At 57.8% G+C, this 115,343-nt stretch carries 96 protein-coding genes, 3 rRNA genes, 1 other RNA gene and 2 pseudogenes (1 of these 102 running past the window's edge); 43 read left to right on the top strand and 59 right to left on the bottom strand.

All coding sequences use genetic code 11. The annotated features are described in order from the left end of the window. The 5 genes from pilW to D7S44_RS19035 all read right to left on the bottom strand — a co-directional run. A protein-coding gene (gene pilW, locus D7S44_RS19055; protein ID WP_371315540.1) for a type IV pilus biogenesis/stability protein PilW crosses the window boundary here: on the bottom strand, positions 1-229 show its start. 509 nt of this gene lie to the left of the window's left edge; only the first 229 of its 738 coding nucleotides appear in the window; it begins with the start codon at positions 227-229; the stop codon falls past the left edge of the window. Between the two features lie 78 nt (positions 230-307). Then, entirely contained in the window at positions 308-1,477 is a 1,170-nt protein-coding gene (rlmN, locus tag D7S44_RS19050) for a dual-specificity RNA methyltransferase RlmN (RefSeq protein WP_120457538.1), read from the bottom strand. 185 nt (positions 1,478-1,662) lie between these two features. Continuing rightward, a complete protein-coding gene (gene ndk, locus D7S44_RS19045; protein WP_003848684.1) occupies positions 1,663-2,094 on the bottom strand; it encodes a nucleoside-diphosphate kinase in 432 nt (143 codons plus the stop codon). A 170-nt stretch (positions 2,095-2,264) separates the two neighbouring features. Continuing rightward, entirely contained in the window at positions 2,265-4,589 is a 2,325-nt protein-coding gene (gene pbpC, locus D7S44_RS19040) for a peptidoglycan glycosyltransferase PbpC (protein WP_120457536.1), read from the bottom strand. Between the two features lie 3 nt (positions 4,590-4,592). Continuing rightward, a complete protein-coding gene (locus D7S44_RS19035) occupies positions 4,593-9,479 on the bottom strand; it encodes an alpha-2-macroglobulin family protein (protein WP_120457534.1) in 4,887 nt (1,628 codons plus the stop codon). A gap of 140 nt (positions 9,480-9,619) precedes the next feature. Here D7S44_RS19035 and sseA point away from each other — a divergent pair, with 140 nt between their 5' ends. Further along, positions 9,620-10,459: a 3-mercaptopyruvate sulfurtransferase gene (sseA, locus tag D7S44_RS19030; RefSeq protein ID WP_120457532.1), complete on the top strand. Its 840-nt coding sequence runs from the start codon at positions 9,620-9,622 to the stop codon at positions 10,457-10,459. Positions 10,460-10,489: 30 nt separating this feature from the next. Here sseA and sseB read toward each other — a convergent pair whose 3' ends face one another. From sseB to trmJ, 5 genes are all read right to left on the bottom strand, one after another. Then, on the bottom strand, positions 10,490-11,254 hold the full coding sequence (gene sseB / locus D7S44_RS19025; RefSeq protein ID WP_120457531.1) for an enhanced serine sensitivity protein SseB: 765 nt from the start codon (positions 11,252-11,254) through the stop codon (positions 10,490-10,492). Between the two features lie 47 nt (positions 11,255-11,301). Continuing rightward, positions 11,302-12,588 (bottom strand): aminopeptidase PepB, encoded by a 1,287-nt coding sequence (pepB, locus tag D7S44_RS19020; RefSeq protein ID WP_120457529.1) that lies wholly within the window; start codon positions 12,586-12,588, stop codon positions 11,302-11,304. A gap of 156 nt (positions 12,589-12,744) precedes the next feature. Next, complete coding sequence (locus D7S44_RS19015; RefSeq protein ID WP_120457527.1) at positions 12,745-13,911, bottom strand: IscS subfamily cysteine desulfurase; 1,167 nt, start codon at positions 13,909-13,911, stop codon at positions 12,745-12,747. Positions 13,912-13,999: 88 nt separating this feature from the next. Beyond that, the gene (gene iscR / locus D7S44_RS19010) at positions 14,000-14,497 is read right to left on the bottom strand and encodes a Fe-S cluster assembly transcriptional regulator IscR (protein ID WP_120457525.1); all 498 of its coding nucleotides are present in this window, start codon (positions 14,495-14,497) and stop codon (positions 14,000-14,002) included. A gap of 108 nt (positions 14,498-14,605) precedes the next feature. After that, positions 14,606-15,343, bottom strand: coding sequence for a tRNA (cytosine(32)/uridine(32)-2'-O)-methyltransferase TrmJ (gene trmJ, locus D7S44_RS19005; RefSeq protein WP_120457523.1), 738 nt, complete (start codon positions 15,341-15,343; stop codon positions 14,606-14,608). Between the two features lie 121 nt (positions 15,344-15,464). Between trmJ and suhB the strand changes: the two genes are divergently transcribed. Next, positions 15,465-16,268: an inositol-1-monophosphatase gene (suhB, locus tag D7S44_RS19000; RefSeq protein ID WP_120457521.1), complete on the top strand. Its 804-nt coding sequence runs from the start codon at positions 15,465-15,467 to the stop codon at positions 16,266-16,268. A gap of 226 nt (positions 16,269-16,494) precedes the next feature. Here the strand turns inward: suhB and D7S44_RS18995 are convergent, their stop codons facing one another. The 3 genes from D7S44_RS18995 to D7S44_RS18985 all read right to left on the bottom strand — a co-directional run bounded on the left by D7S44_RS18995 (position 16,495) and on the right by D7S44_RS18985 (position 19,322). Beyond that, positions 16,495-17,508, bottom strand: a complete 1,014-nt coding sequence (locus D7S44_RS18995) for an MFS transporter (protein ID WP_120457519.1) — start codon at positions 17,506-17,508, stop codon at positions 16,495-16,497. Positions 17,509-17,721: 213 nt separating this feature from the next. Next, positions 17,722-18,705 carry a nickel/cobalt transporter gene (locus D7S44_RS18990; RefSeq protein WP_120457517.1) on the bottom strand — a complete coding sequence of 328 codons (984 nt, stop codon included), beginning with the start codon at positions 18,703-18,705 and terminating at the stop codon, positions 17,722-17,724. After that, positions 18,696-19,322 carry a DUF1007 family protein gene (locus D7S44_RS18985; protein WP_120457515.1) on the bottom strand — a complete coding sequence of 209 codons (627 nt, stop codon included), beginning with the start codon at positions 19,320-19,322 and terminating at the stop codon, positions 18,696-18,698. Before D7S44_RS18985 ends, D7S44_RS18990 begins: the two co-directional genes overlap by 10 nt. Positions 19,323-19,478: 156 nt before the next feature. Here D7S44_RS18985 and csiE point away from each other — a divergent pair, with 156 nt between their 5' ends. Beyond that, positions 19,479-20,747 (top strand): stationary phase inducible protein CsiE, encoded by a 1,269-nt coding sequence (gene csiE / locus D7S44_RS18980; RefSeq protein ID WP_120457513.1) that lies wholly within the window; start codon positions 19,479-19,481, stop codon positions 20,745-20,747. Here csiE and D7S44_RS18975 read toward each other — a convergent pair. Continuing rightward, positions 20,744-21,883 (bottom strand): 3-phenylpropionate MFS transporter, encoded by a 1,140-nt coding sequence (locus D7S44_RS18975; RefSeq protein WP_120457511.1) that lies wholly within the window; start codon positions 21,881-21,883, stop codon positions 20,744-20,746. The genes csiE and D7S44_RS18975 overlap by 4 nt on opposite strands. A gap of 116 nt (positions 21,884-21,999) precedes the next feature. Next, positions 22,000-23,253 (bottom strand): serine hydroxymethyltransferase, encoded by a 1,254-nt coding sequence (gene glyA, locus D7S44_RS18970; RefSeq protein WP_120457509.1) that lies wholly within the window; start codon positions 23,251-23,253, stop codon positions 22,000-22,002. A 331-nt stretch (positions 23,254-23,584) separates the two neighbouring features. Here glyA and hmpA point away from each other — a divergent pair, with 331 nt between their 5' ends. Then, a complete protein-coding gene (gene hmpA / locus D7S44_RS18965) occupies positions 23,585-24,769 on the top strand; it encodes an NO-inducible flavohemoprotein (protein ID WP_120457508.1) in 1,185 nt (394 codons plus the stop codon). A gap of 207 nt (positions 24,770-24,976) precedes the next feature. Here the strand turns inward: hmpA and glnB are convergent, their stop codons facing one another. The 5 genes from glnB to purL form a co-directional block, all read right to left on the bottom strand. Then, the gene (gene glnB / locus D7S44_RS18960) at positions 24,977-25,315 is read right to left on the bottom strand and encodes a nitrogen regulatory protein P-II (RefSeq protein ID WP_033753971.1); all 339 of its coding nucleotides are present in this window, start codon (positions 25,313-25,315) and stop codon (positions 24,977-24,979) included. A 148-nt stretch (positions 25,316-25,463) separates the two neighbouring features. Further along, complete coding sequence (gene glrR / locus D7S44_RS18955) at positions 25,464-26,798, bottom strand: two-component system response regulator GlrR (RefSeq protein WP_120457506.1); 1,335 nt, start codon at positions 26,796-26,798, stop codon at positions 25,464-25,466. Then, positions 26,798-27,466 (bottom strand): two-component system QseEF-associated lipoprotein QseG, encoded by a 669-nt coding sequence (gene qseG, locus D7S44_RS18950; RefSeq protein ID WP_120457504.1) that lies wholly within the window; start codon positions 27,464-27,466, stop codon positions 26,798-26,800. Before qseG ends, glrR begins: the two co-directional genes overlap by 1 nt. 3 nt (positions 27,467-27,469) lie before the next feature. Further along, positions 27,470-28,897 carry a sensor histidine kinase gene (locus D7S44_RS18945; protein WP_120457503.1) on the bottom strand — a complete coding sequence of 476 codons (1,428 nt, stop codon included), beginning with the start codon at positions 28,895-28,897 and terminating at the stop codon, positions 27,470-27,472. Positions 28,898-29,454: 557 nt separating this feature from the next. Continuing rightward, complete coding sequence (gene purL, locus D7S44_RS18940) at positions 29,455-33,345, bottom strand: phosphoribosylformylglycinamidine synthase (protein ID WP_120457501.1); 3,891 nt, start codon at positions 33,343-33,345, stop codon at positions 29,455-29,457. A 265-nt stretch (positions 33,346-33,610) separates the two neighbouring features. Between purL and mltF the strand changes: the two genes are divergently transcribed. After that, positions 33,611-35,068: a membrane-bound lytic murein transglycosylase MltF gene (gene mltF, locus D7S44_RS18935; RefSeq protein WP_120457500.1), complete on the top strand. Its 1,458-nt coding sequence runs from the start codon at positions 33,611-33,613 to the stop codon at positions 35,066-35,068. A 34-nt stretch (positions 35,069-35,102) separates the two neighbouring features. Here the strand turns inward: mltF and tadA are convergent, their stop codons facing one another. Continuing rightward, on the bottom strand, positions 35,103-35,600 hold the full coding sequence (tadA, locus tag D7S44_RS18930) for a tRNA adenosine(34) deaminase TadA (protein ID WP_120457498.1): 498 nt from the start codon (positions 35,598-35,600) through the stop codon (positions 35,103-35,105). 71 nt (positions 35,601-35,671) lie between these two features. Continuing rightward, the gene (yfhb, locus tag D7S44_RS18925) at positions 35,672-36,310 is read right to left on the bottom strand and encodes a phosphatidylglycerophosphatase C (protein WP_120457497.1); all 639 of its coding nucleotides are present in this window, start codon (positions 36,308-36,310) and stop codon (positions 35,672-35,674) included. 170 nt (positions 36,311-36,480) lie between these two features. Between yfhb and D7S44_RS18920 the strand changes: the two genes are divergently transcribed. Both D7S44_RS18920 and D7S44_RS18915 read left to right on the top strand, forming a co-directional pair. Then, on the top strand, positions 36,481-37,320 hold the full coding sequence (locus D7S44_RS18920) for a MurR/RpiR family transcriptional regulator (RefSeq protein ID WP_120457495.1): 840 nt from the start codon (positions 36,481-36,483) through the stop codon (positions 37,318-37,320). 50 nt (positions 37,321-37,370) lie between these two features. Continuing rightward, complete coding sequence (locus D7S44_RS18915; protein WP_120457494.1) at positions 37,371-37,619, top strand: YfhL family 4Fe-4S dicluster ferredoxin; 249 nt, start codon at positions 37,371-37,373, stop codon at positions 37,617-37,619. On the opposite strand, the gene acpS is transcribed toward D7S44_RS18915, so the two are convergent. The 11 genes from acpS to rpoE form a co-directional block, all read right to left on the bottom strand. Then, positions 37,616-37,996, bottom strand: a complete 381-nt coding sequence (acpS, locus tag D7S44_RS18910; RefSeq protein ID WP_120457492.1) for a holo-ACP synthase — start codon at positions 37,994-37,996, stop codon at positions 37,616-37,618. The genes D7S44_RS18915 and acpS overlap by 4 nt on opposite strands. Further along, positions 37,996-38,727, bottom strand: a complete 732-nt coding sequence (pdxJ, locus tag D7S44_RS18905; RefSeq protein ID WP_120457490.1) for a pyridoxine 5'-phosphate synthase — start codon at positions 38,725-38,727, stop codon at positions 37,996-37,998. Before pdxJ ends, acpS begins: the two co-directional genes overlap by 1 nt. A 66-nt stretch (positions 38,728-38,793) precedes the next feature. Next, positions 38,794-39,522, bottom strand: coding sequence for a DNA repair protein RecO (recO, locus tag D7S44_RS18900; protein WP_120457488.1), 729 nt, complete (start codon positions 39,520-39,522; stop codon positions 38,794-38,796). 4 nt (positions 39,523-39,526) lie between these two features. Further along, on the bottom strand, positions 39,527-40,432 hold the full coding sequence (gene era / locus D7S44_RS18895; protein ID WP_120457486.1) for a GTPase Era: 906 nt from the start codon (positions 40,430-40,432) through the stop codon (positions 39,527-39,529). 45 nt (positions 40,433-40,477) lie between these two features. Then, on the bottom strand, positions 40,478-41,158 hold the full coding sequence (rnc, locus tag D7S44_RS18890; protein ID WP_081142359.1) for a ribonuclease III: 681 nt from the start codon (positions 41,156-41,158) through the stop codon (positions 40,478-40,480). Positions 41,159-41,291: 133 nt separating this feature from the next. Then, positions 41,292-42,266 (bottom strand): signal peptidase I, encoded by a 975-nt coding sequence (gene lepB / locus D7S44_RS18885; RefSeq protein ID WP_120457484.1) that lies wholly within the window; start codon positions 42,264-42,266, stop codon positions 41,292-41,294. A 9-nt stretch (positions 42,267-42,275) separates the two neighbouring features. Beyond that, complete coding sequence (gene lepA, locus D7S44_RS18880; RefSeq protein WP_120457482.1) at positions 42,276-44,075, bottom strand: translation elongation factor 4; 1,800 nt, start codon at positions 44,073-44,075, stop codon at positions 42,276-42,278. A gap of 218 nt (positions 44,076-44,293) precedes the next feature. Then, complete coding sequence (gene rseC / locus D7S44_RS18875; RefSeq protein WP_120457480.1) at positions 44,294-44,758, bottom strand: SoxR-reducing system protein RseC; 465 nt, start codon at positions 44,756-44,758, stop codon at positions 44,294-44,296. Then, the gene (rseB, locus tag D7S44_RS18870) at positions 44,755-45,711 is read right to left on the bottom strand and encodes a sigma-E factor regulatory protein RseB (RefSeq protein ID WP_120457478.1); all 957 of its coding nucleotides are present in this window, start codon (positions 45,709-45,711) and stop codon (positions 44,755-44,757) included. The genes rseC and rseB overlap by 4 nt, the downstream gene beginning before the upstream one ends. Then, a complete protein-coding gene (gene rseA / locus D7S44_RS18865) occupies positions 45,711-46,364 on the bottom strand; it encodes an anti-sigma-E factor RseA (RefSeq protein ID WP_120457476.1) in 654 nt (217 codons plus the stop codon). The genes rseB and rseA overlap by 1 nt, the downstream gene beginning before the upstream one ends. Before the next feature lie 27 nt (positions 46,365-46,391). Further along, positions 46,392-46,970: an RNA polymerase sigma factor RpoE gene (gene rpoE / locus D7S44_RS18860; RefSeq protein ID WP_010617748.1), complete on the bottom strand. Its 579-nt coding sequence runs from the start codon at positions 46,968-46,970 to the stop codon at positions 46,392-46,394. A 431-nt stretch (positions 46,971-47,401) separates the two neighbouring features. Here rpoE and nadB point away from each other — a divergent pair, with 431 nt between their 5' ends. After that, on the top strand, positions 47,402-49,024 hold the full coding sequence (gene nadB / locus D7S44_RS18855) for an L-aspartate oxidase (protein ID WP_120457474.1): 1,623 nt from the start codon (positions 47,402-47,404) through the stop codon (positions 49,022-49,024). Here nadB and trmN read toward each other — a convergent pair. Then, the gene (gene trmN, locus D7S44_RS18850; RefSeq protein ID WP_120457472.1) at positions 49,009-49,758 is read right to left on the bottom strand and encodes a tRNA(1)(Val) (adenine(37)-N(6))-methyltransferase TrmN; all 750 of its coding nucleotides are present in this window, start codon (positions 49,756-49,758) and stop codon (positions 49,009-49,011) included. The two genes, nadB and trmN, sit on opposite strands and share 16 nt — an antisense overlap. A gap of 155 nt (positions 49,759-49,913) precedes the next feature. Here trmN and srmB point away from each other — a divergent pair, with 155 nt between their 5' ends. Then, positions 49,914-51,242, top strand: coding sequence for an ATP-dependent RNA helicase SrmB (srmB, locus tag D7S44_RS18845; RefSeq protein WP_120457471.1), 1,329 nt, complete (start codon positions 49,914-49,916; stop codon positions 51,240-51,242). Positions 51,243-51,459: 217 nt separating this feature from the next. On the opposite strand, the gene grcA is transcribed toward srmB, so the two are convergent. Beyond that, positions 51,460-51,843, bottom strand: coding sequence for an autonomous glycyl radical cofactor GrcA (gene grcA / locus D7S44_RS18840; RefSeq protein ID WP_120457469.1), 384 nt, complete (start codon positions 51,841-51,843; stop codon positions 51,460-51,462). 273 nt (positions 51,844-52,116) lie between these two features. Between grcA and ung the strand changes: the two genes are divergently transcribed. Then, positions 52,117-52,800 (top strand): uracil-DNA glycosylase, encoded by a 684-nt coding sequence (gene ung, locus D7S44_RS18835; protein ID WP_120457467.1) that lies wholly within the window; start codon positions 52,117-52,119, stop codon positions 52,798-52,800. 59 nt (positions 52,801-52,859) lie between these two features. Here the strand turns inward: ung and grpE are convergent, their stop codons facing one another. After that, positions 52,860-53,441: a nucleotide exchange factor GrpE gene (gene grpE, locus D7S44_RS18830; protein WP_120457655.1), complete on the bottom strand. Its 582-nt coding sequence runs from the start codon at positions 53,439-53,441 to the stop codon at positions 52,860-52,862. A 123-nt stretch (positions 53,442-53,564) separates the two neighbouring features. Here grpE and nadK point away from each other — a divergent pair, with 123 nt between their 5' ends. From nadK to bamE (D7S44_RS18810), 3 genes are all read left to right on the top strand, one after another. Continuing rightward, a complete protein-coding gene (gene nadK, locus D7S44_RS18820; protein ID WP_120457465.1) occupies positions 53,565-54,443 on the top strand; it encodes an NAD(+) kinase in 879 nt (292 codons plus the stop codon). Positions 54,444-54,526: 83 nt separating this feature from the next. Next, positions 54,527-56,188 carry a DNA repair protein RecN gene (gene recN, locus D7S44_RS18815; protein ID WP_120457463.1) on the top strand — a complete coding sequence of 554 codons (1,662 nt, stop codon included), beginning with the start codon at positions 54,527-54,529 and terminating at the stop codon, positions 56,186-56,188. Positions 56,189-56,383: 195 nt separating this feature from the next. Then, entirely contained in the window at positions 56,384-56,731 is a 348-nt protein-coding gene (gene bamE / locus D7S44_RS18810) for an outer membrane protein assembly factor BamE (RefSeq protein ID WP_120457461.1), read from the top strand. Positions 56,732-56,799: 68 nt separating this feature from the next. Here the strand turns inward: bamE (D7S44_RS18810) and D7S44_RS18805 are convergent, their stop codons facing one another. Further along, on the bottom strand, positions 56,800-57,093 hold the full coding sequence (locus tag D7S44_RS18805) for an RnfH family protein (RefSeq protein ID WP_120457459.1): 294 nt from the start codon (positions 57,091-57,093) through the stop codon (positions 56,800-56,802). After that, positions 57,086-57,520 (bottom strand): type II toxin-antitoxin system RatA family toxin, encoded by a 435-nt coding sequence (locus tag D7S44_RS18800; protein WP_120457458.1) that lies wholly within the window; start codon positions 57,518-57,520, stop codon positions 57,086-57,088. Before D7S44_RS18800 ends, D7S44_RS18805 begins: the two co-directional genes overlap by 8 nt. A gap of 159 nt (positions 57,521-57,679) precedes the next feature. On the opposite strand from D7S44_RS18800, the gene smpB reads away from it, so the two are divergent. From smpB to D7S44_RS18770, 6 genes and pseudogenes are all read left to right on the top strand, one after another. Beyond that, positions 57,680-58,162 carry an SsrA-binding protein SmpB gene (gene smpB, locus D7S44_RS18795; protein WP_033754058.1) on the top strand — a complete coding sequence of 161 codons (483 nt, stop codon included), beginning with the start codon at positions 57,680-57,682 and terminating at the stop codon, positions 58,160-58,162. 44 nt (positions 58,163-58,206) lie between these two features. Further along, positions 58,207-58,570, top strand: a transfer-messenger RNA (tmRNA) gene (ssrA, locus tag D7S44_RS18790). Positions 58,571-58,766: 196 nt separating this feature from the next. Further along, positions 58,767-59,983, top strand: a pseudogene (locus D7S44_RS18785) (integrase domain-containing protein). Next, positions 59,968-61,356, top strand: coding sequence for an AAA family ATPase (locus D7S44_RS18780; protein WP_120457456.1), 1,389 nt, complete (start codon positions 59,968-59,970; stop codon positions 61,354-61,356). Before D7S44_RS18785 ends, D7S44_RS18780 begins: the two are co-directional and overlap by 16 nt. Further along, positions 61,353-61,889 carry a hypothetical protein gene (locus D7S44_RS18775; protein ID WP_120457454.1) on the top strand — a complete coding sequence of 179 codons (537 nt, stop codon included), beginning with the start codon at positions 61,353-61,355 and terminating at the stop codon, positions 61,887-61,889. Before D7S44_RS18780 ends, D7S44_RS18775 begins: the two co-directional genes overlap by 4 nt. Further along, a complete protein-coding gene (locus tag D7S44_RS18770) occupies positions 61,886-62,575 on the top strand; it encodes an RNA ligase family protein (RefSeq protein ID WP_120457452.1) in 690 nt (229 codons plus the stop codon). Before D7S44_RS18775 ends, D7S44_RS18770 begins: the two co-directional genes overlap by 4 nt. 267 nt (positions 62,576-62,842) lie before the next feature. Here D7S44_RS18770 and D7S44_RS18765 read toward each other — a convergent pair whose 3' ends face one another. Next, on the bottom strand, positions 62,843-63,094 hold the full coding sequence (locus D7S44_RS18765) for an ogr/Delta-like zinc finger family protein (protein ID WP_109651039.1): 252 nt from the start codon (positions 63,092-63,094) through the stop codon (positions 62,843-62,845). After that, positions 63,091-63,678: a hypothetical protein gene (locus D7S44_RS18760; RefSeq protein ID WP_240629501.1), complete on the bottom strand. Its 588-nt coding sequence runs from the start codon at positions 63,676-63,678 to the stop codon at positions 63,091-63,093. The genes D7S44_RS18765 and D7S44_RS18760 overlap by 4 nt, the downstream gene beginning before the upstream one ends. Between D7S44_RS18760 and D7S44_RS18755 the strand changes: the two are divergent. Continuing rightward, positions 63,643-64,250: pseudogene (locus D7S44_RS18755) on the top strand (primase-like DNA-binding domain-containing protein); the annotation flags it as partial. The gene D7S44_RS18760 and the pseudogene D7S44_RS18755 overlap by 36 nt on opposite strands. 301 nt (positions 64,251-64,551) lie before the next feature. Beyond that, positions 64,552-65,391, top strand: a complete 840-nt coding sequence (locus D7S44_RS18750; protein ID WP_120457451.1) for a hypothetical protein — start codon at positions 64,552-64,554, stop codon at positions 65,389-65,391. A gap of 707 nt (positions 65,392-66,098) precedes the next feature. Here the strand turns inward: D7S44_RS18750 and bamE (D7S44_RS18745) are convergent. From bamE (D7S44_RS18745) to mgtA, 10 genes are all read right to left on the bottom strand, one after another. Continuing rightward, positions 66,099-66,452, bottom strand: coding sequence for an outer membrane protein assembly factor BamE domain-containing protein (gene bamE / locus D7S44_RS18745; protein ID WP_120457449.1), 354 nt, complete (start codon positions 66,450-66,452; stop codon positions 66,099-66,101). After that, complete coding sequence (locus tag D7S44_RS18740; RefSeq protein ID WP_120457447.1) at positions 66,449-66,934, bottom strand: hypothetical protein; 486 nt, start codon at positions 66,932-66,934, stop codon at positions 66,449-66,451. Before D7S44_RS18740 ends, bamE (D7S44_RS18745) begins: the two co-directional genes overlap by 4 nt. Positions 66,935-67,163: 229 nt before the next feature. Then, positions 67,164-67,394, bottom strand: a complete 231-nt coding sequence (locus D7S44_RS23370) for a hypothetical protein (RefSeq protein WP_147402119.1) — start codon at positions 67,392-67,394, stop codon at positions 67,164-67,166. Further along, a complete protein-coding gene (locus D7S44_RS18735) occupies positions 67,381-67,641 on the bottom strand; it encodes an adenylate cyclase (protein ID WP_167456981.1) in 261 nt (86 codons plus the stop codon). The genes D7S44_RS23370 and D7S44_RS18735 overlap by 14 nt, the downstream gene beginning before the upstream one ends. A 452-nt stretch (positions 67,642-68,093) precedes the next feature. Beyond that, positions 68,094-68,324, bottom strand: coding sequence for a hypothetical protein (locus D7S44_RS18730; RefSeq protein WP_120457446.1), 231 nt, complete (start codon positions 68,322-68,324; stop codon positions 68,094-68,096). Continuing rightward, on the bottom strand, positions 68,321-78,172 hold the full coding sequence (locus D7S44_RS18725; protein ID WP_120457444.1) for a two-partner secretion domain-containing protein: 9,852 nt from the start codon (positions 78,170-78,172) through the stop codon (positions 68,321-68,323). The genes D7S44_RS18730 and D7S44_RS18725 overlap by 4 nt, the downstream gene beginning before the upstream one ends. A gap of 12 nt (positions 78,173-78,184) precedes the next feature. After that, a complete protein-coding gene (locus D7S44_RS18720; RefSeq protein ID WP_120457442.1) occupies positions 78,185-78,712 on the bottom strand; it encodes a toxin-activating lysine-acyltransferase in 528 nt (175 codons plus the stop codon). Between the two features lie 9 nt (positions 78,713-78,721). After that, positions 78,722-80,416, bottom strand: a complete 1,695-nt coding sequence (locus D7S44_RS18715) for a ShlB/FhaC/HecB family hemolysin secretion/activation protein (RefSeq protein WP_120457440.1) — start codon at positions 80,414-80,416, stop codon at positions 78,722-78,724. 269 nt (positions 80,417-80,685) lie between these two features. Then, positions 80,686-80,772 (bottom strand): magnesium transporter protection protein MgtU, encoded by an 87-nt coding sequence (mgtU, locus tag D7S44_RS24140; protein ID WP_371315545.1) that lies wholly within the window; start codon positions 80,770-80,772, stop codon positions 80,686-80,688. A 10-nt stretch (positions 80,773-80,782) separates the two neighbouring features. Continuing rightward, a complete protein-coding gene (mgtA, locus tag D7S44_RS18710) occupies positions 80,783-83,479 on the bottom strand; it encodes a magnesium-translocating P-type ATPase (RefSeq protein WP_120457438.1) in 2,697 nt (898 codons plus the stop codon). A 607-nt stretch (positions 83,480-84,086) separates the two neighbouring features. On the opposite strand from mgtA, the gene D7S44_RS18705 reads away from it, so the two are divergent. The 6 genes from D7S44_RS18705 (at position 84,087) to speG (ending at position 89,667) form a co-directional block, all read left to right on the top strand. After that, the gene (locus D7S44_RS18705) at positions 84,087-85,655 is read left to right on the top strand and encodes an ABC transporter substrate-binding protein (protein WP_120457436.1); all 1,569 of its coding nucleotides are present in this window, start codon (positions 84,087-84,089) and stop codon (positions 85,653-85,655) included. Then, positions 85,655-86,707, top strand: a complete 1,053-nt coding sequence (locus D7S44_RS18700; protein WP_120457434.1) for an ABC transporter permease — start codon at positions 85,655-85,657, stop codon at positions 86,705-86,707. Before D7S44_RS18705 ends, D7S44_RS18700 begins: the two co-directional genes overlap by 1 nt. Continuing rightward, the gene (locus D7S44_RS18695; RefSeq protein WP_120457433.1) at positions 86,704-87,561 is read left to right on the top strand and encodes an ABC transporter permease; all 858 of its coding nucleotides are present in this window, start codon (positions 86,704-86,706) and stop codon (positions 87,559-87,561) included. Before D7S44_RS18700 ends, D7S44_RS18695 begins: the two co-directional genes overlap by 4 nt. After that, positions 87,551-88,384: an ABC transporter ATP-binding protein gene (locus D7S44_RS18690; RefSeq protein WP_120457431.1), complete on the top strand. Its 834-nt coding sequence runs from the start codon at positions 87,551-87,553 to the stop codon at positions 88,382-88,384. The genes D7S44_RS18695 and D7S44_RS18690 overlap by 11 nt, the downstream gene beginning before the upstream one ends. Further along, entirely contained in the window at positions 88,377-89,054 is a 678-nt protein-coding gene (locus D7S44_RS18685; RefSeq protein ID WP_120457429.1) for an ABC transporter ATP-binding protein, read from the top strand. Before D7S44_RS18690 ends, D7S44_RS18685 begins: the two co-directional genes overlap by 8 nt. A gap of 67 nt (positions 89,055-89,121) precedes the next feature. After that, the gene (speG, locus tag D7S44_RS18680; RefSeq protein WP_120457653.1) at positions 89,122-89,667 is read left to right on the top strand and encodes a spermidine N1-acetyltransferase; all 546 of its coding nucleotides are present in this window, start codon (positions 89,122-89,124) and stop codon (positions 89,665-89,667) included. Between the two features lie 6 nt (positions 89,668-89,673). Here speG and D7S44_RS18675 read toward each other — a convergent pair whose 3' ends face one another. From D7S44_RS18675 to D7S44_RS18660, 4 genes are all read right to left on the bottom strand, one after another. Then, positions 89,674-90,093, bottom strand: a complete 420-nt coding sequence (locus D7S44_RS18675; protein ID WP_120457427.1) for a peptidase associated/transthyretin-like domain-containing protein — start codon at positions 90,091-90,093, stop codon at positions 89,674-89,676. A 103-nt stretch (positions 90,094-90,196) separates the two neighbouring features. After that, positions 90,197-91,114 carry a homocysteine S-methyltransferase gene (mmuM, locus tag D7S44_RS18670; protein WP_120457425.1) on the bottom strand — a complete coding sequence of 306 codons (918 nt, stop codon included), beginning with the start codon at positions 91,112-91,114 and terminating at the stop codon, positions 90,197-90,199. Further along, positions 91,104-92,510, bottom strand: coding sequence for an S-methylmethionine permease (mmuP, locus tag D7S44_RS18665; protein WP_120457423.1), 1,407 nt, complete (start codon positions 92,508-92,510; stop codon positions 91,104-91,106). Before mmuP ends, mmuM begins: the two co-directional genes overlap by 11 nt. A gap of 134 nt (positions 92,511-92,644) precedes the next feature. Continuing rightward, complete coding sequence (locus D7S44_RS18660) at positions 92,645-92,980, bottom strand: DUF2002 family protein (protein ID WP_033754097.1); 336 nt, start codon at positions 92,978-92,980, stop codon at positions 92,645-92,647. Between the two features lie 152 nt (positions 92,981-93,132). Between D7S44_RS18660 and D7S44_RS18655 the strand changes: the two genes are divergently transcribed. The 12 genes from D7S44_RS18655 to emrB all read left to right on the top strand — a co-directional run bounded on the left by D7S44_RS18655 (position 93,133) and on the right by emrB (position 106,327). Continuing rightward, complete coding sequence (locus D7S44_RS18655) at positions 93,133-93,450, top strand: DUF883 family protein (protein ID WP_120457422.1); 318 nt, start codon at positions 93,133-93,135, stop codon at positions 93,448-93,450. A 299-nt stretch (positions 93,451-93,749) separates the two neighbouring features. Next, the gene (locus D7S44_RS18650; protein WP_120457420.1) at positions 93,750-93,992 is read left to right on the top strand and encodes a redoxin NrdH; all 243 of its coding nucleotides are present in this window, start codon (positions 93,750-93,752) and stop codon (positions 93,990-93,992) included. Between the two features lie 4 nt (positions 93,993-93,996). Further along, complete coding sequence (gene nrdI / locus D7S44_RS18645) at positions 93,997-94,410, top strand: class Ib ribonucleoside-diphosphate reductase assembly flavoprotein NrdI (protein WP_120457418.1); 414 nt, start codon at positions 93,997-93,999, stop codon at positions 94,408-94,410. Further along, on the top strand, positions 94,380-96,518 hold the full coding sequence (gene nrdE, locus D7S44_RS18640; RefSeq protein WP_120457416.1) for a class 1b ribonucleoside-diphosphate reductase subunit alpha: 2,139 nt from the start codon (positions 94,380-94,382) through the stop codon (positions 96,516-96,518). The genes nrdI and nrdE overlap by 31 nt, the downstream gene beginning before the upstream one ends. Positions 96,519-96,526: 8 nt before the next feature. Then, on the top strand, positions 96,527-97,486 hold the full coding sequence (nrdF, locus tag D7S44_RS18635) for a class 1b ribonucleoside-diphosphate reductase subunit beta (RefSeq protein ID WP_120457651.1): 960 nt from the start codon (positions 96,527-96,529) through the stop codon (positions 97,484-97,486). Between the two features lie 383 nt (positions 97,487-97,869). Beyond that, a complete protein-coding gene (gene proV / locus D7S44_RS18630) occupies positions 97,870-99,066 on the top strand; it encodes a glycine betaine/L-proline ABC transporter ATP-binding protein ProV (RefSeq protein ID WP_120457414.1) in 1,197 nt (398 codons plus the stop codon). Continuing rightward, positions 99,063-100,217, top strand: coding sequence for a glycine betaine/L-proline ABC transporter permease ProW (proW, locus tag D7S44_RS18625; protein ID WP_120457412.1), 1,155 nt, complete (start codon positions 99,063-99,065; stop codon positions 100,215-100,217). The genes proV and proW overlap by 4 nt, the downstream gene beginning before the upstream one ends. Positions 100,218-100,274: 57 nt before the next feature. Continuing rightward, on the top strand, positions 100,275-101,273 hold the full coding sequence (proX, locus tag D7S44_RS18620) for a glycine betaine/L-proline ABC transporter substrate-binding protein ProX (protein WP_120457410.1): 999 nt from the start codon (positions 100,275-100,277) through the stop codon (positions 101,271-101,273). 147 nt (positions 101,274-101,420) lie between these two features. After that, a complete protein-coding gene (locus tag D7S44_RS18615) occupies positions 101,421-102,608 on the top strand; it encodes an MFS transporter (protein ID WP_120457408.1) in 1,188 nt (395 codons plus the stop codon). Positions 102,609-102,924: 316 nt separating this feature from the next. Then, on the top strand, positions 102,925-103,455 hold the full coding sequence (gene mprA, locus D7S44_RS18610; protein ID WP_120457407.1) for a transcriptional repressor MprA: 531 nt from the start codon (positions 102,925-102,927) through the stop codon (positions 103,453-103,455). Between the two features lie 147 nt (positions 103,456-103,602). Next, positions 103,603-104,775, top strand: a complete 1,173-nt coding sequence (gene emrA, locus D7S44_RS18605) for a multidrug efflux MFS transporter periplasmic adaptor subunit EmrA (protein ID WP_120457649.1) — start codon at positions 103,603-103,605, stop codon at positions 104,773-104,775. Between the two features lie 16 nt (positions 104,776-104,791). Beyond that, entirely contained in the window at positions 104,792-106,327 is a 1,536-nt protein-coding gene (gene emrB, locus D7S44_RS18600; protein WP_120457405.1) for a multidrug efflux MFS transporter permease subunit EmrB, read from the top strand. Positions 106,328-106,408: 81 nt separating this feature from the next. Here the strand turns inward: emrB and D7S44_RS18595 are convergent, their stop codons facing one another. After that, positions 106,409-107,500: a tRNA/rRNA methyltransferase gene (locus tag D7S44_RS18595; RefSeq protein WP_120457403.1), complete on the bottom strand. Its 1,092-nt coding sequence runs from the start codon at positions 107,498-107,500 to the stop codon at positions 106,409-106,411. A gap of 160 nt (positions 107,501-107,660) precedes the next feature. On the opposite strand from D7S44_RS18595, the gene trxC reads away from it, so the two are divergent. The 4 genes from trxC to pssA all read left to right on the top strand — a co-directional run bounded on the left by trxC (position 107,661) and on the right by pssA (position 113,234). Continuing rightward, positions 107,661-108,080 (top strand): thioredoxin TrxC, encoded by a 420-nt coding sequence (gene trxC, locus D7S44_RS18590; protein WP_120457401.1) that lies wholly within the window; start codon positions 107,661-107,663, stop codon positions 108,078-108,080. A gap of 179 nt (positions 108,081-108,259) precedes the next feature. Beyond that, the gene (locus D7S44_RS18585; protein WP_120457647.1) at positions 108,260-108,958 is read left to right on the top strand and encodes a tRNA-uridine aminocarboxypropyltransferase; all 699 of its coding nucleotides are present in this window, start codon (positions 108,260-108,262) and stop codon (positions 108,956-108,958) included. A 145-nt stretch (positions 108,959-109,103) separates the two neighbouring features. Beyond that, entirely contained in the window at positions 109,104-111,761 is a 2,658-nt protein-coding gene (locus D7S44_RS18580) for a bifunctional acetate--CoA ligase family protein/GNAT family N-acetyltransferase (protein ID WP_120457399.1), read from the top strand. 117 nt (positions 111,762-111,878) lie between these two features. Next, positions 111,879-113,234 (top strand): CDP-diacylglycerol--serine O-phosphatidyltransferase, encoded by a 1,356-nt coding sequence (gene pssA / locus D7S44_RS18575; protein ID WP_120457398.1) that lies wholly within the window; start codon positions 111,879-111,881, stop codon positions 113,232-113,234. A gap of 90 nt (positions 113,235-113,324) precedes the next feature. Here pssA and D7S44_RS18570 read toward each other — a convergent pair whose 3' ends face one another. The 4 genes from D7S44_RS18570 to D7S44_RS18560 form a co-directional block, all read right to left on the bottom strand. After that, the gene (locus tag D7S44_RS18570; RefSeq protein ID WP_120457396.1) at positions 113,325-114,632 is read right to left on the bottom strand and encodes an MFS family transporter; all 1,308 of its coding nucleotides are present in this window, start codon (positions 114,630-114,632) and stop codon (positions 113,325-113,327) included. A gap of 218 nt (positions 114,633-114,850) precedes the next feature. Then, positions 114,851-114,945 (bottom strand): 5S ribosomal RNA (gene rrf / locus D7S44_RS24205). 5 nt (positions 114,946-114,950) lie between these two features. Further along, positions 114,951-115,066, bottom strand: a 5S ribosomal RNA gene (rrf, locus tag D7S44_RS18565). A 92-nt stretch (positions 115,067-115,158) separates the two neighbouring features. After that, positions 115,159-115,343 (bottom strand): 23S ribosomal RNA (locus tag D7S44_RS18560); the annotation flags it as partial.

Below are 115,343 nucleotides of genomic sequence, written 5' to 3'. Positions count from 1 at the left end.
GTTTTTCCGCCAGACGCGCCAGCGCCAGGGCCATTCGGTAGTCGCGCGGCGCGGCGGCCTGCGCCCGCTGAAAGTTGCGGCGCGCGGCGACGAAATCGTCCGCCGCCAGGTAGTGCATACCCAGCGCCAGGCGGGTCTCCGCCGCGCCCGAATAAGGGCTACGACTGACACACCCGGTTACAACAATCAGGGCCAGCAGGCTGGCTGGTAATCCCTTACCCATCTTCATTCTCCTGTTCGCGACGTTAATTACGTGGCAGCAGCCTGCCACGCGTCACGACCAGGGAAAACTGCCATGTTCCCTGTTTCAGAGCGCCTTCACAGATATGGGTTCGCCCGCCATTTTTTTACGCATCGTACGCTTGGTGCGGTCAATAACGTCGCCCGCCAACTGACCACAGGCTGCATCAATATCGTCGCCGCGCGTTTTACGCACGATAGTCGTAAATCCATATTCCATCAAGACCTTAGCGAAGCGGTCAACCCGGCTGTTAGAGCTACGGCCGTAAGGCGCGCCCGGGAAGGGGTTCCATGGAATCAGGTTGATTTTGCTCGGCGTATCTTTTAACAGCGCCGCCAGCTCATGCGCATCGTCGGTACTGTCGTTCACATGGTCCAGCATCACATATTCGATAGTGACGCGTCCCTGATTGGCGTTCGACTTCGCCAGATAGCGCTTCACTGCGCCGAGGAACATCTCGATATTGTACTTTTTGTTAATCGGCACGATATCGTCGCGCAGTTTATCGTTCGGCGCGTGTAGCGAAATCGCCAGCGCGACGTCGATCATATCGCCGAGCTTGTCCAGTGCCGGCACTACGCCTGACGTGGAGAGCGTGACGCGACGCTTGGAAAGGCCGAAACCGAAATCGTCCAGCATGATTTCCATCGCCGGTACGACATTGTTGAGGTTGAGCAGCGGCTCGCCCATACCCATCATCACCACGTTGGTGATGGGACGCTGACCGGTGACCTTCGCGGCGCCGATAATTTTCGCCGCGCGCCATACCTGACCGATAATCTCCGAAACGCGCAGGTTGCGGTTAAAGCCCTGCTGCGCCGTTGAGCAGAATTTACACTCCAGCGCGCAGCCAACCTGCGAAGAGACGCAGAGCGTGGCGCGATCGTCTTCCGGGATATAAACGGTTTCCACCAGCTGATCGCCGACGCGGATCGCCCATTTGATGGTGCCGTCGCTGGAGCGCATCTCTTCCGCCACTTCCGGCGCGCGGATTTCCGCAATCTGGCTCAGCTTCCCGCGCAACACCTTATTGATGTCGGTCATCTGCTCGAAATCATCGCAGCAGTAGTGGTACATCCACTTCATCACCTGATCGGCGCGGAACGGCTTTTCGCCCATAGAGAGAAAAAGCTCGCGCATCTGCTGGCGATTGAGATCGAGCAGGTTAATTTTTTCGCTTTTGGGGGCAACGGCAACGGGGGAAGCGGACGACGGCGTCACAATCTGTTCGGACATAATGTTCTCTGGCCTCGTTATTACACGTTATGGCTCTGGTTAAGGATAGAAAAAAAAGACGCCCTTGCTGAGACAAGCTCAACAAGGGCGCGATATTGTACAACATCTGCGGTGTGATGCCAGGGTAGACGGCGCGCGTTAGCGATAAATTTGTAAAGCGCGCGGTCCGGCTGGCCTCGACGCGATTAACGCGTGCGCGGGCAGATCTCGTTTTCGCCAAAGAAGTAGGCGATTTCACGCGCGGCAGACTCAGCGGAGTCAGAACCGTGGGTCGCGTTTTCGGTGAAGCTGTCAGCGTAGTCAGCGCGCAGCGTGCCAGCCAGCGCGTTAGCCGGGTTGGTCGCGCCCATCAGATCGCGGTGACGCTGAACGGCGTTTTCGCCTTCCAGCACAGACACCACAACCGGACCAGAAGTCATGAACTCAACCAGACCGTCGAAGAACGGTTTGCCCTGGTGCTCAGCGTAGAAACCTTCAGCCTGCTCTTTGCTCAGCTGCAGCATTTTAGCGCCAACGATTTTGAAGCCTGCGCTCTCAAAACGGTTGTAGATGGCGCCAATTACGTTTTTAGCAACGGCGTTTGGTTTAATGATGGAGAAGGTACGTTCGATTGCCATGTTGACCTCTGTCTTTAGCATCCTGAAGAAACCGGGAACCCACTCCCGGTAAGAAAACGCGCCGATTATAGGGAGATCAACGGGCGTTGCCTATTAGCTATCGTATGATTTATTGAAAATTATTGATAATTGTCGATGCAGGCAGGCAAATAATGTGCATTGCGTCATTTTCAGTCGCGGGTAAAGGAGACGGTAGTGAGCTGCCCCGCCTCATCCATCACCACCAGCTGACAGGCGCCGGCGTCGCGCAACGCCAGCTGCGCGCGATCCTTCTCTACGCCCTGCTCTACCGGCTCGCCGTTTAAAAACCACCAGCGGCGCTCGCCCTGCCCGCCCTGCACCGTTACCGGCAATATCAGCACCGCTTTGCCAGGCAGCGGCTGCACATGCTGTCCATTGATGACGCCGGTAATCACCATCGGCGCCGCATTGCCCTGATGCAGCGGCGGGCAGGCTTCGTCAACCGGCGGCAAACGCTGCGCACGCTGTTCGCTTTTTGGCAGCCAGGGCTCAAGCGGCAGCGGCCACAGCAGCCGTTCGCGACTCTGGGCATCGGGGCAGTCCGCCGCCACGCGTCTTCCCTGCGGATTTTGCCAGTAGCGCAGCCGCAGGCCGTTAACGCCTTCCTGCCCTGGCGCCAGCAGCGTCGGCGGCAGGGTCTGGTTCAGCACCCAGCTTTGACGGCGCTGACGACAGTTATCATCCCCGGCGGGCAGTGGCTGACCGCCCGGCCAGCAGATGCTCTGCGCGCTGACCGTCGCAGGACGCGGATCGCGCGGCGTGCCGCCGACGGGCATATGGCCAGCCAGCAGATTCGCCACCTGATGCATAACCGGCACCGCCGATGCGAAACCGAACTGACCGGCGACCGGCGTGGCGTCCGGTCTGCCAACCCAGACGCCGATGAGATAGCGCGGCGTGACGCCGATGGTCCAGGCATCGCGATAGCCGTAGCTGGTGCCGGTTTTCCACGCCAGCGGCACAATGTCGCTCACCGCGCCGCTGGCGGAGGGTTGCGCGTCGCCCGCCAGTATGCGCCGCACGATCCAGGCCGCGCCCGGCGACAGCAGACGGCGCTGCTGCAGCGGCTGATCGGCCAGCAAACGCAGCTGGGCAGCGTTGCCCTGGCGCGCAAAGGCGCTGTAGGCCGCCACCAGCTCATCCATTCGGGTGCCGGTTCCGCCTAACGCCAGCGACAGGTTGGGCTCCGCGCCCGCCGGAAACCGCAGGTTCAGGCCAGCGTTGCGCAGCCGCGCCGTCACGCTTTTCGGCCCGAGCGCGTCAAGCAGCTGTACGGCGGGAAGATTAAGCGATCGCTTCAGCGCTTCGCTCGCGCTCACCGGGCCGTGAAAACCACTGTCGAAATTGCCGGGCCGGTAGTCACCAAAGCGGCGCGGCACGTCCTGCAGCAGTGATTCACCGTGGATCAGGCCGTCATCCAGCGCCATGCCATAAATAAAAGGTTTCAGCACCGATCCCGGCGAGCGCACGCTGGCGATCATATCGACATGGCCGAAACGCCTCTCGTCACGAAAATCCACCGAGCCGACGTAGCCGCGCACCTTCATATCGGTGTGATCGACCACCAGAATCGCCAGCGAGGTACGCGGCGGCAGCTGCGGCTTAAGGGAGAGAGCCAGAGTTTCCAGCTCGCGCTGCAGCGAGCTATCCAGCGTCGAGACGATCTTATCGCGCGTGGAGAGCGACAGCAGACGACGCGCCAGCAGCGGCGCGCTCTGCGGCATCTGACGCGGCGGCAGCCAGACCGGCTCCTGACGGATTTCATCGACTTCCTGCTGCGGCCAGACATGATTCTCCGCCAGCCGCTGCAGCACCTTATTGCGCGCCGCCTCGGCGCGCTGCGGCCAGCGATCCGGACGTAAGCGGCCAGGCGCCTGTGGCAGCACCGCCAGCAGCGCGGCTTCGCCCTTAGTCAGCTGTGAAGGCGGCTTGCCGAGCCAGATCCAGCTTGCCGCGCCCACCCCTTCGACCGTGCCGCCAAAGGGCGCGCGATTGAGATAGAGGGTAAGGATCTCGCGCTTCGACAGATGCCACTCCAGCTGTAACGCCCGCCACGCCTGCACCATTTTGCCAGACAGCGTACGCGGCTGGGGATCGATCAGGCGCGCCACCTGCATGGTCAGGGTGCTGCCTCCGGAGACAACGGCGCCGGCGCGCAGGTTCTGCCCTGCCGCCCGCAGGATGGCGATCGGGTTGACACCGGGGTGACGCCAGAACCAGCGATCCTCATAGTTGAGCAGTGCGTCAAGATAGGCGGGCGCAACCTCATCCAGCGTGACCGGATAGCGCCAGACGCCCTGTTTATCGGCAAAGCGCCAGAGCGGCGTCCCATCTTCCGCCACTACCACGCGCGCCGGCTGTACCTGCCGCAGCGGCAGAGGAAACAGCCGATCCATGCCGAGCAGCGCCAGCATCAGCGCGACAAAAACAAGCGGCGGCCAGAGCCACCGCTTTTTCCAGCCTTGCAGCTTCATGCCTTAACGTACACTGATCTTCTCCGGCGTCGCGCCGACGGCGCGCCACTCCGGCACGTACATCGACTCGACCTGCGGTGGCGGCAGACGGTAGCTGCCCGGCGTCACGGCGCGCGCCAGATAGAGCAGCGTCTCCGTTTTGTAGCCGCTCAGCGCCAGCGCCGCGACAAAACGATCGTCGCGGAATTCAATATGGCGGATATCCGCCTGCTGCATTTCCGTCATGCTCTCCTTCAACGCATCCGCACCGTCGCCGAGGCTGGCGCTGCTGTCGCTGAGGTTCTGATTCTCCAGCTCCAGCCCCGCAGGCAGCAGATCCACCACCAGCGCATCGCTGACGCGTTTGCTGGCGGAGACCTTCAGACGCACCACCAGCAGCTGACCGCTGCTGAGGTTATCAAGATCCGCCGGTTCACCGTCGAAGGTGAAATAGTCGCGGGTCACGTTCAGCACGTTGTGCATCGGCTTCGGCGCAGCGAACGGATAGCCCGTTACGTTCAGCACGCCGTAGAGCGGCGACTGGCTGTGACTCGTCAGCGTGACGCCGCGCTGCAGCTGGTCGGCGTTCAACCCCTGCGTCAGCGCGCCGGTGCCCTCCAGCGGCTGCGCGTCGCCCTCCAGCGCCGCCTGCCAGGCTTCGCCTTTATGCTGTTGCAACGTGCGCGCCGCCAGGAACAGGGCGTTATTCTCCTGCGTAGAGAACCAGACCTGGCCGCGCGCCGCTTTCGCCAGATCCTGCATCAGCGCGTCCTGCATTTCCGGCAACAGCTGATTTTCCGTCAGCAGCGCCAGAATCAGCGCGCGGTCGCGCAGCGGGCTGCCGTAATCGCCCAGCCAGCCGTCTGATTCGCGCGTCAGCCCGACGCCCTGCGCCAGCGCCAGCTGCGCGCGCTGCGGATCGCCCATCAGCTTCAGCGCCACGCCGAGCTGCACCAGCGCCAGTCCCGATTTAGCCTTGTCGCGCTTCTCATAGAGCGCGCGCAGCGCGCCGAGCGGCGCCTGCTGCTGACGCGCCAGCACCATGCCCGCATAGGCCTGCACGCTGAAGCGCATCGCCTCTTCATTGCTGCTCCAGCGGGTTTCGATCTGCGCCGGATCCTGCAAATAGCGCAGCAGCCGTTCGTCAGCGCGCGTGATAACCTCTTGCGGCACGCTGTAGCCCGCCTCGCTGGCGCGCAGCAGGAAATCAGTGACGTAGGCGGTCAGCCAGAACTCTTCGTCGCTCTCTTTGCTCCACAGGCCAAAGCTGCCGTTGCCGCGCTGCATGCCCGCCAGGCGCGCTATGCCGGTATCAATGGCGGCGCGCCGCGCCTCGTCGCTGCTGGTTTTGATGCCCATTGCGGCAAGCTGCGCCTGATTAGTGAAAACGGATGGCCAGATGCCGCTGGCGGTCTGCTCCAGGCAGCCGTAGGGGTAAGCGTAAAGCGCGCTGATATAGTGGCCGATATTCAGCGGCGGCTGATTGCTGAGCGTAAACTGTCCGCTCAGCGTCTCAGGCTGCAGGCCGCTAAAGGCAGCGGCCTGCACCTGCCAGCTCTGTCCCGCCTGCATCACGCCATCGAAGCTCAGCGTTTGCGCCGGATAAGCCGGACGCACGCCAATCTTCCAGCTGCGCTGACTGTCGGCCAGCGCCTCGCCCGCGATCGTAAGGCCGGAGACCCGCACCTGCACCGCGCCCTCGCCGAAACCGCCCTGCGCTTTCACCGGTATATGCAGCGTGGTGCGCGCCCCTTTCGCCAGCTGAACGCGGTGCGTGGCGCCGCCGCTCAGCGTAATCTGGCCCTGCGTTTGCACATCCACCGTCAGCGCCTGGGGTTGTTCGGTGAGATTGGTGAGATCGAGCGCCAGCATCGCCTGATCGCCGCTCGCCATAAAGCGCGGCGTCGCCAGTTCACTGATCAGCGGCGCGGCAACCACCACTTTTCGCTCCGCCGAGCCGAAGCTGTCGGCGCTCCACGCCTGCGCCATCAGGCGCAGCTCGCCGTTAAACTGCGGGATCGGCAACTCCAGCGTGCCTTCGCCGTTTTTATCCAGCGTGACCGGCTGAAGCTGCTGCGCCACGATATTCACCTCGGTCAGCGGTTTTTTACCGCCGCGCGACTGGGCGTCGTCGTCACCATCGCCGCCGAAACGCAGCGTCGCCAGACGCCCGCCGCCTTCGATCAGCTGGCCGAAAACATCATACTGGTCGGCGTTATAGCGCTTGCGGCCAAAGAAGCCTTCCCAGGGATCGGGCGTTTTGTAATCGTTAATGTTCAGTACCCCGCTGTCCACCGCCGACAGCAGCACCTGAATTTTTTCCGGCAGTTCGCCGCCGACGCGGCTGGCTTTAACTTTTACCTTCAGCGTCTGCTCGGGACGAATTTTCAGCGGCGCGTCCAGCGCCAGGTCGATACGGCGCGCGTCGATCGCTATCGGCAGATGCAGCAGGCCGATGGCGCGCTTCGGCGTGGCACCGCTGACCTTATCGCCGTCGCGCACCACAATAGCGCTGAGATACAGGTCATGGCGCTTCCAGCTGGCATCAAGCGGCACGTTGATGGTTGCGCCGCCCGCAGGCACGTTAATCGGCTGCCACCACAGGGTGCCGCTGCTTGACTCAACCATCAGATAGCCTTTCCCTGCTGCAGGCGACTCCATCTGCACATGGGCGGTCTCGCCGGGCCGCAAAGCGGTTTTATCGAGCTTGAGCTTCACCTGATCGGGCCTTAGCGCGCCGGTGCCGTTGGTGTTGTCTTCCCACCAGTAGCCCGCGCGGAACCGCACGCTGGAGATAATCTTCTCTCCGGCCTGCACTTCCAGACGATAAGATCCCCACTCCACCGGGAAACTGACCTTTTTGCTGTCGCCCGCGGCCAGCGAAATACGCTGCGCATCCTCCTGCAGATCCTTCTCATCATTGCGCATCTGCCAGCCTTCGCTGTCGGAGAAGCTCCAGTAGTAGTCGCGCCGCTCGTGGATCAGGCGAACCTCAAGATCCTTCGCGGCCAGCTTCTCGCCTTTGCTGTTGGCGTAAACGATATCGAAGTCGGCGAGGCTGTTTTCCGGCACCGTGGGCTGTTGGGTGTAACGATCGTAGCGGTAGTCATAGACCGATTCGCTCTTGAACAGCGGCCGAATGCCGGGCAGCGCGGGCGCGGGCCAGATGGCCTGGGTAGCGCGGCGCGTAACCGGCCGGCCGCCCGTCTCCAGCAGGCTCGCCTGCAGGGTTAAGTTAAGCGGCGAATGGATCTGCGCCCACTCGCTCTCTACCGTCAGCTGCAGCTTGCCATCATCGTCCAGGGTGTCGTCGATATCATCCAGGTTGCGTTTGCTCTCCTCCATGATGTCGCCGAACTGGTAGCCCGGTAGCGCGGCGACCGCTTCGCGCGCGGGCCGCAGCATCAGCTGCCCTTGCAGTTCGTTGCCCGCCGCCGGCGCGCCGTAGAGATAGCGCCCTTCAATATTGAAAACGACGTCGTCATCAGGCGACAGCGGACTGTCGCTGTTTTGCAACGTCAGCGCCATGCGCTCCGGCAGAAAATCTTCAACGTGAAAGCGCCAGTTGCGCGGCTGGCTGTCGCCGCTGTTCAGCCGCAGCGTCCAGTCGCCGGTCATCGCCGAGGCCGGAAGCGAAAAGCGTTGCTGATAAAAGCCGTTCTCCGGCTGCCAGACAAAAGTTTGCGCGACTTCGCCGTTGGGCTGCACCACTTCAGCCTTCAGCGGCTGCGCAGGCAGCGGTCTGCCGTCGGCATCGCGCAGCAGCGCGTTAACGATCACCGTTTCGCCAGGGCGGTAGAGATCGCGCGGGCCGAAAACAAACAGCTGTTTGTCGTACCCCTGCGGTCCGGCGACAGGAAACTCCGCCAGGTCCAGCGCGGGCAGATTAAGGTCGATAAGCGACGTCTGCTCCTTTTGCGTGGCGATCAGCACCTTGCCTTTCGCCTGCGTCGGCAGACGCAGATGACCGCTATCGTCGGTGACGCCGCCGGCAAGCTTCCGTCCCTTCTCATCCAGCAGCTGCACAGTGACGTCCGCCAGCGGCGCGCCGCTGGCGAGGCTCTGCGTAAACAGCTCCATTTCGCCGGGAAAGCGGTGCAGTGACAGACCAATATCGCTGAGGGTAAACAGCGTGGCGGGCAGCGTATAGTTATAGGAGCCAGCCTGTTTCATTACCGCCAGATAAACACCCGGCTGCTTCAGCGGCGCCACATCCCCCAGCGGCAGCTGCAGTTTTTCGCGCGTGTTACGCGCCGGATTAAGTTCGAAGCGTCCGCTATAGACCAGATCGGCGTTATTGAGCAGCTCGCGCGAGGACCAGTAAGAAAGGTTGTTGCCGTAGTTCCACTGCGCAAGAAAATCGTTCATCGACGCGCTTTTAACGCGGAAGAAGTCGACATCGACGCGCGAAACGTTGAGCGCCAGTACGGGCAGGCCCTGGGTCAGGCGCAGCGGCAGCAGCGAGCCGCGGCTGGCGAAACCGACCATCGGCTGAATATCGCGCGTGGTCAGCGACTGGCTGAAGGGGGTCGATAAAGTGGTGCCGTTGGCGGCGCGCAATCCCGCCTCTACGCTCACCGTCAGCTTGCGCGACGGCTCAGGATGGCGAAAGCGCAGCGACTTGCCGTTCTGCGCCAGCTCCCAGCCGCCGTCCACCTTGCCGCTTTTGTCATCGACCAGCTTCACCCGCGCCGCAAAATCCTGCTTGTCGTCGAGCGGGGTGTTAAAGGTGAGCACCAGCGCGGCCGCGCCGTCCAGCTGAAGCTCAGAAAAGTCGATAACGGACACGACTTTTACCGCTTGCTGCGTTGCGGCAGGCTCTGCGGCGGGCAGCGTAAAGGTAGTTGCGCCGCCAAGCAGCGCCGCGCCCAGCACGACGCCAGAGAGCAGACGTTTTACAGCTCTTGCCATGGTAAATCCCTCACCCGTCCCGAAGGTATAATTTCGCCGCGCAATTTCACCGCAAACCCGCCATTTTAGCAATGCTGCCCTTGAGATAGCGTTCACATTCCCCGACACTGGGCTTTTCCTGATGATAAGAAGAGGTTGCTATGACAGCCATATTTGTCTCCGCCGACTGGTTAAATGAACATTACGCCGAAGGTAACGTGCAGGTGCTGGACGCCCGTATGCTGCCGCCGGGCCAGGAGGCCGTGCGCAATATCACAGCGGAGTATCTGGCGGGCCATCTGCCGGGCGCGCCTTTCTTCGATATTGAAGCGCTTTCCGATCACAGCAGTCCTTACCCGCATATGATGCCGCGCGCCGAACGTTTCGCCGTGGCGATGCGCGAACTGGGCATTCACAGCGACAGGCATCTGGTGGTTTACGATGAGGGCAACCTCTTCTCCGCGCCGCGCGCCTGGTGGATGCTGCGCACGTTCGGCGTTGAGCAGGTCTCGATTCTGGCAGGCGGCCTGCAGGGCTGGAAAGCGGCTGGCCTGCCGCTGGCGACCGGACAGGTCGCGCTGCCAGAGGGCGAATTTGAGGCGACGTTCGATGAGGCGCAGGTCAAGCGTCTGACCGATGTGCTGCTGATTAGCCATGAAGGCGGCGCGCAGATTGTCGATGCCCGCGCGGCGAACCGCTTTAACGCCGAGGTCGATGAGCCGCGTCCGGGTCTGCACCGCGGCCATATTCCCCGTAGCCGCAATGTGCCCTGGAACGATCTGGTGACGAACGGCGCGCTGAAGCCGGAAGCCGAACTGCGCGCTATCTTCGCCAGAGCAGGCGTGAAGCTGGATGAGCCGGTCGTGGCGAGCTGCGGTTCCGGCGTCACCGCCGCGGTGGTGATCCTGGCGCTGACCGTACTGGGCGCGCGCAACGTTACGCTCTATGACGGATCGTGGGGCGAATGGGGCAGCAGAGACGATTTGCCGATCGAGAAGTAACAGAGAGGTGCGGCAGACGCCGCACCCGATTCAGATAATACGCGGACTGCCTTTAAAGTCGCGCAAAAAACTGCCCCAGCGACGTTCGTAAAAGGGCGTGATGTGGGCAGTAAAAAAGTGGCTGACGCCCTTCTCGTCCGCCACCACTTCGCAGATATCAATCGGCGCGTCATCCGGCAGCGTATCGGTCGCGACGCTGCCCGCCGCCTGAATAATCGCCTCAATATCGCTTTCCGCTTCGATGCCGATCAGCAGGTTCGCCTGTTGATCCGCGCTTTCGCGAATGCTGGCGACAAAGGCGCGGCGCACCTGTTTGTATTTACTGAACAGCTGCGTCAGCGAGTCGATCATCTGCGCGGGCGGCGTTGCTATTTCTGACAGCAGCAGCGCCTGGCCGCCTTCCAGCACGGTTTGCTGGCTCAGGGCGTCGCCCTCTTCACCCAGCAGGTGGGCGATCTCCGCCGGAGAGAATTCTTTGCCGGCAGGCAGTTTGGGATTGAGGAACAGCGTTTCGCCGCGCGTCATCTCAAACAGCGTGCGCACCGGCAGGCGCAAATAAGCCTGCTCGCCCGCGATCGCTTCGCTCATCGCCTCCTGCGAGGTAAAAAAAGGAATGACGCTGCGGCCATCCTCTTTTTCCCAGTGTTGCAGATCGACCGGCGTATCCGCGGCGAACTGCGTCTCGGTGCTTTCGCCTGGCACCCAGACGTCCGCGGTCAGCAACAGCTGAAAAAATTCCGGGCGGTGCGCCGGCTCGGTAGCCGCCAGCTTCAGCACCTCTTCAAGACGGTTCATGTTTTGCCTTTCTACATAAGGCGACGGCAAGGCCGCCGCCAGATCCTTTACTTAAGCAGCAGATTCGCCAGGGTACGCACACCGATGCCGGTTGCGCCTGCCGACCACTGATCCACCGCGCTCTTGCGGTAGGTAGCCGAACAGTCGATATGCAGCCAGCCCTCCTGATAGCGGGTCACGAAGTGCGACAGGAACGCGGCCGCGCTGCTTGCGCCCGCCGAATGCGCCGCGCTGGCGATATTATTGAGATCGGCGAAATTAGACGGCAAATGGTTGCGGTGGAACTCCGCCAGCGGCAGACGCCAGAACGGCTCGTTCTCGCTGGTGGCGCTGCCCATCAGCGACTGCGCCAGCACATCGTCGAACGTAAAGAGCGCGTGGTAGTCATTGCCCAGCGCGGTTTTCGCCGCACCGGTCAGCGTCGCGGCGTCAATCAGCAGTGTCGGCTGCTGTTCGCTGGCGTCGATCAGGCCATCGGCCAGCACCAGACGCCCTTCCGCATCGGTATTCATCACTTCCACTGATTTGCCGTTGCGGTAGCGGATGATATCGCCCAGGCGGAAAGCGTTGCCGCTGACCATATTGTCGGCGCAGCAAAGGAACAGCTTAACGCGCTGCTTAAGGCCGCGAGAGATCGCCAGCGCCAGCGCGCCGGTCAGGGTCGCCGCGCCGCCCATATCGGACTTCATCGAGTCCATAAAAGCGCTCTGCTTCAGGCTGTAGCCGCCGGTATCGAAGGTGATGCCCTTGCCCACCAGACAGGCGAATACCGGCGCGCTGTCGTCGCCGGTCGGGTTGTAGTCCAGTGCCAGCAGCACCGGCGGGCGGCTGGAGCCGCGTCCTACGGTGTGAAGGCCGAGATAACCCTGCTCGCGCAAGTCGTCGCCGCGCGTCACGCGATAGCTGACCGCTTCGCCGCCCACTTCGCTGATCAGATCGATAGCGCTGTGCGCCAGATCTTCCGGCCCCAGCTCTTCCGCCGGCAGGTTAATAGTGTCGCGCACCCAGTCAATAATGCGCAGACGACGCGCAAACTCCGCCTGATCCTGTTCATTCAGCGTCGGCCAGACCACGTTGCGCTGCCCTTTCGGGCTGCGGTAGCCCTGCCAGAACGCCCAGCATGGCTCCAGATCCCAGCCTTCGCCGCTCAGCGCCACATGGCGAATACCCTGCCCGTCAATTTTGCGCGCTGCGCGCTGGATGGTATTGAGCTGATCCGCGCCACTCAGGTGAATGGTCATGCCGTCGTCGTTGCTGGTCAGAATCGCTTTCTCGCCCCAGCGCGCATCAGCGGGCTGGTGGCTCAGCGTAATGTTCATCGGTTGTGTTGTCATCGCGAAACTCCATATGCGTTATAAGTATCATCCAGCCAGAAGCGCAGGCTTTAGCCGTTAAACGTCAGACCTGATAACAGATATTGCCGGGTGACGCCAGCGGATCCAGTCGGAGGCGCGCCGTTTCCAGATTTCACCGGGGAGACGGCGCAGAAATTAGCGTGAAGCGGACACCGGCGCACGCAGGCGGGGAAGCACCTTTTGCACCAGCGCAATGGCGTAGTCGATCTCCTCTTCCGTGGTGAAGCGGCCGAGCGAAAAGCGCAGCGAGCTGTGCGCCAGCGCTTCGTCAAGGCCGATCGCGCGCAGCACGTAAGAGGGCTCCATGCTGGCGGAGGTGCAGGCCGAGCCGGAAGAGAGCGCCAGATCTTTTAACGCCATAATCAGCGATTCGCCGTCGACGCCAGCGAAACTGATATTCAGAATATTGGGCGCGCTCTGCGCCAGGTCGCCGTTAAGCTGTACGCCGTCCAGCGCGCTTAGCCCCTGCCACAGTCGCGTACGCAGCGCGGCCAGACGCGCCATCTCCGTTTCCCGTGCTTCACGGGCGAGCGAAAACGCCTCGCCCATGCCGACGATCTGATGCACCGGCAGGGTGCCGGAGCGCATGCCGCGCTCGTGACCGCCGCCGTGCATCTGCGCCTCGATGTTCACTTTGGGTTTGCGGCGCACATAGAGCGCGCCGATGCCTTTCGGGCCGTAGAGTTTATGGGCGGAGAAGGACATCAGATCGACTTTTAATTCGCTGAGGTCGATCGGCAGCTTGCCGACGCTTTGCGTGGCGTCGACATGGAAGAGAATATCGCGCGCGCGGCACAGTTCGCCGATAGCGGCGATATCCTGGATTACGCCGATTTCATTATTAACGTGCATCAGCGATACCAGCACGGTGTCGTCGCGCAGCGCGTCGCGCACCGCATCTGGCGTGATAATGCCGCTGGCGGGCGGTGTCAGGTAAGTGACCGTAAAGCCTTCGCTCTCCAGCTGTTTGCAGCTGTCGAGTACCGCTTTATGTTCAGTCTGGCTGGTAATGATGTGCAGGCCGCGCCCGCGCTGGGCATGCGCGGCGCCTTTCAGGGCGAGGTTGTCAGATTCGGTCGCGCCGGAAGTGAAAATGATTTCACGCGGATCGGCGTTGACCAGTTCCGCTACCTGATTGCGCGCCACGTCGACCGCTTCTTCAGCCTGCCAGCCGAAACGGTGCGAGCGCGAAGCCGGGTTACCAAAGGTGCCGTCCAGCGTCAGGAACTGCATCATTTTGCTGGCCACACGCGGATCGGCCGGCGTCGTTGCGGCATAATCCAGGTAAATCGGTAATTTCATTGCGCTAAAGCTCCGTATCGAAAATCATACGTCTTTATAGCAGATTCGGCCCTGACCGCGTTAGCAGTAAGGGCCGCACAGAAGGGGATCAGGAAGCGCGAAGATTGACGTTGATTTCCTGAACGCGATTGTTCTGGAAGCGACGATTGTCCTGTGAATTCTGGCGATCGGCCACGTCGAGGATCTCCTGGTTGTTCACCAGCTCGGCCAGCGTGATGTTGTTCAGAAAATCGCTGATGCGTACGCTGAGATCGCGCCACAGCACATGCGTCAGGCAGCGTTCGCCGCCCTGACAACCCTCTTTGCCCTGGCATTTAGTGGCATCAACGGATTCATCGACGGCAGTAATTACTTCGCCGACTGCAATGGCGCTGGACGCTTTGCCCAGCAGATAGCCGCCGCCCGGTCCGCGGACGCTGGCCACCAGGCCATGCTTGCGCAGACGCGAGAATAACTGCTCCAGATAGGAGAGCGAAATGCCCTGACGCTCGGAAATATCAGCCAGCGGAACCGGCCCTTCATGGGAATGCAGGGCAACGTCCAGCATCGCGGTAACGGCGTAACGTCCTTTGGATGTCAGTCTCATAGCGTACTACCTCAATAGCGTCCGGTTATCGGAGGATTAGCAAAAGATAGCCGAAGTCTGACATTCCCGAGTATTTTGGTCAACTATTTAACCGAGTAATTTACTCAACTACTCTTTTTCGCCTTTGCGCTTTTCAAACGAGGCGAGCATGCCGCGCAGAATATTGAGCTCGTCGCGTTCCGGTCGCGCACGCGTATAGAGGCGACGTAGCTTGCTCATCACCTGTCCCGGATTGCCTTCGCGGATAAATCCGCTGTTAAGCATCATCTGTTCCATGTGCTGATAGAAGCGCTCCAGATCGTCCACCAGCGGATAAGGCGACTCAGCATAGACCGGTGCAGGCTGCGCTTTTTCCTGCGCCGCCAGCCACGCCATACGCACTTCATAGGCGATAATCTGCACCGCCATCGCCAGGTTGAGCGAGCTGTACTCTGGATTAGCCTGGATGGCGACGTGGTAGTGGCACTTTTGCAGTTCTTCGTTGGTCAGACCGACGCGTTCGCGGCCGAATACCAGCGCGACAGGGGCCTGCTCGCCCTCTTCCACGCTTTTGACGCCGCATTCGCGCGCGTCCAGCATGGGCCAGGGCAGCGAACGGGAACGGGCGCTGGTGCCGACCACCAGGCTACAGCCGGCAATCGCCTCGTCGAGCGTATCGACGATTTTCGCATCGCCGATAACGTCACTGGCGCCTGCCGCCAGGGAGATCGCCTGCGAGTCAGGTTTTACCAGCGGGTTGACGAGATAAAGATTGCTTAAGCCCATGGTTTTCATCGCGCGGGCCACGGAGCCCATATTGCCGGTGTGAGAGGTTTCCACCAGCACGATTCGAATATTCTGCAGCATAGATTGGCGTCAGTCAGGAAATGATGAGCAGCATGCTAACATAACTGGAGACATTTAAAGAACGCGCTGCTATACTTCGCGCCGTTTTTCCTCGTTCTTTAACATCCAGTGAGAGATACCGATGCATCCGATGCTCAACATCGCCGTGCGCGCTGCGCGCAAGGCCGGCAACCTGATTGCCAAGAATTATGAAACCCCGGACGCGGTCGAAGCCAGCCAGAAAGGCAGCAACGACTTTGTAACCAATGTTGACCGTGATGCAGAACGACTGATTATCGAAGTGATTCGCAAATCCTACCCGCAGCACTCTATCATTACCGAAGAGAGTGGCGAACTGGCGGGCGACGATCAGGACATTCAATGGGTTATCGATCCGCTGGATGGCACTACCAACTTTATCAAACGCCTGCCGCATTTCTCTGTCTCTATCGCCGTACGCATTAAAGGCCGTACTGAAGTCGCCGTGGTCTACGATCCCATGCGTAACGAGCTGTTTACCGCCGTACGTGGTCAGGGCGCGCAGCTTAACGGTTACCGTCTGCGCGGCAGCACCGCTCGCGATCTCGACGGCACTATTCTCGCGACCGGTTTCCCGTTCAAGACCAAGCAGCATGCGCCGGCCTTTATCAATGTAGTCGCGAAGCTGTTTACCCAGTGCGCTGATTTCCGCCGTACCGGCTCTGCCGCGCTGGATCTGGCCTATGTCGCCGCTGGCCGCGTTGACGGTTACTTTGAAATTGGTCTGAAGCCGTGGGATTTCGCTGCGGGCGAACTGCTGGTGCGCGAAGCGGGCGGTCTGGTCACGGACTTTACCGGCGGTCACGGTTATATGCACTCGGGCAACATCGTGGCGGGCAACCCGCGCGTGGTGAAATCGCTGCTCTCCAGCATGCGTGACGAGCTGAGCGAAGCGCTGAAACGTTAAAATTATAAAGGCGGCTTTATAGCCGCCTTTATGTACGCAGGTTCTGTGCCCACGCGGGTGACATAAACCGATCGCAAAGTCGCTTTTCGCATCCCTGCTCGCTCGGCCCGCGCCCTCCCTGGCGCGGGACGCTTTGCTCTTCGGTTTATGTCACCCGCGTTTTAGCTGTAGTGCGGGCATGCAAAAAAGGCGGCTTTTCAGCCGCCTTTTTTATTTCACTTACTTGTTAGCGTCGTTCGTGACTCAGAACCTGACGCGGTTGGGTGCGACGACCAATACGACCCATCACCGCTGCCAGCACAGCTTCAATCAGCAGCATAAAGAAGGCGTACCAGCTCGCTTTCGCGGTTGCCGCAGCAGCCTGGTCAGCCGCTTCACGTGCTTTCTGTTCTGCCTGTTGCTTCAGCTGTTGATACTGCTGCATCGCTTTCTGATAGCTCTGCTCGGTCTGGTTAACGATCTGATCGACTTCCTGATCGCTCTTACCGGTGCGCGCCTTAATGATATTTTTCAGCGCGTCGCGGTCAGCCGCCTGCAGGGTATCGGAATGACGACCCATTACGCCTTTAACCCAGTTGGTAATATCCGTATCGGCATTCTGCGGATTCTGAGCGGTATTCTTCGCCTGGTTCTCCGCATTATTGGCTTCGCTATTCACATCCTTCTGTAAATTCTCCGGCTGCAATTCTGGCTTGCCGGTCTGGCGCAGCGTGGTTTGCAATTCATTTTGCAAATCATCGAGGTTGATATTATTTTCCTGCAGTTTCTGTTTTGCATAATCGGTTACCGTCGGCGCTGCGGCGGAAATACCGCTGCCTACCGCCTGGAAACCTGAGCCAATAATATTGAACGCGCCGCCGATCAGGCTGCTGGCCAGGGATACCGCAAGCCAGATAGTAAATAAGGTGCTCAGCCCGAACATCAGCAGACCATGCAGCGCACCTTCTCGCTGCGCCAGACGACCAGCCAGATAGCTACCAACCGCCATTGCGATTAGCATGCTCAGTCCGGTCCAGATTAGGGCGCCGGTGCCGAGATGCTGCAGCGGATTTTGCTCCTGTTGCGGATCTACCGAGGTGGCGCCGATCGCGGTCCCCAGCAGCGTCAGTAAAATATGCACAATCAGCGCGCCAATTACGCCAGCGAATACTGCGCTCCAGGAAATACGTTTTAAGGGTAATCCCGCGTGCGTTTCAGTAATGGTTTCTGTTGTACCATTATTAATCCGGGTTTCGTGCATGGTAGTTCTCCTCGCAACAGATAACGTTAAAAAATCAATATTATTAAAGGGACATAACATCTGGTTGTTTTATTTAGCGTAGACGAGAAAACTGTTTTCACCACAATAAGCGGCAATATATTGCAATTAACGAAGCGTAAATAGCGGAGATAAACCAGACGGAATAAAGCAAGGACGCCAGAGATTCTTTTCCTGGCGCCTCTGTCACGGCTGTTAGCCGAAAGGACGCAAACCGCCGCCGATGCCGGGCGTCGCGCTTTGCCACAGTGCCAGCCCTGCTGCGATCAGCAGCGCGCTGCCGACCAGTGCCAAAACAGGCATCGCCAGCGCCGCCGTTGAGGCCGCCCGGCTTTCGTCGCCCAGCCGCAGCGCCAGCCTCCGTGAGCGCTGCACCAGCAGGCCGATAGCGGAAATCGTTAACGCTGTGCCCAGCGCCATAACCGCCGCCGACAGGACACCCCAGAGATAAACACCGATAACGCGGGAAAACAGCAGCATCATTATCGCGCCCGAACAGGGACGCAATCCCATAGACGCCACCACCAGCAGCTGGGTTTTAAAGCTGACCGCCCCGGCGACCTGCTGCGCGTCTGGCAGATGCGCATGACCGCAGCCGCAATGCGCGTCGTGCTGATGATCGGCGCGCAGAGCATGGATTTTCATCGGCGAGCGCGGCTGCAGCTGACGCCGCAGCGCCTTTAACGCGCGCACGCCAATCCATACCCCCAGCCCGATCACCAACAGATAGCTCCCCTTCTCCAGCCAGTAGCTGCTGAGATGTAGCTGGCGCGAAGAGGTTTGCAGCACCACCAGCATAAGCGTAACCAGAACAATCGCCACGCTGCCCTGCAGCAGCGAGGCCAGCAGCGTCAGCCTGAGCGTCGTCTTGAGACGCGCCGGATGCGTCGCGAGAAAGGTGGTGATTACCACTTTGCCGTGGCCGGGTCCCAGCGCATGCAGAACGCCATAAGCCAGACTGAAGAGCACCAGCATGCCGCCAGCCTGTTCGGGCGCGGTTTTGACCTGCTGCAGCAGCTGAGTCATCTGTTGATGAAGCTCTTTCTGCCAGCTCACGCTTTGCAGCAGAATCTGCGGCCAGTATTGCCACAGCGCGAACGCCGTCGCCGCCAGCGCGAACGCCAGCAGCCACAGCGGCCAGACGCGACGCGCAGGAGCACGAGAAAACATCAGTGACATGTCAGCGTGACCTTTTGCGCAAACTGGCGACCCAGATCCATCTCCTCAGGCGGCGCATTGGCTTTATCCAGCGACAGAGCGTACTGCTTCAGGCTGTCGTCCGGTTTCGGCGTATGCAGCGCCAGCTCGCAGCGCGACGTTAACGCCGCAGGCAGGCTAAGGGCGTGGGCGTCGCTGTAGGTCATATCAACGAAGTAGGTCGGGTCGAAAGTCAGGATATCGAAACGTTGCCCGGTTAGCGCTGGCGGCTCCGCCAGCGGCAAAATAAATTCCAGCACCGCTTTGTTGCCGCTTCGCGACAGTGCGTACTCTTTCGGCAGGTTGAGAAATTTCACGCGCTGGCCGTTGTGCCACACCTCAGAGAAGTAGTGCTGGCCCAGCACATTCGCCATGACTTCCGCCGCCAGTTTTTTCCATACTTCGCTGCCGGGCTTCGCATCGCCCGCATCGTAAAGCAGATCGGCGGAGGTGATCTCATCCATCGTCCAGTTCATCTTCAGTCCGGTGAAGGTATCGCCGTCGGCGAGCAGTTCGGTTTTCATATCGATAAAGCTGTGTGGATGGGCATAACTGGCCCCGCTCATCAGTAACAGTAAAGTAAAAAAGACGCCTCTCATAATGTTATAAAGTTACATTCCCGGTTAAAAGCGCATATAAGTAACAAAAAATTGTGACCCACGCTGAAGCATTGCAGAAAAAATCAGCAGCAGGCCGCGGCCCTTTTCGCCATTGGCTATTCTTAGCGCAATACCGGACCGCTGGAATCTAGACTGATGAGTTCTGCTCCCTCTTCGGCACCACTCTTCACCCGATCACAGCGTCGTTGTCATCTGCTGTTGCTGTTGTATCTGCCCACTCCCGCGCTAACGCTCGAAAAACTCTGTCAGTTAAACGGCGTTGACGCTGTCGTCGCCCGACAGGATATCGAAGATGTCGGGGATGAGATACAGCGTTATCACCAGCTGGAACTGCATCAAATGGTGGACGGCAGCTTTCGCATTCACGGCACCGAGCTGGATCGGCGACTTTGCCTGCTGCACTGGCTGCGGCGCGGGCTGCGCTTGTCAGAAAACTTCGTGCGCGACCATTTTGCCGCGCCGCTGCGCCAGCGGCTGAAAGCGATGAAAATAGAAAAAGCGCTCTACGACGAGATAAATTTGCAGGCGCTGATCCAGCACTGCAGCCTGAAGCTCTCCCGCGACTTCAGCGCGCGCGACCGCTTGTTTCTGCAAATCTTCATGAAGTATGGGCTGATGCAGCGCCAGCCTGCCCTGTTCAACGAGCGGCAGCGCGCCTGGCTTCAGCAGAAGTATGAGCGCGAGGCGGCGTTGGACGTCATTCTTCACTGGCAAAAGCGCTGTCATCTGGCGCCGCATATCAGCGAAGCGGACTTCTGGACGCTGCTGTTCAGCCTGATCCATGCGCCTGGCCCTGATACGTTGCATCATCCCGGCAGCCAGCAGCTGATGCGGGAAACCAGACAGCTTATCGCCACCTTCGAACAGCTGGCCGAGCTGCGCTTCGGCGAACCTCAGGAACTGACGGAGCAGCTCTATACGCATCTGGCGCAGGCGCTGGATCGCTCCCACTTCGGCATCGGCATTGATAACAGCGTAGCGCTGGACGTCACGAAGCTCTATCCGCGCCTGCTGCGCACCACGCAGCAGGCGCTGGACGGGTTCGAAACCACCTACGATCTGCGCTTCAGCCAGGAGGAGGTTAGCCTGATTGCGGTGATATTCGGCGCCTGGCTGATGCAGGAAAACGCGCTGCAGGAGAAGCAGGTTCTGCTGCTGACCGGCGACAATGCCCGTCTTGAACAGCAGCTTGAGCAGCAGATCCGCGAAATTTCGCTGCTGCCGATCAATATCAAATATCAGGATATGAGCGACTTCCAGCGCGACGGCGCGCCGCGTGAAATCGCGCTGGTGATCTCCCCTTACGCGACGTCGCTACCGCTCTATTCGCCGCCGCTGATCCACGCCGAGCTGCCGCTGAGCGAACATCAGCAGCAGCGTATACGGGCGCTGCTGGAGGCTTAAGCCGCGCGCGGCCGCAAAAAGAGCGCGGGCAGCGCGACCAGCGCCATCACCCAGAAGAGATGGCCCTGCAACGGGGTAAACAGCACGCCGCAGATCATGGTCATTACCGCGATGCCGCCGCCCATCGCCAGCGCCGAGTAGATCGACTGCAGGCGGATAACGTCTGAACCGCTGCGCGCGGCGATAAAGCGCATCGCCGCCAGATGGCAGACGGTAAAGCTGCCGCAGTGCAGGATCTGCCCTACGATAAGCCAGGGTAGTTCAACGGTCGCACCCAGCAATGCCCAGCGCACCAGCGCGCAGATGCCGGAGAGCAGCAGCAAATCGCGCGCGCGCCAGCGTCGAAACAGGCGATTGCTCAGAGCGAAAACGACAATCTCCGCTACCACGCCAAGCGACCACAGATAGCCTACCACCGACGCGGAGTAGCCGCTCTGCTGCCACCATATCGCGCTGAATCCGTAATAGGCGGCGTGCGCCCCCTGCATCAGCGTAACGCACAGCATAAAGCGCCACACGCTGTTCTCACGCAGCAGATCGCGCCACGCCTGCCAGCCGCCGCCTGTCGCGCTGTGTCGCTCCTCGCCCTGCGGTCGGGTAAGCGGCGGCAGCAACATGCCGCCTAGCATCGCCAGCACGCCGACGGAGAGCAGCGCCAGAATCGCCTGCGATGACCAGTGGTTGACCAGCAGTCCGGTAAGCGCCGAACTGATAACGAACGCCAGCGATCCCCACAGCCGCACCGGGCCATATTTCAGTCCGATCTGCTGGGTCCAGGTGGCGGCCAGCGCATCGCTGAGCGGCACCAGCGGCGAAAAGAAGAGATTAAAGCCCACCATAACGAAGAGTAGCCACAGCCACTGCTGCCCTATCCAGTATCCGGCGGCGAACAAACAGGTCAGCAGCGCCAGCAACCGCAGCGCGGTGATCAGCTGCGCTGGATGCTTCACCTGCGAAGCGATCAGCAGGCTGCCCACAAAGCGCGCCACCATGCCGCAACCGAGTAGCAGGCCGATCTTCTCCGCATCGAGGCCGGTGCCCTTTAGCCAGACGCCCCAAAAAGGCAGATAGATACCGTAGCAAAAAAAGTAAGTGAAATAGCCGAGACCGAGCCATTTTGACGAGCCGATCGCCATTCTGCCTCCCGCAGTGAAGGGTCCATAGAAAATGATTGCGCGTTACTCTAGCCTAAAAACGGCAATAAAAAAGGATGGCCGAAGCCATCCTTAATCGCGGTCACACAAGCTCAGGCTTATGCGTAAACCGGCAGACGAGCGCAGACTTCCAGCACTTTCTGTTTGGTGCGTTCGATAGTCGCTTCATCGTTGATGTTGTCGAGCACGTCGGCAATCCAGCCCGCCAGCTCGCGAACTTCCGCTTCTTTAAAGCCGCGGCGAGTCACAGCAGGGGTACCGATACGCACGCCAGAGGTAACGAACGGGCTTTTCGGATCGTTCGGCACGCTGTTTTTGTTAACGGTGATGTTGGCGCGGCCCAGCGCGGCGTCCGCCTCTTTACCGGTCAGGTTTTTGCTGACCAGATCGATCAGGAACAGGTGGTTATGGGTGCCGCCTGAAACGATGTTATAGCCGCGCTCGATCAGCACTTCCACCATCGCTTTGGCGTTTTTAGCGACCTGCTGCTGATACGCTTTAAACTCCGGCTCCATCGCCTCTTTAAACGCCACCGCTTTACCGGCGATAACGTGCATCAGCGGACCGCCCTGCCCGCCCGGGAAGACGGCAGAGTTGAGTTTCTTGTAGAGCTCTTCGTCGCCGCCTTTCGCCAGGATCAGGCCGCCGCGCGGACCCGCCAGGGTTTTATGGGTGGTAGAGGTGACGATATGCGCGTGCGGAACCGGGTTCGGATAGACGTCAGCAGCGATCAGACCGGCCACGTGCGCCATATCGACGAACAGGTAAGCACCGACGCTGTCAGCGATTTCACGCATTTTCGCCCAGTCGCAGACGCCGGAGTAGGCAGAAAAGCCGCCGACGATCATTTTCGGCTGATGGGTTTTTGCCAGCTCTGCCAGCTCGTCATAGTCGATTTTGCCGCTCTCATCGATGCCGTAAGGCACGACGTTATAAAGTTTGCCAGAGAGGTTTACCGGCGAACCGTGAGTCAGGTGACCGCCATGCGCCAGGTTCATGCCCAGAATGGTATCGCCCGGCTTCAGCAGTGCGGTATAAACAGCAAAGTTAGCCTGAGAGCCCGAGTGCGGCTGCACGTTAGCGTAATCGGCGCCGAACAGCGCTTTCGCGCGATCGATGGCCAGTTGTTCAACGATGTCGACATATTCACAACCGCCGTAGTAGCGTTTCCCCGGATACCCTTCCGCGTACTTGTTGGTGAGCTGCGAACCTTGCGCCTGCATTACACGTGGGCTGGTGTAGTTTTCAGAAGCAATCAGTTCAATGTGCTCTTCCTGACGCACTTTCTCTTGCTCCATCGCCTGCCACAATTCGGCATCATAATCGGCAATGTTCATTTCACGCTTTAACATCCGCATCTCCTGACTCAGCTAACTTTTAACGGCGGTTTAGGCTCCCTTAGGGAGCAAAGGCCAACAGTGTAAACCGTTTTGCCAGGTGACGGTAGCGCCAATTCCTGATTGTACGCAAACGATTGGCTTGGCGCTGGCAAAGGATTTTTACGCTTTCCTGTGCTACGGTGGCACCGCGATTTTTCCTCAGGTTGTGACGCAGGTTTTTGCAATTTGTACTTAAAGCTTGCCACCTTTATAGCCTGATTTTTTACCGGGTTATTTACAACTACCGAACCAGGATCATAACATGCATTTAAAATGCAACTTTAAAGCAGCCTGAGGAACCACCATGCTTGACGCACAAACCATCGCTACCGTGAAATCTACCCTTCCTGCTGTCGCCGCCGTTGGGCCAAAGCTCACCGCTCACTTTTACGACCGCATGCTGTCGCAGCATCCCGAACTGAAAAACGTGTTCAATATGAACAACCAGCGCAACGGCGATCAGCGCGAGGCGTTATTTAACGCCATCTGCGCCTACGGCGCGAATCTGGATAACCTGGCGGCGCTGCTGCCGGCGGTAGAAAAAATCGCGCAGAAGCATGCCAGCCTGACGATCAAGCCGGAACAGTACGCTATCGTCGGGGAGAACCTGCTGGCAACGATTAAAGAACTGCTGAATCCAGGCGATGAAGTGCTGGCGGCATGGGGTCGCGCTTATGGCGTGCTGGCGGATGTATTTATTAAGCGTGAAGAGGCGATTTACCAGGAAACCGAGCAGCAGGAAGGCGGCTGGCGCGGTACGCGCGCGTTCCGCATTAGCGCTATTGAGGAGCAAAGTTCGGTCATTAAAAGCTTTACTCTGACGCCGGTCGATGGCGGCGCAGTCGCAGCCTTTAAGCCGGGCCAGTATATTACTGTCCGTCTGCACCCCGCCAGTTTTGAGTTTCAGCAGAATCGCCAGTACTCGCTTACGCATACCAGCAATGGCAAAACCTACCGCATTGCGGTGAAACGCGACGCACAGGGCACCGTTTCCGGCTGGCTGCATGAAAACGCGCAGCCAGGCGATGTGCTGGAGCTGACCGCGCCGCACGGCGACGTATTTATGGACGTGACGACCGACACGCCGGTGGCGCTAATTTCAGCGGGCGTCGGCGTAACCCCGACGCTGGCGATGCTGCATGCGCTGGCCGAACAGCAGCATGCCGCGCCGGTGACTTGGCTGCACGCGACGGAAAACGGTGCGCAGCACGCCTTTGCGGATGAAGTGGCCGAGACGGGCGCTCGCCTGCGCGACTTTGAAAAGCGCGTCTGGTATCGCGTCCCGGATGCCGCCGATGCGGGCCGGTTTGATGCTGAAGGTATGATGGATCTGGCCAACGAAGCCGCGCGCCTGCAGGATTCGCGCACGCAGTTCTGGCTGTGCGGACCGGTAGGCTTTATGCAGTTTATCGCCGGTCAGCTACGCGATGCGGGCGTTGATGCCTCTCGCATTCACTATGAAGTGTTCGGCCCGCATAAAGGGCTGTAAGGCCACAGCAGGAACAGGCTACAGACGATATCTGAGCCTGCACGCGGGTGATATGGACCGAGGAGCAAAGCGTCCCGCGCCAGGGATGGCGCGGGCCGAGCTGCAGGGATGCCGTTTTGCGTCTTTGCGATCGGGGCATATCACCCGCGCTGACACCCAGCCAACAGACAAAGCCCGCAAGCAGGCTTTTATCTTTCACAGGCGAAATTAGATCGCCTCTTCATCCTCTTCGCCGGTACGGATACGCACCACGCGCGAGACGTCAAAAACAAAAATTTTACCGTCGCCGATTTTACCGGTCTGCGCAGTTTTCATAATGGTTTCCACGCAGGTGTCGACGATATCGTCGCCCACCACCATTTCAATCTTCACTTTCGGCAGAAAGTCGACCATATACTCTGCGCCGCGATAAAGCTCGGTATGCCCTTTCTGGCGGCCAAAGCCTTTAACTTCAGAAACCGTCATCCCGGTGATGCCGACCTCGGCTAAGGCTTCGCGCACATCATCGAGTTTGAATGGTTTGATAATCGCATCAATCTTTTTCATGTCAGACCCTTTTCTCACTCCCTCCGTGGCCGGATGGGGTGCTGTAAGTGTATACCCGCAGCGTCAGGCTACAGGGGCGTCGCCCGCAACGCATCCCGCCCGAAGGGGTATTTATCAACGCTTTCAAACGCTTCATCGCGCCAGAAAGCTACTCTTTAAAATCGCTGGCGTCCAGTTCATGTCGGGACAGCAGCTTATAAAACTCGGTGCGATTACGCCCGGCCAGCCGGGCGGCATTGGTGACATTGCCTTTAGTCATCTGCAGCAGCTTACGCAGGTAGTTAAGCTCAAACTGGTTTCGCGCCTCGACAAAGGTTGGCAGAACGCTGTTCTCCCCGCTCAGCGCCTGCTCGACCAGCGCATCGCTGATCACCGGCGATGAGGTGAGCGCCACGCACTGCTCGATAACGTTCACCAGCTGACGCACGTTGCCCGGCCAGCTCGCCGTCATCAGCCGCTTCATCGCATCCACTGAGAAGCTGCGCACAAAAGGTTTATGTCGATCCGCCGCCTGACGCAGCAGATGGCTGGCAAGCAGCGGAATATCCTCCGTGCGCTCATGCAGCGCGGGCAGTTTAAGATTGACCACGTTAAGCCGGTAAAAGAGATCCTCGCGAAACTCTTTTTTCTCCATCGCTTTTGGCAAATCGCGATGCGTCGCGGAGATGATGCGCACGTTAATATCGATATCATGATTGCTGCCGAGCGGACGGATTTTGCGCTCCTGCAGTACGCGCAGCAGTTTCACCTGCAGCGACGGCGGCATGTCGCCAATCTCATCCAGGAACAGCGTGCCCCCTTCCGCCGCCTGAAACAACCCTTCGCGCGCGCTTACCGCGCCGGTAAAGGCGCCTCTGGCGTGCCCGAACAGCTCAGACTCCAGCAGCTGTTCCGGCAGCGCGCCGCAGTTAATGGCGATAAAAGGTTTGTCCGCGCGCGGGCTGGCGGCGTGGATCGCCTGCGCCAGCACCTCTTTGCCGCTGCCGCTCTGGCCGTTAATCAATACGCTGACGTCAGACTGCGCCACCATATGCGCCTGCTCCAGCAGCCGCAGCATTGTCGGGCTGCGGGTGACGATCGCCTCGCGCCAGCGGTCGTCGCTGGCTGGCGCGCGCTGCGCCAGCGCATCGTCGATCGCTTTATAGAGCGCATCGCGGTCCACCGGCTTGGTAAGAAAACTGAATACGCCCTGCTGCGTGGCGGAGACGGCATCCGGAATCGAGCCGTGCGCCGTGAGAATAATCACCGGCAGGCTGGGGTTGTGCTTCTGAATTTCGCCGAACAGCGCCAGACCGTCCATCTCATCCATACGCAAATCGCTGATCACCAGATCGATCTGATCTTTCTGCAGCAGGCGCAGCGCTTCCGGCCCGCTGGCGGCGGTGGTCACCTGATAGCCTTCGCTAGTAAGACGCATGCCCAGCAGCTTCAGCAGGCTGGGATCGTCATCTACCAGCAACAAACGTGCGGATTGTCTGGCCATTAAGGCTCCTCATGTTGCGAGGCTTCCGGCGCATGGCCGCCCTCTGTAACGTCCGGCGCTTTGCGTGAAGAGAGCTGGCGCTCAATATCGGTCAGGCGCTCCAGCTTATGCTGCGTGTCATTAAGGGTTTTACGCATCTGCGCATCTTGCTGACGCAGCGCATCAAGCTGCGCATCGCTGCTCTGCTGTAAATGCGCGAAGCGCGAACGCGTTTCGCTGAGATCGAGCTGAGCGACCTGGTTGCTGCGCCACAGCTGGATCAGTGGACGCACCGTGCCAGGGAAACGGCTGCTGTATTCGTCCAGCGCCTCGACATAATCGCGTCGCTCCAGCGGCGTGACGTTGCCGTTAGCCATCAGAATGCCGTTTTTAAACGCGCGCGCCCAGCCTTCAACTGGCCAGCGATGCGCTTCGGCGCGCGCCTCTGCGGGCGACAGGCGCTCGGCGCAGTCGATGGCGCGCATCCAGTAGAGCGGATTGCCCGTGGCTGCCGCGCTTTCGTTGCGCCAGACGCTGGCGCAGTCTGTCGCCAGATAATCGGGAAGCCTGACCTCCGGCTCGGCGACGATGGCGTCGCGATGCGCAGACGAAGCGGCCGGGGAGGCGTTACAGCCGCTGAGAGAGAGGCTCAGCAGCGCTGTAAAAAGTGAGGCGAAGACGATATTCATCTGTCAGAGATTCCCGGCTGTGTGATTCAGTACGATACGAAAACAAACGTCGGCGTCCTGGCTGTCAACCAGCTGCAGATCCCCCTGCATGCGACGCAGACAATCTTTAGCGATGCTCAGTCCCAGCCCGCTGCCTTTAACCGGCCCTTTACGCTGCAGACTGCCCTGAAAAAAGGGTTCGAATATCATTTCCCGTTCTTTCGCGGGGATCGGCGTGCCGCTGTTAGCCACCTCTATCCATACTTTATCGCCGTGCAGCTGGCTGCGCAGCCAGATGCTACCGGATTCGCCGCCATAGTTCACGGCGTTAGAGTATAAGTTATCGATCACGCGCATCAGCAGCACAGGTTCGGCGAGGCAGCGCTTCGCCTGTAGATCGCAATGCACATGCATCAGCTTAGCGCGCGCCGGCAGCGCATGGGCGCTCACCACCATATCCACCAGGTCGATAATATCCACCGCTTCCAGCGTCGTAGGACCTTCTGACTGTTTACGGTTGTAGTCGAGCAGCTGTTCAATCAGGCGCTGCAGATGACGGCTACTGGTGTCCAGGATCGCCACCACCTCTTTCTGGTCGCTGTTCAGCGCGCCGACCACTTCGTCCGCCAGCAGCTCGGTACCTTCGCGCAGGCTGGCGAGCGGCGTTTTCAGCTCGTGGGAGAGATGGCGCAAAAACTCATGGCGCTGCGTCTCCAGCCACGCCAGCCGCTCGCTAAGCCAGACGATGCGCTGACCAAGCGAGCGCAGTTCGCGCGGTCCGCGAAAGGCCACGCTCGCGCCCAGTTCGCGCCCTTCGCCGAGACGGTTGATCATGCGCTCGACGCTTTTGACCGGTCCGATAATCATACGGGTGAAAAGCAGCACCAGCGCCAGGCTGACGATAAACAGAATAAGCGCCTGCCAGCCGAAAAACTGGCCGCGATCGGCGATTTCGCGCTGCAGCTGCAGCCCGCGCGCGAACACTACTTCACGCGTCTCCTGCACCAGCTGCGCATTAGCGGCGGAAAAGCGCTCCAGCGCCTGCGAGGCTGCAGCGACCGGATTACCGTTATCGCACTGCAAATCGGTTAACTGCGGCAGCGTTGCACGCAGCGTCTGGAACGCCGCCAGCGCGGGCAGGCTGGAAGCATGGGAATCGAGTATCTGGCTGTATCGCGCGCGCTGGGTTTGATAGAGGCGCGACAGGGTGGCGTCGCCCAGCACGCAATACTGGCGATAGCTGCGCTCCAGCTCCAGCGCGGTACGCGCCATCGCCTCGCTGCGCCGCACATCGGTAAAGGTATTGCGATTGGTGTCGACAGCCTGATCGCTTAAGGCCGACAGGCTTTCCCAGGCTTGCCATGCCAGCACCAGCAGCGGCAACAGCACCAGTAAAAACGCCATCAGCACCAGCTGGCGCAACGATCGGGGAAATAAACGCCATCTTCTCACGCGGTCGCTTCCTTTAATAAACGCTGTAAGGATGCTAGCGAAGTCCGCCGGTGGAAGATAGAGCGGAAATGAAAACGGCAGGCCTTCTGGCCTGCCGTGAGAGCGACGCCGCAGCATCGCCGAAAAAGAGGTGGAGCCTAACTCAACGTTTCGCCCGATGCTTGATAACGTTGCAAAGCAAGCGATTATCGGCTGGTGGACGGCAGGCTCCGTTTGGTGCGTCATTCAGTTTTTATGAGCTCTGCCGCGGTGCGGGGCAATCATAAACAGGAGAATGAGCCACGTAGTGATATTAGCAAACTTCGTGCCAGAAAATAAATAGTATTCTTTTTCAGACGGTTGCCAGCGTTAGCGGCTATTCCTGCCGTGAAGCGCGAAACGCGAAGCGCCTATCTGTCGCCAAATCCCAACACATCTGCCCATCACGCGCTTATGTCTTATCTATCAGTAAGATATATGTCGCCTTTTAGAGACAACCAACAGGGGAAATGTCGCTGTTTCCCAACACTCATAAAAAAAGGAGACATCGCTGTCTCCTTTTTGCCCGCTTACCAGATTTATCCTAGCTGCTTACGCGCATTACGGAAAATGCGCATCCACGGGCTATCCTCGCCCCACTCAGCCGGATGCCAGGAGTTGCTCACCGTACGGAATACGCGCTCCGGGTGCGGCATCATAATCGTGACGCGTCCGCTTTCGTTCGTTACCGCCGTAATGCCGTGAGGCGAACCATTCGGGTTAGCCGGGTAGGCTTCGGTGACTTTACCGTAGTTATCGATAAAGCGCAGCGCGACCAGACCTTTCGACTCCAGCGCGGCCAGATGTGCGCCGTCGCGCACTTCAACAAAGCCCTCGCCGTGAGAGACCGCAATCGGCATATGCGAGCCTGCCATGCCGTCCAGCAGCAGAGACGGGCTGACGGCCACTTCAACCAGGCTGAAACGCGCTTCAAAACGCTCGGACTGGTTGCGCACAAAGCGCGGCCAGAGATCACTGCCCGGGATCAGCTCGCGCAGATTCGACATCATCTGGCAGCCGTTGCACACGCCAAGCGCCAGCGTCTGCGGACGATGGAAAAAGTTCTCGAACACATCGCGCACGCGGTTGTTGAACAGAATGGATTTTGCCCAGCCTTCGCCAGCGCCCAGTACGTCGCCATAAGAGAAACCGCCGCAGGCCACCAGCGCCTGGAACTCCTCCAGTCCCCGACGCCCCGCAAGCAGATCGCTCATATGCACGTCAACCGCCGTAAAGCCAGCGCGGTGGAAGGCAGCCGCCATTTCAACATGGGAGTTAACGCCCTGCTCACGCAGCACCGCGACGCGCGGACGCACGCCGGTGGCGATCATCGGCGCGGCGATATCCTCTTCCGGTTTAAAGGTCAGGTGAACGTTCAGGCCGGGATCGTTATCGTCTTTACGCGCCTCGTGCTCCTGGTCGGCGCAGAGAGGGTTATCGCGCAGACGCTGCATCTGCCAGCTGGTTTCGCCCCACCAGGTACGCAGCGTGGTGCGGCTTTCGCTGTAGATCGCGCTGTCGCCGAAACGAATAACAAAACGATCGCCGCGCTGTGCGCTGCCCAGAACGTGACTGCATCCTGCCAGTCCCTGCTCCGCCAGCACCTTCTCAACCGCATCGCGATCTTCCGCTTTAATCTGAATAACCGCGCCCAGCTCTTCGGTAAAGAGCGCCGCCAGCGCGTCGCTGCCCAGCGCGGCGATATCGACATCGATACCGCAGTGGCCGGTAAAGGCCATTTCCGCCAGCGTCACCAGCAGACCGCCGTCTGCACGGTCGTGGTAAGCCAGCAGTTTCTGCTGCGCTACCAGCGTCTGCATCGCATTGAAGAAGCCCGCCAGTTGCTGCGCATCGCGCACGTCGGCCGGTTTGTCGCCCAGCTGACGATAGACCTGCGACAGCGCGGTCGCGCCCAGCGTATTCGCGCCGTTGCCGAGATCGATCAGCAGCAGCAGGTTTTCACCCTCCGCCTGCAGCTGCGGCGTCACGGTGCGGCGCACATCTTCCACGCGGGCGAAGGCGGTGATCACCAGCGACAGCGGCGCAGTCATTTCGCGCTGCTCGACGCCTTCCTGCCAGCGGGTTTTCATCGACATAGAGTCTTTGCCCACCGGGATAGTGATGCCGAGCGCAGGACAAAGCTCCTCGCCTACTGCCTTGACCGCTTCGTAGAGGCCTGCGTCTTCGCCCGGATGACCTGCAGCGGCCATCCAGTTAGCGGAGAGTTTCACGCGCTTGAGATCGCCAATCTGCGTCGCCGCAAGGTTGGTCAGCGCTTCGCCCACCGCCAGACGGCCCGAAGCGGCGAAATCGAGCAGCGCGACCGGGGCGCGTTCGCCCAACGCAAAGGCTTCGCCGTGATAGCTGTCGAGGCTGGCGGTAGTGACCGCGCAGTTCGCGACCGGGATCTGCCACGGGCCGACCATCTGGTCGCGCGCCACCATACCGGTCACGGTACGGTCGCCGATAGTAACGAGAAAGGTTTTCTCCGCCACGGCTGGCAGATGCAGCACGCGGTTTACCGCATCGCTGAGGGTAATGCCGTCGCGCAGCAGCGGCTCGCCTTTTGCCTGCTGCGTCACTACGTCGCGCGTCATTTTCGGCGTTTTGCCCAGCAGTACGTCAAGCGGCATGTCGATCGGCGTATTGTCGAAATGACTGTCGCTCAGGCTCAGGTGCTGCTCTTCGGTCGCTTCGCCGATAACGGCGTAAGGGGCGCGCTCGCGCTGACACAGCGCGTCGAATTCCGCCAGTTTCTCCGGCGCCACCGCCAGCACGTAGCGCTCCTGCGACTCGTTACACCACACTTCCAGCGGGCTCATGCCCGGCTCATCGTTAAGGATATCGCGCAGGTTAAAACGACCGCCGCGTCCGCCGTCGCTCACCAGTTCCGGCATGGCGTTGGAGAGGCCGCCCGCGCCTACGTCATGGATAAAGAGAATCGGGTTCTCTTCGCCCATCTGCCAGCAGCGGTCAATCACCTCCTGACAGCGGCGCTCCATTTCCGGATTGTCGCGCTGCACCGAGGCGAAATCGAGATCGGCGTCTGACTGGCCGGAGGCCATAGATGAGGCCGCGCCGCCGCCCAGACCGATATTCATCGCCGGGCCGCCCAGTACGATCAGCTTCGCGCCGACGGTAATTTCACCTTTCTGCACGTGGTCGGCGCGGATATTGCCGATGCCGCCCGCCAGCATAATCGGCTTGTGATAGCCGCGCAGCTCAACGCCGTTATGGCTGTTGACCTGCTCTTCATAGGTGCGGAAATAGCCGTTCAGCGCCGGACGCCCAAATTCGTTATTGAACGCCGCGCCGCCCAGCGGACCTTCGGTCATGATGTCCAGCGCGCTGACGATGCGGTCTGGCTTGCCGAAATCCTCTTCCCAGGGCTGCTCAAAGCCTGGAATACGCAGGTTCGACACGGAGAAACCGACCAGACCGGCTTTCGGCTTCGCGCCGCGGCCGGTGGCGCCTTCGTCGCGGATTTCGCCGCCGGAGCCGGTCGCCGCACCTGGCCACGGCGAGATCGCCGTCGGGTGGTTATGGGTTTCTACCTTCATCAGGATATGCGCCGCTTCCTGATGGTATTCATATTCGCCTTTGCGCGCGTCGGCGAAGAAGCGCCCTACCTCTGAGCCTTCCATAACCGCTGCGTTGTCTTTATAGGCTGACAGCACATGATCCGGCGTGGTCTCAAAGGTGTTTTTAATCATTTTAAACAGCGACTTCGGCTGTTTTTCGCCGTCGATAATCCAGTCGGCGTTAAAGATTTTATGACGGCAGTGCTCAGAGTTGGCCTGCGCGAACATATAGAGTTCGATGTCGTTCGGGTTGCGTCCGAGGCGCTGGAAAGCCTCCAGCAGGTAGTCGATTTCATCGTCCGCCAGCGCCAGCCCCAGCGTACGGTTAGCTTCTTCCAGCGCCTGGCGGCCGTTATTCAGCACGTCTACGCTCTTCAGCGGCTGCGGCTCATGATGGGCGAACAGCGCCTCCGCCTGCGAAAAATCGCTGTAGACGGTCTCCATCATGCGGTCGTGCAGCAGCGACTGAAGCGCCTGCCACTGCGTTTCCGTCAGCTGCGGCGCCTGCACATAGAAAGCCAGACCGCGCTCAAGGCGTCGCACCTGTGGCAGATCGCAGTTGTGCGCGATATCTGTCGCTTTGGAAGACCAGGGCGAAATAGTGCCGGGACGCGGCGTGACCAGCAGCAGACGGCCTTGCGGCGCATGTTCGGCGAGAGAAGGACCGTATTTCAGCAGGCGCTGCAGGCGCGCTTTTTCATCAGCGTTCAGCGGTGCGCTGACATCGGCAAAATGGACGTACTCGGCGTAAATGTCACTCACCGGCAGGTGAGCGTCCTGAAAGCGGGTCAGCAGTTTGTTTACACGAAATGCCGACAGGGCGGGCGAACCACGCAGAATTTCCATCATTTAATCTCTCGTCAGAGCGCCGTGCGACGCTTCAAGGGGCACAACAGCAGAAAACGGGCGGTATTATAGAGAAACACCCCGTCCGACGAAACCGTTTGCGCATAATTTCTCTGACCACGGAATTGCCTGAAATTTGCGCAAAACCTGCTTTATAAGTTGCTCTGCGCTGCTGAGTTGCGCAAAATGCCCCTCGCTCTGAGAGTTTAAAAAAGATCAATACTGCCTTTAAAAGACAGAGGCCTTAGAGCCAGCGAGAGACAACTATTTGAAACGCCTAAAATTAAACTATCTGTTTATCGGTCTTGTCACCTTGCTGCTGGCGATGGCTTTGTGGCCATCTGTCCCGTGGTACGGCAACGGACAGGATGCGATTTCCCAGATAAAATCACGGGGAGTGCTGCGTATCAGTACCATCAATTCCCCGTTGACTTACTACACCGTTAATAAAGCTCCGGCCGGTATGGATTATGAACTGGCGAAACGTTTTGCCGACTACCTGGGCGTTAAGCTCAAGGTTACGGTGCGTCCAAACCTCAGCGATCTGTTTGACGATCTTGACGACGGCAAGGCGGACTTGCTGGCGGCGGGTCTGATTTACAACGATGAGAGGCTGACGCGCTACAAAACCGGGCCGAGCTACTACTCCGTGTCCCAGCAGCTGGTCTATCGCGTCGATAAGCCGCGCCCGAAGAATCTCGGCGATTTGAAAGGCGAGCTCAGAGTCGCTTCCGGCTCAGCCTACCTTTCGTCGCTGAAAGCGGCGCGCGATAAGCAATATCCCGATCTTAACTGGGTTATCTCCACCGACCAGGCGCCTAAAGCCCTGCTGGAAGCGGTAGCCGACGGCAAGCTCGACTACACCATCGGCGACTCCGTCACCATCGCCCTGCTGCAGCGCATCCATCCGCAGCTGGCGGTGGCGTTCGACGTCACCGATGAGGAGCCGGTCACCTGGTATGTGCCACACAGTGACGACAGCAGCCTGGATGCCGCCATGCTCGACTTCTTCAACTCTATGGGCGAAGAAGGGGCGATGGCGCGCCTGGAGGAGAAGTATCTTGGCCACGTCGGCACCTTCGACTACGTTGATACCCGCACCTTTTTACGCGCTATTGACGTGACGCTGCCGGAGATCAAGCCGCTGTTTGAGAAGTATGCGGCCAGCATCGACTGGCGACTGCTGGCGGCAATATCCTATCAGGAGTCGCACTGGAATCCGCTGGCGACCTCCCCTACCGGCGTACGCGGCATGATGATGCTGACGCGCAACACCGCCGATAGCGTGAACGTTGAGGATCGCACCGATATCGAACAGAGCATTCGCGGCGGCAGTCTCTATCTGCAACGCATGATGGAAAAGGTGCCCGACACCATTCCCGAGGAGGAGCGCATCTGGTTCGCGCTGGCGGCGTATAACATGGGTTACGCCCATATGCTGGACGCGCGCAAACTTACCGCGAAACAGGGCGGCAATGCCGACAGCTGGGCGGACGTAAAGCTGCGGCTGCCGATGCTGAGCCAGAAGCGCTATTACGCGCAGACCACTTACGGCTACGCACGCGGTCAGGAAGCCTACAACTACGTGGAAAATATCCGTAAGTATCAGCTGAGCCTGGTGGGGTATCTGCAGGAGCAGGAAAAACGCCTTGCCCAGCGATCCGCGCAGGAAGCGGAGCTGGGCAGCGGTTATCCGGCGGTCGAGCCGGAAATTGCGATGAACTGAGACTGGGGTATTCGCTCAGACGCGTCGCGCACCATCATTCCGTTCCGCGCTGCGCCTGACGCAGCGCTTTTTTCTGCTCGCGCCGCATGCGGAAAAAGTCGCTCAGCATTGCCGCGCATTCATCCGCCAGTACGCCGCTCTGCAGCGTGATCTGATGATTCATGCCGGGATGGCCGAGCACGTCCATAAGCGAGCCAGCCGCGCCGGTCTTCTCATCGCTGGCGCCGTAAACCAGCCGCCCGATGCGGCTGTGCACCATCGCGCCGGCGCACATTACGCAGGGCTCCAGCGTCACGTAGAGCGTGGTATCAAGCAGGCGATAATTTTCCAGCACCTTGCCGCCCTGGCGCAGCGCCATAATTTCGGCGTGCGCGGTAGGATCGTGCTGGCCGATGGGCCGGTTCCAGCCTTCGCCGATAACGCGATCGCCCTGCACCAGCACCGCGCCGACCGGCACCTCGCCCTGCTCCCAGGCCATGCGCGCCAGCCGCAGCGCATGGCGCATCCAGTATTCGTCTTGAGATTGATTCACGCAGGCCCACTCCCGGCAGCAGCAAAGCGGCGCATTATAGCGATCCCGCGCGCAGATTCGAAGATGAAACCCTACTCCAGCTGCTGAAGTTCGCCGCGCGGCGTTACGCGCCAGCGATGCTGGCAGAAAAAGAGCAGCGGATTATCCTGCTTACTGTCGCTGTAGCCGCTGTAGAGCTGCAGCGGCGTGCCGATCTGCTCCTCAAGCTGAACCACCTTCTCATGGCCGAGACAGCGCATAGCCAGCACGCGGCCGCCCAGTCCACGCTGCATCTGGCTGGCGATCAGCTTCACGCGCGGCAGGAACGCCGAATCGTAGTAGACCTGCTCCACCAGCGACTGCGGCGAGCCGGTAATCAGCCATACGTCGGCATCGTCGCTGCTCAGATAGTCAGTCAGACGCTGCTGCACCACCGGAAAGGCGGTCACGCGCTGACGGAACCACTGCGCAAACTCCGCTTCGCGCCGCAGCAGAGTACGCTCTGAACGGCCAAAGGTGATCGACCAGAGCAACAGACTCATCGGCCAGCGCGCCGCGCGCCCTTTAATCAGCAAGCCAAGCCCCACCACCGGCAACAGCGGCACCACCAGCAGTAAGTTAAGCGGCTGGCGCCACAGCAGGTAGCGCATAAAGGTGCCAAACATATCCTGCTGGTGTAGTGTGCCGTCCAGATCGAAAAACACGACGCGACGTTGTGTACCTTTGGTCAAAAAACGCTCCTTCTAGTTTTGTTCTCCACCCTGCTCCTTATTGTAGCCATCAACCGCCGCAGCGGCGACGGCGGCTATTTTTAATTCCAGCTACTACAATGCCAGATGAATAGTTTATTCTTCAGCGGATATACGCATCTTGCGGCAGGATACTTAAACGAGGACCAGGCATGAGCTCATTGCTGCGCATTCGTCAGCTCTATCCGCGTCTGGCGCTAAACGAGCGCCGGCTGGCGGATTTTCTGTTGTCACAGCCGGATCGGGCGCGCCATCTCAGCTCGCAGAAACTGGCTGAAGAGTCGGGAGTGAGCCAGTCGAGCGTGGTGAAATTCGCGCAAAAGCTGGGCTATAAGGGGTTTCCCGCGCTTAAGCTGGCGCTGAGCGAATCGCTGGCGGATCGCGACGCCATTACCGTGCATAACCATATACTTAGCGATGATTCGCTAAAAACGGTGGGCGAGAAGCTGCTAACCGAAAAGCTTTCCGCTATTCGCGCCACGCTCGATATCAACAGCGAAGAGAAACTGACCGAGACGCTGCACCTGCTGAAAAACGCCCAGCGCATCGTGCTGGTGGGCATTGGCGCCTCCGGACTGGTGGCGAAAGATTTTTCCTGGAAGCTGATGAAGATCGGCATCAATGCGGTGGCGGAGCAGGATATGCACGCGCTGCTGGCAAGCGTGCAGGCGATGCGTCCCGGCGACGTGCTGCTGGCGATCTCCTACACCGGCGAGCGGAAAGAGATCAATCTGGCGGCGCAGGAAGCCGCACAGATCGGCGCCTACGTGCTGGCGTTTACCGGCTTTACGCCCAACAGCCTGCAGCAGACTGCGACCCACTGTCTCTATACCGTGGCGGAGGAGCAGAGCACGCGCAGCGCCGCTATCTCCTCGACTACGGCGCAGCTGGCGTTGACCGATTTGCTGTTTATGGCGCTGGTGCAGAACGATCCGGAACGCGCTGCCAGCCATATCCGCCATAGCGAAGCGCTGGTGAAAAAGCTGAACTAAGCGGCGAACGCGAGTATAATGGCGCCGTTTTTAGCTGATCAGGTGAAATGATGGCGCTGCTGATTACCGCCAGATGCATTAATTGCGATATGTGCGAACCCGAATGTCCCAACCAGGCGATCAGCCTCGGCGCGGAGATCTATGAGATTGACGCCAGCCGCTGTACTGAGTGCGTCGGACATTACGACGTGCCGACCTGTCAGAGCGTCTGCCCTATCGACAACACCATTATTATCGATCCACAGCACATCGAATCGCGCGATGCGCTGTGGGAGAAGTTCGTGGTGCTGCACCACTAGTTTTCGATAATCACCGTTGCGCAGGCGTAGTGGCGTTCATCCGCCAGCGTGACGTGTACCTGTCTGACGCCTAGCTTTTCCGCCACTTCGCTGGCGTGGTTGAAAAAGCGCAGTCCGGGCTTGCCCAGCGCATCGTTGTAAACTTCAAACTGATTAAAAGCCAGCCCGCCGCGAATGCCGGTGCCAAAGGCTTTGGCCGCGGCTTCCTTGACGGCGAAGCGCTTAGCCAGAAAGCGCACCGGCTGCTGGTGCTGCTGATATTGCTGCCACTCGGCTTCGCTCAGCACGCGTCGCGCCAGGCGATCGCCGGAACGTTCAATCACGCCGGCGATGCGCTCGATTTCGACGATGTCGGTGCCCAGTCCGAGAATAGCCATTAGCGACGCGCTTCCCGCATCAGCAGCTTCATCTCTTTTACCGCATCGGCCAGACCGCTGAACAGCGCGCGGCCGATAATGGCGTGGCCGATATTCAGCTCGTGCATCTCCGGCAGCGCGGCGATGGGCTGTACGTTGTGGTAGGTCAGCCCATGACCGGCATTAACCCGCAGTCCCAGGCTGGCGGCAAACGTGGCGGCGTGACGGATGCGCGCCAGCTCGGCCTCGCGCGGCAGACCTTCCGCCGCCTCGGCGTAGGCGCCGGTGTGAATTTCGATATAGGGCGCGCCGCTGGCGACCGCCGCCTCAATCTGGCGATGATCGGGGTCGATAAACAGCGAAACCTGAATGCCCGCCTCGCTCAGCTGTTTAACCGCCGCATTGATTTTGTCCTGCTGGCCCGCCACGTCGAGGCCGCCTTCGGTCGTTACCTCTTCGCGCTTTTCCGGCACCAGGCAGACGAAATGCGGCTTAATATCGCAGGCGATACCGACCATCTCATCGGTGACCGCCATCTCCAGGTTCATGCGCGTCTGGATAGTGTCGCGCAGAATACGCACGTCGCGATCGGTAATGTGGCGGCGATCCTCACGCAGGTGCACGGTAATGCCTTCCGCGCCCGCCTGCTCGGCGACAAAAGCCGCCTGCACCGGATCGGGATAGTGGGTGCCGCGGGCGTTACGTACCGTGGCGATATGATCGATGTTGACCCCTAACAGCAACTCAGCCATGACAGTCCTCAGCTTAACTATGTCGTAAAATCAGAGTGTACCGCGGCGCGCGGCGCAGGCACAGCGCTACGGGCTTGCCGCATCCGGCCGCTTTTTCGGCACGAACTGACGAAACAGTTCGGTGCTCTTTAAGGGTTTGCCGCCCAGATAGGGCTTCAGCGCGATACGGGTGAAACGCTTGGCAGCGCGCAGCGTGTCAGCGTCCGGGAAATCGCGTTCCCACAGCGCGCGTAGCTGGCGGCCGGTAAAGCTGCGCTGGTTCGCGACCAGACTGGCGATAAAGCCTTTCTCTTCGCGGTAGCTGTAGGTCATCGCGTCGGCGACAGGTTCGCCGCTGCCGGCGCAGTGCAAAAAGTCGACGCCGTAACCGAGATGGCCGAGCAGCGCCAGCTCAAAACGGCGCAGCGCCGGTTCAGGCGAGCTTTCACCCGACGCCAGCGTCTGCAGGCAGTTCAGATAGTCGAAAAAGAGTTCTGAGAAGGGAAATTCCTGCTCCAGCACGCGCGACAGCAGTTCGTTAACGTAGAGGCCGCAGTAGAGCGTGATGCCGCTGAGCGGCAGCGCCAGCGAGACCGCTTCGGCTTTGGTCAGGGTTTTGACTTCGCCGCGCCCGGTCCAGCGCACCAGCAGCGGCGTAAAGGGCTGCAGCGTGCCTTTCAGCTGCGAGCGACGCGCGCGCGCCCCTTTCGCCAGCACCCTGACCCGCCCATGGCTTTCGCTGAAGAGATCGAGCAGCAGGCTGGTTTCGCTGTAGGGGCGACTATGCAGCACAAAGGCGCGTTGCCAGCCTTCCATAGGATCAGAGGTCGTCTACATAGCCCAGGCTGCGCAGCGCACGTTCGTCGTCGGCCCAGCCCGATTTAACTTTGACCCACAGTTCGAGATGCACTTTCGCTTCAAACATCTCTTCCATATCTTTGCGCGCTTCGATACCGATGGTCTTGATTTTGGCGCCTTTGTTGCCAATCACCATCTTCTTCTGCCCTTCGCGCTCAACCAGGATCAGGCCGTTGATATCATAGCCGCCGCGCTCGTTAGAGACGAACTGCTCGATTTCGACCGTTACCGAGTAAGGCAGTTCGGCGCCGAGGAAACGCATCAGCTTCTCACGGATAATCTCTGACGCCATAAAGCGCTGCGAGCGATCGGTGATGTAATCTTCCGGGAAGTGGTGCTCCGCCTGCGGCAGACGCTTGCGCACGATCGCGGCGATGGTATCGACGTTTTTCCCACTCTCTGCGGAAATCGGCACGATATCGAGGAAGTCCATCTGCTGGCTGAGGAACTGCAGGTGCGGCAGCAGGATGCTTTTATCCTGAATATTGTCCACTTTGTTGATAGCCAGCACGACCGGCACTTTATTGTCGCGCAGCTTGTTGAGCACCATCTCATCGTCCGGCGTCCAGCGCGTGCCTTCGACCACGAAGATCACCAGCTCGACATCGCCGATAGAACTGCTGGCCGCGCGGTTCATCAGGCGGTTGATGGCGCGCTTCTCTTCCATATGCAGCCCGGGCGTATCCACGTAGATCGCCTGATATTCGCCTTCGGTGTGGATGCCCATAATGCGGTGACGCGTGGTTTGCGGCTTACGCGAGGTGATCGACACCTTCTGCCCCAGTAGCTGGTTCAGTAAGGTGGATTTGCCGACGTTGGGTCGGCCGACAATCGCGACAAAGCCGCAATAGGTGTTCTGTTCGCTCATTCGAGTCCTGACTTATTCAGCGCCTGTTCAGGCGCCGGGATGTTGCTATTCGAGACCAAGCTTGATTAACGCCTGTTCGGCAGCAGCCTGTTCTGCTTTACGGCGGCTTGAGCCTACGCCCACCACCGGTTCAGCCATGCCACTCACCTGACAGTGAATGGTGAATTCCTGATCGTGGGCTTCGCCACGCACCTGCACCACCAGATAGGACGGCAGCGGCAGGTGACGCCCCTGCAGATACTCCTGCAGGCGGGTTTTCGGATCTTTTTGCTTGTCGCCCGGGCTAATCTGCTCGAGGCGCGTCTGATACCAGTCAAGGATCAGCTTCTCCACCGTCTGGATATTGCTGTCGAGAAAGATACCGCCAATCAGCGCTTCCACCGTATCCGCCAGGATCGATTCACGGCGGAATCCGCCGCTTTTCAGTTCGCCCGGTCCCAGACGCAGGCATTCGCCGAGGTCAAATTCTCGCGCCATCTCTGCCAGCGTGTTGCCACGCACCAGCGTCGCGCGCATGCGACTCATATCGCCCTCGTCGACGCGAGGAAAGCGATGATAGAGCGCATTGGCGATCACATAGCTGAGAATGGAATCACCGAGAAATTCAAGACGCTCGTTGTGCTTACTGCTGGCGCTGCGGTGCGTTAACGCCTGTTGCAAGAGTTCCGGATGAGTAAAAGTGTAGCCCAGTTTGCGCTGAAGCTTATTAATGAGGATGGGGTTCATGCGATTCCAGTTCTTTTGTGCGTCTGTGACTCTGCATACGAAACAGGGCTGGCTTTCCAACGCAATCTGTTTAGTGTGCAGTGGCCCCCCGAAGGAGGCCGACCGTTTTGCCCATTAATCGGGGCCAGATTTATCAATGAATGCCGCCAATACGGCTCAGGCGAACGCCTGTCGGCCATTGACCTTCCTGCTTATCGAAGCTCATCCAGATGGCGACCGCTTTACCGACCAGATTACGTTCCGGGACAAAGCCCCAGTAGCGGCTGTCGGCGCTGTTGTCGCGGTTATCGCCCATCATGAAATATTGCCCCTGCGGCACGATCCAGGTCGCCTGCGGCTGGCCCGGCTGCTGATAATACATGCTTGCCTGACTCTGCGCTTCGTTTACCAGCAGAATATCGTGCGTTACGTTGCCCAGCGTCTCTTTGCGCGTGCCGAGACGCAGCCCGCCGCGCATGGTTTCGCCCTGCGGCACCTGATAGAAACCGTTGCCGGTTTCGTTGCCGTCAAACCCGCTGAAGGTCTGAATAAAGTTGCTCGGCTCGACATTGGTATAGGTAATCGGCAGCGCGCTGGTGCAACGCTGGCCAGCGGCGCAGTTCGGGCTGACGGTCAGCGTTTTGCTGTAGGGGTCAAAGACCACTTTGTCACCCGGCAGGCCGATAACGCGCTTAATATAGTCCAGGCTCGGATCTTTCGGGTATTTAAATACCGCGATGTCACCGCGCTGCGGATGACCGGTCGGGATCAGCGTCGTCTGGGTAATAGGATCTTTAATGCCGTAGGCAAATTTCTCGACCAGAATAAAATCGCCGATCAGCAGCGTGGGCATCATGGAGCCGGACGGGATCTGGAACGGCTCATAAATAAACGAGCGCACCACAAATACCACCAGCAGCACCGGGAAGACCGACGCGGCGGTCTCAATCCAGCCAGGTTGCCCGCTGACTTTCGCCAGCGTTTTGTCATCGAGGGTGTTGCCTGCCGCAGCCTGCGCTTCCGCTCGTTTGGCCCGGCGCGCTGGCGCCCACTTAACGCGATCGATACACCAGATAACGCCGGTAACCAGCGTCGCTATCGCCAGAACCAGGGCGAACATATTAGCCATTGGGGATCCTTATTTGCTGTCCTTACCGACATGCAGAATGGCGAGGAAGGCTTCCTGCGGCAGCTCAACGTTACCGACCTGCTTCATGCGTTTCTTGCCTTCTTTCTGCTTCTGCAACAGTTTCTTCTTACGGCTGACGTCGCCGCCATAGCACTTGGCGAGTACGTTTTTACGCAGCTGCTTCACGGTTGAGCGAGCAATAATGTGGTTGCCGATCGCCGCCTGAATCGCAATATCGAACTGCTGACGAGGGATCAGATCTTTCATCTTCTCCACCAGCTCGCGGCCGCGATATTGCGAGTTGTCGCGGTGGGTAATCAGCGCCAGCGCATCGACGCGCTCGGCGTTGATCAGCACGTCGACGCGCACCATGTCAGAGGCCTGGAAACGTTTAAAGTTGTAGTCCAGCGAGGCGTAGCCGCGCGAGGTCGATTTCAGACGGTCGAAGAAGTCAAGAACCACTTCCGCCATCGGGATTTCATAGGTCAGCGCGACCTGGTTGCCGTGGTAAACCATGTTGGTCTGCACGCCGCGCTTCTCGACGCAGAGCGTGATGACGTTGCCGAGGTACTCCTGCGGCAGCAGCATGTGACACTCGGCGATCGGTTCGCGCAGCTCTTCGATATTATTCAGCGGCGGCAGCTTAGACGGGCTGTCGACGTAGATAACTTCGCCGTCGGTGGTTTCCACTTCATACACAACGGTCGGCGCCGTAGTGATCAGATCGAGATCGTATTCGCGCTCCAGGCGCTCCTGAATGATCTCCATATGCAGCAGACCGAGGAAGCCGCAGCGGAAGCCGAAGCCGAGCGCAGTAGAGCTTTCCGGCTCATAAAACAGCGAGGCGTCGTTCAGGCTCAGCTTGCCGAGCGCGTCGCGGAAAGCTTCATAATCGTCAGAGCTTACCGGGAACAAGCCCGCATAAACCTGCGGCTTCACTTTCTTAAAGCCAGGCAGCGCTATATCCGCCGGGTTACGCGACAGCGTCAGGGTATCGCCCACCGGCGCGCCAAGAATATCTTTGATAGCGCAAACCAGCCAGCCTACCTCGCCGCAGTTCAGCTGCGTACGGTCAACCTGCTTCGGCGTAAAGATGCCGAGGCGGTCGGCGTTGTACACCTGACCGGTGCTCATCACTTTAACTTTGTCGCCTTTGCGCAGCGTGCCGTTTTTCACGCGGATCAGCGAGACAACGCCCAGGTAGTTATCAAACCAGGAGTCGATAATCAGCGCCTGCAGCGGGCCTTCCGGATCGCCTTCCGGCGGCGGAATATCACGCACCAGACGCTCCAGCACTTCAGGCACGCCGACGCCGGTTTTCGCCGAGCAGCGCACCGCATCGGTCGCGTCGATGCCGACGATATCTTCAATTTCCTGCGCCGCGCGTTCCGGATCGGCGGCTGGCAGGTCGATTTTGTTCAGTACCGGCACAACTTCCAGATCCATCTCGATCGCGGTGTAGCAGTTCGCCAGGGTCTGCGCTTCTACGCCCTGTCCTGCATCCACCACCAGCAGCGCGCCTTCGCAGGCCGCCAGCGAGCGTGAGACTTCATAGGAGAAGTCAACGTGCCCTGGGGTATCGATGAAATTGAGCTGGTAAGTTTCGCCGTTCAGCGCTTTGTAATCGAGCGTTACGCTCTGCGCTTTGATGGTAATGCCGCGTTCGCGCTCCAGGTCCATAGAGTCAAGTACCTGTGCCGCCATCTCGCGATCGGTTAAGCCGCCACAGATTTGAATCAGGCGGTCAGAGAGCGTCGATTTACCGTGGTCGATGTGCGCGATGATGGAGAAGTTTCTTATGTGCTTCATTTATATGAATATCTTCACGTAGAAAAACAGTTGAGAACCTGAGCACAGACACATTCAGGAAGATCGCTCTTTACCTACAATCCTGTCAGCCTCATTAATGACGACGCATATTACACTGTTAAGGCCGCGCATAAAAGAATGGAACGTTGCGGAATCACAACACTTTTTGGCGAGAAACAGGCGCTAAAAGGCCGCGATATACGCGGCCTGGCAGAGGATCACGCTTCGCTTTCCACCCGCAGGGCGTCGGGCGGAAGCGCTACGTTCAGGATGATGGGCTGAAAAGCGGCGCGATCGCCTACCTTCAGCGAGACGCCTTTCGCGACGATAAAACCGCCGATGCCGCCGAGCAGCGCGCCGCAGGCTGCCGCCAGATCGCTGTGGAACAGCGCCTGGAACAGACCCGCCAGCAGAAACAGTCCAAACAGCGGCGTCATATAGACCAGCAGCGCCGAACCGAGCAGACTGCTCTCTTTAATGCCCAGCTCAACGCGCTGACCGGGTTGTAACGGCGTCGCGCTGACGATTTCCATCACGTGAGCGTCTTTCGGCCCCAGCTTATTGAGCATATGGCTGCCGCAGCCTTTACGCGCTGAACAGCTGTTGCAGGAGGTTTTCGCCTCTGTATGCAGCGTGGCGATGCCGTCACGCCATGCCACTACCGTGGCCCACTCTCTCATCATCGTTGCGACCCCAAATCAATACTGTCCGCTATGCGTTTTGCCGTCGCGGGCGGCAGTTCGCCCACCACGGTGATTTCGCTATTATTACGCACTTCGGTCTGTACCGTTCGACGTCCTGTGCGCAATGTCTGCGTAACGCTGCTTTTATCGGCCGGGGTAATATTGATGGCAAAACTGAACAGGCCGTCGCTGTAAAGCTGCGACTCTACAGTTTTGTTCATTGCCGGAATGTCGCGGCGGCTCTGCGAAATAAGCTTCATACCCGCCGGCACCCAACCTGGCTGCCAGTTGAGTTTGACCTTCTCCCCTTCCGGCACCGAAAGCGACGGCGGCAGATTAGCTTTTTGCAGCCCCTGCATAAGATTGCGCACGCCTTCATCAACCGCAAAGCTGATCACGCGGAACTGCTCCAGCGTTTCGCCATCGCGATCCAGCAGGTCGATACGCAGCGGCAGTTTGGTATCCACATCCAGCCATACCACATAGCTGTAGCGCGTGCCGTCGCGCGAGACGATGCGAATCACCTCACACAGCTGATCGGCGATACGCGAGCGACCTACCGGAATAAAATCCCAGGCGCTGGCGAGCTGAGAGAAATCGGCGAAGATCAGCGACGGCAAAGCGTCGATGATGTGTTGACCAGGCAGAGAGAAAGGATCGAGGCCGGGTTCGAAGTAGCTAATATCATTCCCACGCTGAATCACTTCCCGGCGCGGGCCGTCCATCTGCAACAGCTGCGCATAGACGCGGTTATCGATCACTGCATGACGATAACGCAGCGATTCAATCCCTATACGCGAGACGTTGATATAAGCGAATTCGTAATTGAGGGTCTGGCTTGCCTGCTCCATCTGCTGTAACAACGCCCCGGACGCAGAGGTCTGCGCCGGGGCGGGAGATGAACAAAGCAGGCTGCCTGCCAGCAGGCTAACGGCGCACCAAAGCTGCTTCATTACTGCTGTTGCGTACCTAAAGACTGGTTGCCAGGAACGTTCGCCTGCGCCTGCTGCGGCGCATTGGTTTCGAACTGCAGACGATCAGAATGCAGACGACGCTGCAGTTCGTAGTCCTGCAGCATGGCGTTGACACGACGGCGCTGCTCCTGAACCTGCTGAGTGGCACCGCTGGTGTCGAAGGCGTCAGACGGCACGCCCAGGCTAACCGGCGAAGCTTTGCCCATCATCGGCAGCGTATTGAACACCGGCGAATCAGACGGCTCTGCGGTGGTGCCGCTCGGCTGGTTGTAATGCTGCACGCCCACGATAACCGCCAGCGATACGCACGCCGCTACGCCGACCTGCGTCAGCTGCGCCGCCCAGGGACGCATTTTGCGCCAGAAAGGCATCTTCGCAACGCTGGCCGGTTCAGGCTGTGATTCGACAATCAGCGGCGTAACCTTGCGGGCGGGCTCCTGCTCGAGGGCCGCCGCGACGCGCGCGGAGATATCGAAGTGCAGCACTTCGCCTACATCGCCGCGCATGGTGTCGCGGATCAGATGATAGCTAGTCCAGCGCTGTTGCAGCTCTGCATCCTGAGATAGTGCTGACAGCAGCGCGTTATCGAGCGCCTCGCCATCCATCAAAGCGGAAAGTTGTTCTTTCTGCATGCCTAAGTACCCTTCCAGTAGCCGTTATCACTGACGTTGGATAAGCGGTTGAACTTTATTATCAATGGCCTCTCGCGCACGGAAGATACGTGAACGCACTGTACCGACCGGGCAATCCATAATGGCGGCGATCTCTTCGTAGCTCAGTCCGTCCAGCTCCCTGAGCGTGATTGCCATACGCAAATCTTCAGGGAGTGCCTCAATGGTACGAAAGACGATTTGTTTCAGTTCATCTGACAACATTAAGTTCTCAGGGTTCGAAATTTCTTTTAGCGCGCCAGCACTTTCGAAATTTTCTGCATCGATCGCATCCACATCGCTGGATGGCGGACGACGCCCCTGAGCAACCAGGTAATTTTTTGCGGTATTGACCGCAATACGATAAAGCCAGGTATAAAACGCGCTGTCGCCGCGGAAGGATTCCAGCGCGCGATACGCTTTAATAAAGGACTCCTGCACGACATCAGGCACGTCTCCCGACGGAACATAGCGGGAAACCAGGCTCGCCACTTTATGCTGGTAACGAATGACCAGTAGGTTAAATGACTTCTGATCTCCCTTCTGCACCCGCTCTACGAGTACCTGATCCGTTAACTGCTCGCTCATCCGAGGTAATGTCTCCCCAAATTCTTTTAAATGCGTAAAAGGAACTGCCAGCACATCTTCATGGTTCTGAGCAAGCATGCGCTTAGAGTCGTGGTGCGGCAAAAAGTTCGCTTAACGCGCTAATGATGACTATTCCAGATACGCTGTCATTTGTTTTTCATTCTCTAGACAGTGTAATCCAGACTGCGGCTATCAACGCAGAATCGCAGGCAGAGTACCTTATGATGCCGCCTTTTTCATCTTTAAATCCTTAAAGGCCGCTACGTTTTATATAAAAAACAAGCTTTAAATACGCGTTTTTGTAATCTGTTGATTTTACGTATAACTGTCTGTTAATTAATGTGGTGCTGCGCCCTTCTGGTTTAAAATACTTCACAAGGGTAAGGGAAACGCTTATTCTCGAACCACCCTTGTTTAGTAAATTAAACACTATGGCACATACAGACTCTGCGGATTACCAGTGCGATGTTTTGATTATCGGCAGCGGCGCGGCGGGTTTATCGCTGGCGCTGCGGCTGGCGGCGCACTACGACGTGCTGGTGCTGAGCAAAGCGCAGGTCAGCGAAGGCTCCACGTTTTATGCACAAGGCGGCATCGCCGCGGTGTTCGATGAGACCGACAGCATCGAGTCGCATGTGGAAGATACGCTGATCGCCGGCGCAGGCTTATGCGATCGCGAAGCGGTCTCTTTTGTCGCCAGTAATGCGCGTCACTGCGTACAGTGGCTGATTGACAACGGCGTCGCCTTTGATCGCGATCCGCAGGCGGCGGGCGATATGCCCTATCATCTGACGCGCGAAGGCGGTCACAGCCACCGGCGTATTCTGCACAGCGCCGACGCGACCGGGCGCGCCGTCGAAACGACGCTGGTGAGCCAGGCGTTGAGTCATCCCCGTATCCGCATTCTCGAGCGCACCAATGCGGTAGACCTGATCCTTTCAGACAAGCTGGGCCTTGCGGGTTCGCGCCGCGTGGTCGGCGCCTGGATCTGGAACCGTAATCGCGAACAGGTCGAAACCTGCAGCGCGCGTGCAGTAGTGCTGGCAACCGGCGGCGCGGCAAAAGTCTACCAGTACACCACCAATCCCGATGTCGCCTCTGGCGACGGTATTGCGATGGCGTGGCGCGCTGGCTGCCGCGTCGGCAATCTCGAATTTAACCAGTTCCATCCTACGTCGCTGTTTCATCCTGACGCGCACAGCTTTCTGCTGACCGAAGCACTGCGCGGCGAAGGGGCCTGGCTGCTGCGGCCCGACGGCACGCGATTTATGCCAGACTTCGATGAGCGCGCCGAGCTGGCGCCGCGCGATATCGTGGCGCGCGCAATTGACCATGAAATGAAGCGGCTCGGCGTCGACTGCCTTTATCTCGATATCAGCCACCAGCCGCCGGAATTCGTGCGCGCTCATTTCCCGACCATTTATGAAAAGCTACTGAGCTTTGGCCTCGACCTGACGCGGGATCGCATCCCCATCGTGCCCGCCGCGCACTACACCTGCGGCGGCGTCATGGTGGACGCGCGCGGACGCACCGATGTCGACGCGCTTTACGCCATCGGCGAAGTAAGCTGCACCGGGCTACACGGCGCCAACCGCATGGCGTCCAACTCGCTGCTGGAGTGTCTGGTGTACGGCTGGTCGGCGGCGGAGGATCTGCTTCAGACGCTGCCGCAAAGGGAAACGCTCCACGCCCTGCCGTCCTGGGATGAAAGTCGTGTAGACGATGCGGACGAGCGCGTCGTCATCCAGCACAACTGGCACGAGCTGCGGCTGTTTATGTGGGATTACGTCGGGATAGTGCGCACCACGCGTCGGCTGGAGCGCGCGCTGCGCCGCATTAGCCTGTTACAGCAGGAGATTGACGAGTATTACGCGCATTTCCGGCTCTCCAGCGATCTGCTGGAGCTGCGCAACCTGACGCAGGTCGCCGAACTGATGGTGCGCTGCGCGCTGGCGCGTAAGGAGAGCCGCGGGCTCCATTTTACCCGCGACTATCCTGATATGCTGCCTGAAGCAAAGCCGACGATTTTAACGCCCTCTTACATAAAGAGATAAAAGTCGCGCGTCAGGCTGCACCAGACTTCTGAGTAGTGCGTATCCTGATTGCGGATCGCCATTCTTTCCAGCAGGGTTTCGCCCGCGCTGGGAGAGAAGCCGAGCAGCACGCGATGCGGCGGACGATGCGCATATTCCGCCACGTCGATGCGGAAACGAAGATGCCAGCCCTCTTTCTGCGCCAGCGCGATCATCGTTTGCCCTACCGCTTCCGGCAGCACGACACAGAAGAACCCCTCCTCCTCGATCAGACGCGCGGCACAGCGCAGCAGGCTTGCGTGATCCAGCGTCGCCGTCGAGCGGGCCGCGTCGCGCTCCGGCGTCGCACAGGCGACATCGGGCGGATAATAGGGCGGATTGCTGACAATTAACGAATAGCGTTGGCCGCAGTTGTCGGCAAAGGCGGCAATATCCTGCTGATGGACGTGCACGCGCGCTGGCCAGGGCGACTGCGCGACATTTTCCTGCGCCTGCTGCGCGGCGGCGACATCCAGCTCCACCGCGTCGATGATCACGGCATCCGGCGTGCGCTGCGCCAGCATCAGGGCGATTAGCCCGCTGCCGCAGCCGATATCCAGCACGCGGCGCACGTTTGCTACCGGCGCCCATGCGCCCAGCAAAATAGCGTCAGTGCCCACTTTCATGGCGCAGCGGTCGTGCGCCACAAAAAATTGTTTGAAGGTAAAACCGTTTCTTTTTAACAATGGCCGCACATGCGGCTTTTCCTGCGTCATACTCTGCAACCATTACCTTTTTTCCTGCCGTGCGGCAGCGCTTCAGTGTAACGTGACAGCCTGAGGAATACACGTAGTGGGCTGGCCGCCGCGGATTAACAGATGAAGATTGCGTTTGATCTGTCTATAATCAGCGCCCCAAACTGAGGTAGACCATGACCGTAACCACATTTTCCGAACTCGAACTCGACGAAAGCCTGCTGGAAGCCCTGCAGGAAAAAGGCTTCACGCGCCCGACAGCAATTCAGGCCGAGGCGATCCCGCCCGCGCTGGAGGGCCGCGACGTTCTGGGTTCGGCACCTACCGGAACCGGGAAAACCGCCGCTTATCTCCTGCCGGTACTGCAGCATCTGCTCGACTTTCCGCGTAAAAAGTCGGGCCCGCCGCGCATCCTGATCCTGACCCCCACGCGCGAGCTGGCGATGCAGGTCGCCGACCATGCACGTGAACTGGCGAAACATACTCACCTGGATATCGCGACTATCACCGGCGGCGTGGCGTATATGAACCATGCGGAAGTGTTCAGCGAGAACCAGGATGTGGTGGTAGCGACTACCGGTCGTCTGCTTCAGTACATCAAAGAAGAGAATTTCGATTGCCGCGCCGTTGAGACCTTAATTCTTGACGAGGCCGACCGCATGCTGGATTTGGGCTTCGCGCAGGATATCGAAACCATCGCAGGCGAAACCCGCTGGCGTAAGCAGACCATGCTCTTCTCCGCCACGCTGGAAGGCAATGCGATCAAAGATTTCGCTGAGCGTCTGCTTAACGATCCGGTGGAAGTTGAAGCCGATCCGAGCCGTCGCGAACGCAAAAAGATCCAGCAGTGGTATTACCGCGCTGACGATCTGGAACATAAAACCAAACTGCTGATCCACCTGCTGAAGCAGCCGGACGTGACGCGTTCGATCGTCTTTGTGCGCAAGCGTGAACGTCTGCATGAGCTGGTGAAGTGGCTGCACGATGCGGGGATCCGCAGCTGCTATCTGGAAGGTGAAATGGTGCAGGCCAAGCGCACCGAAGCGATCAAACGCATCACTGACGGCCGCGTCAACGTGCTGGTGGCGACCGACGTCGCCGCGCGTGGTATTGATATCGAAGATGTCAGCCACGTCTTTAACTTTGATATGCCGCGCACCGCCGATACCTATCTGCACCGTATCGGCCGCACCGCGCGCGCTGGTCGTAAAGGCACCGCGCTGTCGCTGGTGGAAGCGCACGATCATCTGCTGCTGGGTAAAATCAGCCGCTACCTGAACGAACCGCTAAAGCCGCGCGTCGTTGATGAGCTGCGCCCGGTTACGCGTGCGCCGAGCGCCAAGACCACCGGAAAACCGTCGAAAAAAGCGCTTGCGAAACGGAAAGAGAAAAAAGAGAGCGAAGCGGAAAAACCGCGCGTGAAGAAGCGTCACCGTGATGCCAAAAACGTGGGCAAACGCCGCAAGCCAAGCACTGCCGCGCCAGCCAGCGGCGATGCGGAATAAATCAGCACCGCTATAAAAAAATCGCCTCAACTGAGGCGATTTTTTTTAGTTAAGCTGGCAAAACAGCCGTTATCCCCTTTAGCCAAAGGCTCTGGGCTGCAGGATGCAGTTCCGGCAACGCTGTTAACGTTAATAAAAGCAGATTTTGTTTTTTATCAGCAACATATATTTAACAACGACGTGGGTGCTTTTTCTGCATCCGCCTAAAGTTCTACCGTTACAGACTTTCTGTAAAGGTACGGGTAATCACGTCACGCTGCTGTTCCGGCGTCAGCGCGTTAAAACGTACCGCGTAGCCTGAAACGCGGATCGTCAGCTGCGGATATTTCTCCGGGTGCTTAACCGCATCTTCCAGCGTTTCGCGACGCAGCACGTTAACGTTCAGGTGCTGACCGCCTTCAATACGCACCTGCGGTTTCATCTCCATTGGCACTTCGCGGTAAGCGAATTCGCCCAGTTCGCTGATTGCCACTACCTGATCTTCTTCGTAGCCCGCTTTAGCGCACAGGCAGCGCGCTTCCGCTTTTTCGTCGTCGATCAGCCAGAAGGAGTTCATTAAATCGGGATTATTGGTTTGGGTAATTTGAATGCCTGTGATCATAATCAGTTCTCCAGAACAAGGCGCTATTCTGCTCAGCGCGGTAAGTAAACAAATGGGTAAATCAACTTAATAGCCTGATATAACACCCGTCCTCTGAAGAGGCTTTGACCTCAGTCAATTTCCACAGCCGCGATTTTCACTGCTAATTTCAATTAATTGATTCAGATAATCTTTTTCATTAAAAAATATTTTGTAAATTTCAAATATTTTTTACCTTCAACCTGACGCGGTGAAACGTTAAGCTTAAGAGACCGATCTTTAAGGGAGCAAATCATGACGGATAAACTGACCTGGCACGACGTGCTGGCCGAAGAGAAAGAGAAGCCCTACTTTAATGAAACGCTAAAACTGGTGGCTAACGAACGGGCGGCTGGCGTGACGGTTTATCCGCCGCAGAAAGATGTCTTCAATGCGTTTCGCCTGACCGAGCTGGGCGACGTGAAGGTCGTCATTCTGGGTCAGGATCCCTACCACGGCCCGAATCAGGCGCATGGCCTGGCCTTCTCCGTCCTGCCCGGCGTGCCGGTGCCGCCCTCTTTACAGAACATGTATAAAGAGCTGGAGCAGGAGTTTCCTGACTTTAAACGTCCGCAGCACGGCTTTCTGGAGAGCTGGGCGAAACAGGGCGTGATGCTGCTGAATACGGTGCTGACCGTCGAGGCGGGCAAGGCGCATTCCCATGCGCGCTTCGGCTGGGAGACCTTTACCGACAACGTGATCGCCGCCATCAACGAGCATCGCGAAGGCGTGGTGTTCCTGCTCTGGGGATCGCACGCGCAGAAGAAAGGCAGCATTATCGATCGACAGCGCCATCATGTGTTACAGGCGCCACATCCCTCGCCGCTTTCCGCGCATCGTGGCTTCTTTGGCTGCGGACATTTCGCGCAGGCGAATGCGCTGCTGAAGCAGGCGGGCGAAACGCCCATCGACTGGATGCCGCAGCTGCCTGCCAGCTGAGCCGCAAATAAAAACGGCCGCGTCACTGCGCGGCCGTCTGATTCTCTTTGCTTTCGTGCTTAGCTTTTGGCTTTCGCGACCGCAACCATCGCCGGACGCAGCAGGCGACCGTTCAGGGTATAGCCGCGCTGCATCACCATCATCACATGGTTAGGCGCTACGTCGTCCGATTCCATCATCGACATTGCCTGATGAATTTCCGGGTTAAACGGCACGTTGGTGTCGCCGACAACTTCAACGCCGAACTTACGCACCGCGCCAAGCAGCGATTTCAGGGTCAGCTCGATACCTTCAATCATCGAAGCCAGCTCAGGATTCTCTTTGTCCGCTACTTCCAGCGCGCGCTCAAGGCTGTCGATAACCGGCAGCAACTCGTTAGCGAATTTTTCCAGCGCGAATTTGTGCGCTTTCTCAACGTCGATTTCGGTGCGGCGACGGATGTTTTCGATTTCCGCCTGCGCGCGCAGCTGGGCGTCGCGTACGCCGGACTGAGACTGCGCCAGTTCAGCTTCCAGCTGAGCAATACGCTCATCACGCGGATCCACCTCTACTGCCGTCTCCGCTTCCTGAGGTTGCTGCTGATCCTGTTGAATTTCGTCTGAGACTTGCTCGTTTGGGGTGTTCTGTTCTTTACTACTCATGAATTTCTCCGCGTTTTGCACATTCATCTCGCCAGTCCGCTTATTATGGGGATCGGTTTGACGGTTTCAAGGGAACCCATCACATTGCCTTGCCGTTTTGGCTTATGAGGAAAGACCCACCAAATGAACAAACACTTTAACTGCATTGGTATTGTAGGCCATCCGCGTCACCCTACCGCTCTCACGACGCATGAGATGCTGTGGCGCTGGCTGACGTCCAGAGGTTATCAAGTGATTATTGAGCAGCAGATCGCGCAGGAACTCAATCTGCAGGATGCGCAGACCGGCACGCTGGCGGAGATTGGACAGCAGGCGGACCTGGCGGTAGTGGTCGGCGGCGACGGCAATATGCTGGGCGCGGCGCGCGTGCTGGCGCGCTACGACATCAAGGTGATCGGCATTAACCGCGGCAATCTGGGTTTTCTTACCGACCTTGATCCCGACAATGCACAGCAGCAGCTGGATGAGGTGCTGCAGGGGAACTATTTCGTTGAAAGCCGCTTTCTGCTGGAAGCGCGCGTATGTAAAGACGACTGCTCGCCGCGTCTGGGCCTGGCGATCAATGAAGTGGTGCTGCATCCCGGCAAAGTGGCGCACATGATCGAGTTCGAAGTCTATATCGACGAGGTGTTCGCCTTTTCGCAGCGCTCCGATGGCCTGATTATCTCTACGCCGACCGGCTCGACCGCTTACTCGCTGTCGGCAGGCGGACCGATTTTAACCCCGTCGCTCGATGCTATCGCGCTGGTGCCGATGTTCCCCCATACTCTGTCGGCGCGCCCGCTGGTGATCAACAGCAGCAGCACCATCCGGCTGCGTTTTTCCTCGCGCCGCAGCGATTTAGAGATCAGCTGCGACAGCCAGATCGCCCTGCCGATTCAGGAAGGAGAAGATGTTCTGATCCGCCGCAGCGAGAACCACCTGAATCTGATTCACCCTAAAAACTACAGTTATTTCAATACTCTGAGTTCAAAGCTGGGCTGGTCGAAAAAATTGTTTTAATTTCAGCGCGCCCTCTTTACTGGATAAAAAACCAGTTTATACTGTACGAAAAACCATATCTGTTTTTCCATACAGGTGATTCTATGCTGGCACAGCTGACCATCAGTAATTTCGCTATCGTTCGTGAGCTCGACATTGATTTCCAACGCGGTATGACGGCGATTACCGGTGAGACCGGCGCGGGTAAGTCTATTGCTATTGACGCGCTCGGCCTGTGCCTTGGCGGCCGCGCTGAAGCGGACATGGTGCGTCAGGGCGCCGCGCGCGCCGACCTCTGCGCCCGCTTCAACCTCAAGTCCTCGCCTTCCGCGCAGCGCTGGCTGGAGGAGAATCAGCTGGATGACGGCAATGAATGTCTGCTGCGCCGCGTTATCAGCGCTGACGGCCGCTCACGCGGCTTTATCAACGGCACCGCGGTGCCGCTGTCGCAGCTGCGCGATCTGGGTCAGTTGCTGATTCAGATCCACGGCCAGCACGCCCATCAGCTTCTGCTGAAGGCTGACCATCAGAAACACCTGCTTGACGCCTACGCCGGCCATGATGATTTGCTGCTGCAGATGCGCAACGATTATCAGGCCTGGCATCAGAGCTGCCGCAACCTGGCGCAGCATCAGCAGCTGTCGCAGGAGCGCGAGGCGCGCCGCGAACTGCTGCAGTATCAGCTGAAAGAACTCAACGACTTCGCCCCACAGGCGAACGAGTATGAGCAGATTGATGAAGAGTACAAACGTCTCGCTAACAGCGGACAGTTGCTCTCCACCAGCCAGCAGGCGCTGCAGCTGCTCGCTGACGGCGACGACAGCAACCTCAACAGCCTGCTTTACACTGCGCGCCAGATGGTGACGGAAGTGGTGACGCTCGACGACAAGCTGAGCGGTGTGCTGAATATGCTGGAAGAAGCGGCGATTCAGCTCAGCGAAGCGAGCGACGAACTGCGTCACTACGTTGACCGTCTCGACCTCGACCCAAATCGTCTGTATGAGCTGGAACAGCGTATCTCCCGCTATATCGCGCTGGCACGTAAGCACCACGTTGCGCCGGAAGGCCTGGCGGAGCTGCATCAGCAGCTGCTGGCGGAAGCGGAGCTGCTTTCGCAGCAGGAGAGCGACCAGGAGAGTCTGCAGGCGTTAGTTAGCGAACACTATCAGGCTGCGCTGCATAGCGCTGAGCGTCTGCACCAGCAGCGCCAGCAGTATGGCGCCGAGCTAGAGCAGTTGATTACTCAGAGCATGCATCAGCTCTCTATGCCGCATGGCCGTTTCACCATCGCGCTGGCGTTCAATCCCGATCATCTGACCGCCGACGGCGCGACGCGTATCGACTTCCAGGTTACCACTAACCCAGGCCAGCCCTTGCAGCCGCTGGGTAAAGTGGCCTCCGGCGGTGAGCTGTCGCGTATTGCGCTGGCGATCCAGGTGATTACCGCGAAGAAGATGGAAACCCCGGCGATGATCTTCGACGAAGTGGACGTCGGCATCAGCGGCCCCACTGCCGCCGTGGTAGGCCGTCTGCTGCGCCAGCTGGGCGAATCGACCCAGGTGATGTGCGTTACCCACCTGCCGCAGGTAGCTGGCTGTGGCCATCAGCACTTCTTTGTCAGCAAAGAGACCGATGGCGCCATGACCGAAACCCATATGCAGGCGCTAGACAAGCGCGCGCGTCTGCAGGAGCTGGCGCGTCTGCTGGGCGGCAGCGAAGTCACGCGCAATACCCTTGCGAACGCGAAAGAACTTTTAGCGGCGTAAGGGTCGCACTTTCTTCCCGCTGCGTGGTCATATGCTTGCTCTGTCGATGTAGAGGTTTCCAATAGCGAAAAGGTTTATTATCATCGGCAACTTATGTCGCCTGAATAATAAAGCCTGCCGCAGGCAGAGTTCAGAATTTGATGGCAAAAAAACAGCCTGAGAAAAGGCGTTTGGCCCCAGAAAAGGAATGTAGAGATGCGCTGTAAAACGCTGACTGCCGCGGCAGTGGTAATGTTGATGATGACCGCCGGATGCTCCACCCTTGAGCGCGTGGTTTACCGCCCAGATATCAACCAGGGCAACTACCTGGTTGCCAACGATGTGGCGAAAATCCACAACGGCATGACGCAGCAGCAGGTTGCCTATACGCTCGGTACACCAATGATGCGTGACCCGTTTGGCAGCAACGTCTGGTATTACGTGTTCCGTCAGGAGCCAGGCCATGAAAGCGTGAAGCAGCAGACGCTGACACTTACCTTCGACAGCAACGGCGTACTGACCAATATCGACAATAAACCGAATCTGACAAAGTCGGGTGACTGATCGAACACGCAACAAAAAAGGCGCCGCTGGCGCCTTTTGCATTTCTGGCCTGTCTGTTCTGACTGGCGCTATTTTTTGCCGCTGGCTGAGCGTTCTGCGCGCTGACGACGCAGCTCTTTGGGGTCGGCAATCAGCGGGCGATAGATTTCTACCCTGTCGCCTTCCTGCAGCGTATCGCCCAGCTTAACCGGACGGCTAAAGACGCCAACCTTATTGCGGCTGAGATCGATATCGCGGCGCAGTTCAAGCAGGCCCGATGCGACGATTGCCTGCTCAACAGTGCTTCCCTCTTCCAGCGTGACCACGCGCTGATACTGTTTTTCCGGCAGCGCGTAAACCACCTCAACGGAGATCTCAGGCACTGTAGACCTCTTTGGCGCGCTGGGTAAAAGCCTGCACCATGCTGTTTGCCAGCTCTTTGAAGATGCGGCCGAACGCCATCTCTACCAGCATATTGGTGAACTCAAAATCCAGGCTGAGTTCTACCTTGCAGGCGTCATCGCCCAGCGAGATAAAGTGCCAGCCGCCGGTGAGCTTGCGGAATGGGCCGTCCACCAGTTGCATCTGGATACGTTGATTGTCGGTTAGGGTGTTACGCGTAGTAAATGTCTTACTGATGCCCGCTTTTGAGACGTCTACGGAGGCCGTCATCTGATTTTCAGACGATTCCAGCACGCGACTGCCAGTGCATCCTGGCAAAAACTGTGGATAGGCATCCACATCGTTGACCAGCTGGTACATTTGCTCAGCGCTGAAGGGCACCAGCGCCGAACGACTAATCTGAGCCATAATGGTTCCTGTTCATCACAAAACCGCTGAATTGTAGCATTTCCAGCGATCAAACAAAAATTCCCCGCTTTCAGAGGTGTGCTAGAATATCCCGTTTCCCGGTGCCCCGCTGGACAAGGGGTGCGATGGCCGCTTAAGTGATGTAAAATACGCCGCACTATGACAAAGAAAAAAGTACATAAACCCGGTTCTGCCACTATTGCCCTTAACAAACGCGCCCGTCATGAATACTTCATTGAAGAAGAGTTCGAAGCGGGATTGTCGCTACAAGGATGGGAAGTCAAATCGCTCCGTGCGGGTAAAGCCAACATCAGCGACAGCTATATTCTGCTGCGCGATGGCGAAGCTTATCTGTTCGGCTCTACCTTCCAGCCGCTGGCGGTCGCCTCAACGCATGTCGTCTGCGATCCCACGCGCAACCGTAAGCTGCTGCTGAACCAGCGCGAACTCGACTCGCTTTATGGCCGCGTTAACCGCGAAGGCTACACCGTCGTTGCGCTGTCGCTTTACTGGAAAAACGCCTGGTGCAAGCTGAAGATTGGTGTGGCGCGCGGTAAGAAAGAGCATGACAAGCGCGACGACATCAAAGAGCGCGAGTGGAAGCTCGATAAAGCGCGCATCATGAAAAATCGCAACCGCTAATCGCTGGATAGTTTTAAAGTTTTTTGCTAGAGTAGTTGGTTCCTGGGGCTGATTCTGGATTCGACGGGATTTGCGAAACCCAAGGTGCATGCCGAGGTGCGGTAGGCCTCGCTAAAAAACCGCAAAAAAATAGTCGCAAACGACGAAAACTACGCACTAGCAGCTTAATAACCTGCTTAGAGCCCTCTCTCCCTAGCCTCCGCTCTTAGGACGGGGATCAAGAGAGGTCAAACCCAAAAGAGATCGCGTGGATGCCTTGCCTGGGGTTGAAGCGTTAAATCTAATCAGGATAGTCTGTCAGTGGCGTGTCTGTCCGCAGCTGCCAGGCGAATGTAAAGACTGACTAAGCATGTAGTACTGAGGATGTAGGAATTTCGGACGCGGGTTCAACTCCCGCCAGCTCCACCAAAATTCTTCAAAGATGATTACCAGAGTCATCTGTAGAAGTCCTGAAAGCCCGCACGGCGCAAGCCTGGCGGGCTTTTTTGTGTCTGTAATCTTCCGGCACGATGATCCGCCTGAATACAGGGATTATTGGCACACGTTTAGGTACACGACATAAGGTGGGCCAAAAACGTGTACCCATTATGGACGGAAATCACTCATGGCGCGGATGACACGCCCCCTCACCAATAACGAAATCCTCAAAGCTAAGCCTCAAGAGAAAGACTTCACACTGCACGATGGTGACGGACTTTTCCTGCTCGTCAAAACATCTGGTAAAAAGCTGTGGCGTTTCCGCTATCAGAGGCCAAGAAGTAGTAGCCGAACAAATCTTAGTCTTGTCTCATACCCTGCTCTAACGCTAGCTGCTGCACGTCAGATGCGTGACCAGTATCTGTCGCTGCTTGCTCAAGGGATCGATCCACAGAAGCAGCAAGAGGAAGTTTCTGAGCAACGTCAAATTGAATTGGATAGCATTTTTTCAGTTGTTGCCGATAGGTGGTTCCAGCTTAAAAGCAAAAGCGTCACCGAGGATTATGCGAAAGATATTTGGCGATCACTGGAGAAGGACATCTTCCCCGCTATTGGCGAAATTCCTGTTCAAGCACTCAAGGCCAGAACGTTTGTTGAAGCACTGGAGCCGATTAAAACTAGAGGCGCTCTTGAAACAGTTCGTAGGTTAGTGCAGCGTATCAACGAGATTATGATTTATGCAGTCAACACCGGATTGATCGATGCTAACCCAGCGTCTGGTGTTGGTATGGCTTTTGAGAAGCCAAAAAAACAGCATATGCCAACACTCAGACCCGAGAATTGCCAAAGTTGATGCGGTCTTTATCTATGTCGAACCTATCTGGTTCTACTCGCTGTCTTATTGAGTGGCAACTTCTGACTCTTGTGCGTCCCTCAGAAGCTTCTGGTGCGAAATGGACAGAAATCAATTTTGAGAATAAACTCTGGACTATCCCGGCAACAAGGATGAAGGCCAAGCGTGAACATATTATCCCCTTATCACCACAAGCATTATATATTCTAGAGGTTATGAGGCCTGTAAGCGCTCACAGTGAGCATATTTTCCCAAGCAGAAACAACCCAAAACAATCGATGAATAGTCAGACTGCAAATGCAGCATTAAAACGGATTGGTTATGGTGGTAGACTTGTCGCACATGGTTTACGTTCAATTGCAAGTACAGCCCTGAATGAAGCTAACTTTAACTCTGATGTGATTGAGTCTGCGTTGGCTCATTCTGATAAAAACGAAGTCTGTAGGGCTTACAATCGTTCAATCTACCTTGAGAAACGGGTTGAACTGATGAATTGGTGGGGCAGTTTTGTTTATAACAAAATTCAGGAGATGAAATGTTTAAAAAATTAAGAATAAAAAACTTTAAAGCATGGGAAGATACACAAGAAATATCCATGGCTCCTATTACGTTATTTTTTGGAGGTAATAGCTCAGGTAAATCTAGTATAGGTCAGCTTCTAATGATGCTCAAACAGACTATTGATTCACCTGATCGTAAAAGTCCTCTTTATTCAGGAGGGCCACAGACAGCAGTACAGCTTGGCTCTTTTCATGAAATGGTTCATCAAAGAGATTCCTCAAAAAAAATATCATTTGAATATACTTGGAGCATTGATGATGAGTTAAGGGTGAGGGATCCTATCAGCTCAAACATCTTCCAAGGAGATGAAATATCATTTGGTGCTTCAGTATGTTTTAACGAAAGTCAGCGGATTGTTGAACTTTCTGGCTTCAATTATGAAATACATTATGGAAACCAGCTTGGATTTTCAGTTGGCCTTGAAAGGAATTTAAATACTAAGAATGACTTTAAGACTAACTTCTCTAATTATAATTTAGTTAGGCAAAAAGGGCGCGTTTGGTCAATTAAAGAAGCTGTAAGGTTTTATGGATTCCCTGAAGAAGTTGTAGCTTATTATCAAAATGCAGACTTTGTGCAAGAGCTAAATTTACGACACGAGCAGTTATTTCGGTCACTTTATTACCTCGGACCGCTTAGAATAAAAGCATCAAGGTTATATCCATGGTCTGGAATCAGGCCTGAAAGTGTTGGGTTTTCTGGTGAAAATACTATTTCAGCGCTTTTATCTGCCAAAGATCGTAAAATAGGCCTTGGCTATAGAAAAGTGACAAAACCTTTCGAGGAGATAATTGCATTAAAATTGAAAGAAATGGGACTTATTGATGATTTCATTGTAAAACCCATCTCTGAAAATCGTCAAGAATATGAAGTTAAGGTATGTACGAAAGGCTCAAAATCTTGGGTGGACTTACCAGATGTAGGATTTGGGGTATCGCAAGTATTACCCGTTTTAGTACAATGTTTCTACGCACCCAGCGGTTCTGTTATCTTAATGGAGCAGCCTGAAATACACCTCCATCCTAAGGCGCAATCTGTTTTAGCGGATGTTTTAATTGATGTTATACGTTCAAAGGAAAATGGCGAAGATAGAAGAATTCAGTTAATTATAGAAACCCACTCAGAACATTTCCTGAGAAGACTTCAAAGAAGAATAGCAGAAAACGAAATATCCAAAGAAAATGTAGCAGCCTATTTCTCTGATTACTCCAAAAACAAACCGTCACTTACTCCTTTGTTGATTGATGACTTTGGCAACATCAAAAATTGGCCGGAGCATTTCTTTGGAGATGAAATGGGTGATATAACTGCGCAATCTAAAGCAGCCATACAGAGAAGACTTAAGGAAATCAACAAAAAATGAAGATTCCCAAGAATTATATTTTAGATACTAACGTACCTAAAACTGCTAATTTAGCAGTTGTTGCAGATGGAGTAACTAATGAAAATGCCAAATGTGTTTTAAGCTGCGTTGAACTGATTGAGAAAATAACAAGAAGTAAAGATAGTGGATTAGTTCTTGACTCAATGGATGAAATCTTTGATGAATATAGAGGGCAACTTAACTTAGGCGGCTCGCCCGGACAAGGGGATGTCTTTATGAAATGGCTGCATGATAATAGATGGAACTTTCCAGAAACCGACCGTGTTAACATAACTAAAAATAATGATACTTACTCCGAATTCCCACAACACCCAGAACTAGTTAACTTTGATATTTCAGATCGTAAGTTCGTGGCAACATCAAACGCACACCCAGGAAAACCTTGCATTTATCAAGCTGCTGATAGTAAATGGTGGGGATGGAAAGATGCATTACTAGAAGTAAATATTAAAGTGTGCTTTATGGATGAGCAATACATAGAAACCATCTATAACAGGAAGATGAGAGGATGAGCGAGATTAATGTAAAATTCCCAAGCACACCTCACTTCGCTATTTCAGTCACTCAAGACATTAGAAATGACAAGGTGCTTGATGATGATATGCAAAATGACGCCCTAACTAAAGAGTTAATCATTGAGGAGAAAATTGACGGTGCAAATCTTGGCATATCTTTCGATTTTGAGGGGAATATAATATTACAGAATAGAGGGAGCATTTTAAATCCCCCATTCTCTGGCCAGTGGAAACCTTTAGATAATTGGTTAAAATCAAGACTTGAGAAGCTATTTGATGTCCTTACTGACAGATATATTTTATTCGGAGAGTGGTGTTACGCCAAGCATTCTATCCATTACACCTCTCTCCCTGACTACTTTTTAGCTTTTGATATTTATGACAAAAATTTGAAAAAATTTATAGATTTTGATAGCCGTCAAGAGTTAACGAAGTCCATGGATATTTTATCTGTACCTTTGTTAGGGAAGGGTTTTTTTCGTCTAAATGAATTACTCAGTTTTATCAAAAAATCTTCATATAGCGATTCAATTTCAGAAGGAGTTTATGTTAGAGCATCGGATTCCTATCAAACCTTTTTTAGAGCTAAGATTGTAAGAAATGATTTTACTCAAAATATCGCTCTGCACTGGAGTGCGAGAAGTATCATTAAAAATAGTTTGCTCATTAACAAATGCAATTGAGCTGCCGTGGGCTGCTGTTAACCGCGCGCAATGCTTTCCCCGCCACGCCTGCCCGCTTTATACACCACTTTTCATGCAGGTGCATGCTACGGGCCTAGCCGCGCCCGGAATGGCCTGAACGAGGCAAAGCGGGGCATTTTTTTGCATGCGGATCCATGCGCGCTATGCATGCACGTCTCTTTACAAAGCGGCTGGCCAGAAAAAAGGCTTCGGGAAGAAAGAATATGGGCGCAATAAAGCCGCTGGTGTGGCAGCGGCTGTGCGGGATTAGTGAATCTGGCGGAATGCAGAACCATAACGGCCCAGCGTCTGGCGTTCTCTTGTTGGTTCCGGTGATGGTACCGGTATTTTTTCCGGCTGTGGTGGTGCGGTGATCACCTTTGTGATGCTCTCATTCGTCTTGAAAGTACAGGAGCAGTCCAGGTTAGTGCACTGGTGATAACGCTCTTTTACCTGCTCTGACATATAGCGGCTCGATTTGGTATGTGCCGCACTTTTGCAGTAGGGACAGTGCATCATTTCTGGCTGCCCTCCTGAAGTTTTGCACGCTGCGCCCGGATTGATTCAGCCAGTTTCTGGCGGCGCATAGGATGGCGGTATAGCTCCATATCAATACCCGTAAGCGGCGGGCGATATAGACCAATATTCTCCAGCAGCGGAGCCTCATTTAGTATGCTGTCTGGCAGAGCAACAGCCGCTCGCGTCAGCGCTTCACCGACCAGATAAGCCACGTCCTTAATACTATCCCGGTCATCGCCGGCAAACGTCGGGGAAAGCTCTTCACGACGGAGACGCAGCTTAATGGCCCACAGCAGCGACGGACTTAGGTTACGCAGTGCTGACTGCCAGTGCGCATCCGCGAACCCGGTAAAAGCCTCCCGATGCGATTCAACATACTCTTTACCACTGCCGCAGCATTTCAGCATTGCCTCCTGCTTATCCAGCGCCAGCTCTTTAAGCAGCCCGCCGAACTCATCGGCCAGTTCACGGCTGGCGATGCGCTGAGAATGTTCGGCGCGCAGCTCGTCGGTGAGATTGCCTCGCAGGTTGCGGAAGCGCGTGCGCCAATTGACCAGAAATACCGTGACGCCTACTCCACCCATATTCCGGCGGTAATTCTGGCGGTGAACAACAATCCGATGCGCTTCAGCGATCGCAGCGGCGGTGTGTCGCGCCGCCGGGTAATTCTGACGTTCCCGGAGGTGATACCGGCAAAAGAGCGTGACCCGCAGTTGCTGGGCAAAATCAGCACCGAGCTGGCCGTGATTGTTCGTCACCTGATGCAGCGCTTCTCATCACCAAACGAAGCGCGCGAGCTGTTGCAGGCGAAGCAGACTTCCGGTGAGGCGCTGGATATCAAAAGACAGGCCGATCTGCTGGTTGATTTCTGTGGATACCTGATCCGCTGAGCACGCCAAACGGGCTGTTTATTGGTAACGCCAATATTCGCCCGCTGAATCCGAATCGCTATCTCTATCATGCCTACCTGTCTTTCATGGAGTCACGTGGCCATCAGCACCCGCTCAGCCTGACTGCATTCGGCCAGGCAGTGCCACAGACGCTAAAAGAGTATGAGCGAGTGTTGATTAAACGCCGCACGAATAACGGGATTCAAACTAATCTCACGCTGCATGAAGACAGCGAGGCAGATCGGCTGCCAGCATGTAACATCTAATAATATCAAAAACCGGCTAAGGCCGGTTTTTGATGCAAAATGAAATTGACACAAAAACCTTAGTAGCTAAAACCATAGTTGGCTGGTAAACAAAGCCAAAGTTTTTGACATTTATGAGGTATACATGTCAAAACTAGCGCAGCGCTTGTTAAAAACCAAAAAAATATCAGCCAGAACAAATTAACCACCAATATATAAATTTACATATTGACTCACGCATAAGGTTTTATATAAGGTAAAGACGACTCAAAACGTCATTTAGCCCCCCATAAAAATCTTATCAGGATAGATATCAAAAACCATGACAAATAGAATAGATATTTTTTTAGGCCGCATCAGCCATATATCACAGGTTTTTTTAGTTGCCTTTGCAATATTTGGCTATTTTTACACTGTAAGACCAATATACCAAAAAGAATTACTTTCTGAAGATATCGCAAAAAAAGAAGTTGAGCTTAATGGTTTAAAAAATGAACTTAAGAAGTCGTCTGGCATTCTTCAAAGTAATCAATTAATTCAAAATGGATTAATGAATGATATTGAAAAATCAAAAAGACAATATAAAGAGTCAGAAGATAAATTAACCTCAATTAATAAAGAGCTCTCGACATCCATTCTTGAGTTAAAGAAACAGAAATTATTGACAAAGAAAGCCATTGATAATAATAAAAACCTGTCATCAGTCTTTTGGGAGAACTTCCACGGACTGGTCAATAACACATATCTAAGACAAAGTATAAAGATGGTAAACAATGAGTTAGGAGAATCACCCAATACCAAATTAGAGGAATTGTATGTAAAACCATACATTGCTATAGATGAAGCTTTAAAAATGGGTAATCATAATTATTTTGAAAGTGCTGAAAACATTCCTAGCGAACTCAGGAAAGAACTTTTAGCAAAAATATCTATTATTCTTATAAAGAATAAAAAACTACTGAACAATTACCCAAGCGGATTTGAAGAGAAAGTCAAAAACTTAAAAAAAGAAATAAAAAAATACAATTCTGATAGCAACCCTAATTCAATATCAAAATCCTATGAGGCCAGCATGGCGCTTTATGAATATATTTCCACCCAGAATAAAATATCAAGAGGAATAGCAATAGATTTCCTTAATAAAATACAAAAAGACATTTAATCTCAAATAGTCAGCAGGCTACGCTTTGGTAAGATCTTTCTTGGCTTGTAGGATATGAAACCGATTCGTAAGCCTAGACTCATGCAAAAAACGTGGCCATTCATGTCCTTTTTAGCGAAAAATCTGTCATTTAAGATTATTTCTTAGAAAAGAAAAAATCTTTTCGATGTGTTCCCATGCAACCTAATCAGCACAGCTATGTATGTTAGCTACTTGAGAATCCATCTACACGTACCGCCTTAGCCCATTCTTGCTGTCCCAAACAAGGTGATCACTTTTAGTACACACTAGTGTAGATCCCGTATCAAACCGCTCACCACTTAAGTCAATGAATTTAATACATAAATACCAAAAATGAACACTGTGAACACTTTTCCCTAAAATCATTTTATTTTGGATTTAGCGCTGGGCATTCGTTATCCTTGCCATGCCGTTAAGGGGTGTGAGATCCAATAATTGGTACACGTTTAGGTATACAAACCAAAGTTGAATTGGGTAAAAGGCCTTAATTTCATAAGGTTGTGATACTTACTCAGACTCCGCCAGCTCTGGTAGCTAACATACCCGTAACAAAGCTGACGTCTCGGTCAAAGGAGACACCTCCTCTCTTGGCCTCAACGCCAGCCTCTTTAAGATGAAGCATGTTAATAGTCATTTCCAGGCTGAACTTTCTAGCCAAGACTATTTTAGCCTAATATTGGATAAGGTTATTTCCTGCTATATTCCATTTTCTCAACAATATTACTATCATTAAATTTCAAACCAAGCACAACTTTCTCATCTAAAAAAACAGGTATGAGAAAATAAATCCTTCTGTCTTTTATATCGGAAAAATAAACCCAGTTATTACCTCCATTATAATCCAGAGGTGTAGTTGGTCGACCAAGTAACATTAGGACATCTCTCTTTGTAGACTGCCCAACCACAATCTTTTCTTTGATTTGCCTTTCTGAAAAATTCGACACCGATCCTTCTTTTGTCCGATCAATATCGCCAGCACAAGCATTTAACATTAAACATATAAAACATGCCATTATTTTCTTGGGAGTTATAAAAATCATTTTAATCTCTCCACAGGTTCTTCTACATAAACATCGTTTACCTTGTCGTATTTCATATGCGTACCATATAAAATACAATAACCAGAGCGATCAGAGAAATTTATCCTGAATTCGTAGATTTCATTTGCTTGCGGAAGAAAATCATAAGAAATGCTACATCTGGCAAAGTAATAGCCTATACTTGTAGGCGTTCCCGCATGCAACTTCGTCTCGAAATATGTTTCTTTATATCTATCAGGAAAGCTTTTATATTTTGGCAATCCAATATCAGTACTTGATTTAAATATCACAACTTTACTATTGTCTACATTAGCTTCTTTTCCACCATATTGTGAAATGGTAAAGCCAACGGGATTTCCTATCAGCCTTATTTTTGCAATATTTTTATCGGTATCTGATGGTGGTATATAGGGCACTTGTCCCCATCTGCCAGCGCATCCGGTTAAAATTAAAGAAAAGGCGGTTACTGTTGCGAATTTCATAAAAACCTCCATTTTATAATGAAAATTGATTCTCGTTTATGTCTTTACTAAACAACGGTTATAGCACAGTACAATATGCGAAAATTTTTTAACAGTATTCAGGGACTAAGCGAACAGGCCCCCAGCTTTATATAGAGCTTCTCGGTCTGCCATCCCTACCGTGTCTGCCCTGCTGTTCATGAGTCATGATTCTTCGCCACATTTGCAATGGCCGTAAATAATTACAGTCCTAACGGATATCAAAAACCCAAAACACAAATCCTGTCGGGACTCCCAGTAAACTAATTTTTAATACTATAGCAATCTCTTCTTTTCCAAAAAGGAATGGCTTATTAAAATCCCAAAGTAACCAACCTCGCAAAAGATAAGAAAACGCCCCAATAAAAACCAAAGCTAAACATGTATAAAAGCACAAAAAGAACAACGCCCCTATGGATTTTCGATTTTCATTTTTCTTCATTTTCACCTCCAGATACGGTTTTATTCAAAGCATCCCCGGTTGCGCCTGAAACAAAAGTATCTCCTAAATTCCCCATTACTGATGGTACTGAACTTTGCGGTACTGGTTTAGTTATTGTCCATACGCCTGTCGGCACCCATTCATACTGTTTTGAAACAGGGTTAAATATTTTATCCATTGGCACTTTAATAACGTTACCTGCCGCATAACCAGCCGATGCACCAGCCTTGCTCAGTAGTGCTGCCATAAAGGGATCATCACCGCTGATTTCAGCCTGATACCCCCCCTGCCGCATTCCACGTCATTGTGGGCTTATAACCTTTACCTGCCGTGATGGCACCACTTAGACTTGAACCAGTCATGTTTGATAATTTTACTTCTCCCGTTGTTCCGTATTGGATACCTGCACCTGACTCTGACCCCACGCCTACCGCAATAAACTGCTCTTTAGTATTGTTGACAGCACTGGTCATTATTGCCTTGCCTCCCATAACCAAGGTAGGCCATGAATTCGGGCCCATAACTACAGCTATGATACGGTCGCCTGTGCGATTTTATCCTTAAGGAATAGCGGATATCGTATATAACAGCGTTTTCAGTAGATTTTAACAACAGCCCGTGCAGGACGGGCTGTTGAATAAGAACAGATAAAAATCTTTCTACTCTGTTGTAACCAATCTCTATTTTAATTAAAACAGATCACTTCTTAAATAAAGGCAAAAGGTAATAAAAAAACCATAAAATAAGACTTGCAGGAATAGCGCCAAACATAGCACCTTTTAAGCCACGCCATAGTTTATCAAAACAAAAGACACCTTCAGTTAAATAATTCAGCCCTTCAAAAAAGAAGAAGAAAGCTGAAACTATAAAACTCATAGCTAATAATAGCAGCAAAAAAACCTTAATTAGCACTATAAGACTCTTTGTCATTTATTAGCTTCCTCTTTCTTCTCTAAATAACTTGGCACCAGACCTGATGTAATAGAATCGCCAATATTCCCGGCGACTGATGGTAAAGGATGCTGCGATACAGGTTTCGTGATCGTCCATACGCCAGTCGGCACCCATTCATATTGTTTGGATACAGGATTGAGTATTTTATCCATCGGCACTTTAATAACATTGCCAGTCGCATATCCAGCCGATGCACCAGCTTTGCTCAGCAGTGCCGCCATAAAGGGATCATCCCCGCTAATTTCTGCTTGATAGTAACCGCCTGCCGCATTCCACGCCATTGTCGGGTTATAACCTTTACCTGCCGTAATGGCACCAATTATACCGGACCCAATCACGTCTGATAATTTTACTTCGCCCGTAGTTCCATACTGGATACCCGCACCGGCAGCTACACCTACGCCTACCGCAATAAGCTGCTCTTTAGTATTATTGACAGCATTGGTCATTATTGCCTTGCCTCCCATAACCAAAGTAGGCCATGAAGTTGGATCCATAACCACAGCCATAACACGGTCGCTTGTAGTAATATTATCCTTAAGGAATTTAAGATCTGTTCCATTAAGGTAATTCACTAGCGCTGCCGCAGACGGATCTTTAAGTTTTTCACTCAGACGGAACTGGCCAGGATTTTCATCACGGGCGACATTAGTATCGGCCTGTATTAACTCCTCCCATGTCACGCAGGTAACACCACCGCCATTACAAGCATCCTTAAGTTCTTGGCTGTTTTTATTGCTGATTTCAATGTATTTCTCGACAACCATATTACAGTCACCGCCTGATTTTTTGCATTCCTGCATTTCTTTATCAAGCTGACGAGCCTCATCTTCATGCAACCAGTTATTCTCAACCGCATTCTTCCCGGCCTGCGCACCCGCTACCGCACCTGCCGTACTGTCCCCGGTCACCCCGCCTGCCAGCGCTGCCGCCAGCGTCCCCAGCGTGCTTATCGTCTGACGCTGATCTTCCGTCAGGTCCTCGCGTTTAACTCCCGGATACATCTGCTGCGCGATATACTCGCCCATCGCCGCGCCTGAGGCCCCCGCGACCGCGCTGTTGCCCGCCGCGTAGGCCGTCACCGCGCCCACCACCGCGTGGGCCATCAGGTTCGCCTGGACGTTCACCACGTCGTTGCCGTTTGCGTCCTTCGTGGTGGTCATGGCGTGAATAACTTCCGCCAGGTAAGGCGCTGCCGCCCCGCTGGCCGCCTGCGCCAGGTTGCCGCCCGCCAGGCCCTGCACCGCCGCCGTCGCGGCCTGAATGCCCTGCTGGATGGTGCTGCCGGTGCCTAACCCGCTCGCGTTAAACGCCTCGTTATAGAAGGTCTGATAGACCTGGCCGCTGATGTCGCTCGCCTTCGGCTCTTTGTCCGGATGTGCCGCCCGCCATTCGGCTTCCGCTGCCTTCAGCTGGTCCGGCGTAACGTTCTTCATCCGTTCATTCGCAGCTTTTGTCGCCGCTATCTGCCCCTGGGTTCTGACAATATCCGCCGCCTGGTTCCCAATCTCCCCTATCAGCTGCGCCTCCTGCAGCCGGTTTTGCTCTTTCTCTTTGTCGAATATCGGGGAAAGCGTCTGGTTCGCGTGCTCAACGTCCCGGCTCAGTCCGCCCACGTCCTGGGTCTGCTTCTCCCCGTCGCGGATAACTATCGCCCCCTCGCTTACCGCCGCCTTCGTCGTCGAGCTGTCGCTGCCGCTGTGGTTCGCTCCCACCAGCAGCCCGTTCGCCATATTCCCGGCAAACTGACCGGCAATGCTTCCGCCGGTGCTGATGCCCGCGCTCTGGTGCTCTACTTTGTAATCCGCCCGGTTCTCGATGTCGCTGAACCCGAGCGTGCCCGTCTCCAGCCGGTTTTTATCCGCCGCGGCGGTAGAGCCGATAACCGCCCCGTCCAGCTGCGTGTGCTCCCCGACCGTGACGTCAAAGCCCCCCTTGCCCGCAAAGATGCCGGTCTGCTCCTCCACGCTCTGCCAGTTGCTGTGCATTTTGTCCCGCGAGGCGCTCAGGCTCGCCGAGCCGGTCATCGAGCCGATGTTAAAGCTGCCCCCCGCGCTGACGCTCTGCTGCTTCGAGTCGTAGCGGTCACTGTCCTGCTCGCTCGCCAGCGTCAGGTTGCGGCCCACGTCCGCCTTCACCTTCTCCCCGCTTACCTGCGCGCCCTGAAGCAGGGTGTCGCGCCCGCTCACCATCGTCACCTGATTCCCCGCGCTCACCTGGGTCTCCGTATGGGTGACGCCGCTGCCCTGCTCGCTGCCCCTGCTCTTGTTGACGCTGGCGGAAATGTTGAAGCCCCAGCCGCCCTGGCCAGCCCCGACGCCCACGCCAAGGGTGCCGCCGTGGCTCTCGTTTTTGCCCTCCAGCGACGAGGTGTTCTCCGCCGAAAGCAGGCTGAGGTCCCGGTTCGCCGACAGCAGCACGTCCTTGCCGGCCTGCAGCTGGCTGCCCTGCACCTTCAGGTCGCCGTCAGCGCCTTGCACTCCGCTGCCCCGCGCCACCACGCTCAGGTTATCTCCCGCCGTCAGGCTGCTGCCCTGGGCGGTGCGCTGCTCGCTGTTCTGGGTCGAGGTGGAGGACTGGCTGCCGTAAGAGAGGCTGATGCCGATGGTGTTGCTGTTCTGTGGGCTGTTGCCCTGCGCCGCCGCCAGGCGCGCGGCCTGCACCGCCTCTACCCCGTTGAGCGCGGCTTTAGTGGCCTGCAGCGCCGCCAGCCGTCCGCTGTCGGCGGACTTCGCCTCCTGCACCGTCTGCGTTGCCGTATTCAGCGCGCTGCCCACCGTACCGGAGAGCGCCAGCGTCAGGCCGGAGGTTTTCTGCTCCACCTTGCGCGTCTGGCTGCTCTGGTTCTCCGCTGCGGTAATGCTCACCTCCCGGCCATCCAGCGTCAGGTTTTTACCGGCGATAAGCTCAGAGCCGGTAACGTCAAGGCGGTTGCCCGCCTCCAGCGTCACGTTGCCGTTAACGCTGCCGACGGTGCTGCCCTGGTTGGTCAGATCCTGCCCCGTCTCGGTGGTTTTCAGGCTCTGCGAGCCGATGCTGAAACCGATGCCGCCAGTGCCTGACAGCCCGCTCTTTTTCTCCTGCGACAGATGCTGTTCGCTGTTGCGCTCCGTGGCGCCCAGGATGCTGAGATCGTTGCCCGCCTGCAGGACGACGTCGTTGGTGCCCGTAACCTGGCTCCCCTGCACGCGCAGGTCGTTGCCCGCCGCGACCGTGACGCTGTCGCCGCTCAGCGCGCTGCCCTGCGCCGTCTGCTGCGAAATCTGATCGCGCGTCTTGAGAGTGCTTTTCGACAGCCAGCCGCTGCTGCCGGTCGCCTTGTAGCGCTCATCCAGATCCTTAGTGTTCTCGCCGTTGAGAAGCGTCACGTCGTGGCCGGCGGTAAGCGCCAGCGCGTCGTCCGCCGAGAGGGTGGCGGCGCTGGCGTTCAGATCGTTGCCCGCCAGCAGGCTAACATCGCCTTTGCCCACCACTTCGCTACCGACCTGCTGCGTGTTGCCCTGTTTCAGGCTGTTGTCTGCGTCCCAGACGATATCGTCGCGGCTTGCGGTAGTGACGGTGTTAAGACTGAGGTCGCGGCCCGCATGGATCACCGTCTGGCTCTCCTCGCCGCTGTTGACCACCTGCGCCGCCGTCAGGTTGATATCGCGCCCGGCCTGCAGGATCAGCCTGCCGTCGTCGCCCTGCACGTACATGCCCGCCACGCTGTCGACGCTGGTGCGCGCAAAGCTGTTATCGCCGTTCTGGCTCTCGACGCTGCGCGTGGTGCTGACGGCGTTGATATCCCGCCCGGCGTTCGCCAGCAGCGCGTCGGTGCCCTGGATCGCGCCGCCGATGTTATTAATATCGGTGCGGGCGTTAAGATCCACGCTCGCGCCTTTAATGGTGCCCGCCAGGTTAGTGATGTTGTCGGCGCTCAGCTTCACTACTTCCCGTCCGGCCAGGGTGCCGCTGTTAAACAGCCCGCCGCCCAGGTTCAGGTTGAGGTTGCGGCCCGCAATCAGCGCGCCGCTGCCGTCCACATCGCCCGGCTGCACGCGCGCGTAAACCTGCGGCACCAGTACCGTCTGGCTGGAGCCGTCCGGCAGGCGGACCTGCGCGTTGACCAGCCAGACGATATCCTCGGTCAGCAGCGCCATCTGCTCCGGCGTCAGCGCCACGCCGAGCGTCAGGTTGTACTGCTTGCCAAAGGCGATGCCGTTGTTCATCAGCGCCTTATACTGCTCTTCGTCGTTGCTGTATCCCTCCAGATAGCGCTGGCCCGTCAGGTTGATTACCTGCTCACGGATCAGGCGCTGCTCGTAAAAACCGTCGCCGAGGCGCCTCATGACGCTATCGCTGTTCTGCGTCAGCGCGTCCTGCATATAGTCGCTGCTCAGCCACTGCTTCTCCTGGGTGAAGCGCGGATCGGTCTCTACCAGATATTTGCCGTCGGGCGACGGGTTGGTCTTAAACAGGCTGTTATCCGGCAGGCGCGTATCCGGCCCGACGATGCGCACCACGCGCGCCGCTTCTCCCTGCTGCGGCGTAACGCTGCTGGCGACCTCGAAGCGCTGGCCCGGCTTGAGCGCGGCGGCAGCAATGCCTGGCAGCGTGCCGGTATCAACGTTCTGCAGGTCAGGCGAAAGCGTGCTGCCCGCCACGGCGGCGCTGACGCTGCCGGTATGGCCGATAACCGCGTTGGTTCCCTGCGCGCTCTGCGGCGCAATCGTGACCGGGCTGCCGCTGATGTCGCCGTGATCGACCAGCTGGCTCGGCTTCAGCGCAATCGTCTCAATCACGTCCGGCGGCGTATAGGCCGAGGTTTTTTTGCCCTGACTGTCACCGCCTTTATGGCGGATGCGGTAGTAGCGGGTGGACTTACCAACGTCGGTCGTGATGCGCTGGCCTGCCACCTCGACGTTATCCAGCTCGCCCGCGTTCATCGTCAGCGTATTGCCCGCCACCATCTGGCTTTTATCGTTGAACACCTTATCGGCGTTCACCGTCATATTGCCGCCCGCGATAATCTTCGCCGGATCGCTTTCGGCAATCTGCGTCTCCTGCACCGTGCGGGTGTAGTCATACTGGGTGAAGCGGTCGTGGTTGCTGCCGGTTTTGCCCGGCGTGTTGAGGTTGCGCAGCGAGTCAGCGGAGTTGCGATCGACAAAGACGCCCTCTTCACCCGCTTTCCAGCGCACCGTATCACCCGACTGCTGATACTCAGTGATCGCCTCCGTGGAAACGGTCGCCAGCTCGGTGCTGAAATGATCGTTGACGTTATTGATCTGTCCGGCGGTAAGGAGCATATCGCCCGCCGACTCAATGGTCGCGCTGTGGTTGTTGATGGTATCGGCCTTGCCGGTCGCCAGCCCGTCGGCATCCAGTTCGCCGCCCAGCGCCATATCCCCTGCGCTGTAGATCAGGCCGTGATCGCGGTTGTTCAGCGTCTGGACGCCAATATCGACCCGCTCGCGTCCGGCCAGCGTGGCGGCGGTGCCGTTTTCCGCCAGGTTATTGAAGACACCAGCCTGCACGCCCACCGTATCGCCGTAGATACGGCCGCTGCCGATATTGGTTAAGGTGCCAGCCTTTAACAGCGTCTGTTTGCCGTCGATCAGGCCGTAGTTGGTTAGCTGGCCGTTCAGCGTCAGCCAGTCCTGCCCGGCGTTGATTTCGCCGCTGGCGGCGTTCAGCAGATTACTGGCGCGCAGATCCAGCTTACCGCCCGCCAGCAGCTTGCCGCTGTTGGTGACGTCGCCTGGCGTGGTGAAGTTAAAGTTGCCGTTGGCGATCATCTCGCCGCTGTTGTTCAGGCTCTGCTGGCTGACCAGCGTGATATCGCCGAGGGAAAGCAGCTGCCCGTCGCCGCCGATGCGATCGGCACGGATCGCCAGCGATCGGCCCGCTTTGACGACGCCCGCGCTGTTGGTCAGCGTCAGACCGTCGCCCTGAAGCGATAACGCCTCTCCGGCGCTTATCTGCCCGCTGCTGTTGTCGATCGGGCCGGTGCTGTTGATGGTCAGTTGCTTATCGGCCAGCAGCGCGCCGCGCTGGTTAGCCAGGCTGCCGCTGTTGATCTCGATATTCGCCGCTTCAATGCCCTGCTGCGCGCCCTGGGTGTCCTGATTGTTCAGCTGCAGCGCGTTAAGTACGGCGTTCGCGCCGCTGCGGATAAGCCCGGCGGCGTTATCTATCGCGCCCTGCGCGCTCGACAGCAGCAGATCGCCGATGCTCTGGATCTGCCCGCCGCGGTTATCCAGATGCGTGGCATTCAGGCTGGCCGCCTGTTCGCTGACCACGCGCCCGCCATTGCGGTTATCCAGCTCGCCGCTTTGCAGCGTAAGGTCGCCCTTCGCGCCCAGCGTACCGGCCTGATTGTCGAGATCGCCGCTTTGCAGGCGCAGATCGCCCAGGCTGTAGAGCGTGCCGTTTTCGTTGTTGATGCCCTGACCGTTGCTGTCAACAAGCACGCTACCGCCCTGCAGCAGGCCTGCCCGGTTATTGAGTGCGGATTGTGTGGCGAGGCGGAGCTGGTTTTGCGCTACCAGCGTACCAGCCGCATTATTTAACCCGCCTGCATCCAGCTGCAAGGCTTTTCCGCTCAGGGCCAGACCCTGCGCGTTATCCATTTTCTCTGCGGCGATAACCATATCGCCCTGGCTGGTCAGGCCGCCTTTGTCGCCGCTGTTTTGGTTGAGCAGCGTGTCCACGCCGATATCGAGGCGATCGCCGCTCTGGATCAGGCCGCCGTCGCTGTTGTTCAGCGTGCCGCCGCGCAGCGTCAGCGCCTGCTGCGCCGCCACCTGCCCGTCGCGGTTATCCAGCACGCCGAAATCCAGCTGGCCCGTCTCGCCGCTCGCCAGCGTGCCCTGGCCGTTGAGCAGCTCTCCGGCGGTCACGCGCAGCGCCTTGCCCGCGCCGATAACGCCGTTCTGGTTATCCAGCAACTGTGTCGCGCTCAGGGTCAGCCCCTGGCCCGCTTTAATCGTCCCGCTCTGGTTGTTGATAGTCTCCGCAGCGGCGGAAAGCCCCGCCTGTGAAGCCAGGGTGCCGTGCTGATTCGCCAGCTCCGCGCCCTGGAAAAGAAGGTCACCCTGGCTGGCGATAAAGCCCTGCTGGTTGTCGGTCGCGCCTGCGTTAAGGGTAAGCGCGCCCAGACTGCTGATGCCGCCCTTGCTGCCGCTGTCGCGGTTGCTCAGCGCATAGCCGTGGGTGTCGATGCTGGCATCGCCGCCCGACTGCAGCAGGCCCGCGTCGTTGGTCAGCGCGCCGTCGCTGCTGATCTGCAGGCGCTGCTTGCCCACCAGCGTGCCGCCGCTGTTATTGAGCCCCTGGGTAGTCAGCTGCGTATCGCCGCCGCCCGCCAGCATCCCCTGGCGGTTATCCAGTTCGCCGCTGCGCAGCGTCAGCGCGCCGGAGCTGAGTATGCCGCCGCTGTCGCCGCTCAGCTGGTTGCTCAGGCGCGCGCCATGCGTATCGAGCAGCAGATCGCCACCTGCCTGCAGCAGCCCGCCGTCATTATTCAGCGCGCCGCTGTCGCTGCGCAACGCGCCAGTGGCGGCGATAACGCCGTTCTGGTTATCCAGCGCGTTCTGGCCCAGCGCCAGCGTAAGGTTATCGCCGAGCAGCTTGCCGCCCTGATTCTCCAGCCCGGCGGCATTGAGGGTAAAATCCTGCTGCGCTTCGAGGCGTCCAGCCTGATTCGCCAGCGCCTGCTGCGTCGTAATGCTGCCGCTGCCCGTCGCTGCGGTCACCTTGCCCTGGCTGTTGTCCAGCCGCTCGGCGTTTAGCGTGACGTTGCGGCTCGCCGCCACTTCGCCCTGGCGGTTATCCACCGTGCCGCTTACCTGCGCCGTCAGGCTGCCCTGCTGCGCGGCGACGAGGGTGCCGGAGCGGTTATTGAGCGCCGCCGCACTGAGATCGATATCGCCGTTGGCCGCCAGCTGGCCACCTTCATTGTCGAGCGCGCCGCGCGTATGCAAACGCATCGCGCCGCTGCCGCTCTGCACTATCTGGCCCTGGCGGTTCGACAGGCTGTCGGCGTCAGCATCGATCTGCTGAGCGGAAGTGGTACCGTTATCAAGGTTAAGCTCGCTGCCGCGCAGGCTGAGCTGGCCGTTCGAGATCAGCCTGCCGCCGCTGCCCTGCAGGCTGCGTGCGTTAACCGCCAGCGTGCCGCTGCCGGCATGGGTAATATCGCCGGACTGATTATCCAGGGTGTCAGCGCTAAGAGTCAGATTGCCGCTGTTGGTCGCAATACGCCCGCCGCGGTTATTCAGGTCGCCCTGCAGCGTCAGCGAGAGATCATCGCCGCCGGTTTGCGTGATCTGCCCCTGCTGGCTGGAGAGATCGTGAGCGTGCAGATCGAGCTTAGTCGCCGTCAGCGTGCCGCCGTCGTTATCCAGCCGCTTGCCGGTGCTGGCGCTGAGCTGCTGCTGCGCGGCGATAGCGCCGTTGCGCGTAACCAGATCGCTGTCGCGGGCGTCGAGGGTGATATTTTTTCCCTGCGTCCGGCTGCCGCTGAGATCCAGCCCCTGCCCGCGCGCGGCCAGGTCGCCGCCCGCCAGGTTCTGCCCCTGCGCGGTCAGCTTGCCTGAGGTAGCGAGCGTCAGATCGCCTGAGTCGCCGATCTTGCCGTCGCTCTGCACGCCAGCGGCGAGGATGCTCTCTTTGGTGCTGTTCAGGCTGGCTGCCTGAAGCGTGAGGTTATTGCGTGCGGCAACAGAGCCACTGTTCGCTACCTCCGCCGCGCTGGAGAGCGTGGCGTTGCCGCCGGAGAAGATCGCGCCGCTGTTGCTGACGCCCTCGCTGGCGGCAACCTGCAGCTCGCCGCTGCTCTGTATGCTGCCGCTGTTCTCAATACGTCCGTCGGCGCTGATCACGACGGTGCCCGCCTGCGCGCCGATGCTGCCGGCGTTGCGTACGCCGACGCCCGCTTCGGTGCCAATCAAACGAATTTTTCCGGCATACATGCCACCAAGGCTGGAGACATCGAGCGCCATCTGCGGGCGCGAGGCGGGATCGTCGCTCTGTTTCGTTACCTGCTGATGCGCCGCATCCACCTGGTTGCGGCCGGTAGTCACCTTCAGGTCGTTAGCCCAGACGCTGGCGTTGATTTTTACCGAGCGGGCGATAATGTCGGTGTAGTCCTGGCGCGAGCTGTCCATCCCTGCGCCTTCGACCGCCACCTCTCCGCGCTCGACGTTAAAGCCGGTGAGGTTGCCGTTATTCATCTGCGCCTGGCCTGTGGTCAGGGTGGCGCGGTTGGCGTTGATAAAACCGCAGCCGTTGCAGGTGATGCCGGACGGGTTGGCGATCACCACCTCCGCTTTTTGTCCCGCCACCTCCACAAAACCGTTCAGGCGGCTGGGATCGCGCGAGTTGACCTCGTTGAGGATCACTTTGGCTTCGCCTCTGGCGAGCCAGGGGTTGCCGCTTACCATGCCGCCCAGTTCGGTCTGCACGTTTTTATGCGAGTTGTTCAGGATGGCGCCCTGCTGCCCGACATCGAACTGGCTGTAGCTGTTGCGCGAAACGCCGCCTGCGGAGGGGGTCTGGATATTGATCTGCGGCGTGCCGTTGGCGCTGTTGATAATGGTCGGCTGCTGTCCGCCAGGCGCCTGCGCGTCCGCCACGATCGCGGCGCTGGCGGGCTGTATCACGCCCATCGCCAGCCAGAGGCTAAAACTCAGCGCCCCGACTTTGCCGATCAGGCGGCTCAGGGTATGGCCCACGCCGGAGGAGCGGGAACTGCCCGCGCGGCCCGAACGGGCAATATCGGCCACCACCATCAGCATGCCGCGCGCTTTGTTGAAAATGATTCGGTACAGGTTTCTGTTCATCTAATGTCCTTATCAGATTTGTGGCAGCTCCACGGCGAGCGGATGCTGCTGCTGCCAGCGTTTTGCCGCCTCATGGCTGACGCTGCCGCCATGAAAGTTAAACACGCGCTTGCCGCGCTGCTCTCCGCGATGATCCAGCGCCCGCCAGCAGGCGTGAGGAAAGAGGTCGCGGCGCACCAGACGGCTCATCGCCAGCGTATGGCCGAAGGGCGCGATCCAGTCGCAGCACCACATGCGATCGCCGCTGTTCCAGTCTTCAGGCGGAAAATGGATGGCGGGCAGCGTGAGATAGCGCGCTTCCGTCTCCCTGTTCAGCCAGGCCCAGCTAAAGAAAAACACCGGCTGGCCCGCCTCCGCCACCAGAACATACTGCTGCTGTTTGATAATCGGCAGCAGCAGCGTCGGCAGCGCATGCAGCGGCGCGTCGCGGTGCAGCGGCGAATGTATCCACAGCCAGACGGCGGCGCCCAGCACCTCCGCCTCGCTCTCGTCGCCACCGAGGATCAGCGGCGATTTAATCTCATATTGTCCTGCGCGCATGTCGGCCTCTCAGTAGCTCCAGTTAAGGTTGAAGCCGAGCGTGACGTAGCTGGTGCGCAGGCCATCCGGTCTGGAGAACGGCGTGCCGATAAACAGGTCATAGCCGGTGTTGAACGCCTGCCCGCGCAGCCCCGCCACGCCGCCTGCCAGATGCTGGCCGGTTAACAGTTCGCTGCCAGCGCCGCCGACTTCGCCGTAATCCGCGCCCAGGTAGAACTCCTGCGCGGGCAGCGGCGTGCTCCAGGCGATATCGTTGCGCACATACCAGCCGCGGCTGGCGTTAAGGGTGCGCTCGCCGTCGAAGCCGCGCACCGTCCAGCGGTTGCCGATAGCGAACTGCTCCTGCGGCGTAAGCGGCGTGTTGCTCATCTGGCGCAGATACTGCATGTTGTAACGAAAATGCTGATCGCCAAGCGTAAACGGCAGATTGAACTGCGCATTAAGCTGCACGATTTTGCTCAGCGCCGTCGCCTCGCCGAAATACTCCTCCGGCGCAGGCTGCGCGCCAAACCAGCGCGTGCCGCGTTGATAGCTGATGCCCGCGTCCAGCGTAGCCTGCTGAATGTAGTGGCGATGCTGCAGACCGATACGCCAGGCGGCGGTCTGTCGCCGCTGCACCTGCACTTCGGTGTCGTTGATATAGTTGCGGCTTTCGCGCGTCAGCACGTCGTAGGTAAAGGAGGTTTTCTGCGTGCCGCTGCGGTGCAGCACGCGGCTGAGCTGGACATCGAGGCTTTTGCTTTTGCCGCTGTAGCGATAATCCTGATTACGTCCGGCCACCGTCTGGTGATAGTCGTAATCGCTGCCCGTCGCGGAGAACATCCAGTAGCCGAACGGCACCGAATAGTGGCCGGTGAGGTTTTTGCTGCCCTTGCCGCCCTGGCCCTGCAGGTCGTGCGTGGCCGACAGATACAAGAGATCGCTCAGCGCAAAAGGGTTGTCGAGCGAAAGCGTCACGCCGCCCAGATAACGGCCGGTGCTGCGGGTGCCGGAGTCATCCAGCGAGACGCCGACGCGCCACATCTTTTTCTGCTGCCAGCGCACCTGAATATCGCTTTCGCCAGGCTGTTCGCCGGGAACCACCGACATATCCGCCTGCACAGTCGGCAGGCGCTGCAGATTTTCCAGCCCCTGTTCGATATCCCGCAAATCAAGCAGGTTGCCCGCATGAGCAGGAAAGGCGCTGTAGAGCCAGAGATAGTGGTCGCTTTCCGGCGTCAGTTTCGCCTCGCGCACGTAGCCCGGCACGATCACCAGACGCAGCGCGCCGCTGTTGAGATCCTGCGACGGCGCCAGCACGCGCGTGGTGACATAGCCGTGATCCACCAGCCGGTTTTGCAGCGTGCTCATCAGCAGGTTGATGCCTTTCGCCCCCAGGCAGCGCCCCTGCGCCTGGCTGGCGATGCGGTTAAGCGGCAGCCAGCGGGGCAGCGCCTGCTGCCCCTGCAGCTCGACGCGCGCGATGGTGAAACAGGGACGTTCAGCGGGAAAAACGATGCTGCCGAAGCTGGAAGACGGCGGCGAAAGACGCACATCCGGCGCTTTCGGTTCAATCTGGCGCTCCAGCGCCTGCTGGCGCTGTTGCTGGAGGCGTAGCTGGTCATTTCCGTCAGGCAGCGCCTCTGCGGCGGTGGCCTGTGCGGTAAAAAACGCGCCGTTCAGCAGAGCGACGGAGAAAAGAATACATTTATGCTGGAAAACCATCCGACAATCCCTGTCACGTAAAGTAATCGTAAATTATGTTAACTCAGGTAAAAGTGGCCGCATATTACCCATAATTTACTGTTAGCGACAACTTTCGTTTGCTGATTTTTTAAGCTGAATGTTTAGGGGATTTTACCGGTTTTCGTAATAAAACCGGAGCGGTGAGCGCGGATACAGGGGAGTTTGCAGAGGAGAAATTTAAGACCATTCTTAACCACAGAAACGGGCTAAAAAATGGAAAAGCGGCGAGTCGCCTCGCCGCCGATGATTTAGCGTACAATGACCGTCAGTAAAATCAGCGCAATGGCGATAACAGCCACGCCGATAAACGCCCGATCGAGCCTTACCCTTCTCATTGCCGCCCTCCTAGAACCACTGACCGAAGCGGCGGATATAGATCCGTTTCATTCCCTGAGCCACCAGGCAGTAGCCGAACAGCGTCGCCACCAGCCAGGGGAAATAGGCGAGCGGCAGCGGCGCCAGTCCAACCATCGCGCCAAGCGGCGAGAACGGAATGCCGATGCCAAGCGCCATAATGCCGAACGTAGTCAACAGTACCGGCAGCGCCGCGCGGCTCTGAATAAAGGGGATCTTCTGCGTGCGCAGCATATGCACCACCAGCGTCTGCGACAGCAACCCTTCAACAAACCAGCCGGACTGAAACAGCGACTGCGCGCCCGCATGATTGGCGCCGAAAACGTGCCACATCAGCGCAAAGGTGGTGATATCGAACAGCGACGAGGTCGGCCCCATCCACAGCATAAAGCGCCGGATATTGCTGGCGTCCCATTTGCGCGGCTTGCGCAGGAACTCCGCATCCATCTTGTCCCAGGGCAGCGCCAGCTGGGAGATGTCATACATCAGGTTCTGCAGCAGCAGCTGAATCGACAGCATCGGCAGAAACGGAATAAAGGCGCTGGCGATCAGTACGGAAAAGACGTTGCCGTAGTTAGAGCTGGCGGTCATATTCAGGTACTTGATGATATTGCCGAAGGTTTCGCGCCCTTTCAGCACGCCCTCTTCCAGCACGCGCAGATCTTTCTCCAGCAGGATAATATCGGAGGACTCTTTGGCGATATCCGCCGCGCTGTCGACCGAAATCCCGACGTCGGCGTCGCGCAGCGCCGGGGCGTCGTTAATGCCGTCGCCGAGGAAGCCTACCGTGTGGCCGTTCTGCTGAAACAGACGTACCAGCCGCGCTTTCTGCGGCGGCGTCAGCCTGGCGAACAGGCTGCTCCGCTCTGCGGCCTGCGCCAGCTCGCCGTCGCTCATCGCCTCAATCTCATCGCCGGTCAGCATCGCGCTGGCGTCCAGTCCCACCTCCTGGCAGATACGCGCCGTGACCACCGGGTTGTCGCCGGTCAGCACTTTGACCGCCACGCCGTTGTCGCGCAGCGCCTGAATCGCCAGGCCAGCGCTCGCTTTTGGCGGATCGAGGAAAGTCAGCATCCCTTCCAGCGTCAGCTCGCGCTCATCCGCCTGCGCCAGCGGCGGCGCGATGTCGCCTGCGCGCGTTGCCACCAGCAGCACGCGGAAGCCCTGCTGGTTATACTCTTCAGCCAGCGCCTGCAGCATTGCCCGGCGGTCGTCACAGAGCGGGACGCACTCGCCGTAAAGGCGAATCGTCGTCGACACGGCAAGCATCTCTTCGACAGCGCCTTTACAGACCAGCAGCGACTCGCCCTGCTGCAGATCTTCCAGCAGTACCGACAGGCGACGTCGCGCGAAATCAAAAGGCAGTTCATCCTGTTTGTGGTAGCGGCTGCGCTGCGTCTCGCTGACCTGCATCGCGCCTGCGCGCATTACCGCGCGATCCATCGGATTTTTGCTTCCCGTCTGGCTGTTGCTGTTCAGCCAGCCCAGCAGCAGCACGCGCGCATCCTCGTCGCCGGCGCAGTTAAGCGCGTGCGACAGCTGGATCTCATCCTGCGTCAGGGTGCCGGTTTTATCGGTGCAGAGCAGATCCATCGCGCCGAGGTTCTGAATCGCGTTCAGGCGCTTAACGATAACTTTGCGCCGCGCCATCGCCATGGCCCCTTTCGCCAGATTAGAGCTGACGATCATCGGCAGCATCTCTGGCGTCAGCCCCACGGCGACGGCCAGCGCGAACAGCGTGGCGTCGGTCCAGTCTCCTTTGCTGAAGCCATTAATAAACAGCACCACCGGCACCATAATCAGCATAAAGCGGATCAGCAGCATGCTGACGCTGTTGACGCCGCGATCGAAAGCGGTCTGGGCGCGGCTGCCGACCAGCGACTTCGCCAGCGACCCGAACCAGGTCAGGCTGCCGGTCGCGACGACAACGGCGCACGCGCTGCCGCTGGATACGCTGGCGCCCATCAGGCAGATGTTATCCAGCTCCAGCAGACTCTTGCCGCTCGCTGGCGCGCTGCTGCTTTTTACCGCCACATCGGCGCTGAGGTCCACTTTCTCCACCGGCAGCGACTCGCCGGTCAGCACGGCCTGGCTGACGGAAAGATCGCGCGAGCTGATAAGGCGGACATCGGCGGGCACCAGATCGCCCGCGCTGAGCAGAACGATATCGCCTGGCACCAGCTCGCGCATGGCGACCTCCTGCGGCGCGCCGTCGCGCATGGCGGTCGCCGTCGTGCGGACCAGCGACTTCAGCGCCTGCGCGGCGCGGTTGGTACGAAACTCCTGCCAGAAACGCAGCATGGCGCTCAGCGTTACCATGGTGCAGATAATAGTGACGCCGGTGAGATCGCCCTCGTCGCCCGCGCGCAGCGGCAGCCAGTAGTCGGTGAAAAAACTCACCAGCGCCAGTGCCAGCAGCACGTAGATAAAGGGGTTATGAAACGCCATCAGCAGCTGCAACAGCGCAGGCGGCGCTTTTTCCTGCGCTACTTCGTTAGGGCCGAACTGCGCCAGACGGCGCTCCGCCTCCTGCTGGCTCAGGCCTGCCGCCTGGCTATGCAAGCTGGCCAGCGTCGCCTCAACGGAGCGGCTCGCTTCCTGCTCGATTAAATATTTTTTTTCGCCGTTTCGCGCAGCGCCGCGGCTATTTTTCGCCAGCGTTTGGCTTTCCAGTTTTAATTCGGACATAGTGAATTCTCCCTGCAACAGGCAAAGCAATCCCGACATGCGAAAATACGCATGCGTAAAAAGTTAAATATTAAAAAGGATGCGTAGCATGAGGGCCGAATAAGCCGCAGGCGTAAGCGTCTCGCCGCGTATGGATAGCGATGCGGCGAAAAAGCGCAGGCGCAGGGCGCAGCCAGTCAGCTACGCGCAGCGAGGAGGAGGAAACAGAGCGTGCGAAAAAAGCAGCATAACGATCGCCTTATCGTGAATAAGCTTATTCAGGAAGCAATCGTTATTAAACAGGATTGCTGCCCGCCGGGTGGCAAGCAGCATGAAAATTCAGCTTGCCAGTATCTGTAAAAATGTCGAATGACTGTCCAAGTGAATTCTCCAGTAGGAAGTTGCCGCTATTATAAGCGCGTCGCATTAAGGGTAAAGATTAAAATAACGCTAAATAGACTTTGTTGAGGTTCTGTTTCTCTATACTTGTTAAACGCGGTTTTTTGCCGCTTATAACCATAGCGCAAGCCTTATAACTTTAATGCATAAGGTTAGCCCATAATAGACTATTCTTCCTTTAAGCCCTTCCGTACACTCGCGTTACTACTTTATAAGGCAAGGAATTACCATGAAAAAAACTGTCGCTTCCCTGTTGGCAATGTCGCTGACAGCCGCCTTTGCCGCGCATGCCGTCACGCCGAAAGATACGCTGGTTATCGCTCAGTCCATTGATGACGCCGACAGCTTCGATCCCGCCAAAGGCTTTGAGCTGACCAGCGTGCAGGCTTTTACCAATATTTATCAGCGTCTGGTCCAGTCCGATCCGCAAAATCCGACAGATCTGAAACCGACGCTCGCCGCCAGCTGGCAGCCGGGCAGCGACAACCGCAGCCTGACCTTTGAACTGCGCAAAGACGCCCGCTTCGCCAGCGGCAACCCGCTGCGCCCGGAAGATGTCATCTTCTCGCTGGGCCGCGTGGTGAAGCTTAACCTCGATCCCTCTTTTATTCTGACGCAGCTCGGCTGGACTAAAGAGAACGTTGACGGCTTTCTGAAGAAAGTCGACGACAACCACGTTCAGATTAGCTGGACCGCCAACGTCAGCCCGACCTACGTGCTGAGCCTGCTGTCAGCACCGGTCTCCTCTATTGTCGATGAAAAAACCGTGAAGGCGAATGAGAAAAACGGCGATCTGGGCAACGGCTGGCTGGCGACCAACTCGGCGGGCAGCGGCCCCTATCAGATCCGTAAAGTGGTGCTGCACCAGGTCGTGCTGCTGACCGCGAATCCCACTTCGCCTGCGGGCGCGCCGAAGCTGAAAAATGTGCTGATTAAAAACGTGCCGGAACCGGCGGCACGCCGTCTGCTGCTGGAGCAGGGCGACGCGGATATCGCGCGTAACCTCGGCGCCGATCAGATCGCCGCGCTGAAAGGCAAAGCGGGCGTGAAAACCGAAGCGATTCCAATGGCGTCGCTCTACTATATTCAGTTCAACGTCGGCGCCAACGATACCCTGAAAAACCCGGCGCTGTGGGAAGCGGCGCGCTACCTGTTCGACTATAAAGGCATCGCCAGCGAGCTGCTGAAAGGCCAGTTCGACGTGCACCAGACCTTCCTGCCGAAGGGTTTCCTCGGCGCGGTCAACGACACGCCTTACAGCTACGATCCTGAGAAGGCGAAAGCGATTCTGCAGAAAGCGGGCCTGACCAACGTCAGCTTCAATCTCTCTACCAGCAACCAGCCGCCCTATCTCGATATCGCGCAGGCGTTGCAGGGCAGCTTCGCCAAAGGCGGCGTGAAGATCAATGTGCAGCCGGGTCTGAGTTCGGAAGTCTCCACCAGCGTGAAGGCGCATAAGTATCAGGCGACGCTGAACGCCTGGGGCGCGGACTATTTCGATCCCAACACCAACGCCGCCTCTTTCGCCTATAACCCGGAAGATGGCAGCAAAACCATCGCTTACCGTTCAGACTGGCATATCCCTGAGCTGAATAAGCAGGTGCTGGCGGCGACGGCGGAAAGCGATCCGCAGAAGCGCGTGGCGCTCTATGAAGCGATGCAGAAATCGGTGCTGAAAAGCTCGCCGTACGTTATCGGCCTGCAGGCGCGCAACCTGATCGCGCTGCGCGACAACCTGAAAGGCTACGTGCAGGGCATTAACCCTGACATGGTTTACTACTCGCAGGTCAGCAAATAATGGCGCAGTCAGCCTCCGATGCCGGGTTCGCCCGGCATATCTGGCCGCGCCTGTCGCGGTTCGTCACCAGCCTGCTGTCGCTGCTGGTGACGCTGCTCGGGCTGCTGGCCTTTACCTTTATGTTGTCCCACCTTTCGCCAGTAGATCCGGTGCAGCAGATCGCTGGCGATCACGCCAGCGAAGCGACCTACGCGCAGGTGCGTCACGAGCTGGGGCTGGATCAGCCGGTGCTGGTGCAGTTCTGGCGCTACCTGGAGCACCTGGCGCGCGGCGACCTTGGCCTTTCCCGTCTCACTAATCAGCCGGTAGCGAACGATCTGATGCAGACCTTTCCGGCGACGATTGAGCTGGCGACCTGCGCCATGCTATTCGCCGCCCTGTTCGGCATTAGCCTGGCGCTGCTCGCCGCCTGGAAGCCGGGCAGCCTGCTCGACAATGTGGCGCGCTTTATCTCCCTGCTCGGCTATTCGGTGCCGGTATTCTGGCTCGGCCTGCTCGGGCTGCTGCTGTTTTACGCCGTACTGCACTGGTCGGCCGGGCCCGGACGACTCGATGACCTCTATGTCTATACGCTGGAGCCGAAAACCGGCTTCGTGCTGATCGACAGCTGGCTCTCCGGCGACCGCGAGATGTTCCGCAACGCTATCGCTCATCTCTGGCTGCCGGTGGTGATCCTCGGCCTGCTGGCGATGGCGGGCATTACCCGTCTGCTGCGCGCCGCGCTGCTGGAAGAGAGCAGCAAAGAGTATGTGACGCTGGCGCGCGCCAAGGGCGCCGGTCGCGGCCGCATTCTGCTGCGCCATATTTTTCCCAACGTGCTGGGCACGCTGGTGACGGTCATCGCCCTCTCCTACGCCACGCTGCTGGAAGGCTCGGTGCTGACCGAGACCGTTTTTGCCTGGCCGGGCGTCGGGCGCTATATGACCAATGCGCTCTTCTCGGCCGATGTACCGGCCATCCTCGGCTCCACGCTGCTGATCGGCGCCTGCTTCATACTGCTTAACGCCCTGGCAGACGCCTTAACCTGGTTAACCGATCCGAGAACCCGATGACGCAACAACTCTCTGAACTCGAAACCGTGCGGCCGCGCCGTCGCCGCCGTCGCGTCACCTCGCTGACCATCGGCCTGACGCTGGTGGCGATCCTGGTGCTGACCGCCCTGCTCGCGCCGCTGCTGGCGCCTTTCGATCCCAATATGCAGACGATTTCGGCGCGCCTGCTGCCGCCATCGGCGCAGCACTGGTTCGGCACCGACGGCTTCGGCCGCGATCTGCTCTCGCGCGTCATTTACGGCGCGCGGCCAACCCTGCTGCTGGTGTCGCTGATCCTGGTGCTGACCATTCCGGTCGGCCTGCTGGTCGGCATTACCGCGGGCTACCTCGGCGGCTGGACGGAGCGCGTGCTGATGCGTATTACCGATATCTTTCTCTCGCTGCCTAACCTGGTTATCGCGCTGGCGCTGGTGGCAATGCTCGGCCCGGGCCTGATGAACGGTGCGCTGGCGCTGGCGCTCACCAGCTGGCCGCCCTTCGCCCGCCAGGCGCGCGCCGAAACGCTGGCGCTGCGCCGCAGTGACTATCTGGCCGCCGCGCGCATGCAGGGCATCACCGGGCTGCGCCTGATGTTCGGCCATATTCTGCCGCTCTGCCTGCCAACCGCCGTGGTGCGCGCCGCGCTCAGCCTCGGCGGCATTATTCTTTCCGCCGCCGGTCTCGGCTTCCTCGGCATGGGCGTACAGCCGCCAACCGCCGAATGGGGCTCGATGGTCGCGGAAGGCAGCAAAGTGATTTTCGACCAGTGGTGGGTCGCCGCCGCGCCGGGCGCGGCGATTCTGTTCGGCAGCCTGGCTTTTAACCTGACAGGCGACGGCCTGCGCGACCGACTGGATACCCGCCATGCCAAATGATCTGTTACTTCACGCCGAATCGCTGAGCATCCGCAGCGACGACGCGCTGCTGGTGGACGACATCAGCTTTCGCATCGGCCGCGAGCGCGTGGCGCTGGTCGGCGAATCGGGCTCCGGCAAGTCGCTGACCGCCCGCGCGCTGATGGGACTGCTCTCGCCCGCGCTGCGCCTTCACGCGCAGAAGCTTGAGGTGGCTGGCCACGACGCGCAGCGCCTGAGCGAAAAAGCCTGGAGCGCGCTGCGCGGTGATACGGTGGCGATGGTGATGCAGGACCCGAAATATGCCCTTAACCCGACGCGCACCATCGGCTGGCAGGTCGAGGAGCCGCTGCTGCTGCACCGCCGCCTGAGCCGCAGCGAGCGGAAAGAGAAAGTGTGCGAGATGCTCGACGCCGTGGGCCTGCCGCAGCCGCGCCAGCTGATGCAGCGCTATCCGCATCAGCTCTCCGGCGGCATGGGCCAGCGCGTGATGCTGGCGATCGCGCTGATCGCCGATCCCGCCTTTTTAATCGCCGACGAGCCGACCTCGGCGCTCGATCACGCCATGCGCGATCAGGTACTGGCGTTGATCCGCCGTCTGGTCGAGGCGCGCAATATGGGCCTGCTGCTGATCAGCCACGATCTGCAGCAGGTCTCCGAACACTGCGAGCGCGTGATGGTGATGTACAAAGGCCGCGTGCTCGATACCCTGCCCGCCGCCGATCTGCCGCGCGCCACCCATCCCTATACGCGCACGCTCTGGTCATGCCGTCCGAGCAAAGCGACACACGGCGAGGCGCTGCCGGTGCTGGACCGCGCTGCGCTGGAGGCGAATCATGATTAATCTTCAGCAGCTCAGCGTCTCGCATAAGCAGGGCTATGAACTCCGCACCGTGGTGCATGAGGTCGATCTGCAGGTCAACGCCGGCGAGTGTTTCGGTCTGGTCGGCCCGTCCGGCTGCGGCAAATCGTCGCTGCTGTGGGTGATGGCCGGGCTGAACCCGCACTGGCAGGGGAAAATGGCGCTGGCGGGCTGCGACGTCGCGCCGGGCAAGCCGTTTACCGGCCAGCTGCGCCGCGATGTGCAGATGGTATTTCAGGACCCCTACGCTTCGCTGCATCCGCGCCATCGCCTGCGTCGCACCCTGGCGGAGCCGCTGAAGCTGCTGCGCCGCGACAATATCGACGATCGTATTAATCAGGGCTTCCGTCACGTCGGGCTGGATCCGGCGCTGGCGGAGCGCTATCCGCATCAGCTTTCGGGCGGTCAGCGCCAGCGCGTGGCGATCGTGCGTGCGCTGCTGCTGGAGCCAAAGATCCTGCTGCTGGATGAGCCGACCTCGGCGCTGGATATGTCGGTGCAGGCGGAGATCCTCAATCTGCTGAACGATCTCAAGCGCGACGACGGCCTGACGATGGTACTGGTCAGCCACGATCCCGACGTAATCGACCATATGTGCGATCGCGCCGCGCGCATGGCGCAGGGCCGCATCGTCGAGCAGATCACCGCCTGACGGATCGCGCGAGCTGGCGCGCCTTGTGCGCTATACTCGCGCGAAATCTGTCAACAAAGAGGTCACCATGACGGTTAAGCTACGCCCGCTGGAGCGGGAAGATCTGCACTTCGTACACCAGCTGGATAATAACGCCAGCGTAATGCGCTACTGGTTTGAAGAGCCCTATGAGGCGTTTGTCGAGCTCTACGATCTCTATAACAAGCATATTCACGATCAGAGCGAGCGCCGCTTCGTCGTAGAGCACGACGGTCAGAAAGCGGGGCTGGTAGAGCTGGTGGAGATCAATCATGTCCACCGCCGCGCCGAGTTTCAGATCATTATCGATCCGGCGCATCAGGGCAAAGGGCTGGCAAGCCAGGCGGCGAAGCTGGCGATGGAGTACGGCTTCTCCGTGCTGAATCTCTATAAGCTCTATCTGATTGTCGATCAGGAGAATGAGAAAGCGATCCACATCTACAGCAAGCTGGGATTTGAGACGGAAGGCGTGCTGAAGCACGAATTTTTTATCAACGGCGAGTATCGCAATACCATCCGCATGTGCATTTTCCAGCACCAGTTCCTGGAAAGGTTCCGCTCAGGCGGCGCGATGGTGAAGCCCACCGCGCAGTAATCGCCCTCAGCTACGCGCGCCGACCGGATTGAGGAAGGGGCGCGGATGGTCCGGCTGGAGGTTGTACATTCCGCCGTTAAAGGGATCGACCAGCAGCCAGCCGGGAAAGCCGCCCAGCGGAATATTGCCGAGCAGATACCAGAGGTTGGCTTTGCCTTCGATCGGCAGCGTAACCGGCACGTAGCCCGGGCTCTCCAGCATCACCTGATAGTGCTTCTTGCCGAAATAGCGGCCGGTCGACTTCGCCAGCTCGACGGTTTGCGGCGTGTAACCCTCTGCCACCGGGCGTCCATCCTCATCCTGTACGGTAAAGCGCGCGCCCTGCGGCAGAGAGTCGATACGCACCGCCTGGGTTGGTGAGCCGACAATCGAGGCGCAGCCGCTAAGCAGCAGCGCGGCGGCAAGGATAAGAAGTCGCTGTTTCATGAGTGGATCCGCTAAAGAGTCTGAAAGGGCAGTGTAAACCGCCCTTGCGCCGTTAATCGCCTTAGCATCGACTGTTTTCTGCGCTTTATTGCGGTTGACACCGCTACGCAATCGCCGCGATATCCTGCGGCGTGGTGCGGCAGCAGCCGCCGATCAGCCGTGCGCCAGCGGCGCGCCACTCGGCCAGCCGGTCATGCAGCGTGCAGCCCGACGGCGCGGAGTGCCAGGTTTTCGTCGTCGCATCGTACTGCTCGCCGGAGTTGGGATAGACCACCAGCGGTTTGCTGGTCAGGCTCTGCAATGCCGTCAGCGCAGGCGTCACCTGCTCCAGTGCGACGCAGTTGATGCCCAGCGCCACAATCTGCGGCTGCGCCTGCAGGAAAGCGGCGACCTCGCGCAGCGGCGTGCCGTCGCTGATATGCTCCGCATCGCGCAGCGTAAAGGAGAACCACGCCTGCGCGCCGGGGAATTCCGTCAGCAGCGCGGCCAGCGCCTGCGCTTCGGCAAAAGAAGGCAGCGTTTCGCACGCCAGCAGATCTGCCCCCGCCGCCAGCAGCGCCTGTACGCGCGGACGGTGGAACGCCTGCATCTCTTCGTCCGGCAGCGCGTAGTCGCCGCGATATTCCGCGCCGTTGGCAAGAAAAGCGCCGTATGGCCCAACCGATCCCGCCACCAGCAGCGTGGCCCGGCTGCCGCTGGCAGCGCGGTAGTCGTCGCGCGCGCGTCGCGCCAGCTCAACGCTGCGGGCGATAAGCTGAAGCGACTGCGCCTCATCCAGCCCGCGCGCGGCGAAGCCCTGCGGCGTCGCCTGATAGCTGGCGGTAATGGCAACGCGCGCGCCGGCAGCGAAATAGTCGCGGTGTACCTGGTAGATCAGCTCAGGATTTTCCATTAGCACCTTCGCCGACCAGAGCGCGTCCGCCAGATTGCAGCCGCGCGCCTCCAGCTCGGTCGCCAGCGCGCCGTCCAGGATAAGAATGTCGCTTTCAGCCAGCGCCTGCGCCACGGAATTATGCTGCATTTCTGGCCTCCTCAGCCTGCGATTTTTTATGAGTAATAGCGTAAACCCCATAGCAGAGCAGCACAAAGGGAATGCCACACCAGAGCGCGATGCGCTGCGAGGGATCGAACGCCAGTCCGACGCACGCCAGCAGGCAAAGGGCAAAGCCCAGTATCGGCGTCAGCGGATAGAGCGGCGCGCGGTAGGTTAGCTCGCTCAGCGCCCTGCCCTGCGCCAGATGGCGGCGGCGGAACATATAGTGCGAGGCGCAGATGCTGAGCCAGACCACCACCACCGCAAAGCCGGAGATGGCCGATAGCGCGACAAATACCGTATCCGGCGCGATAACGCTGGAGAGCAGCGCCAGCACGCCGCCCAGCATACTGACGGTGATCGCCAGCTGCGGCACGCCGCGTTTATTGACGCGGGCGAAGCAGCGCGGCAGCGTCTTCTCGTTCGCCAGCGACCAGAGCATACGCCCTGACGCGTAGAGCCCGGAGTTAGCCGCGGAGAGGATCGCCGTGAGGATAACGAAATTCACGATATCCGCCGCATAAGGAAGGCCGATCTTTTCAAACACCAGCACAAAGGGGCTTTTGACGATGCCCGCCTGATCCATCGGGATCAGCGCCGCCAGCACCAGCACCGTACCGACAAAGAAGATGATCAGCCGCGCTACCGTGGTACGGATCGCCAGCGGCAGCACTTTTTGCGGGTTTTCCGTTTCGCCCGCGGCGATGCCGATAAGCTCGGTGCCGGAAAAGGCGAAGTTCACCGCCACCATGGTCATGATAATCGGCAGCACGCCGTGCGGCAGCCAGCCGTGCTGGGTGAGGTTGCTTAGCCCCGGCGCGGCGCTGCCATCCTTTAGCGGGATAAAGCCGAACATCGCCGCCGCGCCCAGCACGATAAAGGCGATGATGGTGACGACTTTGACAAGCGAGAACCAGAACTCCCCTTCGGCGAAGAAGCGCGTGGAGATAATATTCAGCAGGTAGATGGCGACGCAAAACAGCAGGCACCAGATCCACACCGGCACCTGCGGAAACCAGTACTGCATGCAGAAGCCTGCGGCGGTAAAGCTGGAGCCGAGCGCCACCGTCCAGGTCAGCCAGTAGAGCCAGGCGACGGTATAGCCGGTAGCGGGACTGAGATAGCGCGCCGCATAGACGTGGAACGCGCCGGTTTCCGGCATCGCCACCGACAGCTCCCCCAGACAGACCATCACCAGCCACACTACCAGCGCGCCAATCAGGTAGGCGAGCAGCGTGCCCGCCGCGCCGGTGGTGGAAATGATATAGCCGGTATTAAAAAACAGCCCGGTGCCGATTACGCCGCCCAGCGATAACATCACCAGATGGCGCGTTTTCATGGTGCGCTTAAAGTGTTCCCGTGACGGGTTTTTCTGCTCGCTCATCTTTTATCCGTATGGACGTCTAAACATCTATATGGCAGGGTTATACGCGTCGCCGGTGGGAATTGCAACGTGATAAAAGATAAGGATTTGATAAAAAACAGCGCCGTGCCCCGCGCTGACGGGGCTGGCCGCTATCAGCCGAAAACGCTTTGCAGGTAGCGTTCCAGGGCGATACGTGAACTGAAACCGTGGGGAATGCCGTAGTGCTCCTGCGACTCGCCCGCCAGATAGAGTGGAAACCGCGTGTAGTGATCGCAGGTCTTCATCTCTGACGCCGGTTCGGCAAACGGCTGACTCTTCTCTTTTAACGTGGGGTGGATCACCAGCGCCGTGCGTCCCATACGGGCTTCGCGGTTAACATAGACATAGCTGTCGCCACGGCGATAGCCGTAAGCTTTTGGCGTGACTTCGTCAACTTCAAATCCCGCCTTTTCCAGAACGCGCGCTACCTCATCGGGTCGTAAATACATGCTCTTTCCTCTCCTCTTTCAAGCCTCGCAACCTTACAACAGCACGCCGCCGTGCGGCTTTCGGAATTTCCCTAAACCCCCGTCCTGCCGATGCGTTTATCCGCGTATCGTCTACACTCAGTATTACTTTCAAAATCAAAGGGAGCGAAAAAATGTTTAATCGAACCACAAAAAACGATGACATTGATGTTAACCAGGATGTAAACGAGCTCGCTGATTCGCTGGAAGCGCTGCTGAAATCCTACGGTAGCGAAGCAAAAGATGAAGTGGACTCTGCGCGCAGCCAGGCGCAGGCGCTGCTGAAGCAGACGCGCGCGAAGCTGAACGGCGGTCATAACCGCGTTTCCCAGGCGGCGCGTGATGCGAGCTACCAGGTGGACGCCTACGTGCATGATAAACCCTGGTACGGCGTGGGCATCGGTGCCGCCGTTGGCCTGGTGTTAGGCGCGCTGCTGGTCGGCCGCCGTTAATCTCCATTAAAATGCACTAAGCCTCGCGTAAGCGGGGCTTTTTTTCGCCTCTTTCCTGCCCCGCCATCTTTACAAAAATTTTTGCGCTGCCCCGAACCGCATGTCGCCTGGCTTTAGCCGCCCCTTGCTGATTTATTGCCCAGATATCTATATATGGTGCGCTTGAATTTAAACACCACTATATCTAGTATTCTTTCTATCAACCAGACACAAGATGTGAGCGGCAACGAAGCCTGAAACAGAGGCATCCGCTTACGTATCACAGATACCTTGTCCATGACAGAAAGGAAATACGAATCATGCGCATTATTATTTACACAAAAGATAACTGTGTCCAGTGCAGCGCCACCAAAAACGCTATGGATCGTCATGGCATCGACTATCAGCTGATCAATCTCGACGCGCAGCCTGACGCCGTTGACGGCCTGAAATCGCTCGGTTACCGCCAGGTGCCGGTGGTGATGGCGGATGGCGAGCACTGGAGCGGCTTCCGCCCGGACAAAATCGCCGGTCTGCGTCAGCTTGCGGCGGCAGGAGAGTAGCGCCATGTTTCCACTGGTCTATTTTTCCAGCCAGTCGGAAAACACCCACCGGTTTATTGCCCGTCTGGGGCTGCCGGCGCGCCGCATTCCTCTCGACCTCTCCGCGCGTCTGCAGCACCACCAGCCCTATATCCTGGTGGTGCCGAGCTATGGCGGCGGCGGCAGTCGCGGCGCGGTGCCCAGACAGGTTATTCACTTTCTTAATGATGAATCGAACCGGCGCGGCATTCGCGGCGTGATCGCAGCGGGCAACCGCAATTTCGGCGAGGCTTACTGCCTGGCCGGCGACATTATCGCGCAAAAATGCCAGGTTCCTGTGCTCTACCGCTTTGAGCTGATGGGAACGCCGGAAGACATCGCCACGGTTAAAGCGGGAGTAACCCAATTTTGGCAACAACAGACACCCTCAATGGCGTAACGCTCGACTATCATGCGCTGAACGCGATGCTGAACCTCTATGATGCCGATGGCCGCATCCAGTTCAGCAAAGATCGCGAAGCGACGCGCCAGTTCTTTCTGCAGCATGTCGCGCCTAATACGCTCTCTTTCGCCAGCGCGGCGGAGCGTCTGCGCTACCTGGTCGCGGAAGGCTATTACGAAGCGGACGTGCTGAACCAGTACGACTTCGACTTCCTGTGCCGTTTCCACGACGAGGCGGCGGCCTGGGGCTTTGAATTCAAGACGTTTCTCGGCGCGTGGAAGTTCTACACCAGCTATACGCTGAAAAGCTTCGACGGCAAACGCTATCTCGAAACCTTCGAGCAGCGCGCCTGCATGGTGGCGCTGACCCTGGCGCAGGGCAGCGAGACGCTGGCGCGATCCCTGCTGGAAGAGATGCTGAGCGGCCGCTTCCAGCCTGCGACGCCCACCTTCCTCAACTGCGGCAAACAGCAGCGCGGCGAGCTGGTCTCCTGTTTCCTGCTGCGCATCGAAGACAATATGGAATCGATCGGCCGCGCGGTGAATTCAGCGCTGCAGCTCTCCAAGCGCGGCGGCGGCGTGGCCTTCCTGCTCTCCAACCTGCGGGAAAACGGCGCGCCGATTAAGCGCATCGAGAACCAGTCGTCGGGCGTTATTCCGGTGATGAAGATGCTCGAGGACGCCTTCTCCTACGCCAACCAGCTTGGCGCGCGTCAGGGCGCGGGCGCGGTCTGGCTCAACGCGCATCATCCCGATATCCTGCGCTTTCTCGATACCAAGCGGGAAAACGCCGACGAGAAGATCCGCATTAAAACGCTCTCGCTCGGCGTCGTCATTCCCGATATTACCTTTCAGCTGGCGAAGGAGAATCGCCAGATGGCGCTCTTTTCGCCCTACGACGTTGAACGGATTTATGGCCAGGCGTTCGGCGATATCAGCATCAGCGAGAAGTATGACGAGATGGTGGCGGACGACCGCATCCGTAAAAGCTGGATCCAGCCGCGCGACTTCTTCCAGACGCTGGCGGAGATCCAGTTCGAGTCCGGCTATCCCTACATCATGTATGAGGACAGCGTTAACCGCAGCAACCCGATCGCCGGCCGTATCAATATGAGCAACCTCTGCTCGGAAATTTTGCAGGTTAACAGCCCCAGCGAGTTCAATGAGGATCTGAGCTATCGCCGCGTCGGCAAAGATATCTCCTGCAACCTCGGTTCGCTGAATATCGCGCACGCCATGGACTCGCGCGACCTGGCGCGTACCGTAGAGGTCGCGGTGCGCGCGCTGACGGCGGTTTCCGATATGAGTCATATTGGCTCGGTGCCGTCGGTCGCAGAGGGCAACCAGCGTTCGCACGCCATTGGCCTGGGGCAGATGAACCTGCACGGCTATCTGGCGCGCGAGGGAATGGCCTACGGTTCGCCGGAAGCGCTCGACTTCACCAACCTCTATTTTTACTGCGTCACCTTCTATGCGCTGCGCACCTCTAACCAGCTGGCGCGCGAGCGCGGGCAGCGCTTTGACGGCTTTGAGCACTCCGCCTACGCCAGCGGCGCGTACTTCGATAAATATGTAGAGCGCGACTGGCTGCCGCGCACCGGGCGTGTGGCGCGCCTGTTCGCCGAGGCCGGAATGACGCTGCCGACGCGCGCCGACTGGCAGGCACTGCGCGAGGCGGTGATGACGCACGGTTTATATAACCAGAACCTGCAGGCGATTCCGCCTACCGGCTCTATCTCCTATATCAACCATGCGACCTCAAGCATCCACCCGATTGTGTCGCGCATCGAAATCCGTAAAGAGGGAAAAACCGGACGCGTTTACTACCCTGCGCCCTTTATGACCAACGAGAACCTGGATCTCTATCAGGATGCCTATCAGATCGGGCCGGAAGCGATTATCGACACCTATGCCGAAGCGACGCAGCATGTCGATCAGGGGCTGTCGCTGACGCTCTTTTTCCGTGACGATGTGACGACACGCGATATCAACAAAGCGCAGATTTACGCCTGGAAGAAAGGCATCAAAACGCTTTACTACATTCGACTGCGCCAGATGGCGCTACAGGGCACGGAGGTGCAGGGCTGCGTTTCCTGCGCGTTGTGATGAAAACTATGCAACTACAACAGATTCAGGCGATTAACTGGAACCGTCTTCAGGACGAGAAAGATCTCGAAGTGTGGAACCGTCTGACCAGTAACTTCTGGCTGCCGGAAAAGGTGCCGCTCTCGAACGATCTGCCCGCCTGGCAGACGCTGGACAGCCAGCAGCAGCAGCTCACTATCCGCGTCTTTACCGGACTGACGCTGCTCGACACTATTCAGAACGTTATCGGCGCGCCGGGCCTGATGCCGGATGCGCTGACACCACATGAAGAGGCGGTGCTCTCCAATATCAGCTTTATGGAGGCGGTGCACGCGCGATCCTACAGCTCGATTTTCTCGACGCTCTGCAACACCAGCGACGTAGACGCCGCCTATCAGTGGAGTGAAGAGAACGAGGCGCTGCAGAACAAGGCGCGCATCATTCTGGCGCACTACCGCGCCGACGATCCGCTGAAGAAAAAGATCGCCAGCGTCTTCCTGGAGTCGTTCCTCTTCTACTCCGGGTTCTGGCTGCCGATGTACTGGTCAAGCCGCGGCAAGCTGACCAATACCGCCGATCTGATCCGCCTTATTATTCGCGACGAAGCGGTGCATGGCTACTACATCGGCTATAAGTACCAGAAAGCGCTGGAGCAGGCGGACGACGCGCGCAAAGAGGAGCTGCAGCAGTTCGCCTACGATCTGCTGCTGGCGCTGTATGAAAATGAGGTCGTTTACACCGAGGCGCTCTACGCCGATGTGGGCTGGGCGGAAGAGGTAAAAACCTTTCTGCACTATAACGCCAATAAGGCGCTGATGAATCTCGGCTATGAAGCGCTGTTCCCGGCGGAACTCACCACGGTAAACCCGGCTATCCTTGCCGCGCTTTCGCCTAACGCCGATGAAAACCACGATTTCTTCTCCGGCTCCGGCTCCTCCTATGTGATGGGCAAAGCGGTCGAAACCGAAGACGAAGACTGGGATTTTTAATCCTCTGCTGTCGGGCCCGTTGCGGCCCGATATTTTTATTTTATCGCCCTCTTTCCCGCCCCTATTTCGCCAGCAATCACCTTTTTATTTCGCAAATATGACGCACTGATGACGTGCTAATTACGCCATTTCGGCTCGCTCTTTTCTGGCAATTTTGCTTTTTACGGCGCCAAATCGCCATAATTCACGATCGCCCTGGCAAAAAATTAGCGGCCCCTTATCCCTTGTGAGCACTGGAAATTCTGCCGTTTGCGCCCCTTCCCTGACCATGAATATCGCCATCCAGGGTTGTCAGATAATGTCAGTATGGTACGGTATGAGCCGCTTAAATTTAACCAGGAAAGCTGAACTTCAAAATAAATTAAACAGGATTATATCACTGCATGGCAATTAAACTTGAAGTAAAAAACCTGTATAAAATATTCGGGGAAAACCCCGATCGCGCCTTTAAATATATTGAGAAAGGGGAAAGCAAAGAGACCATTCTGGCGAAAACCGGTCTGTCTCTGGGCGTCAAAAACGCCAGTCTGGCCATTGAAGAAGGCGAGATATTCGTCATCATGGGACTCTCCGGCTCCGGAAAATCGACCATGGTTCGCCTTCTCAATCGTCTGATAGAACCCACCCGCGGTCAGGTAATCATTGACGGCGTCGATATTGCAAAAATATCCGACAGCGAACTGCGCGAGGTGCGCAGAAATAAAATCAGTATGGTATTCCAGTCGTTTGCGCTGATGCCGCATATGAACGTGCTAAATAATACCGCCTTCGGCATGGAATTAGCTGGCGTCCCGCTGGCGGAACGCCAGGAAAAAGCGCTGGACGCGCTGCGTCAGGTCGGCCTGGAAAATTATGCGCATGCTTATCCCGATGAACTTTCCGGCGGCATGCGCCAGCGCGTTGGATTAGCCCGCGCGCTGGCGATTAATCCCGATATTTTGCTGATGGACGAGGCGTTTTCAGCGCTCGATCCGCTGATCCGCACCGAAATGCAGGATGAGCTGGTTAAGCTGCAGGCGAAACATCAGCGCACCATTATTTTTATTTCCCACGATCTCGACGAAGCGATGCGCATCGGCGACCGCATCGCCATTATGCAGGGCGGCGAAGTGGTGCAGGTCGGCACGCCGGATGAAATTCTCAATAATCCGGCCAACGACTATGTGCGCACCTTCTTCCGCGGCGTCGATATCAGCCACGTCTTTAGCGCGAAAGATATCGCCCGCCGCAGCGCTGGCGCGCTGATCCGCAAGGCACCCGGCTTTGGCCCGCGCTCCGCCATCAAACTGCTGCAGGACGAGGATCGCGAATTCGGCTATGTACTGGAGAAGCAAAAATTTATCGGCGTGGTCTCCACCGACTCGCTGAAAGCGGCGCTGGCGGCAGGCGAAGGGCTGGAGAGCGCCCTGCTCGACGCGCCAGCCGCCGTTCCCTCTGATACCTCGCTGAACGAACTGCTCGGCCACGTCGCGCACGCGCCCTGCGCCGTGCCGGTGGTGGGCGAAGAGAATCAGTACGTCGGTATCATTTCCAAAGGCATGTTGTTACGCGCTTTAGATCGTGAGGGAGCTTCGTCATGAGTGAACAAAACAGTCAACCCTGGGATAGCGCAAGCGCCGCGCCTCACTCCACCGATGCCGCGCAGGCGAGCAGCGATCCCTGGTCAGGCGCGGGTGATGCCGCAACACAGAGCGCCGCGCCCGCCGGCAACGGCGCCGACGCCTGGGGAACGCCCGACGGCAGCACCGCGCATAGCGCCGCCAGCAGCGGCAGCGACTGGCTGAGCAGCGCGCCTGCGCCGCAACCGGAACATTTTAATCTGCTCGATCCCTTCCATAAAACCTGGATCCCGCTCGATCGCTGGGTGACCGAAGGCATCGACTGGGTGGTCAATCACTTCCGTCCGGTGTTTCAGGGCATTCGCGTGCCGGTGGACTATATCCTGAGCGCCTTTCAGCATCTGCTGCAGAGCCTGCCCGCGCCGATAGCGATTCTGGTGTTCGCTCTGATCGCCTGGCAGATCGCCAGCCCGGCGATGGGCGTCGCTACGCTGATCTCGCTGGTGCTGATCGGCGCTATCGGCGCCTGGTCGCAGGCGATGGTGACGCTGGCGCTGGTGCTTACCGCACTGCTGTTCTGTATCGTCATCGGGCTGCCGCTGGGCATCTGGCTGGCGCGCAGCGAGCGCGCGGGCCGCATCATACGGCCGCTGCTGGACGCCATGCAGACGACGCCGGCATTCGTCTACCTGGTACCGATCGTCATGCTGTTCGGTATCGGCAATGTGCCTGGCGTGGTGGTCACCATTATTTTCGCCCTGCCGCCGATGGTGCGCCTGACCATTCTCGGCATCAAGCAGGTCCCCGCCGATCTGATCGAAGCCAGCGAGTCCTTTGGCGCCAGCCCGCGCCAGATGCTGTTCAAAGTGCAGCTGCCGCTGGCGATGCCGACCATTATGGCGGGCGTAAACCAGACGCTGATGCTGGCGCTGTCGATGGTGGTGATCGCTTCAATGATCGCCGTCGGCGGACTGGGGCAGATGGTGCTGCGCGGCATCGGCCGTCTTGATATGGGACTGGCCACCGTGGGCGGCGTCGGTATCGTTATCCTCGCCATTATTCTCGATCGTCTGACCCAGTCAGTGGGTCGCGACGGCCGCAGCCGCGGCAGCCGCCACTGGAGCCATAGCGGGCCGGTTGGCCTGCTGACGCGTCCTTTCCGTAAATCCTGATTTTCGGGCGGTCCTTCGCGGCCGCCCGCCTCGCAACGTCGACAATAAGGAATAACTATGCGCAAGACCGCACCTCTCCTCGCCGCCGTGCTGACCACGCTCGCCCTCTCCCAGGCTTCCGCTGCCGATCTCCCCGGCACTGGCATTACCGTTAAGCCTGCGCAAAGCACCATTGCCGAAGAGGGCTTTCAGACCCTGCTGGTAAGTCGCGCGCTGGAAAAACTGGGCTATAGCGTCGAGAAGCCGAGCGAAATCGACTACAACGTGGCCTACACCTCTATGGCCTCTGGCGACATTACTTTTATCGCCACCAACTGGCAGCCGCTGCACGACGATATGTATAACGCCGCCGGCGGCGACAAAAAGTTCTACCGTGCAGGCACCTATGTCTCTGGCGCGGCGCAGGGCTACCTGATTGACAAGAAAACCGCCGAGCAGTACCACATCACCAATATCGCCCAGCTGAAAGATCCCAAAATCGCTAAGCTGTTCGACAGCAACGGCGACGGCAAAGCGGATATGACCGGCTGCACGCCGGGCTGGGGCTGCGAAGCGGTTATCAATCATCAGAACACCGCGTTCGGCCTGAGCGACACCGTCACCGCCAATATGGGCAACTACTCGGCGATGATCGCCGATACCCTGGCGCGCTTTAAGCAGGGCAAACCGATTCTTTACTATACCTGGACGCCATACTGGCTGAGCGACGTGCTGAAGCCGGGCCGCGATGTGGTGTGGCTGCAGGTGCCCTTCTCGTCGCTGCCTGGGGCGCAGAGCAAAGTTGACACCAAACTGGCTAACGGCGCGAATTACGGTTTCCCGGTTAACACCATGCATATCGTAGCGAACAAAGCCTGGGCTGAAAAAAACCCGGCGGCGGCAAAACTGTTCGCCGAGATGAAGCTGCCGATTACCGATATCAATGCGGAAAACGCGGCGATGCATGCAGGCCAGGCATCTGAAGCGGATATTAACCGCCACGTCGATGGCTGGATAAAAGCCCACCAGCAGCAGTTCGATCAGTGGATTAAAGACGCCCTTGCGGCCGCAAAATAAGTAAATACTCACTTCAGGGGCAGAACTCTCTGCCCCTTCGCTTTCTGCTGTACCGACTGGTACGTCCTGTCAATTTACACATTAATGAAATAGTTTTTTGGGTTACTATTACCCCATTATGATTATTACTACCTGCCTAATATATAAATGAATACTCATCGCCATACGTTGACGCCTGCGCTGGTCGTGCTGATGTCCATCGCCACCGGGCTCTCCGTAGCAAGCAACTACTATGTGCAGCCGCTGCTCAATACCGTCGCCAGCAATTTCGGCCTCTCCGTCAGCATGGCGGGGTTTATCGTCACCACAGCGCAGCTCGGCTACGCCTGCGGTCTGCTGCTGCTGGTGCCGCTTGGCGATATGCTTGAACGCCGCGCGCTGATCGTCGGTATGAGCCTGCTGGCCGCAGGCGGCATGGTGATTACCGCCACCTCCTCCTCTTTTTCCCTGCTGCTGCTGGGCACCGTACTGACCGGGCTGTTTTCAGTCGTAGCGCAGATCCTGGTGCCGCTTGCCGCGACGCTGGCGCCGCCAGAGAAGCGCGGCAAAATCGTCGGTACGGTGATGAGCGGCCTGCTGCTCGGCATTCTGCTGGCGCGCACCGTTGCGGGCGCGCTGGCGCAGCTGGGCGGCTGGCGTACCGTTTACTGGACCGCCAGCGTATTGATGGCGCTGATGGCGCTGGCGCTGTGGCGTTTTTTGCCGCAGGTGAAACCTTCGGTGTCGCTTAACTACCCGCAGCTGCTGAAATCGATTTTCCAGCTTTATAAGGCGAATCGCGTTATCCGCACCCGCGCCCTTACCGGCTGTCTCTCTTTCGCCAACTTCAGCGTGCTCTGGACTTCAATGGCGTTTCTGCTCGCCTCTCCGCCTTACAGCTACTCTGAAGGCGAAATCGGTCTGCTGGGTCTGGTCGGCGCGGCGGGCGCGCTGGCCGCGCGTCAGGCCGGGTCGCTGGCGGATAAAGGCAAAGCCAGGCTCACCACCACGCTGGGCCTGCTGATTATGCTCGCCTCCTGGGGAATGACGGCGCTGGGCGCGCACTCGCTGGCGGCGCTGATTGTCGGCATTCTGCTGCTCGACCTGGCGGTGCAGGGCGTGCATATCACTAACCAGAGCGTGATCTACAGCCAGATGCCTGAGGCGCGTAATCGCCTCACGTCGGGTTATATGACCAGCTATTTTATCGGCGGCGCATTTGGCTCCCTTCTTTCCGCCAACGCGTTTCACGCTGCCGGCTGGTACGGCGTTTGCGCTGCAGGTGTGATCATGACGTTGCTCAACCTGCTGATTTGGTGGCGCGGCTATCGTTTCGAAACCCAGTTAAGTAAGTAAATAAAATGCCAAAGATGTGATTGAGTCTGGTCACGAATGGTTAGTTTTGTTATGGTTAGCATCAAATCTATTCACAGAAGTTATTTTTTCTTGCGAAATTATTTAGCAAACAAAAAGTTTCTTCCCGTATTGATATCGACTCCTACAGCAGCCCGCGGCGGTGAGCGAGGGTTTCGTGCCCAGGGTCAGGGAGTGGCCTGGAAACACCTGATGACGACTGTGTGACCTTCTGAACAATTGCGCGGAGTAAAAATGACTACGCTTAATCTGTCACCATCGTTACTATATTAGTTGAAACTAGTGAGGTTTTTTTATAATGGAAAGTTCGTTTACTCCCATTGAACAGATGCTTAACATCCGCGCAAATCGCCATAAAGATTTCCCGCTGCACGAAATCATTCTGACGCGTCTGTGCATGCACATGCAGGGAAAGCTGCTGGAAAATCGCAATAAGATGTTAAAGGCGCAGGGAATTAACGAAACCTTATTCATGGCGCTGATCACGCTGGACGCGCAGGAAAACCAGAGCATTCAGCCGTCCGAGCTGAGCGCCGCGCTGGGTTCTTCGCGTACCAATGCGACGCGCATCGCAGACGAGCTGGAGAAACGCGGCTGGATCGAGCGTCGCGAGAGCGATAACGATCGTCGCTGCCTCCATCTGCATCTGACCGAAAAAGGTAATGAGTTTCTGCGTCAGCTGCTGCCGCCCCAGCATCAGAGCCTGCAGTATCTCTGGTCTTCTCTGTCGAACGATGAAAAATCGCAGCTGGAAGGCATCACGCGTAAGCTACTCAATCGTCTCGATAAAATGGACGAAGATCAGGTCATCTCTTCCCTGTCTCGCTAATAGCAAGAACTGCGACACAATCACCTGTCGAAACCGTTATTTTAATCCCCTTTTATCCGGCCAGCGCCTTGTCGCTGGCTTTTTTCGACTCGGGCTCCGTGAAAAGGGACGATCGCGCCCCGACATATGAAACAGTTGGAGATTGACATGAGTGCAACGGCGGAGGCGCAAAGCCCGCAACAGCCAGCCAATAAAAAGAAGACGCGTAAAAAAGTGCTGCTTCTGCTGGCGCTGCTTTTTGTGCTGGCTGGTATCGCATGGGGTGTTTACTGGTTCCTGGTGCTGCGGCACTTTCAGGAAACGGACGATGCTTACGTGGCCGGAAACCAGGTACAGGTGATGGCGCAGGTGTCGGGCAGCGTCAATAAGGTCTGGTTTGACGACACCGATTACGTCAAGAAAGGCGACGTGCTGGTTTCGCTGGATAAAACTGACGCCGAACAGGCGTTTGAAAAAGCGCAGACCGCGCTGGCCACCAGCGTGCGTCAGACGCATCAGCTGATGATCAACGCTAAGCAGTATCAGGCGAGCATCGCGCTGCAGCAAACGGCGCTGGCACAGGCGGAAGCCGATCTGAAACGTCGCGAGCCGCTGGGTGCCTCTAACCTGATCGGCCGCGAAGAGCTGCAGCACTCGCGCGATGCGGTTGCCACCGCTAAAGCGCAGCTTGATGTGGCGGTGCAGCAGTACAACGCGAATCAGGCGATGATCCTCAACACTTCGCTGGAGGATCAGCCTGCGGTGAAACAGGCCGCCGCTGAACTGCGCGACGCCTGGCTGGCGCTGCAGCGTACCGATATTCGCAGCCCGATGGACGGTTATGTCTCGCGCCGCAGCGTGCAGGTCGGTTCGCAAATCGATACCAGTACAGCGCTGATGGCCGTGGTTCCCGCCACCAACCTGTGGATCGACGCCAACTTTAAAGAGACGCAGCTGGCAGGCGTACGCATTGGACAGGACGCGACGGTCGTGGCTGATATCTACGGCGACGACGTGACCTATCACGGCAAAGTGGTCGGCCTGGATATGGGCACCGGCAGCGCTTTTTCGCTGCTGCCTGCGCAGAACGCCACCGGCAACTGGATCAAAGTGGTGCAGCGTCTGCCGGTGCGTATCGAGCTTAACCAGGATGATATCGTGAAGCATCCGCTGCGTATTGGTCTCTCGACGCTGGTGAAAGTCGATACCACAAATAAAGATGGCAGCATGCTCGCCACCAGCGTTCGCCAGCAGGCTGCCTACAGCACTAATGCGCTGGCGATCGACCTGGCGCCGGTGAATCAGCTGATCACAGATATCGTCCGCGCCAACGCCGGATGATGACGCGGAGGCTGTCATGGCACAAAAACCGCTAGAAGGCGCGCCGCTGGTCCTGATGACCATTGCGCTGTCGTTGGCGACCTTTATGCAGGTGCTGGATTCGACCATCGCTAACGTGGCGATCCCCACCATTGCAGGCAATCTGGGCGCGTCCAACTCGCAGGGCACCTGGGTCATTACCTCGTTCGGGGTGGCGAACGCTATCTCCATTCCCATTACGGGCTGGCTGGCGAAGCGCGTCGGCGAGGTAAAGCTCTTTACCTGGGCGACGATTCTGTTCGCCCTCGCCTCCTGGGCGTGCGGTATGTCGGAAAGCCTGGAGATGCTGATTTTCTTCCGCATCCTGCAGGGCGTGGTAGCCGGTCCGCTGATCCCGCTGTCGCAGAGTCTGCTGCTCAGCAACTATCCGCCCGCCAAACGCAGCATCGCCCTCTCGTTGTGGGCGATGACGGTGATTGTCGCGCCGATCTGCGGCCCAATTCTCGGCGGCTGGATCAGCGATAACTACCACTGGGGCTGGATCTTCTTTATCAACGTGCCGATCGGCGCCGTGGTGGTGATGCTGACGCTGCAGACCCTGCGCGGCCGCGAGACACGCACCGAAGTGCGTCCTATCGACGTGGTGGGCCTGGTGCTGCTGGTCGTGGGTATCGGCTGTCTGCAGGTGATGCTGGACCGCGGTAAAGAGCTTGACTGGTTTAACTCCACCGAGATTATCATACTGACGGTCGTCGCCGTGATATCTCTGGCGGTACTGCTGGTGTGGGAGCTGACCGACGACCACCCGATTGTCGATCTGGCGCTGTTTAAGTCGCGCAACTTCACCATCGGCTGCCTCTCAATCAGCCTGGCCTATATGCTCTACTTCGGCTCGATTGTATTGCTGCCGCAGCTGTTGCAGGAGGTATATGGCTACACCGCCACCTGGGCCGGTCTGGCGTCCGCGCCGGTAGGCATCATTCCGGTGATCCTGTCGCCGATTATCGGCCGCTTCGCCCACAAGCTGGATATGCGCAAGCTGGTGACCTTCAGCTTTATTATGTACGCCGTCTGCTTCTACTGGCGCGCCTATACCTTCGAACCCTCGATGGACTTCGGCGCATCGGCCTGGCCGCAGTTTATCCAGGGATTCGCCGTCGCCTGCTTCTTTATGCCGCTCACCACCATTACCCTTTCCGGGCTGTCGCCGGATCGGCTGGCGGCGGCGTCGAGCCTGTCGAACTTCGTGCGTACCCTGGCGGGCTCGATTGGCACCTCGATTACCACCACCATGTGGACCGACCGGGAATCGATGCATCACAGCACCTTCAGCGAGTCGGTTACGCCCTATAACCCCAATGCGCAGCAGATGTATCACCAGCTGGAAGGGATGGGCATGTCACATCAGCAGGCATCAGCCTATATCGCGCAGCAGATCACCAACCAGGGATTGATTATCTCTGCCAATGAGATCTTCTGGGCGTCGGCTGGGGTGTTTCTGGTTCTGCTGGTGCTGATCTGGTTCGCCCGACCGCCCTTTGGATCAGGCAGCGGCGGCGGCGGCGCGCACTAGCGTCTGTCGCGCTATCCCTGACAGCCCCCTGTCCGCTTCGGCATCTTCCCTAAACAAAAACGGGCCTTTCGGCCCGTTTTTTTATGCGTTCTGTCGCCACCATTCGGCAAGCAAAATACCGGTCGCCACCGAGACGTTAAGGCTTTCGACGTTGCCGGTCCCGCCGATCGACAGGCTGATATCGCCCTGCTGGAACGCGCTGTCGGACAGGCCTTCGCTCTCCTGACCCAGCACCAGCACCATTTTCGCCGGCAGCTCAGCTTTCGCCAGCGGCGTCCCCTCATGGCTTGAGGTCGTCACAATGGTGTAACCCGCTTTACGGAACGCTTCCAGACCGCCAGCAAAGCTTTCGCCGCTGATCGCCTGTACGTATTCGGCGCCGCCTTCAGCGGTACGCACCGCCGCGCCGGACTCCAGCAGCGAAGCGTCATTCACCAGCAGACCTTTAACGCCGAAGTGCGCGCAGCTGCGCATAATGCCGCCCAGGTTATGCGGGTTGCTGACATCTTCCAGCGCCAGTACGCAATCTTTCTCACCGGCCTGGCTCAGCCACTCGCTGACCGCCATGCCCATGCGTTTTTTAATAATGAAGCAGACGCCGCCGTGATGCTCGGTGCCGGACGCTTTCGCCAGCTCGGCATCTTCTACGACGTGATAGGCTTTGCGGTTCGCCGCCAGCCAGCGCAGCGCTTCACGGAAACGCGGCGTTACGCTCTGCACGAACCAGGCGCGCACGATCGCTTCCGGACGGCTCTGAAACAGCGCCTGGCAGGCGTTTTCGCCATACACGCGCGTCTCTTCCTGACGCTGACGTCGGATCACTTCCGGATCGATAGCGACCTTGCCGCCCTGCTCCGGCTGTTTCTCTTCAACGGGCGCACGCTCGCTCGGCGGACGCGACACGGTACGCCAGGGCGAGAACGATTCATCGTTACGCGGTTTGCGGCCAGCCTCATCGCTGCGAGGTCTGCGGCTGCCTTCATCGCTGCGGGGTTTGCGGCTGGCGCCCTCTTCGCTGCGGCGGCCAGAGGAACGACGCGAATCTTCCTGACGGGCTGGGCGGCCACCACCTTTACCGGTACGCGGGTTCGGCGCGCGTGAGCCATTCTCGCCCTCATCTCGCACGTACATCACTTTTACCTTGCCACTTTTGCCTTTAAATTCGTCGTTCATCTGTTCCTCCTGCATTGAGAGCGCGAAGATTACCTGATGTATTAGCGCTTAGCTATCAACTATTGAACCTATTGGACAATCCAGTTTGAGGGCTGTTCGCAACCTTCTCATAATGGACAATATTTACAAGACTGACACCTGCAACCCCCTTGAGGTATATATGAATACGGTATGCGCTTCCTGTCAGGCAACCAATCGCGTTCCCCAGGAGCGCGTTGCCGATGGAGCTAAATGCGGCCGCTGCGGCAGCGAACTTTTTAATGGCGAAGTGGCTAACGCGACCGCCGAAACGCTGGATAAATATCTACAGGACGATCTGCCGGTCGTGGTGGATTTCTGGGCACCCTGGTGCGGGCCCTGCGTCAACTTCGCGCCGGTATTTAAAGAGGTGGCGCAGGCGCGCAGCGGTCAGGTGCGTTTCGTTAAGGTCAATACCGAAGCGGAACCTTCGCTGAGCGCGCGTTTTCGCATCCGCAGCATTCCCACCATTATGATCTTTAAAAAAGGCGAGCTGGTGGACATGCTGAACGGCGCGATGCCGAAAGCGCCTTTCAATGAATGGCTTGATGAGTCGCTATAAGCTCTGAGTCGGCAGGCGGAAGAGCTGGCCGAAAAGTCAGGCTTCCCGCGGCCATGGTCAAAAACGCGGAAGTCTCTCCCACATTAGCCTCTTATCAGCCCATACAGGCCAGCCGCGCTGGCCTTTTTCTTTTCCCGCGCGCTTCGATTACACTAGCGTTTTACTTTGTCCACGAAGCCATGACTGATAACGCCGTTCTCCGCCTGCGTGCGCAACGCCTTGCCCGCGCCACTCGCCCTTTTCTTGCCCGTGGCAATCGCGTGGTGCGCTGTCAGCGCTGTCTGCTGCCGCAGAAAAATTGCCTGTGCGCCACTATCCAGCCGCAGAGCGCGCGTAGTCGCTTTTGCCTGGTGATGTTCGATACCGAGCCAATGAAGCCCAGCAATACCGGACGGCTGATCGCCGATATTTTGCCGCAGACCGAAGCGTTCGGCTGGTCACGTACCGAACCCGATCCCGCCCTGCTGAGCGCGGTTGCGCATCCCGACTATCAGCCGATGGTGGTGTTTCCCGCCTCCTACGCCGATCCCGGCCGCGAAGTGCTGACCGCGCCGCCGCTCAGCGGCAAGCCGCCGCTCTTTATTATGCTCGACGGCACCTGGACCGAGGCGCGCAAAATGTTTCGCAAAAGTCCCTGGCTCGATGCGCTGCCGGTCATGTCGCTAAACGTCACCGCGCCCTCGCGCTATACGCTGCGCGAAGCCCATGGCGAAGGCCAGCACTGCACCGCCGAAGTCGCCGCCGCGCTGCTGGAGCAGGCAGGCGACGCTGCCGCGGCGCACGCCCTGCTTCACCATTTTGAACGGTTTCGCCATGCCTATCTGGCAGGCAAACCGCACCATCCCGCGCATCAAACCGCCATCGTCGAGAGTCTTTAGCGCTTACGTGCGGCGATCCGCTGCTGGATTGCCGCCTCCCGCCAGCGCAGCAAAATTTTGTCGCGGCTCTCAGCCTGCGATCGCCGAACCGGCAAACCCGGGAAAAAACGATTACAATCACGCCAGTCGACTTCAGGAGGGCGGGATGAGCCAACGCGGGCTGGAAGCGCTGTTACGACCTAAATCTATTGCGGTGATTGGCGCCTCGGACAGGGCGGGACGCGCCGGGCACTTTATGATGCGCAATCTGCTGGCGGGGGGCTTCAGCGGCCCGGTGCTGCCGGTCACGCCAAAATACAGGGCCGTCAGCGGCGTGCTCGCCTGGCCTACCATCGACAGCCTGCCTTTCGCGCCTGACCTGGCAGTGATCTGTACCCATGCGAAACGCAACCTCGAACTGCTGCAACAGCTGGGCGAAAAAGGGTGTAAAGCCTGCATTATTCTCTCCGCACCCGCCAGCCAGCTGGAGGCGCTCAAAAGCTGCGCCGCGCAGTGGCAGATTCGCCTGCTCGGTCCTAACAGTCTCGGGCTGCTCGCGCCCTGGCAAGGACTTAACGCCAGCTTCTCGCCGGTGCCGATTGAGAAAGGCCGCATCGCCTTTATCTCGCAGTCGGCAGCGGTCTCCAATACCATTCTCGACTGGGCGCAGCAGCGCAATCTGGGCTTCTCCTGGTTTATTGCGCTGGGCGACAGCCTGGATACCGACGTTGACGATCTGCTCGATTTTCTGGCGCGTGACGGCAAAACCAGCGCCATTCTGCTCTACCTTGAGCACCTGAGCGATGCGCGACGCTTTGTGTCGGCCTCGCGCAGCGCCTCACGTAATAAACCTATCCTGGTGATCAAAAGCGGCCGCAGTCATCAGGCTCAGGCCCTGCTCGGCACCCATAGCGGGCTGGACGCCGCCTGGGATGCGGCGATTCAGCGCGCGGGCCTGCTGCGCGTGCAGGATACCCATGAACTCTTCACCGCCGTGGAGTCGCTCAGTCATATGCGTCCGCTGCGCGGCGACAGGCTGATGATTATCAGCAACGGCGCCGCACCTGCCGCGCTGGCGTTAGACGAACTCTATGCGCGCAACGGCAAGCTTGCTGCCCTGAGCGATGAAACGCTCTCGGCGCTGGCCGCGCTGCTGCCGGAAGGCGTCGGGCGCGGCAATCCGCTCGACCTGAAAGATGACGCCACGCCGCAGCGCTATGTTGACTGCATTACTGTGCTGCTTAACAGCCATGAACTGGATGCGCTGATGATCATTCATGCGCCCAGCGCGGTAGCGCCCGCAACCGAATCGGCGCAGCAAATCATTGACGCTATCGCCGCTCATCCGCGCGGCAAGCAGGTGACGCTCCTGACCAACTGGTGCGGCGAATTCTCATCGCTGGCGGCGCGGCGCGCCTTTACCCAGGCGGGCATTCCCACATGGCGCACGCCGGAAGGCACGGTAACCGCCTTTATGCACCAGGTAGAGTATCGCCGTAATCAGAAACAGCTGCGCGAAACGCCGGCGCTGCCCGCCAGCCTGACTCAGGACACCGCTCAGGCGCATCAGCTGCTGTCGCAGGCGCTGGCGAAAGGCGTCACGACGCTTGATACGCACGAAGTGCAGCCGATCCTGCAGGCGTACGGCATGGCAACGCTGCCGACCTGGATTGCCCATGACAGCGCGGAAGCGGCCGCTATCGCCGAGCGTATCGGCTATCCCGTGGCGCTCAAGCTGCGCTCGCCCGATATCGCCCATAAATCTGAAGTTCAGGGCGTTATGCTCTATCTGCGCAACGCCGCAGAGGTACAGCAGGCGGCCGAAGCCATTATCGACCGGGTTAAACAGACGTTGCCTCAGGCACGCATCGAAGGGCTGCTGGTTCAGAGCATGGCTAATCGCGCCGGGGCCCAGGAACTGCGCGTAGTGGTGCAACAGGATGCGCTGTTCGGGCCGGTCATTTTGCTGGGCGAAGGCGGCGTTGAGTGGCAGGCGGACAAACAGGCGGCGGTCGCGCTGCCGCCGCTTAATATGACGCTGGCGCGCTATCTGGTCATTCAGGCGATCAAAAGCGGCAAGATCCGCAGTCGCGGCGGTCTGGGTACGCTGGATATTCCGGCGCTCAGTCAGCTGCTGGTGCAGGTTTCTAACCTGGTGGTGGACTGCCCGGAGATCCAGCGGCTCGATATTCATCCGCTGCTGGCGGCGGGCAGCGAATTTACCCTGCTAGACGTCACGCTGGATCTGGCGCCTTTTAGCGGCGACAGCGAAGCGCGGCTGGCGATTCGCCCCTATCCGCAGCAGCTTGAAGAGCGGGTAACGCTGAAAGATGGGCAGAGCTGCCTGTTTCGCCCTATCCTGCCGGAAGACGAACCCCTGCTGCGCGCCTTTATCGCCCAGGTCACCAAAGAAGACCTTTATTACCGCTACTTCAGCGAAATCAACGAATTTACCCATGACGATCTCGCCAATATGACGCAGATCGATTATGACCGCGAGATGGCTTTCGTCGCGGTGCGCCAGCAGCAGGAGATGAGTGAGATTATTGGCGTCACGCGCGCGATTTCCGACGCCGACAATATCGACGCCGAATTTTCCGTGCTGGTGCGATCTGACTTAAAAGGGCTGGGCATGGGACGACGGCTGCTGGAAAAAATGATCCGCTATACGCGCGATCACGGGCTGCAGCAGCTCAACGGTATCACCATGCCGCACAACCGCGGCATGATTACCCTGGCGCGCAAGCTGGGTTTCGGCGTGGATGTTCAGCTTGATGAGGGTATCGTCAGCCTGAATTTACCCTTACACAGGGACATCGGCTAACCTTGTAGAGAAAGGTAAAAAATGGCCGACCACATAAGGTTGGTGTTATTATTTACCGTTATGACCCTGATTTGATGGCAAAAGGCCATGCAATGAACCGAGAAGAAGCGCACTGCGATGCTGACTAAATTCAAACGCAATAAGCATCAACAACACCTTGCACAGTTGCCGAAACTGTCACAGTCCGCTGCGGATGTGTCAACACTCTACTCGCCTGCTGATTTCCGTCGCACGCTGCTGGAAAAAATCGCGGCGGCGCAGCATCGTATCTGCATTGTCGCCCTCTATATGGAGAACGACGACGCCGGACGTGCCGTTATGGATGCGCTCTATGCGGCGAAACGCGCACGTCCAGAGCTGGATGTCAGCATTCTGGTCGACTGGCATCGCGCTCAGCGCGGCCGCATCGGTGCGGCACGCGGCGTGACGAATGCAGACTGGTATTGCGAAATGGCGACGCAGCATGCAGATATCGCCATTCCGGTTTACGGCATTCCAGTCAATACGCGCGAAGCACTTGGCGTACTGCACCTTAAAGGCTTTATTATCGACGATACGCTGCTCTACAGCGGCGCCAGCATTAACGACGTTTATCTGCACCAGCACGATAAGTACCGTTACGATCGCTATCAGCTGATTCGTAATCCGCAGCTGGCCGACACCATGTATGAGTGGATCAACGTTAATCTCAAGCAGTCGGAAGCGGTCAATCGTCTCGACCAGCAGGAACGTCCTTCCAGCCCGGAAATCAAAAATGAAACGCGCCAGTTCCGCCAGGATCTGCGCGGATTCAACTATCAGTTCGCTGGCGATGGCCATAACGAAGAGCTGACCGTTACGCCGCTGGTCGGCCTGGGCAAACGCAGCCTGCTGAACAAAACCATTTTCCACCTGATGCCCTGCACCGAGCGGAAGCTGACTATCTGCACGCCTTATTTCAATCTGCCGGCGATTCTGGTGCGCAGCATTATTCATCTGCTGCGCGAGGGCAAAGAGGTAGAGATCATCGTCGGCGATAAGACCGCCAACGATTTCTATATTCCGCCCGAGCAGCCGTTCAAAATCATCGGCGCGCTGCCCTATCTTTATGAAATTAACCTGCGCCGTTTCCTCAGCCGCCTGCAGTATTATGTGGATAACGGTCAGCTGGCGGTACGTCTGTGGAAGGATGGCGAGAACAGTTATCACCTGAAAGGCATATGGGTGGATGACGAGTGGACGCTGATTACCGGTAATAACCTTAATCCGCGCGCCTGGCGCCTCGATCTGGAAAACGCAGTGCTAATCCACGATCCGCTGCATCAGCTGGCCGAGCAGCGTGAAAAAGAGCTGTCGCTGATCCGTACCCATACGCACGTGGTGAAGCACTTCCGCGACCTGGAAAGCATCGCCGACTATCCGGCTAAGGTGCGCAAGCTGATCCGCCGCCTGCGCCGTATTCGTATCGACCGTCTTATTAGCCGTATTCTCTGATGCGTTGACTGGCGCGCCGCTACGCGCCAGGCAAAAAGCCTTCAACAGCCGCTTTTCGGGCGGGAACGGTGAAGGCTTCGCCAGAAAGACCTACAGCCTGATGCCCTTGCCACGTTTATGTAGCAACAGCGACACCATAAACGCCAGCGCGCCCATCGCCGACACATACCAGAAGAATGTTGTTTCGATGCCCTGCTGTTTCATCAGCAGCGCGACATATTCCGCCGACCCGCCAAAAATAGCATTTGCCACGGCATAGGATAAGCCGACGCCAAGCGCACGCACTTCTGGCGGGAACATCTCCGCCTTAAGGATGCCGCTGATCGCGGTATAGAAGCTGGTAATCAGCAGCGCCAGCATGATCAGGCAGAAAGCGATGGCAGGACTCTGCACGCTTTGCAGCGCAGTCAGGATCGGAACGGTACATATGGCCGCGCCCGCGCCGAAGATCAGCATCGATCCCCGACGACCGATTTTATCTGAGAGCGCGCCGATAAGGGGCTGTATCAGCATAAACACCAGCAGCGCGCCGGTCATCAGTCCGCTGGCGCTTTTCGCATCCATGCCCGCCGTGTTCACCAGATACTTCTGCATATAAGTAGTAAAGGTATAGAAGCTCAGCGAGCCGCCGGCGGTAAAACCAAGCACCATCAGAAAGGCGCGCGGATGGTTGCGCAGCAGGCCGGTGATACTGCCAGCGTCTTTATGTCGACGGCTCTGTTTATCGGAGGTTTCATGCAGCGAACGCCGCAGCCAGAGGGCCACCACAGCAAGGAGAGCGCCGAGAAAAAAAGGAATGCGCCAGCCCCAGCTGCGCAGATCCTCTTCGCTGAGAATAAACTGCAGTACGACGACCGTCAGCACCGCCAGTAGCTGACCGCCGATCAGCGTGACATACTGAAAAGAGGCGTAGAAACCTTTGCGTCCCTCCAGCGCCACCTCGCTCATGTAGGTCGCGCTGGTGCCATACTCCCCGCCGACCGACAGCCCCTGAAACATGCGCGCCAGCAGCAGGATCGCCGGAGCAGCAATGCCAATACTGCCATAGCCGGGCAGACAGGCAATGACCAGCGAGCCAAAACACATCATGCATACCGAAATAAGCATCGACTTCTTACGTCCGTGACGATCGCCGATATATCCAAACAGCCAGCCGCCAATGGGGCGCATTAAAAAGCCTGCGGCGAACACCCCGGCAGTTTGCAGCAGCTGCGTGGTGGTATCCCCTTTGGGGAAGAAGATATGTGCGAAATAGAGTGAGAAGAAGGAGTAGACATAAAAGTCGAACCACTCCACCAGGTTGCCTGATGATGCGCCGACGATTGCCCAGACGCGTTTTTTGCTGATCCCCTGCTCTTCTGCTGCATGCTGGGATGCGCGCGTATTAATTTCTGCCATGCGTAACCTCATGTTCCTTGCTGATAAACAGCGTCAAAACAGTGAGTAAACCATTTCATCGATGACAACGAAACGTTATCGCCGCCGTGGTGCGGTAAATGTGATGCGGAAGAGGTTTGGGTGTAACGCGTGTAGAGAGGAACAGGATGTTTTCTGACGTATAACGCAAAAAACCCTGACCGTGAGGTCAGGGTTATCGCGTATGGATGCCTGGCAGTTCCCTACTCTCGCATGGGGAGACCCCACACTACCATCGGCGCTACGGCGTTTCACTTCTGAGTTCGGCATGGGGTCAGGTGGGACCGCCGCGCTAANGATGCCTGGCAGTTCCCTACTCTCGCATGGGGAGACCCCACACTACCATCGGCGCTACGGCGTTTCACTTCTGAGTTCGGCATGGGGTCAGGTGGGACCGCCGCGCTAAGGCCGCCAGGCAAATTCTGTTTTCCGCGCCGCCTCACCGGCCGCGCAGAGTTATCCGTCACAAGCTGAAAATTCGCGTCTCACAAAACGCCTCTGGCGTTGTAAGGTTAAGCCTCACGGGTCATTAGTACCGGTTAGCTCAACGCATCGCTGCGCTTACACACCCGGCCTATCAACGTCGTCGTCTTCAACGTCCCTTCAGGACCCTCAAGGGGTCAGGGAAAACTCATCTCGGGGCAAGTTTCGTGCTTAGATGCTTTCAGCACTTATCTCTTCCGCACTTAGCTA

Source organism: Pantoea piersonii (assembly GCF_003612015.1).
In the GTDB taxonomy this organism is placed as follows: Bacteria; Pseudomonadota; Gammaproteobacteria; order Enterobacterales; family Enterobacteriaceae; genus Pantoea; species Pantoea piersonii.
This window is presented reverse-complemented; position numbering and strand designations above follow the sequence as displayed.

Excerpts from the sequence above, each read along its gene's own strand:
- mmuM (WP_120457425.1), bottom strand. The coding sequence starts at position 91,114 with ATGCAGCATAATTCCGTGGCGCAGGCGCTGGCTGAAAGCGACATTCTT.
- hmpA (WP_120457508.1), top strand. The coding sequence starts at position 23,585 with ATGCTTGACGCACAAACCATCGCTACCGTGAAATCTACCCTTCCTGCT.
- D7S44_RS18990 (WP_120457517.1), bottom strand. The coding sequence starts at position 18,705 with ATGTCACTGATGTTTTCTCGTGCTCCTGCGCGTCGCGTCTGGCCGCTG.
- D7S44_RS18995 (WP_120457519.1), bottom strand. The coding sequence starts at position 17,508 with ATGCACGAAACCCGGATTAATAATGGTACAACAGAAACCATTACTGAA.
- srmB (WP_120457471.1), top strand. The coding sequence starts at position 49,914 with ATGACCGTAACCACATTTTCCGAACTCGAACTCGACGAAAGCCTGCTG.
- D7S44_RS18655 (WP_120457422.1), top strand. The coding sequence starts at position 93,133 with ATGTTTAATCGAACCACAAAAAACGATGACATTGATGTTAACCAGGAT.
- D7S44_RS18735 (WP_167456981.1), bottom strand. The coding sequence starts at position 67,641 with ATGGCAGCACTACTGAGCAAGGCTGGTGCATCGGCTGGTTATGCGGCA.
- D7S44_RS18705 (WP_120457436.1), top strand. The coding sequence starts at position 84,087 with ATGAAAAAAACTGTCGCTTCCCTGTTGGCAATGTCGCTGACAGCCGCC.
- pepB (WP_120457529.1), bottom strand. The coding sequence starts at position 12,588 with ATGACAACACAACCGATGAACATTACGCTGAGCCACCAGCCCGCTGAT.
- nrdF (WP_120457651.1), top strand. The coding sequence starts at position 96,527 with ATGCAACTACAACAGATTCAGGCGATTAACTGGAACCGTCTTCAGGAC.
- sseA (WP_120457532.1), top strand. The coding sequence starts at position 9,620 with ATGACAGCCATATTTGTCTCCGCCGACTGGTTAAATGAACATTACGCC.
- recN (WP_120457463.1), top strand. The coding sequence starts at position 54,527 with ATGCTGGCACAGCTGACCATCAGTAATTTCGCTATCGTTCGTGAGCTC.
- bamE (WP_120457461.1), top strand. The coding sequence starts at position 56,384 with ATGCGCTGTAAAACGCTGACTGCCGCGGCAGTGGTAATGTTGATGATG.
- D7S44_RS18695 (WP_120457433.1), top strand. The coding sequence starts at position 86,704 with ATGACGCAACAACTCTCTGAACTCGAAACCGTGCGGCCGCGCCGTCGC.
- mprA (WP_120457407.1), top strand. The coding sequence starts at position 102,925 with ATGGAAAGTTCGTTTACTCCCATTGAACAGATGCTTAACATCCGCGCA.
- D7S44_RS18800 (WP_120457458.1), bottom strand. The coding sequence starts at position 57,520 with ATGGCTCAGATTAGTCGTTCGGCGCTGGTGCCCTTCAGCGCTGAGCAA.
- acpS (WP_120457492.1), bottom strand. The coding sequence starts at position 37,996 with ATGGCTATTCTCGGACTGGGCACCGACATCGTCGAAATCGAGCGCATC.
- era (WP_120457486.1), bottom strand. The coding sequence starts at position 40,432 with ATGAGCGAACAGAACACCTATTGCGGCTTTGTCGCGATTGTCGGCCGA.
- D7S44_RS18715 (WP_120457440.1), bottom strand. The coding sequence starts at position 80,416 with ATGGTTTTCCAGCATAAATGTATTCTTTTCTCCGTCGCTCTGCTGAAC.
- D7S44_RS18760 (WP_240629501.1), bottom strand. The coding sequence starts at position 63,678 with ATGGGTGGAGTAGGCGTCACGGTATTTCTGGTCAATTGGCGCACGCGC.
- lepA (WP_120457482.1), bottom strand. The coding sequence starts at position 44,075 with ATGAAGCACATAAGAAACTTCTCCATCATCGCGCACATCGACCACGGT.
- glrR (WP_120457506.1), bottom strand. The coding sequence starts at position 26,798 with ATGGCCAGACAATCCGCACGTTTGTTGCTGGTAGATGACGATCCCAGC.
- D7S44_RS18765 (WP_109651039.1), bottom strand. The coding sequence starts at position 63,094 with ATGATGCACTGTCCCTACTGCAAAAGTGCGGCACATACCAAATCGAGC.
- D7S44_RS18920 (WP_120457495.1), top strand. The coding sequence starts at position 36,481 with ATGAGCTCATTGCTGCGCATTCGTCAGCTCTATCCGCGTCTGGCGCTA.
- D7S44_RS19015 (WP_120457527.1), bottom strand. The coding sequence starts at position 13,911 with ATGAAATTACCGATTTACCTGGATTATGCCGCAACGACGCCGGCCGAT.
- rseC (WP_120457480.1), bottom strand. The coding sequence starts at position 44,758 with ATGATGAGAGAGTGGGCCACGGTAGTGGCATGGCGTGACGGCATCGCC.
- trmJ (WP_120457523.1), bottom strand. The coding sequence starts at position 15,343 with ATGCTGCAGAATATTCGAATCGTGCTGGTGGAAACCTCTCACACCGGC.
- sseB (WP_120457531.1), bottom strand. The coding sequence starts at position 11,254 with ATGAACCGTCTTGAAGAGGTGCTGAAGCTGGCGGCTACCGAGCCGGCG.
- nadB (WP_120457474.1), top strand. The coding sequence starts at position 47,402 with ATGGCACATACAGACTCTGCGGATTACCAGTGCGATGTTTTGATTATC.
- D7S44_RS18770 (WP_120457452.1), top strand. The coding sequence starts at position 61,886 with ATGAGCGAGATTAATGTAAAATTCCCAAGCACACCTCACTTCGCTATT.
- D7S44_RS18775 (WP_120457454.1), top strand. The coding sequence starts at position 61,353 with ATGAAGATTCCCAAGAATTATATTTTAGATACTAACGTACCTAAAACT.
- D7S44_RS23370 (WP_147402119.1), bottom strand. The coding sequence starts at position 67,394 with ATGAAGAAAAATGAAAATCGAAAATCCATAGGGGCGTTGTTCTTTTTG.
- rlmN (WP_120457538.1), bottom strand. The coding sequence starts at position 1,477 with ATGTCCGAACAGATTGTGACGCCGTCGTCCGCTTCCCCCGTTGCCGTT.
- grcA (WP_120457469.1), bottom strand. The coding sequence starts at position 51,843 with ATGATCACAGGCATTCAAATTACCCAAACCAATAATCCCGATTTAATG.
- bamE (WP_120457449.1), bottom strand. The coding sequence starts at position 66,452 with ATGATTTTTATAACTCCCAAGAAAATAATGGCATGTTTTATATGTTTA.
- D7S44_RS18730 (WP_120457446.1), bottom strand. The coding sequence starts at position 68,324 with ATGACAAAGAGTCTTATAGTGCTAATTAAGGTTTTTTTGCTGCTATTA.
- D7S44_RS18915 (WP_120457494.1), top strand. The coding sequence starts at position 37,371 with ATGGCGCTGCTGATTACCGCCAGATGCATTAATTGCGATATGTGCGAA.
- purL (WP_120457501.1), bottom strand. The coding sequence starts at position 33,345 with ATGATGGAAATTCTGCGTGGTTCGCCCGCCCTGTCGGCATTTCGTGTA.
- proV (WP_120457414.1), top strand. The coding sequence starts at position 97,870 with ATGGCAATTAAACTTGAAGTAAAAAACCTGTATAAAATATTCGGGGAA.
- glnB (WP_033753971.1), bottom strand. The coding sequence starts at position 25,315 with ATGAAAAAGATTGATGCGATTATCAAACCATTCAAACTCGATGATGTG.
- iscR (WP_120457525.1), bottom strand. The coding sequence starts at position 14,497 with ATGAGACTGACATCCAAAGGACGTTACGCCGTTACCGCGATGCTGGAC.
- proX (WP_120457410.1), top strand. The coding sequence starts at position 100,275 with ATGCGCAAGACCGCACCTCTCCTCGCCGCCGTGCTGACCACGCTCGCC.
- D7S44_RS18740 (WP_120457447.1), bottom strand. The coding sequence starts at position 66,934 with ATGAAATTCGCAACAGTAACCGCCTTTTCTTTAATTTTAACCGGATGC.
- qseG (WP_120457504.1), bottom strand. The coding sequence starts at position 27,466 with ATGAATATCGTCTTCGCCTCACTTTTTACAGCGCTGCTGAGCCTCTCT.
- D7S44_RS18720 (WP_120457442.1), bottom strand. The coding sequence starts at position 78,712 with ATGCGCGCAGGACAATATGAGATTAAATCGCCGCTGATCCTCGGTGGC.
- pbpC (WP_120457536.1), bottom strand. The coding sequence starts at position 4,589 with ATGAAGCTGCAAGGCTGGAAAAAGCGGTGGCTCTGGCCGCCGCTTGTT.
- D7S44_RS18985 (WP_120457515.1), bottom strand. The coding sequence starts at position 19,322 with ATGAGAGGCGTCTTTTTTACTTTACTGTTACTGATGAGCGGGGCCAGT.
- D7S44_RS18725 (WP_120457444.1), bottom strand. The coding sequence starts at position 78,172 with ATGAACAGAAACCTGTACCGAATCATTTTCAACAAAGCGCGCGGCATG.
- mgtU (WP_371315545.1), bottom strand. The coding sequence starts at position 80,772 with ATGAGAAGGGTAAGGCTCGATCGGGCGTTTATCGGCGTGGCTGTTATC.
- speG (WP_120457653.1), top strand. The coding sequence starts at position 89,122 with ATGACGGTTAAGCTACGCCCGCTGGAGCGGGAAGATCTGCACTTCGTA.
- D7S44_RS18975 (WP_120457511.1), bottom strand. The coding sequence starts at position 21,883 with ATGGCGATCGGCTCGTCAAAATGGCTCGGTCTCGGCTATTTCACTTAC.
- D7S44_RS18650 (WP_120457420.1), top strand. The coding sequence starts at position 93,750 with ATGCGCATTATTATTTACACAAAAGATAACTGTGTCCAGTGCAGCGCC.
- rnc (WP_081142359.1), bottom strand. The coding sequence starts at position 41,158 with ATGAACCCCATCCTCATTAATAAGCTTCAGCGCAAACTGGGCTACACT.
- rpoE (WP_010617748.1), bottom strand. The coding sequence starts at position 46,970 with ATGAGCGAGCAGTTAACGGATCAGGTACTCGTAGAGCGGGTGCAGAAG.
- D7S44_RS18585 (WP_120457647.1), top strand. The coding sequence starts at position 108,260 with ATGACTGATAACGCCGTTCTCCGCCTGCGTGCGCAACGCCTTGCCCGC.
- rseB (WP_120457478.1), bottom strand. The coding sequence starts at position 45,711 with ATGAAGCAGCTTTGGTGCGCCGTTAGCCTGCTGGCAGGCAGCCTGCTT.
- nrdI (WP_120457418.1), top strand. The coding sequence starts at position 93,997 with ATGTTTCCACTGGTCTATTTTTCCAGCCAGTCGGAAAACACCCACCGG.
- rseA (WP_120457476.1), bottom strand. The coding sequence starts at position 46,364 with ATGCAGAAAGAACAACTTTCCGCTTTGATGGATGGCGAGGCGCTCGAT.
- D7S44_RS18690 (WP_120457431.1), top strand. The coding sequence starts at position 87,551 with ATGCCAAATGATCTGTTACTTCACGCCGAATCGCTGAGCATCCGCAGC.
- D7S44_RS18685 (WP_120457429.1), top strand. The coding sequence starts at position 88,377 with ATGATTAATCTTCAGCAGCTCAGCGTCTCGCATAAGCAGGGCTATGAA.
- mmuP (WP_120457423.1), bottom strand. The coding sequence starts at position 92,510 with ATGAGCGAGCAGAAAAACCCGTCACGGGAACACTTTAAGCGCACCATG.
- smpB (WP_033754058.1), top strand. The coding sequence starts at position 57,680 with ATGACAAAGAAAAAAGTACATAAACCCGGTTCTGCCACTATTGCCCTT.
- D7S44_RS18675 (WP_120457427.1), bottom strand. The coding sequence starts at position 90,093 with ATGAAACAGCGACTTCTTATCCTTGCCGCCGCGCTGCTGCTTAGCGGC.
- grpE (WP_120457655.1), bottom strand. The coding sequence starts at position 53,441 with ATGAGTAGTAAAGAACAGAACACCCCAAACGAGCAAGTCTCAGACGAA.
- ung (WP_120457467.1), top strand. The coding sequence starts at position 52,117 with ATGACGGATAAACTGACCTGGCACGACGTGCTGGCCGAAGAGAAAGAG.
- D7S44_RS19035 (WP_120457534.1), bottom strand. The coding sequence starts at position 9,479 with ATGGCAAGAGCTGTAAAACGTCTGCTCTCTGGCGTCGTGCTGGGCGCG.
- D7S44_RS18615 (WP_120457408.1), top strand. The coding sequence starts at position 101,421 with ATGAATACTCATCGCCATACGTTGACGCCTGCGCTGGTCGTGCTGATG.
- D7S44_RS18660 (WP_033754097.1), bottom strand. The coding sequence starts at position 92,980 with ATGTATTTACGACCCGATGAGGTAGCGCGCGTTCTGGAAAAGGCGGGA.
- pdxJ (WP_120457490.1), bottom strand. The coding sequence starts at position 38,727 with ATGGCTGAGTTGCTGTTAGGGGTCAACATCGATCATATCGCCACGGTA.
- emrB (WP_120457405.1), top strand. The coding sequence starts at position 104,792 with ATGGCACAAAAACCGCTAGAAGGCGCGCCGCTGGTCCTGATGACCATT.
- suhB (WP_120457521.1), top strand. The coding sequence starts at position 15,465 with ATGCATCCGATGCTCAACATCGCCGTGCGCGCTGCGCGCAAGGCCGGC.
- emrA (WP_120457649.1), top strand. The coding sequence starts at position 103,603 with ATGAGTGCAACGGCGGAGGCGCAAAGCCCGCAACAGCCAGCCAATAAA.
- D7S44_RS18750 (WP_120457451.1), top strand. The coding sequence starts at position 64,552 with ATGACAAATAGAATAGATATTTTTTTAGGCCGCATCAGCCATATATCA.
- nadK (WP_120457465.1), top strand. The coding sequence starts at position 53,565 with ATGAACAAACACTTTAACTGCATTGGTATTGTAGGCCATCCGCGTCAC.
- D7S44_RS18700 (WP_120457434.1), top strand. The coding sequence starts at position 85,655 with ATGGCGCAGTCAGCCTCCGATGCCGGGTTCGCCCGGCATATCTGGCCG.
- trxC (WP_120457401.1), top strand. The coding sequence starts at position 107,661 with ATGAATACGGTATGCGCTTCCTGTCAGGCAACCAATCGCGTTCCCCAG.
- mgtA (WP_120457438.1), bottom strand. The coding sequence starts at position 83,479 with ATGTCCGAATTAAAACTGGAAAGCCAAACGCTGGCGAAAAATAGCCGC.
- trmN (WP_120457472.1), bottom strand. The coding sequence starts at position 49,758 with ATGACGCAGGAAAAGCCGCATGTGCGGCCATTGTTAAAAAGAAACGGT.
- ndk (WP_003848684.1), bottom strand. The coding sequence starts at position 2,094 with ATGGCAATCGAACGTACCTTCTCCATCATTAAACCAAACGCCGTTGCT.
- recO (WP_120457488.1), bottom strand. The coding sequence starts at position 39,522 with ATGGAAGGCTGGCAACGCGCCTTTGTGCTGCATAGTCGCCCCTACAGC.
- D7S44_RS18780 (WP_120457456.1), top strand. The coding sequence starts at position 59,968 with ATGTTTAAAAAATTAAGAATAAAAAACTTTAAAGCATGGGAAGATACA.
- proW (WP_120457412.1), top strand. The coding sequence starts at position 99,063 with ATGAGTGAACAAAACAGTCAACCCTGGGATAGCGCAAGCGCCGCGCCT.
- csiE (WP_120457513.1), top strand. The coding sequence starts at position 19,479 with ATGAGTTCTGCTCCCTCTTCGGCACCACTCTTCACCCGATCACAGCGT.
- D7S44_RS18595 (WP_120457403.1), bottom strand. The coding sequence starts at position 107,500 with ATGAACGACGAATTTAAAGGCAAAAGTGGCAAGGTAAAAGTGATGTAC.
- pssA (WP_120457398.1), top strand. The coding sequence starts at position 111,879 with ATGCTGACTAAATTCAAACGCAATAAGCATCAACAACACCTTGCACAG.
- lepB (WP_120457484.1), bottom strand. The coding sequence starts at position 42,266 with ATGGCTAATATGTTCGCCCTGGTTCTGGCGATAGCGACGCTGGTTACC.
- D7S44_RS18570 (WP_120457396.1), bottom strand. The coding sequence starts at position 114,632 with ATGGCAGAAATTAATACGCGCGCATCCCAGCATGCAGCAGAAGAGCAG.
- glyA (WP_120457509.1), bottom strand. The coding sequence starts at position 23,253 with ATGTTAAAGCGTGAAATGAACATTGCCGATTATGATGCCGAATTGTGG.
- D7S44_RS18580 (WP_120457399.1), top strand. The coding sequence starts at position 109,104 with ATGAGCCAACGCGGGCTGGAAGCGCTGTTACGACCTAAATCTATTGCG.